We start from the raw sequence: 114,547 nt of genomic DNA on the forward strand, positions 1-114,547 counted from the left end.
GGGTCCTGTTCCCCGGCTACAAGACCAGCTGGGAGGAGGGCCTCTGGATCCTCAACGCGCTGCGCCCCGTGCTGGCGAAGCGGGCGCAGCTGGCCGTGATGGGCTACTCCAACCGTGGCCTGGACATCAACAACATCGTGGCCACCATGAACCGCTACGTGGAGAACTTCCGCCTGGAGAAGCTCTACTTCTACGGCCACAGCTTCGGCGGCATGGTGGCCGTCGAGGTCGCCGCGCGCCTGCGTGACCGTGGGATCCCCGTGGAGCTGATCCTCCTCGACTCCTCTCCGTCCAGCCGGTACGACGTGAGGGACCAGCGCATGTTCGACGGCGTGGTGCTCCTCTACGAGGCCGGCGTGCGGGTGCCCATCAGTGTGCGCGGGACCTACGAACTGGGCGAGCGGATCGTCCACAAGAACGAGCGGACCTGGAGCCAGATCGTGGACCAGACCCTCGAGCAGCTCTCCCCGCTGGCGCCCAGCAGCGAACTCATCCAGTCCGAGTCCTCGTACATCTACCACTTCGACGTCACGCGGTTCCGGCTGTCCCTCGGCGACACGAAGGTGGTGTTCGCCGGGAACCCGGCCGACGGCGTCGTCGACTACGCGACGGCCCGCGCCGGCTGGGCCCGGGAGCTGCCGGACAACGTGGTGTCCGTGGACCGCGTGACGGAGGGCGCCCTGCCCGCGCACGCCAGTCCGCAGTGGAACCCGGGCATCTACCAGGGCATCCTCTCCGCGGTGCAGCGCGAGTACATCCCCGTCCCGAGCGGCGGCGGTTCGAGGCGCATCACCTGAGCGGGCCCGGCGGCCGGCTACACCTGGTCGATCAGGTCCGCCACCGACGCGCAGATCTGCGCAGGCCGGAACGGGAACGCGTCGATGTCCTCCGGCTGCGTGATGCCGCTGAGGACGAGGACGGTGTGCAGGCCCGCCTCCATGCCCGCGATGATGTCCGTGTCCATGCGGTCGCCGATCATCGCCGTCGTCTCCGAGTGGGCATCGATCCGGTTCATCGCCGAGCGGAACATCATCGGGTTCGGCTTGCCCACGATGTACGGGTCGCGGCTCGTCGCCGCCGTGATCATGGCGGCGATGGCGCCCGTGGCGGGCAGCGGCCCCTCCTTGGACGGCCCGGTCACGTCGGGGTTCGTCGCGATGAACCGTGCACCCTCGAGGATCAGTCGGACCGCCTTCGTGATGGCCTCGAACGAGTAGGTGCGGGTCTCGCCGAGCACCACGTAGTCGGGGTTCGTGTCGGTGAGGACGAACCCCGCCTCGTGCAGCGCGGTCGTCAGGCCGGCCTCGCCGATCACGTACGCCCTGCCGCCCGGCAGCTGGTCCTTCAGGAACTGGGCCGTGGCCAGCGCCGAGGTCCAGAGGTTCTCCTCGGGGATCTCGAGCCCTGATGCCTTCAGGCGCGCCGCGAGGTCGCGCGGCGTGTAGATGGAGTTGTTGGTCAGGACGAGGAACCGCTTCGACGTGGCCACCCACCGGTCGATCAGTTCGGCGGCGCCGGGGATGGCATGGTTCTCGTGCACCAGCACGCCATCCATGTCGGTGAGCCAGCACTCGATGTGTTCGTTCTCGCGCATGGGCGTCCTTCCGGGGGAGTTGACCGTCCGGGGCCAGTCTTCCATCTCCGGGGCCGTCTACGCTTGAACGGTGCAACAATCCCTCCCGAATCCCGGCCCCGACCTGTCCACATCCGACGCACCGGTGGCCGGTGACGCACCGGTGGTCGGCGACGCGCCGGCGGTCGGCGTCGGACCGTGGGAGGGCGAGTGGCCGGACGGAGACCACTGGGACCGCGACCTCCTGGCCGCCGGGGACACCCGCAACGTCACCGACGGGTACCGCTACTGGACGCACGAGGCGATCGTCGCCGACCTCGACGAGCGGCGCCACGGCTTCCACGTGGCGATCGAGAACTGGCAGCACGACCTCAACATCGGTTCCGTGGTGCGCACGGCCAACGCCTTCCTTGCCAGGGAGGTGCACATCATCGGACGACGGCGGTGGAACCGGCGCGGCGCGATGGTCACCGACCGCTACCAGCACGTCCGCCACCACCCCACCGTGGCCGACTTCACGGCCTGGGCGGCCGCCGAAGGGCTGACAGTGATCGGGATCGACAACTTCCCCGATTCGGTGCCGCTCGAGACCTACGACCTCCCGGAGCGCTGCGTACTGGTGTTCGGGCAGGAGGGCCCGGGCCTGACCCCCGAGGTGCACGAGGCGGCCGAGGCCACGCTCTCGATCGCCCAGTTCGGGTCCACGCGGTCCATCAACGCCTCGGCGGCAGCGGCGATCGCCATGCACGGCTGGGTGCGCCGGCACGTGTTCGGCCAGCGCGTCTGAGGAAGCCGGTACCCCGGGCGGGCTCCGGCCGCCCTCGGACGGAGCCCCGCCGTCCTCCGCCGGCTCCTCCTGCGCCCGGCAGACCCGCTCGCTAGGATGAAGCCAGCACGTCCCACCACTAAGGAGTCCTCAGCATGCCTATCGCAACCCCTGATGTTTACGCCGAGATGATCGACCGCGCGAAGGCGGGCGGCTTCGCATTCCCGGCTGTGAACGTGACCTCCTCCCAGACCCTCAACGCGGCGATGCGCGGTTTCGCCGAGGCCGGCTCCGACGGCATCGTGCAGGTCTCCACGGGCGGCGCCGCCTACTGGTCGGGTGCGAGCGTCAAGGACATGGTTGCCGGTTCGCTCGGCTTCGCAGCCTTCGCGAAGGAGGTGGCGAAGAAGTACGACGTCAACATCGCCCTGCACACCGACCACTGCCCGAAGGACAAGCTCGACGACTTCGTGCTGCCGCTGCTCGCCGCGTCCGAGGAGGCCGTGAAGAACGGCCAGGACCCCATCTTCAACTCGCACATGTGGGACGGCTCGGCCGAGACCCTCGAGGAGAACCTGCGGATCGCCCGCGAGATCCTGCCCCGCGCAGCGGCCGCGAAGATCATCCTCGAGGTCGAGATCGGCACCGTCGGCGGCGAGGAGGACGGCGTCGAGAACGCCATCAACGACAAGCTCTACACCACGGTGGACGACGCCCTCGCCACCATCGACGCCCTCGGCGCCGGCGAGCACGGCCGGTACATCACGGCGCTGACCTTCGGCAACGTCCACGGCGTGTACAAGCCCGGCGGCGTCAAGCTCCGCCCCGAGATCCTCAAGGACATCCAGGACCAGGTCGGCCGGAAGATCGGCAAGGACAAGCCCTTCGACCTCGTGTTCCACGGCGGCTCCGGCTCCTCCGAGCAGGAGATCGCCGACGCCGTCTCCTACGGCGTCATCAAGATGAACATCGACACCGACACCCAGTACGCGTTCACGCGCCCCGTGGCCGACCACATGCTGAGGAACTACGACGGAGTCCTGAAGGTCGACGGCGAGGTCGGCAACAAGAAGACCTACGACCCCCGCGTGTGGGGCGCCTCGGCCGAGGCCGGCCTCGCCGCCCGCGTGGTCGAGGCCGCTGCCTCCCTCGGCTCCGCCGGGAAGAAGCTGTAGCCATGTCCGACGAATTCCGGAAGAACCTGATGGGCCCCGAGCCCACCCTCCTGCCCGAGGAGCCCGACATCGTGGACCGCCTGGCGGCCGGTGACGAAGCCGTGGACCTCGCGGCGAAGCACCCCACGTCGTCCCTCGTCTGGGCGATCCTCGCCGACGAGGCGTACGCCGAGGGCCGGACCATCGAGTCCTACGCCTACGCCCGCACCGGCTACCACCGCGGCCTCGACGCGCTGCGGCGCAGCGGCTGGCGCGGTGCCGGCCCCATCCCGTACTCGCACGAGCCCAACCGGGGATTCCTCCGCGCGCTCTACGCACTGGGGCGGGCCGCGGCGTCCATCGGCGAGATCGAGGAGGCCGAGCGGATCGCGGTGTTCCTCAGGGAGTCCGATCCCGAGGCGAGCACGCAGCTGGCGGGCTGAACAGCCCATCGCCCGCCCGCACCGGGCAGCAGGAAGGACGGTCCCCCATCCCGGGGGCCGTCCTTTCCGCTGCTCCGGGCCTCGACCGGGAGGACCGGCATCCGGCCCGTGCGGAGGTGCTCGGAGGCCCCCGTCGCGGGCGCTGCCCGCACGCCATACTCGAACCGTCGGTGATAAACGAGTAGTCCTTGTCCTTGTGCCGCTGTTACCAGCGCGACCAATGTTAAAGGCTCCACAGACCGTGGTGAGGCGAAGGGAAGTGGGGCTGACATGGCCACGAGCACAAGCACGGGACAGCTGTACACGGTGGCGGAAGTGGCCGCCATGATGCGCGTATCGAAGATGACCGTCTACCGGATGGTGCAGTCGGGCACCATCCACAGCATCCGGTTCGGGCGGTCCTACCGCGTGCCGCAGAGCGCGGTCCGGGACTACATCGATGCCGCGAACCCCGGCTCGGACTACACGATCTGATCCCTGCCCGCGGACCGCAGGCAGGGCGGGGATCGCCGACAGCAGGAGCGGACGGATGCCCTGGGTGGACCGTGTGCGTCCGCCCCGTCCCTCTGAAGGGCCGCTCCTCATATCGACATCCTTGTGAATAGTGTCGATTAGCGATAGCTTCGTACTGGAAATCAGTAGAAGGAGCTGTCATGGGAAGAATTGCCGTCCTGGCGCTGCGGATCGTGCTGTGCATGATGTTCGCAGGGTCCGTCTTCATCCAGGTGGTCATGGTGCCGCTGCTGGGCGTGGACCTCGAGCAGGCCGATCCGGACGTGGCGCTCATCCGGACCCCGCTCGTCGTCCTCACCGTCCTGGTGATCCTCGCCCTGCAGGTCGCGGTGGTGTGCGTCTGGGGGCTCCTGACGATGGTGCGGCAGGGGACCGTCTTCTCGGGTGGGGCCTTCCGGTTGGTGAACGTGGTGATCGGCGCGTTCACCGCCGCGAGCCTGCTGACCTTCGGGCTCGGTGTGGCCCTCGCCCCGGGAGAGGCCGTCGCGCCGGGCGTCGTCCTGCTGATCGGCGGGGCGGCGGTGTGCATCGCGGCCGTCGCGTTGATCGTCCTGGTCCTGAAGGCGCTGCTGGTGCAGGCGGTGGACCGGGATGCCGAGGCCCGTCAGCTGCGCACCGAGCTGGACGAGGTGATCTGATGCCGATCGTGGTGCGGATCGACGTCGAACTGGCGAAGCGGAAGATGAGCGTGGGCGAGTTCGCGGAGCGGGTGGGCCTGACGCCCGCCAACGTGGCGGTCCTGAAGAACGGGCGCGCCAAGGCCGTCCGCTTCAGCACCCTCGAGGCCATGTGCCGGGTGCTGGGCTGCCAGCCCGGTGACCTGCTGGAGTGGACCGACGACGGCGCCTTTGAGAACGGGTCCGAGGACGGGTCCGACACCGGCAGTGCGACCCTGCGGACGGACGGCGGCGCATGAGGGGCAACGGATGACGGGCGGCGCGTGAAGGGCGGTGCCCGGTACTTCCCGGCGGCGCCCGCGCCCGGCGCCGCGGGTGACCCCGGGCTGTTCGGCCCCGACTCGGCGGCCTGGCGGATCGCGCGCGAACGGCTGATTGTCGCGGGCGGCCCGGCCGCGCTGCTCCTGCAGGTCGCGCACCCGCTCGTCGCCGAGGGGGTCCGGGCCCACAGCGGGTTCGCGACCGATCCGCTGCAGCGCCTGCGCGGCACACTGGATGCCGTCCTCACCGTCACGTTCGGCGACCGGGACCAGGTACGCGCCGCCGCCGGCCATGTGGCCCGCAGGCACCGGCCCGTCCGCGGGACCCTTCCGGTTCCCGGCGGATCGATCCCCGCCGGGACGCCCTACCGCGCGACCGACCCGGAGCTGTCCCTCTGGGTGTTCTCGACGCTCGTCTGGTCGGCGATCGAGGTCACGCACGCGTTCCATCGGCCGGTCCCGGCGGGAGAGCGCGACGCCTACTACCGGGACATGCGGCAGTTCGCCCACTTCTTCGCCGTGCCGGACCGGCTCCTGCCCGGCGACTACGCCGGGCTCGAGCAGTACGTGGAGCAGCAGGTCCGCACCGTGCTCCACGTCGGCGGGGCCGCCCGGCAGATCGCCGGGCAGGTCCTCGCACCGGACCCGCCGATCGTGCCGTGGCCGCTGAGGGGCATGCCCTCCCTGCTGGCCGCGGGCGTCCTGCCGCCGGTCCTGCGGGAGGCCTACGCGCTGCCGTGGCGCCGGCGCGAGCGCGTGGTGTCCGCCGTCGTCCGCCGTGCCGCCCGGCTCGCCGTGCCCCTGTTGCCCGGGCCGATCCGGTACTGGCCGCACTACCGGGTGGCGCGGGACCGGGTGGCGGGTGCGGACGGCTGACGGACCAGCGTGCGGGCTCGTCGTCGTTCACGGGTTTCGGGCACCTTGCCGTCGGAGCGCGGCGTGTCGGCGCCCGGCTCGCCGTCGACGCGCCGGAACGTGTGGACGAGGCCCGGGAGGTGGGCCGGTCAGTCCTCCGGGCGGCGGATCGTCGTCGTCACCGTCACCAGTTGCGGACGGGCAGGGGCGGAGCTGAAGCCGAACCGTACGGGCGGGCTCACCGGGGCCAGGGTGCCGAGGTCGGCGCCGCGCCAGGTCGCCGTCACGCCGGAGACCGTCCGGGCAGAGGTGACGCCGTAGTACTCGGTGCGCCCGTTCCCCGCGGAACCGGCCGTCGCGACGCCCTTCACGAGCCGTGACGCCACCGGACTGATGGCCCCGAGCCAGCGGGGATGCGTGGCGAGGCGCCGCGGGACGAGGCCGAGGAGGCGGCCGAGGAGGGTGGCACCCCCGATCCCGGCCCGGACGCGCAACTCTCCGGCGTCGACCACGAACCGGTCGCCCGTGAGCGTCGAGGTCACGGGTGTGAGCACGACGTCGTCGAACGTGTAGGTGGCCCGGACGTACTCCGCGATCTCCCGGCCGGGCGCGAACAGTGTGCGCCGGCCGGACGCGTCCTCGAGCATGACGTCCGTGAACGCCCCGAACGGCGAGGTGTCCCACCGTCCGATCACCAGCCGCGTGCCCGACGTGGTGCCGATCCCGGCGATGTGTCCTTCGAAGCGGTCCATGCCCCCATTGTGCACGGGCCGCCCGCGCACCGTACCGGGGCGACGATGGCCGGCCCGTCCCCGGCTGCAGGCGGAGCGCGGTCGTCACGGTCCGCTTTTTTCGCCGCCCCCGGGGCCGCTCGGCTAAACTCGGACGGTAAGAGCCCCAGTGGTCGCACGTCGTGCGGCCGGTTGGGGCGTTCTGATGCACGGCGTGCTGCCGCGGTTGCGTGGCGAGGACCCGTGCCGAATGGGGGAGGATCCCATGCCAGCAATCGTGATCGTCGGAGCCCAGTGGGGCGACGAGGGCAAGGGCAAGGCCACGGACCTGCTGGGCGGCCGGGTCGACTACGTCGTGAAGCCGAACGGCGGCAACAACGCCGGGCACACCGTCGTCGTCAACGGCGAGAAGTACGAGCTGAAGCTCCTCCCCGCAGGCATCCTCAGCCCCAATGCCGTCCCGATCATCGGCAACGGCTGCGTGATCAACCTGGAGGCGCTCTTCGAGGAGATCGACGGACTCCAGGCCCGCGGCGCGGACACGTCGAAGCTGCGCATCTCCGCCAACGCACACCTCGTGGCGCCCTACCACCAGGTGCTCGACAAGGTCACCGAGCGTTTCCTCGGCAAGCGCGCCATCGGTACCACGGGCCGCGGGATCGGCCCCGCCTACATGGACAAGGTGGCCCGCCTCGGCCTGCGCGTGCAGGACGTCTTCGACGAGTCGATCCTCCGCCAGAAGGTCGAGGGCTCCCTCAAGCAGAAGAACGAGCTGCTGGTGAAGGTCTACAACCGCCGCGACGTCGAGGTCGAGGAGGTGGTGGAGTACTTCCTGTCCTTCGCCGAGCGCCTCAAGCCCCTCGTGATCGATTCCACCTTCGTGCTCAACGAGGCGCTCGACGCCGGCAAGGTGGTCCTCATGGAGGGCGGCCAGGCCACGTTCCTCGACGTGGACCACGGCACCTACCCGTTCGTGACGTCGTCGAACCCCACAGCGGGCGGCGCGTCCGTCGGCTCGGGCATCGGCCCCACGCGCATCTCCCGCTCGATCGGCATCATCAAGGCGTACACCACTCGCGTCGGCGCCGGCCCGTTCCCCACGGAGCTCTTCGACGAGATGGGCCTCTACCTGCAGAAGACCGGCGGTGAGTTCGGCGTCAACACGGGCCGGCCGCGCCGCTGCGGCTGGTACGACGCCGTGCTGGCGCGCCACGCGTCGCGTGTCAACGGCTTCACCGACTACTTCGTGACCAAGCTCGACGTCCTCACGGGCATCGAGAGCATCCCCGTATGCGTGGCGTACGACGTCGACGGCGTGCGGCACGACGAGATGCCCATGACGCAGACCGAGTTCCACCACGCCAGGCCGATCTTCGAGTACTTCGACGGCTGGACCGAGGACATCACGGGTGCCCGGACCATCGAGGACCTGCCGGACAATGCGCAGACCTACGTGCGGGCGCTCGAGAAGCTCTCCGGCACGCGGTTCTCCGCCATCGGTGTGGGACCCGACCGCGACCAGACCATCGTGGTCAACGACCTCATCGGGGGCTGACGCCGGTCCCGCAGCACCGCTGCGGCACGGACAGCCGATGGGCGGCTCCCGCGGGAGCCGCCCTTCGGGTGTCCGGGTGCTAGAGGTTGACCGTGATCTCGGCACCCTCGCGGAGCGTGCCGATGAGCGCCTGCGCGGCCTCCGAGGTCTTCCCGCCCCGGAGCTGCTCCTCGACCTGCGACCGCACCTCCTCGAGCGGGGGGATCGCCGTGGTGTCGCCGCCGGCCTCCTGCTGGGCCACCGCGGCGTCGTAGGCGTCCTGGATCTCCTGGTCCGTGGGCGTGGTGTCGCCGGCCTCCTCGGCGAGGAGCGCGTCGAGCTTCACCTGGTCGGAGAGCTGGCGGTCGAACTCGGCGTCGTCGAGCCCCTGCTCGGCCGCTGCCGCACGGAGCTCCTCCTCCGAACCGAGCCCGCTGGACTGCAGGAGCTCGTCGAGCGCGGCGGCCCGGGCCTCCGTCGTCGCCTCGATCCCGCGGGTCGCCGCCTCCTGCCGGAGCAGTTCGGTGCTGACGAGGTTGTCCGCGACGGTGGTCTTCAGCTGGTCCTGGTCGACCTCCTGGCCGCCGGCCTGTGCCTGGGCCGCCGCCTGGCTGAACTGGCCCTCGTAGGTGGTGGTGAAGAGCTCGCGGCTGATCTCCGTGCCGTTGACCACGGCGACGACGTCCGGGATGCCTTCGAGGTCGGGTTCGGGGGGTGCCGCCTGCTCGGGCGCGGCCGAGGGCGCCGCGGTCGACGCCGCCGTGTCCTCGGGTGCGTTCGCCGGGCCGCTGCAGCCGCCCAGGAGGGTCGCCGAGGCCACGAGGGCCGCGGTGAGCAGCCGTCCGCGCCGCAGTGATCGTGAGATGGTCATGGGAGGTGTCCTGACGTTGCGTACGGGTTCGGCCGACAACCCTAGCAACGCAGCATGTCCGCCACCTCGGCGGATCCTGAGTGCGCGCTGGGCGTCAGCGGTCGCCGGCCGGTCACCAGCCCCAGGTGCCTGCGCCACCCTTGAACGGTCCCACGATCGCCGCCGTGATCCAGCCCCCGTAGAAATCACCCTCCTGCGCCTGTACCGTCTCCCCGGCCACGGTGCAGCTGTCCATCCGCGACGGGTACAGGGCCGCACGCGAGGCCAGCTCCCCGTACCCCTCCACGGGCGAGGGGTACGTCCAGGCCCCGCGCGGGCTCCGCGCGTCACCGGCGACGACGTCGAAGTAGCTCGCGGCGCCTTTGAACTCGCAGTGCGTGGTGCCCTCGACGGGGACCAGGACGCCCGGCGCGAAGTCCGCGATCGGCAGGTAATAGACCGGCGGGTGGCTCGTCTCGAGCACCCGGACCGCACGGTCGGTGGTGACGATCAGCCGGCCGCCGAAGCGCACCTCGATCGTCGCCGCCGTCTGCTCCACCCGCGGCGGCCTCGGGTAGTCCCACACGGACTCCTGGCCGGGACCGGGCGGGGTCCGCCTGCTCTGCATCGGGTTCCTCATGGGGAGAAGGCTACTCCGGCGTGCCGCCCCGGGAGTCTGTAGGCTGGTCGAAAGGCACGGCATACACGTGAGGGCGGCAACATGTTGGTCAGCGTCGGGCAGTTCCGGCCGGGTGGGGATGTCCCGGCGAATCTGGCGGTCATGCGGGAGCTCGCCGCGGAGGCCTCCTCGGAGGGATCGGCACTGATCGTCTTCCCCGAGGAGTCGATGCTCTCCATCGGCCAGGTCGAGGGTCCGCTCCGGCAGGCGGTCGAGGCCACCTGGACGTCCTTCGTGCAGCAGCTGTCCTTCATCGCCGCCGAGCACTCCCTCGGCATCATCGCCGGCGGTTACGAACCCAGCGGCGAGGAACGGCCCTTCAACACGCTCGTGCTGATCGACGCGACCGGCCGGATCGTCGACACCTACCGCAAGCTGCACCTCTACGACGCCTTCAGCTACCAGGAATCCACGCGCATCAAGCCGGGCGACGGCGGCATCACGATCGCCGAGATCGGCGACGTCCGCGTGGGCCTCATGACGTGCTACGACCTCCGCTTCCCCGAACAGGCGCGTGCGCTCGCCGACGCCGGGGCCGACCTCCTCTGCGTGCCGGCGTCCTGGTTCAAGGGGGAGCACAAGATCGAGCACTGGGAGACGCTGCTGAAGGCCCGCGCCATCGAGAACACCCTCTGGGTGGCGGCCGCGGGCACCTCCAGCAGCCACACGATCGGCCACTCCGCCATCCTCGACCCCATGGGCATCCCGCAGGTCCACCTCGACGACGAGGAACGCGGCGTCGTCACCACCGAGGTGTCGCGCCGCAGGGTCGACGACGTCCGCGAGTTCCTGCCGGTCCTCAGGAACCGTCGCTTCGGCCGGAACGACACCATTGTCGACGCCCACTGACGCACAGGACCCCTCGGTGACCGGGCCCGCCGCGGAACGGCGCAGCCGACCGACGGAGCCGGGCCGTGCCGCCAACATCCGCGACGTGGCGCGCCGGGCCGGCGTCTCGCACCAGACGGTCTCGCGGGTGATCAACGGGCACCCGAGCCTCCGCGTGGAGACCCGCGACCGCGTGCTGGCGGCCATGGACGAGCTCAGCTTCCGCCCCAACCGTGCCGCGCGGGCCCTCGTGACGAGCCGGTCCACCACCGTGGGCGTGCTCGTGAGCAAGGGCTTCGAGTACGGCCCGGCCGCGAGCCTGCAGGCCATCGACAGCGCGGCACGCGTGGCGGGGTACGCCGTCGACGTCGCGCACCTCGACGACGCGGAGGGCGGCTCGATCCGCGCGGCGCTGGACCGCCTCCTGGCGCACAACGTGGACGGCCTGATCATCCTGGCCCCGCAGACGCAGACGCTCGCCGAGATCGAGCGACTCTCCATCACGCTGCCCTTCGTGACTGTCCACTCCGCCCGGGCGTACGACGACCACCGGCTCTCCGTGGACCAGTCGGGCGGCGCCGCCCTCGCGACGCGCCACCTGCTCGAGCTCGGGCACCGGCGGATCGCGCACATCGCGGGCCCCGACGGCTGGTTCGAGACCGAGGCACGCGTGCGGGGGTACCGCGGCGAGATGGAGGCCTGGGGGAGCCGGCCGGAAGCGCTGCTCTCCGGGGACTGGACGGCGGAGTCCGGCTACCGCGCGGGGCTCGCCCTGGTGGGCGACCCGGGCGTCACCGCCGTCTTCTCGTCGAACGACCAGATGGCGCTCGGGCTCCTCCACGCGTTCCGCGAGCACGGCCGCCACGCGCCCCGGGACATCAGCGTGGTGGGGTTCGACGACGTCCCGGAGGCCGCGCACTACTGGCCGCCCCTGACGACCGTCCGGCAGAACTTCCCGGAGCTGGGCAGGCGCTGCGTGGCACGGCTGCTGGGCCTCATCGGCGAGGACACGGCAGGGTCGGGCGTCCAGGGACCGCCCGCGGGCGCGGCGCACGACGTCGCCCCGGAGCTGGTGATCCGTGCCTCCACCGCGCCTCGTGAGCCCTGACCGCGGGGGTCGTCCCGCCAGATCGTTGACACGCACCACCACTTCGCGCCTACACTGGTGTCCGCGAATGTGAACGGTCACATGACTGGGAGCATCGACGATCCACCAGAGCACTGCTTCGCGGTCTCGAGAAGAACGAAGAGGTCCTTCCCTTGAGTGACTCCATCCCGGGCGCAGTCGCCGGACCGGCCGACCGGCCCACCTATGTCATCGGTGTCGACTACGGCACCCTCTCCGGGCGTGCCGTCGTCGTGCGCGTCTCCGACGGCGCCGAACTCGGCGCCTCGACGCTCGAGTACCCGCACGCCGTCATGGATTCCACGCTCGCCGCCACGGGCGAGCAGCTCCCGCCCGAGTGGGCCCTGCAGGTGCCCTCCGACTACGTGGACGTGCTCCGCACCGCCGTTCCGGCCGCCGTGCGGGAGGCGGGCATCGACCCGCAGGACGTCGTCGGCATCGCCACCGACTTCACGGCCTGCACCATGGTGCCCACCCTCGCGGACGGCACCCCGCTCAACGAGGTGCCGGGCTACGAGGGCCGCCCGCACGCCTACGTGAAGCTGTGGAAGCACCACGCCGCGCAGGGCCAGGCCAACCGGATCAACGCCCTCGCCGCCGAGCGCGGCGAGGCCTGGCTGCCCCGCTACGGCGGGCTGATCTCGAGCGAGTGGGAGTTCGCGAAGGGCCTCCAGCTGCTCGAGGAGGACCGCGAGCTGTACGACGTCATGGACCACTGGGTCGAGGCCGCCGACTGGATCGTCTGGCAGCTGACGGGACAGTACGTGCGGAACGCCTGCACCGCCGGGTACAAGGGCATCTACCAGGACGGCGCCTACCCGTCGGACGAGTTCCTCGCCGCGCTCAACCCCGATTTCGCCGGATTCGCCCGCGAGAAGGTGGAGCACACCATCGGCGCCCTCGCGTCGAGGGCGGGCTCCCTGTCCGAGGAGGCCGCCGGCTGGACCGGGCTCCCGGCCGGCATCGCCGTCGCCGTCGGGAACGTCGACGCGCACGTCACCTCGCCCGCCGCGCAGGCCACCGACCCCGGCCAGATGGTCGCCATCATGGGTACCTCCACGTGCCACGTCATGAACTCCGACCGCCTCGCAGAGGTGCCCGGCATGTGCGGCGTGGTGGACGGCGGGATCGTGGCGGGCTCCTACGGCTACGAGGCCGGCCAGTCCGGCGTCGGCGACATCTTCGCGTGGTTCGTCGCGAACCAGGTGCCCGGCGAGATCCGCGACGAAGCGACGGCGCAGGGGCTCAGCGTGCACGAGTACCTGACCGAGCAGGCCCGGACCGAACCGGTCGGGGCACACGGCCTCGTGGCCCTCGACTGGCACTCCGGCAACCGCTCCGTCCTCGTGGACCACGAGCTCTCCGGCACCATCGTGGGCCTCACCCTCGCCACGAAGCCGCACGAGGTCTACCGTGCGCTGCTGGAGGCGACGGCGTTCGGCACCCGCACGATCGTGGAGACCTTCAACGCCTCGGACGTCCCCGTGACCGAGTTCGTGGCCGCGGGCGGCCTCATCCGCAACCCGTTCCTGATGCAGGTCTACGCCGACGTGCTGAACATGCCCATCTCCGTGATCGGCAGTTCTCAGGGCCCGGCCCTCGGGTCCGCGATCCACGCCGCCGTCGCGGCCGGCGCCTACCCGGACATCCACGCCGCCGCCGCCGCGATGGGCCGGCTGGACCGCGCCGCGTACGTCCCCGACCCGGGACGCGCCGAGGCGTACGACGCCCTCTACCGCGAGTACACCGAGCTCCACGACTACTTCGGCCGCGGCGCCAACGACGTCATGCACCGGCTCAAGGCGCTCCGCCGCGCAGCCCGGACCGCTCCTGCCCAAACCGCTCCTGCCCGGACCGCTCCTGCACAGCAGGCGGTGACCGCATGAGCCGGTTCACCCCCGAGGTCGAGGCCGCCATCGCTGCGGTCCGCGAGGACGTCGCCGCCCTGCACGCCGAACTCGTGCGCTACGGACTCGTGGTCTGGACGGGCGGCAACGTCTCCGGCCGCGTGCCCGGCGCCGACCTGTTCGTCATCAAGCCCTCCGGCGTCAGTTACGACGAGCTGACGCCGGAGAACCAGATCCTCTGCGACCTCGACGGCAACGTCGTCGAGGGCACGCCCGGATCCGAGCGTTCGCCCTCGAGCGACACCGCGGCGCACGCCTACGTGTACCGCCACATGCCCGACGTCGGCGGCGTGGTGCACACGCACTCCACCTACGCCGTAGCCTGGGCCGCCCGCGGCGAGCCGATCCCCTGCGTCATCACCGCCATGGCGGACGAGTTCGGCGGGGAGATCCCGGTCGGTCCGTTCGCGATCATCGGCGACGACTCGATCGGCCGGGGCATCGTGGACACCCTCACCGGGCACCGCTCCCGCGGGGTCCTCATGAAGAGCCACGGCCCGTTCACCATCGGCAGGGACGCGAAGGACGCCGTCAAGGCAGCGGTCATGCTCGAGGACGTCGCCCGCACCGTCCACATCTCCCGCCAGCTCGGTGCGCCCGCCGGCATCCAGGGCGAGCACATCGACGCCCTTTTCGACCGGTACCAGAACGTGTACGGTCAGTCATCGACCCCAGGAGCCCCTGCATGAGCCCCCTCAGCACCACCCTCGACGCGTACGAAGTCTGGTTCCTCACCGGCAGCCAGGACCTCTACGGCGAGGAGACCCTGCAGCAGGTCGCGGAGCAGTCCCAGGAGATCGTGCGGATGCTCGGCGACGCCGGCCTGCCCGTGAAGGTCGTCTGGAAGCCGACGCTCAAGGACTCCGCCTCGATCCGGCGCATGGCGCTCGAGGCCAACGCGGCGGACGACGCGATCGGCGTGATCGCCTGGATGCACACGTTCAGCCCGGCGAAGATGTGGATCGCGGGCCTCGACGCCCTGCGCAAGCCGCTGCTGCACCTGCACACGCAGATCAACGTCGCACTGCCGTGGGGCGAGATCGACTTCGACTTCATGAACCTCAACCAGGCCGCCCACGGCGACCGCGAGTTCGGGTACATCCAGTCGCGCCTCGGCGTGCCGCGGAAGACCGTCGTCGGGCACGTCTCCAGCCCCGACGTCTGCGCGAAGGTCGCCACGTGGCAGCGCGCCGCCGCCGGCTGGGCCGCCGTGCACGAGCTCAAGGTCGCGCGCTTCGGCGACAACATGCGCAACGTCGCCGTGACCGAGGGCGACAAGACCGAGGCCGAGCTGCGTTTCGGTGTCTCGATCAACACGTGGGGCGTCAACGACCTCGTCGCCGCCGTCGAGGCGCAGTCGGAGGACGACGTCGATGCCCTCGTGGCCGAGTACGAGGAGACGTACGACGTCGTCCCCGAGCTCCGCCGCGGCGGGGACCGGCACGAGTCGCTGCGCTACGGCGCCCGGCAGGAGCTCGGCCTGCTGTCCTTCCTGGAGGAGGGCGGCTTCGGCGCCTTCACCACGAACTTCGAGGACCTCGGTGCACTCCGGCAGCTGCCCGGCCTCGCCGTGCAGCGGCTCATGGCCCGTGGCTACGGGTTCGGTGCCGAGGGCGACTGGAAGACCGCCGTCCTGGTGCGGGCCGCGAAGGTGATGGGCGCAGGGCTGCCCGGCGGGGCCTCCCTCATGGAGGACTACACGTACCACCTGGTGCCGGGGGAGGAGAAGATCCTCGGCGCGCACATGCTCGAGATCTGCCCCACCCTGACCACGTCGAAGCCCACGCTCGAGGTGCACCCGCTGGGGATCGGCGGCAAGGAGGACCCCGTGCGCCTCGTGTTCGACACGGATGCCGGCGCCGGCGTCGTCGTGGCGATGTCCGACATGCGGGACCGCTTCCGCCTCACCGCCAACGCCGTCGAGATCGTCCCGCCGGACGCCCCGCTGCCGAACCTGCCGGTCGCGCGCGCCGTGTGGAAGCCGGAGCCGAGCCTCGAGACGTCCGCGGCGGCCTGGCTCAGTGCCGGCGCCGCACACCACACCGTCCTCACCACCGCGGTGGGCCTCGAGGTCTTCGAGGACTTCGCGGACATCGCCGAGGTCGAACTGCTGCGGATCGACGCCGACACGAAGCTGCGGGACTTCCAGCGCGAACTGCGCTGGAACGCGGCCTACTACCGGCTGGCCCAGAAACTCTAGAGCCCACTCCCGACCGCCGGCACCGTTGCCGGAAACTCCACACAAGAAAGTCCCACCATGAATCGGAAATACCTGGCCGGCATCGCGGCCGCCAGCATCCTGACCCTCAGCCTCACCGCATGCGGTGGCAGCAGGGGCGGCGGCGACGCCGCTGCCGAGGGCGGGTCCAACGAGGGCGCCAAGATCGGCGTGGCCATGCCGACGCAGCAGTCCGAGCGCTGGATCGCCGACGGCGAGAACGTCAAGAGCCAGCTGGAGGACCTCGGCTACGAGGTGGACCTCCAGTTCGCGAACGACGACATCCCCACGCAGGTCAGCCAGATCGAGAACATGATCAACGGCGGCGTGAAGGCCCTCGTCATCGCGTCGATCGACGGCACCACGCTCACGAGCGTCCTCGACCAGGCCGAGTCGCAGGACATCCCGGTCATCGCCTACGACCGCCTCATCAACGAGTCTGACACCGTCGACTACTACACCACCTTCGACAACGAGGAGGTCGGCGTCCAGCAGGCCACCTCGCTGCTGACCGGCCTCGGCATCCTCGACGCCGAGGGCAAGGAGACCGGCGCGGCCGGTCCGTTCGACGTCGAGCTCTTCGCCGGCAGCCCCGACGACAACAACGCGACGTTCTTCTGGAACGGCGCCATGAAGACCCTGCAGCCCTACCTCGACAGCGGTGTGCTCCGCGTCCCCAGCGGGCAGACCGACTTCGAGCAGGCCGCCATCCTCCGCTGGCTGCCCGACACGGCCCAGGACCGCATGGAGGACCTGCTCACCGTCGGCGGCGGCGAGCGCCTCGAAGGCGTGCTCTCCCCGTACGACGGCCTGTCCATCGGGATCATCTCGGCGCTGACCTCCGGCGGCTACGCCACCGACGACCTGCCCGTCGTCACGGGCCAGGACGCCGAGGTGGGTTCGGTGAAGTCGATCATCGCCGGCGAGCAGTACTCGACGATCTTCAAGGACGTCCGCGAGCTCGGCAAGCAGGCCGTCACCATGGTCGACGCCCTCATGAAGGGCGAGGAGCCCGAGGTGAACGACACCGAGACGTACGACAACGGCGTCAAGGTGGTCCCGTCCTACCTCCTCGAGTCGCAGATCGTCACGGTCGACAACTACGAGGCCGCGCTCGTCGAGACCGAGTACTACACCGAGGACGAGCTCAAGTAGCCGTCCCGCAGCACCCCTGATGCCTGTGGCTCCGGACCGTTCCTGGTCCGGAGCCACAGGCGCTGTACCTCGCCCGGCCCTGCCGGGACTTCCACTCAAGTAAGCGAGGCTCCACCATGGCGGAGAACATCCTTCGGATGCGCCGCATCACCAAGACCTTCCCTGGCGTGAAGGCACTGCAGGACGTCAATCTCGACGTCGTGCGTGGCGAGGTCCACGCGATCTGCGGAGAGAACGGGGCCGGGAAATCGACCCTCATGAAGGTGCTGTCCGGGGTCTACCCGCACGGCACGTACGACGGCGACATCGAATTCGAGGGCGGCGTCGTCGAGTTCAAGGACATCCGCGACAGCGAGCGCGACGGGATCGTCATCATCCACCAGGAACTGGCCCTCTCGCCGTTCCTGTCCGTCGCCGAGAACATCTTCCTCGGGAACGAGCGCGAGAAGCGCGGCTTCATCAACTGGAACGAGACCAATGTCGAGGCGGCCAAGCTGCTCCGCCGCGTGGGCCTGGACCTCAACCCGGTGGTCCGCGCCGGTGACATCGGCGTCGGCAAGCAGCAGCTCGTGGAGATCGCCAAGGCGCTGTCGAAGAACGTCAAGCTGCTGATCCTCGACGAACCGACGGCCGCCCTGAACGACGAGGACTCCGCGCACCTCCTCGGGCTCGTCAAGGGCCTGCGGTCCGAGGGCATCACCTGCATCATCATCAGCCACAAGCTCAACGAGATCCGGGCCATCGCGGACTCGGTGACCATCCTCCGCGACGGGCGCACGATCGAGACGCTGAGCCTCCACGACGGCTCGGTGACGGAGGAGCGCATCATCAGGGGCATGGTGGGACGCGACATGGAGAGCCGTTACCCCGAGCGCACGCCGGTCATCGGCGAGGAGGTCCTCCGCGTCGAGGACTGGACGGTGCACCACCCGCAGGAGAGCGCGCGCGTGGTCGTCGACGCCGCGAACCTCTCGGTCCGCGCCGGTGAGGTGGTCGGTATCGCCGGCCTCATGGGCGCCGGGCGGACGGAGCTCGCCATGAGCATCTTCGGGCGCAGCTACGGCTCGCACATCACGGGCACCCTCTACAAGAACGGGACCCCGATCACCACGCGCACCGTGGGCGAGGCGATCCGGCACGGCATCGCGTACGCCACGGAGGACCGCAAGCGGTACGGGCTGAACCTGATCGACGACATCAAGCGGAACATCTCCGGTGCGGCGCTCGGCAAGCTCGCGAAGCGTGGCTGGGTGGACGGCGGCCGGGAGGCCGTCGTCGCGGGCGACTACCGGATGTCCATGAACATCAAGGCGCCCTCCGTCACGGCGATCACGGGGAAGCTCTCCGGCGGCAACCAGCAGAAGGTGGTGCTCTCCAAGTGGATGTTCTCGGACCCCGACGTCCTGATCCTCGACGAGCCCACCCGCGGGATCGACGTCGGCGCCAAGTACGAGATCTACACGATCATCAACCGCCTCGCCGCAGAGGGGAAGGCGGTGATCGTCATCTCCTCCGAGCTGCCCGAGTTGCTGGGAATCTGTGATCGCATCTACACCCTCGCCGAAGGCCGCATCACCGCGGAGGTGCCCATCGGGCAGGCGACACCGGAACTCCTCATGCAGTACATGACCAAGGAAAAGGACTGATTCCATGGCTACCACCGTCAAAGACCCCGCAGTGGCCGCACCTCCGCCTCCCGTGAAGCACGGGCTGGCCTTCCTCACGAGCCGGCTGCGGCAGATCGGCATCTTCGTAGCGCTCATCGTCATCGTCGCCCTGTTCCAGGTGCTGACCGGGGGCGCGCTGCTCATGCCGGACAACGTCTCGAACATCATCGTGCAGAACAGCTACATCCTGCTCCTGGCCATCGGCATGGTCATGATCATCGTGGCAGGGCATATCGACCTGTCCGTCGGCTCCGTGGCGGCCTTCGTCGGTGCGATGTCCGGCATCATGATCCAGGACTGGGGCTTCACCTGGTGGGTGGCGTTCATCGCCTCGCTCGTGATCGGCGGGCTCGTCGGCGCGTGGCAGGGCTTCTGGGTGGCCTACGTGGGCATCCCCGCCTTCATCGTGACACTCGCAGGCATGCTCGTGTTCCGCGGGCTCACGCAGATCGTGCTCGAGAACCAGCGCATCACGGGCTTCCCCGAGGAGTACCGCCAGCTCGGTGGCGGCTTCCTCTTCCCCGGGCTCTTCCCGCCGGAGACGAACCTCCTCGACTGGACCACGGTGGCCCTCGGCGTGCTCGCCGTCGTCCTCCTCGTCGCCAGCCAGCTCCGTGGGCGCGCCACCCGCGCCCGCCTCAAGCTCGAGGACGAGCCCGCCGCCTGGTTCTTCACCAAGCTCGCCTTCATCGCCGTCATCATCCTGGGCCTCACCTACCTCCTGGCCGGTTCGCGCAGCGGTACGCCGATCGTGCTCGTGGTCCTCGGCGTCCTGATCGTCGCCTACAGCCTGGTCATGAGCAACAGTGTGTTCGGCCGCCACATCTATGCCCGCGGTGGCAACCTGCAGGCTGCACAGCTCTCGGGCGTCAACACCAAGCGCATCGATTTCATGCTGTTCGTCAACATGGGCGTGCTCGCAGCCCTGGCGGGGCTCATCTTCACCGGTCGCCTCAACTCGGCCGGTCCGGGTGCCGGCAACCTGTTCGAGCTCGATGCCATCGCAGCCGCCTTCATCGGTGGCGCGGCCGTGACGGGCGGGGTGGGTACCGTGATCGGTGCCATCACCGGTGGCCTGATCATGGGTGTGCTCAACAACGGCATGTCGCTGCTCGGCGTGGGCATCGACGTGCAGCAGTTCATCAAGGGCATGGTGCTCCTGCTCGCGGTCGGCTTCGACGTGTTCAACAAGCGCCGCGCCTCGAACGCCCTCAAGTAGGGCCTGGGGAGGACGCCGGAAGAAAGTCCGGCGGCAGCGTAACTTCTGCGTCCCTCCGGTCGATTACCCAGATGTAAGCGCCGCACCGAGGCTTATCCCCCAACGGGCCTCGGTGCGGCCTTTTCGTGTCGCAGCACAGGTGCGTGCCGCGGCAGGACGGCGGAGGCCAACAGTTACGATGGTCACGCCGCCCCGCTCGAGCAAGGAAAAGACACCGTGGTCCCACCGCTGCCTGATGATGCGCTCGACCGCGCACGGGCCGGCGAACCCGCGGCACTCTCCCTGATCTACCAGGAGCTGAGTCCGAGGGTGCTGGGCTATTTCGCGGGCCGGGGGACGGAGGACCCGGAGGCCCTCACCCAGGAGGTCTTCCTCACGGTCTTCTCGAAACTCGGGTCCGTCTCCGGCGGGCTGCAGGGTCTGCGCACCTTCACCTTCTCGGTGGCGCACGCCCGGCACGTGGACGAGGTGCGGAGGAAGGTGCGGGCGCCGGTCCTCGTGGGCTACGAGGCCGACGGTGACACGCGCACCGTCGAGTCGGCGGAGATGGTGGCGCTGGGCAACCTCGATGCCGGAGGTGCCACGGGAATGCTGGCACAGCTCAATGCCGAGCAGCGCGACGTGCTCCTGCTGCGCATCGTGGCCGAGCTGCCGATCGAGCAGGTCGCGGAGATCCTCGGCAGGTCGGCAGGATCGGTCAAGCAGCTGCAGCGGCGGGGACTGCTCAAGCTGAAGGAACTCGTACACCCCAACGAATCGGACGCACAATGACTGGACGCGAAACGCCGTCGCCGGACTCCGTGCCACGCCTCCTCGAGGAGGCGGGCATCGCCGAGGACCCGGCGCTCGTCCACGCCGTCCGGAGCATCGCGGCGCTGGGCGGGCGGCCCGCACCGGACGCCTCCGCCGAGCTCGCGCAGCTCATGGCCGACGGCGGCAGGGCGTTGCAGAGCCGCCGGAACAAGCGCCGCATCACGTTCATCGGCGGTGCCCTCGCGGTGTCCATGGGCGCGGGCATGTCCGGGGTCGCGGCGGGGACGCTCCATCTCCGTGAGGGGTTCGACGACGCCGTCGTCTCGATCACCCGCTTCACCGTCCGCAACGACGTCGACCGGGCCGAACCCGCCCCGGGACCGCTCGCCGATGCGGGGCAGGGGCACGGCACCGCCGTCGTCCCGGCGGTGCCCGCTCCCGTTCATACCCCGGCACCGTCCGTCTCCGCCCCGGCGTCCGCCCCTGCGGGCGCCGGAGGTCCGCTCGTGCCGGCGCCCGCTCCCGCGTCGCCCGGTGCGGACGACGCCGCCGCCGCCCCGATGGCACCGCCCGCCACCCCGACGGCGCCGCCCGCCGTACCGGAGGCCCGGCCACCGGCCGGCACGGTACTCCCTGCCAACCCCGCGACCCCGACCCCTGCGCGGGGCGGTCCGCAGCAGCGCGTCGTCCCGATGACGCCGCCCGCGACGGGAACGGTGCCCGGCACGACCGGCCGACCCGACCAGGCGAGGGCCGGTCAGGGCCGGCCGGACCAGGCCACGCCCGGGCAGCGCACGGCCCCGCCCCCGCCGGTCCGGGAGAAGCCGGGTCAGGCCGCTCCGGGCCAGGTGACGCCGGGTCAGGGGCCGGACAGGGGCCTGCCGAAGGAGGGCACGGGAACGGATCCGGTGACGATGAGCGGTGACACGCCGGCTCCTGTCAGCCACCGCAGGTCGTGGCTCCGCGCACCGGCCGGTCCTGTCGACGCCGCGCTCTTCCTCGACGCGCCGATCGCCCCGGACCCCGATTGGCTCGCGCTGTTCCCTGCGGATGCGCTCGTCGATCCGGAGGGCCCGGTACCAGGACTCCCCGACGAGCCGGCCCCGGAGGACGCCCTGCCGGGCGAGCCTGCCCCGGAGGAGCTGCCGGCCGAACCGGTCCCGGAGGAGCTGCCGGCCGAACCGGCCCCGGAGGACGCCCTGCCGGACGAGTCTGCCCCGGAGGAGCCGCCGGGCGGACCGACCCCGGAGGACGCCCTGCCTGTGGACCTCGTCGGGCCCGTGGAACCTGCAGCGTCGGACAGCTCCGGTCCCGACGTCGCCGTGCCTGAGGCCGGATCCCGGTCGGCGGGTGTGTCCCACCGTTCCCGCTGACCGGGATCGGGCCCGGGGCAGGCGGCGCCCTACGAGGTGATCTGCCGCTTCGAGGAGATCACGCCGGTGTTGAACCCGGCGAGGTTGAGCCCGCCGTGGAAGCGTGCGTGCTCGATCTTGATGCACCGGTCCATCACCACGTCCAGGCCCGCGGCTTCTGCGTCCCGTGCGACCTCCTCGTGCCACGAGCCGAGCTGCAGCCACAGCGTCTTCGCGCCGACCGCGAGCGTCTCCGCCAGCACGGAGGGCAGATCGTCGTGCCGGCGGAACACGTCCACGACGTCGGGCACCTCGGGCAGGTCCTCCAGGGACGCGTAGGCCGGCTGCCCCAGGATCTCCTTCGCCACGGGGTTCACGAAGTACAGCCGGTAGGGCGAGGAGGACTGCAGGTAGGTGGCCACGAAGTAGGAGGCCCGCGAGGGCTTGTCCGATGCTCCGACGATCGCCACCGACCGCGCGTTCCTCAGCAGGGCCAGGCGTTCCGGAGCCGAGGGCCCCTCCCAGGTGCGCGGTGCTGCGGTGCCGCTCATGCTCCCACTCCCACTGCCCGCGTCGCGGACTCGTCGTCGTCGTCCTGTCCGGCCGCCTCCTGCGGGAGGTCCTCGAACGACGCGTCCGAGGCGTTGGCCGCCACGTCGAGCGCCTGGTCGAGGTCCCACAGGATGTCGTCGAGGTCCTCGAGGCCCACCGAGATGCGCACCAGGTCCTCGGGGACGCCGGCTGCGGCGAGCTGCTCGGCCGAGAGCTGCTGGTGGGTCGTCGAGCCGGGGTGGATCACGAGCGTGCGCGCATCGCCCACGTTCGCGAGGTGCGAGGCGATCTGCAGCGATTCGATGAACTTCTGGCCGGCCTTGCGGCCGCCCTTGACGCCGAAGCTGAACACCGACCCGGGGCCCTGGGGGAGATAGGTCTTCGCACGCTCGTGGTGCACGTGCGTGGGGAGTCCCGCGTAGTTCACGTAGTCCACGCGGGGATCGGCCTGCAGCCACTCCGCTACGGCCTGCGCGTTCTCGAGGTGCTCGTCGAGGCGCTGGGCCAGGGTCTCCACCCCCTGCAGGAGCTGGAAGGCCGACGACGGGGAGAGCGACGGGCCGATGTCGCGCAGCTGCTCGGTGCGCAGCTTGGTCAGGAACCCGTACTCGCCGAAGTTCGCCCACCACTGGATGTTGCCGTAGGAGGGCACGGGCTCGGTCATGGTGGGGAACTTCCCGTTGCCCCAGTCGAACCGGCCGCTCTCCACGACCACGCCGCCGAGGGTGGTGCCGTGGCCGCCGATGAACTTGGTGGCGGAGTGGATCACGATGTCCGCGCCGTGCTCGATGGGCCGCACGAGGTAGGGCGTGCTGAGCGTCGAGTCGACGATGAAGGGGATCCCGGCGTCGTGGGCCACCTTCGCCAGGCCCGCGAGGTCCGCGATCTCGCCGGAGGGGTTCGCGATGACCTCGGCGTAGACGGCCTTCGTGTTCTCGCGGATGGCGGCCGCGTAGTCGGCCGGATCGGTGCCGGGGACGAAGGTGGTCTCGATGCCGAAGCGGCGCAGCGTGACGTCGAGCTGCGTGACCGTCCCCCCGTACAGCTGCGACGCGGCGACGATGTGGTCGCCCGCCTGGCACAGCGCCGCGAAGGTGATGAACTCGGCGCTCATGCCCGACGCCGTCGCCACCGCGCCGATACCGCCCTCGAGGGAAGCGATGCGCTCCTCGAACGCCGCGACGGTGGGATTGCCGATACGCGAGTAGATGTTCCCGTACTTCTGCAGCGCGAAGAGGTTGGCGGCGTCGTTGGTGTCCTTGAACACGAACGACGTCGTCTGGTAGATCGGCACGGCGCGCGCCCCGTGCGTGGCGTCGGGGGTGCCGCCGGCGTGCAGGGCACGCGTGCGGAAACCGAAGGAACGTTCTGCCATCAGATACCTGCCTTGGTGGGTTCGTGGGTTGCGAGGGTGGCATCCGGATCGAAATCGACGCCGGCGGCGCGCGCGGCGTCCGCCTCGAGCTGCCGCACGATCGGCAGGATGTCGGTGCCGAAGGCGGCGACCTCCTCCTGGAAGTGCAGGTAGCAGGTGAGGAGGAGATTCACGCCGATCTTCTTGTACTCGACGATGCGCTCGGCGATCTGCTCGGGCGTACCGATGAGCCGGGTCCTGAAACCGTCGTTGTACTGGACGAGGTCCTCGAACGAGGAGTCGGCCCACATGCCCCTGCCGTCCTTCGTGGAAGCCCCGGCCTCCTGGACGGCATCGCGGAATCCCTCGACGGCGGGGCGGTGCGCCTTCGCGACGATCTCGCGCAGGGTCTCCCGTGCCTCCTTCTCGGAGTCGCGGGCGATGACGAACCCGTTGAGCCCGTACCGCGGGTGCCGGCCCGCCCGGGCAGCGGAGGCCCGCACGCCGGCGATGTTCTCCCTGAATCCCTCGAGGTCCTTGCCGTTCGAGAAGTACCAGTCCGCCACCCGGCCCGCGGTGGCCTGCGCCGCCGTCGAATTGCCTCCGAAGAAGATCTCGGGGTGCGGACGGCCGGGCACGTCGACGGGAGCAGGGCTGAGTGTGAAGTCGGTGATGTCGTAGTACTTCCCCGACTGGCTGTACCCCTCCTCGGTCCACAGGCCGCGCAGCACGCGGATGAACTCCTCCGTGCGGACGTACCGTTCGTCGTGCTCGAGCCAGTCGAGGCCGAAGTTCACGAACTCGTCCTTGAGCCAGCCGGAGACGATGTTGACGGCGGCACGGCCGTTGGAGATGTGGTCCGCGGTGATGATGAACTTCGCGAGCACGCCCGGGTGCCACATGCCGGGATGCACCGCGGCGATGACCTTCAGCTTCTCGGTCGCGGCGAGGAGCGCGAGGGAGAACGATGTCGCCTCGTGCTGCTTGTCCGCGCCGTAGGACGCGGCGTAGCGGGTCTGCGACAGGGCGTACTCGAAACCGGCGTCCTCAGCGATCCGGGCGAGCTTCCGGTTGTACTCGAAGTCCCACCCGGTACGCTGCTCGATGGTCGAGACCACCAGGCCGCCGCTCACGTTCGGCACCCAGTAGGCGAATTTGAGGGGGGTGGAAAGGTCGGCGACGCTCATCATGTCCTCCATCGGTCTGGCAGTAGCACCCTACTGTCGCCGCGGATCGCGGAGGCCAGGGTTGCTGCGGCGTCAGTGAGCCAGATCTCTCAGCCGCTCGGGATGGTCAGAACGAGTGTGACACTGCGCACCCGGGGGAACCAAACAATGTGTCTTCGGAAGTGCACGCCACCCGCTCACGGATGGGTGCCGGAACCCTTGACAAAGTTGACCTATGCAACAAAGACTGGCCGTGGGAGCGCTTCCATGGGGATCGGCGGCGTCTCTTGTTCGGGTTCTCGCAACCACCCATCATCGACATGAGGAGCAACGATGCTCAGCATCTCCAGAACGTGCGCCATGACCCTTGCACTCGCAGGGGTCCTCGCATCCACCGCCCTCGCCGCGCTGCCGGCGTCGGCCGGTCCGGGCGGAGGACCAGGAGCGGAGTCCTCCGCCACCGAGTTCTACGTCCCGAAGACCGACCACGAGGCACAGCGCCAGATCGCCGGGCTGCGGGCCTCGGGTGACCGCCGGACGGCGGACAGCCTCAGCGCGATGGTCTCCACGCCGCAGGCCGTATGGGTCACGGACAGCGACCCCGCCACGGTGACGCGGGAGGTCCGCGCCACCACGCACCGCGCCGCCGGCAAGCAGCAGATGCCCGTGCTCGCCGCCTACAACCTGCCGTTCCGCGACTGCGCGCAGTACTCGGCCGGCGGGGCGACCGACGTCGCCGGCTACAAGGCCTGGATCGACGCCCTCGCGGCAGGCATCGAGGACCGCGCCGCGATGGTGGTGCTCGAGCCGGACGGGCTCGGGATCATCCCCTGGAACCGCGGGCTCGACGGCAACCTCGAGTGGTGCCAGCCGGCGGAGGCCGACGCCGCGACCGCGGCCGCGGAACGCTTCGAGATGCTCGGCTACGCCGTGGACCGGCTGAAGGCGCTGCCGAACACGAAGGTCTACCTCGACGGCACGCACAGCGCCTGGCTGGGCACGGGGGAGATCGCCAGCCGCCTCGTGAAGGCCGGCGTGCAGGAGGCGGACGGGTTCTTCCTCAACGTCTCCAACTACGAGCTCACCGAGCGGCAGCTGAAGTACGGCTCCTGGGTATCCCAGTGCATCTACTACGCCACCGAGATCGATCCGGGCGCCTACGGCTCCTGCGCGAGCCAGTTCTACCCGGCCTCACCCTCGGACTTCTCGACGTGGGGCCTGACGGACGCGTGGTACGCCCAGAACGTGGCGGGTGCCCGCAACGCGCCGACGTCGGAGGAGCTGGCGCACTTCGTGATCGACACCAGCCGCAACGGCCGCGGGCCGTGGGTGCCGACGGCCACCTACCCGGATCCGCAGGTCTGGTGCAATCCTCCGGCTCGCGGACTGGGGCATACGCCCACCGCGAACACGGGCAACGACCTCGCCGACGCCTTCCTGTGGATTAAGGTGCCCGGCGAGTCGGACGGCGAGTGCAGCCGCGGCCTGACGACCAACGGCGGAGTCGATCCCGAGTGGAATCGTGTGGACCCCGCGGCCGGCGGCTGGTTCCCTGAGCAGGCGCTCGACCTGATCAGGAACGCCGGCGCCCCCGCCCGGCGCTGATGCACGAGGGGTGTGCGCGGTCACAGGACGCCGCGCACACCCCTGCCGCCTAGGCTGAAGGACATGGAGAGCTGGAAGAACGCGCAGCGTGCGCACGAGCGGAGGTTCTGGGGCACACTGCTCTGCGTCGGCGTGGCGCTGATCGCCGCTCTGTCCAGCAGCCTCCTCGCGGCGGCCACCAGCGCGGACTCCGGAGTGGGCCCCCGGTTCTATCTCCAGCAGTCCGTCCTGCTCGTCCTCACCGTTGCAGGCACCGTGCTCGCCCTCCGCCGGTGGCGATCGGCCTCGTAGGAGGGGCAGGATAACCGCCGTTACGCGAATGTGACAAACCCTTCGAGCAGTGGCTATGTTCTTCTGGTGCCTCCGCCTATGAGGGGTGCTCCTGGACGGAAATGCCGAGCCCTGCCGTCGTCCGGGATACGTTCGCAATCACCACGGCGGGGACGGGGGAACCACAGTTCCAGTGGACGCGCAGTTCTGACTGCCGACGTCCTTGGGGTTAAGTCGCACTGCGCACGCCGATGAGGTGATGCGCGCGACCGGGTGACTCCCATCCGAACCCGACAGCTCACCCCGCAGGCATGGGAGAGGTATACATCCATGTCACGAAACATCTCTTCGGCGCGCCACCGTGCCGATATCGACGGCAATCTCGCGCTGCAGGGCCTGTCCCGTGCCGCCAAGGCCCACGCCACCATGATCGGCCGTCCCGTTGCCATCGCCGCCGTCACGTCGGGCCTCGCGCTCAGCGCCGTCGGCACCGCCAACGCCGGCACCTACTCGGACCAGGGCACGACAGCTCCCGCCGCCGTGGCAGCCCCGGCCGCTCCCGCAGCAGTAGCAGCTCCGGCCGCTCCCGCTGCAGTAGCAGCTCCCGCCGCTCCCGCAGCAGCTGCGACCGGTGCGACCCACACGGTCGTCGCAGGGGACACCCTCGGCGCCATCTCCGCCAGCTACGGTGCCGACCTGACCGCGGTCCTCGCGGCCAACGGGCTCTCCCTGGCATCGATCATCTTCCCGGGTGATTCCATCGCGATCCCCGCGGCTGGATCGGTCCCGGCGCAGACGGTCTCCGTCCCTGTCGCCGTCGCTCCTGCCGCTCCCGTGCAGCAGGCAGCGGCCGTCGCCCCCGCGCCCGTCGTGCAGCAGGCGGCAGTCGTGGCTCCGGCCCCGGCCCCGGCTCCGGCTCCGGCCCCGGCCGTCTCGACGGCCCCGGGCTCGGGTGTCTACCTGGCCTCGGCTCCCGTCGCCCCGGCAGCCAGCGGCGTCGGTGCGACCCTCCTGGCCTCGGCGCAGGCGCAGCTTGCAGCCGGCGCCGTCCAGGACTGCACCGTGCTCGTGGAGAACGCGCTGCGCGCCGCAGGTATCGCCGCAGGCGACCTCGGCCCGGCGCAGTTCTTCCAGTTCGGCACGGTCGTGGCGACCCCCGCCCCCGGGGACATCGTCATCACCGGTGGCCACGTGGCCATCTACGCCGGTGGCGGACAGGTCATCAGCAGCGGCATGAACGGTTCGAACCTGACCATGCAGCACCCCCTCTCGGACCTCCCGGGAGCAGCCTTCGTCCGGGTGTAACACCCGGACGGACCACACACGGGAAGCGGCAGGTGCTTGGACGGGGCGCCTGCCGCTTCCTTCCGTTAACGACGGGGACAGCGGGTGCCGGGCGGACCCCGTCAGGTCCGCGCGGCCAGCACGTCCTGGATCCCGGGGATGCACCCCTCGTTCTGCAGGGACGTCGTGTCCCCGAGCGGCGCGCCCTCGTAGAGCTGCGTGAGCAGGCGCCGCATGATCTTCCCGGAGCGCGTCTTCGGGACATCGGGCACGACGACGACGGCCGAGGGCCGCGCGATCGGACCGATGGCCTCGGCCACGTGGGCGCGCAGCACCGCGGCGACGTCGACCTCCGGGTCCGCGCCCGCCGCGAGCACCACGAAGGCCGCGATGGCGTGGCCCGTCAGCGGGTCAGGGACGGGGCAGGCACCCGCCTCGGTGACGAGCGGGTGGGCCACCAGCGCCGACTCGATCTCGATGGTGGACAGGCGGTGCCCCGAGACGTTGATGACGTCGTCCACGCGGCCCAGGATCCAGGTGTCGCCGTCGTCGTCGTACCGGGCGCCGTCACCCGCGAGGAACCAGCCCTGCCGCGCGAACTGCCGCCAGTAGGCGTCCAGGTAGCGCTGCGGGTTCCCCCATACGGTCCGGGCCATGGCGGGCCCGTGCCGGTCGACCACGATCAGCCCCTGCTCGCCGGGCGGGACGGTCCGGCCGTCCTCGTCCACGATGCGCGTACTCACCCCGGGCAGGGCGCGTGCCGCGCAGCCGGGCTTGAACCCGGTGTCGGTGGGGCTGGGCGAGAGCACCGTGGCACCGGTCTCCGACTGCCACCAGGTGTCGACGACGGGCACCTCGTCGCGGCCGAGGTGCCGCCGGAACCAGCGCCATGCCTCGGGGTTGACGGCTTCGCCCACCGTGCCGAGCACGCGGATGCTCGAGAGGTCGTAGCCGCGCGGGACCCCGTCGGGGAACCAGCCCATGAGCGAGCGGACCAGGGTGGGCGCGGTGTAGTAGCTCGTGACGCCGTAGCGTTCGATGATCTCGAAGTGCCGGCCGGGGTGCGGCGTGTTCGGGGTGCCCTCGAAGATGACCTGCGTGGCGCCGTTCGAGAGCGGCCCGTACAGCTCGTAGGTGTGCGCGGTGACCCAGGCCAGGTCGGCGGTGCACCAGTGCACGTCATCGTCCCGGCGTGCTGCATCGGGGTTGCTGAAGAGGTGCTCGAAGCTCGACGACGCCTGCGTGAGGTAGCCGCCCGAGGTGTGCACGAGGCCCTTCGGCTTCCCGGTGGTCCCCGACGTGTACATGATGAACAGCGGCGCCTCGGCGTCGAACGCCTCCGGCGCGTGGTGCGGTGAGGCCGGGTCGACGACGTCGTGCCACCAGACGTCGCGGCCTCCGGTCCATGCGACGGCGGAGCCCGTCCGGCGGATCACGAGGACGTGCTCGATGCTGTCCACACCCTCGACGGCGGCATCCGCGTTGTCCTTGACCGGGACGGCGGCGCCCCGGCGGTACTGGCCGTCGGTGGTGACGAGGAGTCTGGCGCCGGTGTCCTCGACGCGGAAGCGGAGCGCCTCGGCCGAGAACCCGCCGAACACGAGCGAGTGCACGGCCCCGATCCGGGCGCAGGCGAGCGTGATGACCACCGTCTCGACGAGCACGGGCAGGTAGACGACCACGCGGTCGCCCGCCCCGATGCCGAGCCCGAGGAGTGCGTTCGCGGCGCGGGACACCTCGTCCTGCAGTTCGGCGTAGGTCACACTGCGGCGGTCACCCGGCTCGCCCTCGAAATGCAGGGCCACCCGGTCGCCGTTGCCGGCCCGGACGTGCCGGTCCACGCAGTTCACGGCGACGTTGAGCGTACCGCCGGCGAACCACTCGATGACGGGCACGCTGAGCGTCCCGTCCTCCTGCGGAGCGGCCTTCCTGAACGTGTGCAGGGTGTCCCACGGGGTGTCCCACTCGAGCCGCTGTGCCTGCGCCGCCCAGAACGCGAGGCGGTCGGCCTCGTCCTGCGGCATCGCCGACCCCTCCACCGCCGTCGTGCCCGGCGCCGTCGCACTCACGCCCACCGGCGCACCGCCCAGCGCTCGGCGACGCCGAGGAGCGCGTCCGTGGTCTTGCCGATCACGGCCAGCAGGATGATCGCCAGGATGATGCGGTCCACGCGGCCCGTCTGCTGGGAGTCCGTGAGGAGGAAGCCGAGGCCCATCGACGAGGCGATGAGTTCCGCGGCGACGAGGAACAGCCAGGACTGCGCGAGGGCCAGGCGGAGGCCGGAGAACAGGGCGGGCACCACGGCGGGCAGCTGCACGGTGGTCAGCAGACGGACGCCGTTCAGGCCGAAGGCCCGCGCCGCCTCGACGAGGTTGCGGTCCACGTGTCGCAGCCCGAGGTAGAGCGTGGTGAACACGGGGAAGAACGCGCCGATGCTGATCAGGGTGACCTTGGAGTCCTCGTTGATGCCGATCCAGAGGACCAGCAGGGGGACCCACGCCAGGGACGGCACGGCCCGGAGCGCGCCGACGGTCGGGGTGAGCAGGACGTCCGCGATGCGTGACAGGCCCAGCAGGGCGCCCGCCAGCACGCCGAGCACGGAGCCGATGAGGAACCCGAGGACCACGCGCTGCGTCGAGATCAGGATGTGCGTGGCCAGCTGACCACGCTCCACGAGGTCGACCGCGGCCGCGAGCACCGACGCCGGCGAGGGGAGCTGCGACGGCCGAAAGAACCCCGAGGCGGTGCTGAGGTGCCAGGCGAGCAGGATCAGCACAGGGACGACGAGCCCGAGCAGGATGATGACCACACGCCGACCGGCCGTGCCGGTCCTGCCCGGAGTCCTGCCGCCCCCGTCCGAACCGGTGAGCGGAGATCCGGTGGACGCGAGGCCCTCCTTGCTGAGGGGGACGGCACTGCGCCCCGTCAGGTGGTCAGCACTCATGAGGCGGATCCGATGGACGCCGGGTCGGCCTTCTCGACGAACGAGGCGTCGAACAGGGACCCCAGGGCGTCGTCGATCTGCTGCTGGCTCTGCACGTCACCGGTCTCCACGAAGACGGGGCCGATCTTCTCGAGGACGCTGCGCTGGGCCTCGCCCGGGGCCGGGTCGACATCGAGGTTGGTCCGGTCGATGATGACGGAGTTCGCGATGGCGGGATCGATCGCGGCGACCTCGGCGAGGATGGCGGCGGTCTCCTCGGGGTTCTCCTTCGCCCAGGCGCGCGCCTTCTCGTAGGCGTCGACCACGGTCTGCGCGACGTCCGGCTTCTCGGTCAGGAAGTCCTCGGTGGCGTTGAGGAAACCGTAGGTGTTGTAGTCGATGTCGCGGAAGAACAGCTGGGCGCCGTCCTGCTCCGCGGCGGCCATGATCGGGTCGAGACCCGACCACGCATCGACGGCGCCGCTCGCGAGGGCCGCGCGGCCGTCGGCGTGCTGGAGGTTCTCGATGGTGACCTCCGACTGGTCCACGCCGGCCGCCTCGAGGGCCTGCAGCAGGAAGAAGTAGGGGTCCGTGCCGCGGGTCGCTGCGACGGACTTGCCGCGTAGGTCCTCCACGCTGGTGATACCGGAGCCGGGCAGGGTCACGAGGGCCGCCCACTCGGGCTGCGAGTAGATGTCGATGGCCTTGATGGGGGAGCCGTTGGAGCGGGCGAGGAGCGCGGCGGAGCCCGCCGTCGAGCCGACGTCGATCGCCCCGGCCCGCAGGGCCTCGTTGGCCTTGTTCGACCCGGCGGACTGCACCCAGTTGACCGTGATGCCCTGATCGGCGAGCTCGTCCTCCAGCCAGCCCTGGTCCTTGATGATCAGGCTCAGCGGGTTGTAGGTGGCGAAATCGATGTCGAGGGCGCCGCCCTCCGTTGCGGCACCGCCGTCGGCCGCGGCCTGCGTGTCGGCGGCGTTCTCGCCGGCCATGCACCCGCTGAGGCTGAGCGAGAGGGCGGTGGCGAGGGCGAGATTCGGCAGGAGAGCGCGGCGGTTCATGGTGGTCCTTTGCTGGAGCGGCAGGGGAGAGACAGGGGAAAGAGGCAGGGTGGCGCCGGCCGTCGGACGACGGCCGCACCAGGGGGTGGGGGAGCCGGGCTAGTGCCCGGTCACGCCCAGCATGGAGAGCAGCGAGCTCCGGAGGGCCCCGAGGTCCGCGGAGTTGCGGTCGCGCGGGCGGCTCCCGGGGACGGGGACGAGCTCGGCGACGGTGGAGCCCGCCTCGTCGCCCTCGCCGCGCCCGAGAACCAGGATGCGGTCCGCGAGCTGGAGGGCCTCGTCGACGTCGTGGGTGACGAGCAGCACGGTGGTGGGCTGCGCGCGGTGGATGTCGAGCAGGAGGTCCTGCATCCTGATGCGCGTCAGGGCGTCGAGGGCACCGAAGGGTTCGTCGAGCAGCAGCACCCCCGGGTTGCGGGCCAGGGCGCGGGCCAGCGACGTGCGCTGCGCCATGCCGCCGGAGACCTCGCGGGGGCGGTGCTTGGCGAACGTGTCCAGGCCGACGAGCTTCAGCAGCTCGAGGACCTTGGCCTTGCCCGCGCTGGCGCTGGAGGACTTCGGCAGCCCGATCGCCACGTTCGCCTGCAGCGTGTGCCACGGGAGCAGCCGGGGTTCCTGGAAGGCGACGGCGCAGCGCTCGTCGATCCCCGTGACGGGGGTCCCGTCGATGAGGACCTCCCCGCGGTCGGGGACGTCGAGCCCCGCGGCGGCGCGCAGGAGCGTCGACTTCCCGCATCCGCTGGTGCCGAGGATGGCCAGGATCTCGCCCGGCTCCACCTCCACGGTGACGTCCCGCAGCACGGTGCGCCGGTCCGCGGGCGAGCCGAAGCTGCGGCCGAGGCCGGCGAAGCGGACGCCGAGGGCCTGCTTGGTGGTGGGCTGGGTGCTGCCGGGTGCCAGAACTGCGGTCATGGTGTCTCCATCGGTCCTGGCGGTAGCACCCTACGGACCGAGCCTTCACCACCGGTGTGCGGCGGTTCCCGTGGCTCGGACCTCGTTATCGTCCGGTGTCAGGGGACACCGGACGACCAGGGTTGCTGCGGCTTCACTGATCCAGGTCTCTCGGCCGCTCGGGATGGTCACTCCCATGAAACGCCCGCGGCGGATCAGGAGCAAAATGGGGCGTGTAACAAAGGCTGTAACAAAACGCGGCGACAGGCGCCGCGAGGGACCGGCAGGAGGCGCATGTGGCGCACGTGAACGATCCGCAGGTGATCAAGAGGCTGCTGACCGAGCCCGGACGGTGGGCGGTGGTGGGGTTGTCGAACAACCCGCGCCGGGCCGCCGTCGGCGTCTCGCGCTTCCTCATGGACCGTCTCGGCCTGCAGGTGGTGCCGGTGAGCCTCAAGGGCGACGACGTCCACGGGCAGACGGGCTACACCCGCCTCGCGGACGTCCCCGGGACCATCGACGTGGTCGACTGCTTCGTGAACTCGTCGCGCGTGGGCGCGGTGGTGGACCAGGCCATCGCCGTCGGTGCCCGGGCCGTCTGGCTCCAGCTGGGCGTCATCGACGAGGACGCCGCCCGCCGCGCCACGGAGGCGGGCCTCGACGTCGTCATGGACACGTGCCCGGTCATGGAGGCGCCGGCGCTCGGCCTGTAGGGGTCCGGTCCGGCGGGGTGCCTACAGGCGCTGGTACTTCGACCGGATCGTCATGAAGACGCCGTAGGCCATCAGGCCGAGCGCGACGGCCCCGAGGAGCCACACGCCGAAGGGCTGCTCCCGCAGGGTCTTCAGGGCGCCGTCGAGCCCGCTGGACTGCTCGGGGTTGTTCGTGACGGTGGCGACGACCACGAGCACTCCGAGGACGCCCAGCGCGAACCCCTTGGCGATGTAGCCCACGGTCCCGAGGACCACCACGGCCGTGCCGGGTCCGCCCGCCGGCAGGCTCGAGAGCTCCCGGCGGAACCGGCGCGTGGCACCGCTGTAGACGAAGTAGCCGCCCACCACGAGGATGCCCACACCGATCGCGAGCAGGAGGGCCGCGCCTGCCGGGTTGGACATGAGGGTTGCGCTCAGCGACCGCGAGCTGCTGCTGCTGTTGCTCGAGCCGCCCAGCGCGTACTGACCGAACGCCGCGCCGATCACCCCGTACGCCACCGCCTGGCCACCGCTCTTCAGGCGGGCCTTCAGCCTGTCCCTGCCGCTGCGTCCCCTCACGCCGAGGAAGACCTCGCTGAGCTGGAACAGGGCGAGCGCCACGCAGCCGATGAAGCAGAACCACAGGAGCGCCGTCCCGCCCGGACTCCCCGCGAGCTGCCCGATGGCGCCGCTCTGGTCCGCGCTCCCGGAACCGCCGCGCGCTATCCCGAGCGCGATGAGCCCGATCATGAAGTGCAGGACGCCGGCGGCCACGTAGCCGGCGCGGGCAGCGAGCTCGAAGCCCTTCGAGTTCACGGCCTCCTCGGCGGCATCCGTCGCCTTCCCGCCCGCATCCCTGCGGCCGCCGTCCGTCCTGCCGTGCCTGTCGTGCTTGTTCTGCTTGTTCGACGCCATCCCTGATGCCATGGTGGTCCGCCTTCCTTGCCGGTCCGGGCCTTCATCCTGCCACTGCTTCCCGTGGTCCGCGCCCTTTCGGGCTAGGTTTGTCCGCAGAGCCGGGCGTCGACCTCCCGGAGCCGCAGCTGCAGGGAAGAGGCACGAATGGACCAGTTCACCTACGACGAGCGCGGCGCCACCGACCGGCCCTTCCCCGAGCGGTTCGACGGCGGGTGGCCCTCCGGCTACACCGTGATGGTGGAGTCCCACGAGCTCCCCGCCGACGACCCCTCCGCGCCCTTCGTCGCCCTGACCGAGGGCATCCTGGCATGGGAGCTGCACCGCCGTGCCGGGCTGACCATGCAGCCCGACGCCGAGCGTGCCGCCCCCGGTGTCCGCGTGGTCTCCGGTCTCGGCGTGGGGCCCGCCCGCATCAAGGCACCCTGCCGCGTGATCTGGGCACGGGAGCCCCAGCTCGACGGCGCGGGCAGGGCCACACCCGGCCAGCGCGGAGGCTTCGGCTACGGCACGCTCCCCGGTCATCCGGTGACGGGGGAGGAGGGGTTCTACGCCGAACTGACGGCGGACAACCGCCTGGTCTTCATCTGCTCCGCCTACAGCGTGCCGTCGAGCCCCCTGTTCAGGCTGGCCGCGCCCGTGACGAGGCTGACGCAGCGGTACGTGCTGTCCCGCTACGTGAAGGCCGCGCAGGAGCTGGCGGGCCTGACGTAGTTCACCCGGGCCCGGTCGGGTCCACCGGGTCCACCGGGTCCACCGGGTCCACCCGGATCCGGCCGGGCGCCGGGCGGGCCACCGCCGGGAGGCCCCGCCATCAAGAACGCGTAGGGGTTTCCCCGACCGCCGTGAGGAAAGTGTGAGGATCGGCTTTTCGATCCGGTACGGGGTATTCAATCGGGCTCGTGCCGTTGTGGCACCCGCCCGGCAGGAAGCCGGGCGGACCGCAGTCCGATGGAGTTCCTCGTGCTTGACGTCGTGTATCCCGTGGGTGTCGTCGCCCTGTTCGCCGTGGTCGCCCTGATCGCCCGGGCGGTGGAGAAGCTGTGATCGTCTTCGACCTGATCGCGCTGGTCCTCGGCATCGCCGCCCTGGTCTACCTGGTCTACGCCCTCCTGCGCCCGGAGCGTTTCTGATGACTCCCGCCGCGGCCGTGCTGCCGCTGCTGACCGTCGTCGTCGTGCTCGCCCTGATCCACCGTCCGCTCGGCGACTACATGGCGCGGACCTTCACCACCACGAAGGACCTCCGCCTGGAGCGGGGGTTCTACCGCGTGCTCGGCGTCGATCCGGCGTCCTCCCAGTCGTGGCGCTCCTACCTCACCGGGGTGCTCGCCGTCTCGGCCGTGGGCGTGCTCCTCGTCTACCTGCTGCAGCGCACGCAGGCCCTGCTGCCCTACTCGCTCGGCCTGCCGGCCGTCCCGGAGGGCCTGGCGTTCAACACGGCCGTCTCGTTCGTGACCAACACCAACTGGCAGTCCTACTCGCCCGAGGTGACCATGGGCTACACCGTGCAGATGGTGGGGCTCGCGGTGCAGAACTTCGTCTCCGCCGCCGTCGGCCTGGCCGTCGCCGTCGCGTTCGTGCGCGGCTTCGTGGCACGCCGCAGCGCGACGCTCGGCAACTTCTGGGTGGACTTCACCCGCGCCCTGCTGCGCATCCTGCTCCCCGGCGCGGTCGTCGCGGCCCTGGTCCTGCTCGCCGGCGGCGTGATCCAGAACGTGAACGGCTTCACGACCGTTCCCACCATCACCGGCGGCGAACAGGTCATCCCCGGCGGCCCGGTGGCCTCCCAGGAGGCCATCAAGATGCTCGGCACCAACGGAGGCGGGTTCTTCAACGCCAACTCCGCGCACCCGTTCGAGAACCCGTCGCCGTGGACGAGCCTGTTCCAGGTCGTCCTGATGCTCGCGATCCCGTTCAGCCTGCCCCGCACCTTCGGCACCATGATTGGCCGGCGCCGGCAGGGCTCCGCGATCCTGGGGGCCATGGCCGTGATCTTCCTGCTCTCGCTCACGGCCGCCACCGTCGCGGAACTGTCCGCCACCGGGACCGCGCCCCAGGCCGCAGGGTTCGCCATGGAGGGCAAGGAGCAGCGCTTCGGCATCGCCGGCTCCGTCCTGTTCGGGTCGGTCAGTACGCTCACCTCCACGGGTGCCGTGAACTCGATGCATGACAGCTATACCGCGATCGGCGGCATGCTTCCCATGATCAACATGATGCTCGGCGAGGTGGCCCCCGGCGGGGTGGGCTCGGGCCTGTACGGGATGCTCGTCCTGGCCGTCGTCACGGTGTTCGTCTCCGGGCTCCTCGTGGGCCGCACGCCCGAGTACCTCGGCAAGAGGATCGGCGCCCGCGAGATCAAGCTCGCAAGCCTCTACATCCTCACCATGCCCGCTCTCGTCCTCGCCGGCACGGCCCTGAGCTTCTCGGTGCCGGCGCTCCGCGCCGACATCGACGGGACCTCGATCCTCAACCCCGGCCTCCACGGCCTGTCCGAGGTGCTGTACGCGTTCACCTCGGCCGCCAACAACAACGGCTCGGCCTTCGCCGGCCTCACCGCCGACACGCCCTGGCTCAACACCGCACTCGGTGTGGCGATGCTGCTGGGACGCTTCCTGCCCATCGTCTTCGTCCTCGCCCTCGCCGGCGCGTTCGCCGCCCAGGACAGGGTGCCCGCCACCGCCGGCACCCTGCCGACGGACCGCGTGCAGTCCACCACGCTGCTCGTCGGCGTCACCGTCATCGTCACCGCCCTCACCTTCTTCCCGGTGCTCGCACTGGGTCCGCTCGCGGAAGGACTGCTCTAGACCATGTCCACACTCACAGAACCGGCCACCGGCAGCAGCGACAGCCCGGCACCGGAGGGGAACGGGCCGAAGAAGGAGCCCGGCGCTGCCTTCTCCGCGGCCCAGCTCGCCGAGGCCCTGCCCGGTGCGTTCCGCAAGCTCGACCCGCGGCAGATGGTCCGCACACCCGTCATGTTCATCGTCGAGGCGGGCGCAGTCCTGATCACCGCCATCGCCCTCGCCGAGCCCTTCCTCGGCGGCCCCGAGGCCTCGGGCGGCAGCGACGTCCCGGCGTCGTTCACGGGGCTCATCGCCGTGTGGCTCTGGCTCACGGTGCTCTTCGCGAACCTCGCGGAGTCGGTCGCCGAGGGCCGCGGCAAGGCGCAGGCGTCCAGCCTGCGGCAGGCGCGGACGGGCACGACGGCGCGCGTGGTGCGCGACTACGCGGAGGACGCCGACCCGGGGGCCCTCCGGGCCCCGCTGACGGATGTGCCGTCCTCGGATCTGGTTCTCGGCGACATCGTGGTGATCGAGGCCGGCGGCCAGATCCCGGGCGACGGCGAGATCATCCGGGGCATCGCCTCCGTGGACGAGTCGGCCATCACCGGGGAGTCCGCCCCCGTGGTCCGCGAATCCGGCGGTGACCGGTCCGCGGTCACGGGCGGCACGCGCGTCCTGTCCGACCGCATCGTCGTGCGTATCACCAGCCGGCCCGGCGACACCTTCGTGGACCGCATGATCCGCCTCGTCGAGGGCGCCGAACGCCAGAAGACGCCCAACGAGGTGGCCCTCAACATCCTGCTGGCCACGCTCTCCATCGTCTTCACCGTGGTGGTGCTGACCATCAACCCGATCGCGAGCTCGTCCGGTGTCTCCGTCAGCGTGCCGGTCCTCGTCGCGCTGCTCGTCTGCCTGATCCCCACCACCATCGGGGCCCTGCTCTCCGCGATCGGCATCGCCGGCATGGACCGCCTCGTGCAGCGCAACGTCCTCGCCATGTCCGGCCGCGCCGTGGAGGCCGCCGGCGACGTGACCACCCTGCTGCTCGACAAGACCGGCACCATCACCCACGGCAACCGGCGGGCGAGCGAGTTCGTCACCGTGGGCGGCGCGGACCGGCGCGAGCTCGTGACCGCCGCCGCGCAGTCGTCCCTGAGCGACCCCACACCCGAGGGCACGTCCATCGTGGACCTCGCCGTCACCGAGGGCTTTCCACGCTCCACGATCGAGGGCACGGTGGTCCCGTTCTCGGCCCGGACGCGTATGAGCGGTGTCGACTTCCCCGACGGCTCGGCCGTCCGGAAGGGCGCCGGCAGCGCGGTCCGCGCCTGGGTCGCCGCCGTCCCGGGCATCGCGGCGGAGCTCGACGCCGCCGTGACGCGCATCTCGCAGCTCGGCGGCACCCCGCTCGTCGTCGCGGTCCGGGATGCCTCGGGCCGTGCCCGGGTGCTCGGGGTGGTCCATCTCAAGGACGTCGTCAAGGACGGGCTGCCCGAACGGTTCGCCGAACTGCGCACCATGGGCATCCGCACCGTCATGATCACCGGTGACAACCCGCTGACGGCGAAGGCCATCGCCGCGGAGGCCGGCGTGGACGACTACCTGGCCGAAGCGACGCCCGAGGACAAGATGCGCCTCATCCGCAGGGAGCAGGAGGGAGGCGCGCTCGTCGCCATGACCGGCGACGGCACCAACGACGCCCCGGCCCTGGCGCTCGCTGACGTCGGCGTGGCGATGAACACCGGTACCTCGGCGGCGAAGGAGGCCGGGAACATGGTGGACCTGGACTCGGACCCCACCAAGCTCATCGAGATCGTGCGCATCGGCAAGCAGCTGCTCATCACGCGCGGCGCGCTGACCACGTTCTCCATCGCGAACGACGTCGCCAAGTACTTCGCGATCATCCCCGCCATGTTCATCGGCGCCTTCCCGGGCCTCGCCGCCCTCAACGTGATGCAGCTGAGTTCGCCGTCCTCGGCGATCCTCTCCGCCGTCATCTTCAACGCGCTGATCATCATCGCCCTGATCCCGCTCTCACTGCGCGGCGTGAAGTACCGCGCAGCATCGGCCTCGAGCATCCTCAACCGGAACCTGCTCGTCTACGGGCTCGGCGGGATCATCGCCCCGTTCGCCGGCATCAAGGCGATCGACCTCGTGCTCTCCCTCATCCCCGGTTTCTGATCCTCCAGACGTCCACGAAAAGGCATCCCATGAGTACCTCCCGCAGCACCCTCCGACAGCTCGGCACCGCCGTCCGGGCGCTCGCCGTCCTCACCCTCGTCCTCGGCATCGGGTACCCGCTCGCCATCACCGGGGTGGGCCGGCTGGCATCGGCCGACCGCGCCGACGGGCAGCCCGTCACCCTCGACGGCCGCATCGTCGGTTCCGCGAGCCTCGGCCAGGGCTTCACCGACGCCGAGGGCGCGGCGCTCCCGGAATGGTTCCAGTCCCGTCCGTCCGCGGCCGGTGACGGGTACGACGGCGGCGCCTCCAGCGGCAGCAACCTCGGCCCCGAGAACCCCGATCTGGTCGCGGCGATCGAAGAACGGCGCGCCGCCGTCGCAGACCTCGAGGGCGTGGACCCCGCGGGCGTCCCGGCGGACGCGCTCACGTCATCGGGCTCGGGCCTCGACCCGCACATCAGCCCCGAGTACGCGCTGCTGCAGGTGCCCCGGGTCGCCGCGGAACGCGGACTCGACGAGGCCGACGTCGAGGCGCTGGTCGAGGACACCGTGCAGGGCCCGGACCTCGGGTACCTCGGCGAACCGACGGTCGACGTGCTGCAGTTGAACATCGCCCTCGCCGCGCTGGACACTTAGGCCATGACGCGAGGCCGGTTGAGGGTGTTCCTGGGAGCAGCCCCCGGCGTGGGCAAGACCTACGCGATGCTCGAGGAGGGCCGGAGGCTCCGCGCGGAGGGGCGCGACGTCGTCGTCGGCATCGTCGAGACGCACGGCCGGGCCGCCACGGAGGCCATGGCCGAGGGTCTCGAGGCGGTGCCCCGCCGCACCGAGGACCACCGCGGGGTCCTCCTCGCCGATCTGGACCTCGACGCCCTGCTGGCCCGGGCGCCCGAGGTGGCACTGGTGGACGAGCTCGCCCACACCAACGCCCCGGGGACCGCCCGCGACAAGCGGTGGCAGGACGTGGAGGTGCTGCTCGACGCCGGGATCGACGTCATGTCCACCGTGAACGTGCAGCACATCGAGTCCCTGAACGACGTCGTGGAACGCATCACCGGGGTACCGCACCGCGAGACCATCCCCGACGGGGTGCTGCGCCGGGCCGACCAGGTGGAGGTGGTGGACCTCGCCCCCGAGGCGCTGCGCGGCCGCCTCACCGAGGGGAGCGTCTACCCGTCCGGGCGGATCGACGCCGCGCTCTCCAACTACTTCCGACTAGGCAACCTCACCGCGCTGCGCGAGCTCGCGCTCCTGTGGCTCGCCGACGAGGTGGACAGCGCCCTCCAGCGCTACCGCGCCGAGCAGGGCATCGACGACAGGTGGGAGGCACGCGAGCGCGTCGTCGTCGCGCTCACCGGCGGGCCGGAGGGCCGCACGCTGCTCCGCCGCGGCGCCCGGATCGCCTCCCGGTCCGCGGGCGGGCAGCTCCTCGCCGTGCACGTCACCACCCAGGACGGCCTCCGCGGCGCCGATCCGGCCGAGCTCGCCGCCCAGCGGGGCCTCGTGCAGAAGCTCGGCGGCACATACCACGAGGTGGTGGGCGATCAGACCTCCACGGCCCTCGTCGACTTCGCGAAGGGCGCCAACGCCAGCCAGCTCGTCATCGGCGTGAGCCGCCGGTCGCGCCTCGCCGCCCTCCTCACCGGTCCCGGCATCGGTGCCACCGTGATCCGGGAATCGGGCGAGATCGACGTGCACATCGTCAACCACGCCTCGGCCGGGAGCAGGTCCGCCCTGCCGCACTCCGGCGGGGCCTTGTCCCTGCGGCGCCGCATGCTGGGGGCCGTCGTCGCCCTGATCGGCGGCCCGCTGCTGACGCTGCTGCTCACCGCGTTCCGCACCGAGGAGTCCATCACGGGGGACGTCCTCAGCTACCAGCTGCTCGTGATCGTCGTCGCCCTGATCGGCGGGATCTGGCCCGCCCTCTTCGCCGCCGTGCTGTCCGGGCTGACGCTGGACTTCTTCCTGATCGAGCCGGTGCGCACCCTGACCATCGGTGAGCCGGCGCACTTCACCGCGCTCGCCCTGTACATCGCCAACGCCGTGCTGGTCAGCTACGTGGTGGACCAGGCGGCGCGCCGCACCCGGGCCGCGTCGCGGTCGGCCGCCGAGTCGGAACTGCTGGCGACCATCGCGGGCGGGGTGCTCCGCGGCCAGGACACGCTGCAGGCGCTCATCACCCGCACACGGGAGGCCTTCGGGTTGGACGCCGCCCGCCTGCATGCACCCGACGGCACGCTCCTCTGCGAGGACGCCCCGGCCGTGCAGCGGTCCGGGGCGCCGTCCTCCGCGGTCGGGGCCGGCGGGCAGGCCACGGCACCGGGCCCGGTGGGCATCCCCGTGGGGGAGCGGGGCGTGCTCGAGCTCGAGGGCCGTACCCTCGAGGCCGCCGACCGCCGGCTGCTCGCCGTGATCACGGCACAGATCGACGCCGCCCTCGAGTACCGCGAGCTGTCGCGGGCCGCGAGTGCCGTGGGTCCGCTCGCCGAGGCGGACCGCGTGCGTACGGCACTGCTCGCCGCCGTCGGGCACGACCTCCGCCGGCCCCTCACCGCCGCGACCACCGCCGTCACGAGCCTGAGATCCGCGGACCTCACCTTCTCCCCCGAGGAGCAGGGGGCGCTGCTGGAGACCGCCGAACAGAGCCTCGGCACGCTCTCGACCCTCGTCACGGACCTGCTGGACGCCAGCCGCATCCAGGCCGGGGTCCTCGGCGTGGTGCTGGAACCCCTGCGGCCCGAGGACGTCATCCTGCCCGCGCTCGAGGAGCTGGATCTCGGCCCGGGCGACATCGAGCTGGAACTGCCCGCCGAGTCGCCGCTGCTCCTCGCCGACGCCGTGCTGCTGCAGCGCGTGCTCGTGAACCTGCTCTCCAACGCGGCCCGCCACGCCGGGGGCGCCGTGCCGCCCGTACTGTCGGTGAGCGACTTCGGCGGGCGCGCTGAGCTGCGCATCATCGACCGCGGACCGGGCATCCCCGACGACCGGAAGGACACGGTGCTCCTGCCCTTCCAGCGGCTCGGCGACACCGACAACGCCACGGGGCTCGGGCTCGGGATGGCCCTCGCGCGCGGGTTCGTGGAGGGCATGGGCGGCCGGCTGACCCTCGAGGACACCCCGGGCGGAGGGCTGACGTCCGTGGTGTCGCTGCCGCACGCGCCGCAGCCCGACGCCGTGCTCCTCGGCGGGACCAGCGTGGGTGCCGCGTGAAGGTCCTGATCGCCGACGACGACCCGCAGATCCTGCGCGCGCTCACCATCACGTTCACGGCGTCGGACTACGACGTCGTCACCGCGGGCGACGGCGCCGCCGCCCTCCGCCGTGCCGCGGAGCACCACCCGGACATCGTGGTGCTGGACCTCGGCATGCCGCACCTCGGCGGGATCGACGTCATCCACGGGCTGCGCGGGTGGAGCTCGGTGCCGATCCTCGTGATCTCCGGCCGGATGGACTCGATCGACAAGGTCCAGGCCCTCGACGCGGGCGCGGACGACTACGTCACGAAGCCGTTCCTCACCGACGAACTGCTGGCCCGGGTGCGGGCCCTCACCCGGCGGCGGCTGCCGGTGAGGGAGGAGGCGGGCGCGGCCTTCGGGGACGTGCGCGTGGACCTCGTGGCGAAGACGGTGGTCCGGACCACCGACGGCGCCGACATCCACCTCACCCGGACCGAGTGGCGGCTGCTCGAGACGCTCATGCTCAATTCGGGCCGCCTCGTGCCCCAGCAGATCCTGCTGACCGAGGTGTGGGGGCCGCAGCACGTCCGCGACACCGGCTACCTCCGCCTGTACATCCGGCAGCTGCGGAAGAAGCTCGAACGCGACCCCGGGTCGCCGCAGCACCTGCTCACCGAGGCCGGGATGGGCTACCGGTTCGTGCCGGGGTGAGCGTCGTCAGGAGGCCGCGGCGTCAGGCGAAGTGCTTCGGCAGGGTCCCCTCGTGGGCTTCGCGCAGCACGTCCAGCGGCAGCGTGAAGCAACCCTGCACGTCGAGCGCCCCGTTCTCCGTGTCCACCACGCCGATGCGCATGGTCGGGAAGTTCCGGGCCGTGCACATGTCGTTGAAGCGGACCTCCTCCGAGCGGGGGACGCTGACGACGGCGCGGGCCTGGCTCTCGCTGAACAGTGCGGTGAACGCGTCGATGCCGTCGCGCTCGCACACCTCGTCGAGGCCGATGCGCGCGCCGACGCCGAAGCGCAGGGCCATCTCGCTGAGGCCGGCGGCGAGCCCGCCCTCGGAGAGGTCATGGGCGGCGTCGATCATGCCGTCGCGCGAGCAGTTCACGAGGATCGCGGCGAGCGTCTTCTCGGCGGTGAGGTCCAGGGCCGGGGGCTGTCCGCCGAGGTGGCCGCGCAGGTTGGCCCACTCCGAGCCGTCCAGCTCGTCCGCCGTCGTCCCCAGCAGGTAGACGGCCTGGCCGTCCTCGCGCCAGCCCGACGGCGTGCGCCGGGCGACGTCGTCGAACACGCCGAGCACGCCGACCACGGGGGTCGGGTGGATGGCGACACCGCCGGTCTGGTTGTAGAGCGAGACGTTGCCGCCGGTCACCGGCACCCCGAGTTCCTGGCAGGCGTCCGCGAGCCCGCGGACGGTCTCGGCGAACTGCCACATGACCTCCGGGTCCTCGGGGGAGCCGAAGTTCAGGCAGTCGGTGACGGCGAGCGGCACGGCACCCGAGGTCGCCACGTTGCGGTACGCCTCGGCGAGAGCCAGGCGCGCGCCCTCGTACGGGTTCAGGTACGAGTACCGGCCGTTGGCGTCGGTGGAGATTGCGACGCCGAGGCCGGTCTCCTCGTCGACGCGGACCACGCCGGCGTCGTCGGGCATCGCGAGCGCGGTGTTGCCCTGGACGTAGCGGTCGTACTGGTCGGTCACCCAGTCCTTCCCGCACATGTTCGGCGAGGCCATGAGCTCGAGGACGGCCTCGCGCAGGTCCGCGGGCCGCTCGGGCCCGAAGGTGTCCGCCTGGACGCCGTCGAGCCACTCGGGACGGTGGTAGGGGCGCTCGTAGACGGGCCCCTCGTGCGCGACCGTGCGGGGGTCGACGTCGACGATCTTCTCGCCGTCCCACTCGATGATGAGGCGGCCCGTGTCGGTGACCTCGCCGAGCCAGGAGTACTCCACGGCCCACTTGTCCATGATCGCCTCGAACGCGGCCACGTTCTCGGGCGTCACCACGGCCATCATGCGTTCCTGCGACTCCGACATGAGGATCTCGCCCGGCGTGAGGGACGGGTCGCGGAGCAGCACGTTGGTGAGCTCCACGTGCATGCCGCCGTCGCCGTTGGAGGCCAGCTCCGACGTCGCGCAGGAGATGCCCGCCGCGCCGAGGTCCTGGATGCCCTCGACCACGGAGGCCTTGAACAGCTCGAGGCAGCACTCGATGAGCACCTTCTCGGCGAACGGATCGCCCACCTGCACCGCGGGGCGCTTCGAGGGCTTCGAGGAGTCGAAGGACTCCGATGCGAGCACCGAGGCGCCGCCGATGCCGTCGCCACCGGTGCGGGCACCGAAGAGGACCACCCTGTTGCCGGCGCCGGAGGCGTTGGCGAGGCGGATGTCCTCGTGCCGCAGCACGCCGACGGCGAGCGCGTTGACCAGCGGGTTGCCCTGGTACACGGAGTCGAAGACCACCTCGCCGCCGATGTTCGGCAGGCCGAGGGAGTTGCCGTAGCCGCCGATGCCGGCCACGATCCCGTGCACGAGGCGCGCGGTGTCGGGGTGGTCGATCGCCCCGAAGCGCAGCGGATCCATGACCGCGACCGGGCGCGCGCCCATCGAGATGATGTCGCGGACGATCCCGCCGACGCCGGTCGCCGCGCCCTGGTAGGGCTCCACGAAGGACGGGTGGTTGTGGCTCTCCACCTTGAAGGTCACGGCCCAGCCGTCCCCGATGTCGACGACGCCGGCGTTCTCGCCGATGCCCACGAGCAGGTGCTCCTTCATGGCGTCGGTGACCTTCTCGCCGAACTGGCGCAGGTGCACCTTGGAGGACTTGTAGGAGCAGTGCTCGCTCCACATCACCGAGTACATGGCGAGCTCGGCACCGGTGGGGCGGCGGCCGAGGATCTCCTCGACACGCTGGTACTCGTTCTCCTTGAGGCCGAGCTCGGCCCAGGGGAGCGCCTGCCCCGGGGTGGCCTCGGCGTTCGCGACCGTGTCGATGTTGAACTTCCGCGTGGTCTCCGCAGTCATTTAGCCCACCAGTTTCTTGAGTACCGAGGTGAAGATGCCGAGGCCGTCGGTGCCGCCGCGCACGTCCACGGGTCCGCGCGCCGAGGAGTCGGGGCCGAAGCCCGCCTCGACGGCGTGCTCGGGATGCGGCATGAGCCCGACGACGTTGCCGGCGGCGTTCGAGATGCCGGCGATGTCGCGGCGCGAGCCGTTGGGGTTGCCATCGACGTAGCGGAAGACCACGCGGCCCTCGCCCTCGAGCTCGTCGAGGGTGCGGTCGTCGGCGACGAACTGGCCGTCCTGGTTCTTGAGCGGGATGACGAGTTCCTCGCCCTGTGCGTACTCCGAGGTCCACATCGTGCCGGCGTTCTCGACACGCAGGCGCTGGTCGCGGCAGAGGAAGTGCAGGGACTCGTTCTTGATCATCGATCCGGGCAGCAGGTGCGCCTCGGTGAGGACCTGGAACCCGTTGCAGATGCCCAGCACGGGGAGGGCGTCCGCGCCGCCGGAGGCCGCCGCGGTGATCTGTTCCATGAGCGGCGCGAACCGGGAGATGGCACCGGCGCGCAGGTAGTCGCCGTACGAGAAGCCGCCGGGGATGATGACGGCGTCGACGCCCCGCAGGTCGTGGTCGCCGTGCCAGAGCTGGACGGCGCTGCCGCCGGCGAGCCGCACGGCGCGGGCCGCGTCGCGGTCGTCCAGGGTGCCGGGGAACGTGACGACGCCGACGGTGACGCCGTCGAGCGGGCTGTTCCCGCTGTCGGCGAGCGGCTGGGGTTCCCCGATCAGGGGGGTCTCGACGCTCACTGGCCGTCCTCCCCGAGGACCTCCACGCGGGTGACGTCCTCGATGACGGGGTTGGACAGCAGCGTGGTGGCGGCGTGGCGGGCCTGCTCGAGGAGTTCGTCGGTGACCTCACCGTCCACGGTCAGCTCGAACCGCTTGCCCTGGCGGACGGCGGCGAAACCGGTGAGGCCGATCCGGGGGAGTGCCCCTGCGATCGCCTTACCCTGCGGGTCGAGGATCTCGGGCTTGGGCATGACGTCGACAACAATCCGGGGCATCCGGCAACTCCTGTGAGTGAGCAGTGGGTAAGCAGTAGCCCGGGAGTGCCGTCTCACGCCGTGTCGGGACCCTTCGGGTCGACACCGGCGCTCCGCGAGCTTGCGCGTCCAGTCTACCGGGGTTTCGCGGGGCACCCGTGCCCGCCGGGTCCGGACCGCCGCCCTGCCGTAGGATGCGGGCCATGGCGGAGTCCCTCGAGGCGTGGTCCGACTTCAATGTCGCCATGGTCGGTGCGACGGCGGCGCTCGCCGGCCTGCTCATCGTGGCCATGTCGGTCAACATCTCCGCGATCGTCGCGTCGCCGGCGCTGCCGGCCCGTGCCGCCGCGGCGATCGGCACGCTCACCCTCGCGATCGTGGTCGGTGCGATCGGTCTGGCCCCCGCCCAGCCCGCCTGGGCCCACGGACTCGAGGTGCTCGCCGCGTTCCTCGTCGTGCTCGTCCTCGAGGTGCACGCGCTCCGCCTTCTCGCCGCCGAGAAGGGCCGGACGCGCAGCGAACGTGCGGTGAAGGTCCTGACGGGGGCGCTCCCGCTCGGCCCCTTCGCGGCCGGTGCGGCGCTGCTGCTCGCCGGGGCGCCCGGCCCCGGGTTCGCGTGGCTCGCCGTGGGGTGTGTCCTCGCGGTCGTCGGGGGCATCCTGTTCTCCTGGGTCGCCCTCGTCGAGGTGCTCCGCTGACCGTGCCCGCGGAAGCCGGGTCCCGGCTCCCTAGAGCGTCCCGGGTGACCCCAGCAGGTCGCGGGCCCTGTCCCAGCGGGAGATCTCGCAGCCGTCCGTCAGGGCGAAGGACGCGAGGACGGACGTGCCGTTGAAGTCGCCCGTGATGCTCGCGGTCTGCGGTCCGGCGTACTGCTGCGTGCACATGACGTCCTTGTTCGGCTGCGCCGTGAAGAACGCCGTGCCGAGCCGGGCGAGGGCCGCGCAGGCCGCCTCGGCGCCCGGGAGGGTCGAGGCGGGGCCGGGTGCGCCGTCGACGCACTCGAGGACGTACTGCACGGGCTCCGCACCGGCGTCCTGCTGGAGGGAGATGGTGAGCAGGGCGTTGTCCCCGGCGGCGGCCGGGGTCGAGGGCGCGTCGGTCGGCGTCGCAGGGGGCGCCGAGGGCGCCGGGGGCGTCGGGCTGCCGTCCGCCGTGGGGGTGCCGGTGGGCGAGGGCTGGGGAGTGGAGGACTGCACGGCGGTTTCCTGATCTGTCGGTTCGGCCGGTGGCCCGCCCTGGGTGCAGGCCGCCAGGGCGAGGGAGAGAGCCGCGAGGGGGAGGGCGAGGCGTGCGACGGCGCGGCTGGGTCGACGTCCGGTCGATCGCGGGTCGGGTGTCATCAGTGGGTCCCCTTCGGCTGGCCTCCCAGCGTAGCGGCTGGTGGAAGGACAACGAAGGACGACGCGGGGGAGTCCCGGCGTCGTCAGACGAGGGCCAGCGCCTGCTCGAGATGCTGGAGGAGCGTCCCCCGGAGCGCCTGCGACTCCTCGGCGAAGCCGCGCTGCAGGCGTACGTACTCCGCCTTGCCCTCGGGCGTCTCGATCCTGATCGGCGTGTAGCCCCATGCGTCGAGGTCGTACGGCGAGGCGCGCATGTCCATGGTGCGGATGCGCCAGGACAGCTCGAAGCAGTCCATGACGAGATCGCTCGGCAGCAGGGGCGTGAGCTTGTACGCCCACTTGTACAGGTCCATGTTCGCGTGGAGGCAGCCGGGCTGCTCGAGGTCGCGCTGGGTCTCGCGGGTGGGGGCGTGCTCGTTGAGGGGGACGGCTTCCGGGGTGTAGAAGCGGAAGGCGTCGAAGTGCGTGCAGCGGATGCGGGAGGAGTCGACGACGGCGTCCGTGCCGCCCGCACCGAGGCGCAGCTCGAGGTACTCGTGCCGCACGCCGTTGACGGACGACCGGTAGGCCATGGCCCACTCGTGCAGCCCGAAGCAGCCGAACTGCGCGGGCCGCGCCGCGGTGCGGCCGAGGATCAGTCGGGCGAAGTCGAGGGCGTCGCGGCGCTCGCGGGCGAACTGCCCGACGTCCACGCGGACGCCGTCGTCGGCCGTGTAGTACTTCCAGCCGCCGCGCTCGGCCGCGGCGGGCCCCGTGAGGACGACACCGGCGCCGGGGTGCCAGCGCAGGAGCTGGCCCGGCTTCTGGTTGTAGTAGGTGAAGAGGAAGTCCTCCACGGGGTGCTTCTCCCCGCGCGACCGCCGCTCCAGGTAGGGCCGGGAGAAGCGGGCCACCCGCTCCTGGTGCTCCCGCTCCCGATCCTGCCATTCGGCCTCGGGGAGGCGGGTCAGGAGGCCGGCGTGCATTGTTCCATTATCACCCCGCCCCCGATTGGTACATGGCCTGTGTAAATTCTGGGAAACATGCCCGCGGCGTACTGGTCAGCGTGTGTTGCCTCAGGTAAGTTGTGACTGCTGTGGCGGTTGTGATCGCAATCACAAGTGGGGGGTCCTGACCAGGAGTCCACGGCATAGGGGTGACGGTCACGGCCGGCCCGCACTTTCACGAGAGGCACTACCTTCCAATGACACAACGGAGAAAAGCCGGGCAGGGGCGCAGCACCCTGCGCACTGCCACGGCTATCGTTCTGGGTCTGCCGCTGCTGGTGACATCGACGGCCGTGGCGCCGGCTGCTTTCGCAGCGCCCGCTCCGGCCACCTCGGTGACCCCCCAGAAGGCGCCGGCCAAGGAGCTGGACCCCGCGCAGTACCCGGACGGCAAGTACATCGTCGTGCTCGCCGACAAGCCGGTCGCCACCTACGAGGGTGGCGTCGAAGGCATTGCACCGACCAAGCCGCAGCAGGGCGCGAAGCTCGACGCCGCCGCTGAGAACGTGCAGCAGTACTCCGAGTTCCTCGAGACCAAGCAGCAGGAGGTGGCCGCCGAGAAGAACGTCGAGATCGACCGCACCTACACGGCCGCGCTCAACGGCTTCGCCGCCGACCTCAGCACCGACCAGGCCGTGGACCTCGCCAAGAGCGACAAGGTCCTGTTCGTGGCACCGGACGTCGAGAACGCCCCGGACTACTCGAGCATCGACTTCCTCGGGCTCAACGGCAACAAGGGCATCTGGAAGAGCCAGTTCGGCGGCGAGAAGAACGCCGGTGCGGGCACCGTGGTCGGCGTCATCGACACCGGCTACGCCCCCGACAACCCCTTCTTCGCCGGCAGCCCCGTCAAGCCGCTCAAGGGCAACTCCAAGCCCAAGGTGGGCGAGCCCTACCTCAACGCGGCCGGCGAGATCGCCATGCTGAAGTCGGACGGCAGCACCTTCGTCGGTGACTGCCAGGTCGGCGAGGACTTCGACGGCAGCCTCTGCAACTCCAAGGTCATCTCGGCACGCTACTTCGCCGACACGTTCCTCGCGAGCGTCCCCGAAGCGGACCGCGCACCCCAGGAAGTCCTCTCCCCCGTGGACATCGACAACCACGGCACGCACACCGCCAGCACGGCCGCCGGCAACGCGGGCGTCACGCAGACCGTCGACGGCCGCAACTTCGGTGTCTCCTCGGGTGTGGCCCCGGCCGCCAAGATCTCCGTCTACAAGACCTGCTGGGAGGACAACGACCCCGACACCGGTGGCTGCTACTCCTCCGCCGCGATCTCGGCCATCAATCAGGCCATCCTCGATGGCGTGGACGTCCTCAACTACTCCATCTCGGGCAGCACGACGACGACGACCGACCCCGTGTCCCTCGCCTTCCTCTCGGCCACGTCCGCGGGCATCTTCGTCGCCGCATCCGCCGGCAACTCCGGCCCCACCCCCAGCACGGTCAACCACGGCGCTCCCTGGATGACCACGGTCGCCGCGAGCACGTTCAACTACGAACTGCAGGGCACGGCCGAGTTCTCCGACGGCTCCAAGTACCGCGGCGCCTCGATCATGCGCACCGGCGTCCCGGCCAGCCCGGTCGTCATCGCCGCGAACGTCGCAGCCCCGGGCGCCGTCAGCCCCAACCTCTGCGGACCCAACACCCTGGATCCCGCGAAGATCGCCGGCAAGATCGTGGTCTGCGACCGCGGCGTCGTCGACCGCACCGCCAAGAGCGCCGAGGTCAAGCGCGGCGGCGGCGTGGGCATGATCCTCGTGAACCTGGTCGACTCCTCCACGGACACCGACCAGCACGTCATCCCCACGGTGCACGTCAACGCTCCCGAGGCCCTCGAGCTCAAGGCGAAGGTGGCGGCCAACCCGTCGATCACGGTCGCCCTGCAGCCCACGGACACCACGGGCAAGCCGCTGCCTCCCACCCCGCAGGTCGCCGGGTTCTCCTCGCGCGGCCCGCTGCTCGCCACCGATTCCGATCTCCTGAAGCCGGATGTCACGGCTCCCGGCGTGGCCGTCCTCGCGGGCGTCTCCACGGTGGGCTCCAACGGCGCGCAGTTCGGCTTCCTGTCCGGGACCTCCATGGCCTCGCCCCACGTCGCCGGTCTCGGCGCACTCGTGCTGAGCAGGAACCCCACCTGGTCGCCGGCGACCGTGAAGTCCGCCATGATGACCACCGCCACCCCGCTGAAGACCGCCACCGGCGGCGTCGAGACCGACGTCCTCGCCGTGGGCGCCGGCCACATCAACCCGGCCTCCGTCCTCAGCCCGGGGCTCGTGTACGACCAGAGCGCCGATGACTACCTGCGCTTCATCGAGGGCACCGGTGTGAAGCTGGGCATCCCGGGCATCCAGCCCGTCGCCGCCAGGGACACCAACGTGCCGTCGTTCGCGCTCGGGAACCTCACCGGTCGCACCGAGGTGACCCGCACGGTCACCGCGCTCACGCCGGGCCTCTACCGCGCCACCGCCAACGTCCCCGGAGTGAAGGTCACGGTCACGCCGTCGATCCTCAACTTCAGCGCCGCCGGCGAGACGCGCACGTTCAAGGTCTCCTTCGAGAACCAGAGCGCACCGTTCGGCAAGTTCGCCGCCGGTTCGCTCACCTGGGCCGGCCAGGGCAAGACCGTCACCTCACCGGTGGCCGTCCGTCCCCAGGCCGTCAACGCTCCCGCCGAGGCGGCCTTCACCTCCGCCGGCCCCGACGGCAGCGGGACGTTCGAGGTCACCTCGGGGACGAACACCCCGATCAGGATGACACTGCAGGGTCTCGCCAAGGCGGACTCCTCGGCCATCAACCTGGTGCCCGGTGGCCTCGTCAACGGGAACGACGCCTCCAACGCCGTCAAGGACGTCACCGTCCCCGCCGGCTCCCCGGTCGCGAAGTTCTCCGTCCTCTCCAGTGACCCTGCCGCCGACTTCGACATGTTCCTCGTCACGCCGGGCGGTACCGTCACCCAGGTGGCGACGTCGGACGCGAGCGAGACCATCACGCTCGAGAACCCGGCGCCGGGCAACTACCGGATCATCGCCAACCTGTACGCCAGCACCGGCAACGCGCCGACCGCCGGTACCATCGACGCGGCGATCCTGACGGGCGCGGAGAAGAACGCGACCCTGACGCCCAACCCGCTCGCCCTGGCGAACGGCACCAAGGGTTCCGTGACCCTCGCCTGGACCGGCCTCGCCGCCGGCTCCTACGTGGGCCGCGTGACCTACGAGGGTTCCTCGGCCGTGACCTACGTGACGGTCGTCGTCGGCGGGAACGGCGCGGCTGCGGTCCAGCCCGCCGCTCAGCCCTCGGCCGAGCTCCCCACCGTCAGCCCGGCGGACAAGCTCGTCACCGGTCCCCGCGAGTCGACCACTCCGACCGGCGGCAAGTAGCACCAGTAGTCGCCCGTAAGGGCAGATGACGAAGGCCGGTGGATCATCGATCCACCGGCCTTCGTCATGTCCGGGTCTTCGTCAGATCAGTGCGGTCGTCGTTCCTGCTTTTACCGGCCACTGCCCGGGTGCCCCGGCGCGTCGGCCTCCGACACGCACTCCGGACTCGAAAACCGTGAACGACGGCTGGCCGGCGCCGACTGACGTGTCGGACCGGGTGGCTAGCGGCCCGACCCGGCGTAGACGGTGGCGGTGGCGTCCCCGTCGAGCTCGAAGGCGGCATGGACGGCGCGGACGGCGTCGTCGAGCAGGTCCGCCCCGGTGACCACGGAGATGCGGATCTCCGACGTCGAGATCATGTCGATGTTCACGCCGGCGTCGGACAGGGCGCGGAAGAACCGGTACGAGACACCGGGGTTGGAGCGCATGCCCGCGCCGATCAGGGAGAGCTTCCCGATCTTCTCGTTGTACTCCACCGTCTCGAAGCCCACGCGGTCCTGCGCGGCACCGAGCGCGGCGAGCGCCTCGGCGCCGTCGACGATCGGCAGGGTGAACGAGATGTCCGTGCGGCCCGAGCCGTGGGTCGAGACGTTCTGGACGATCATGTCGATGTTGGTGTTGGCGCCCGCGACGATCCCGAAGATCTCCGCCGCCTTGCCGGGGATGTCGGGCACGCCGACGACGGTGACCTTCGCTTCCGAGCGGTCGTGGGCTACACCGGAGATGATGGGCTGTTCCAAGGGTTCTCCCTCTTGAATCTTGATCTGGTCGTCGGGGCTGGGCAGCACCCAGGTGCCCTCGTTGTGGCTGAAGGAGGAGCGGACGTGGAGGGGCACCCCGAAGCGCCGCGCGTACTCGACGCAGCGCAGGTGCAGGATCTTCGCACCCGAGGCGGCCATCTCCAGCATCTCCTCGCTCGAGATGGTGTCGATCTTCTGCGCGGACGGGACGACGCGCGGGTCAGCGGTGTAGACACCGTCGACGTCGGTGTAGATCTCGCAGACGTCGGCGTGGAGGGCTGCGGCCAGCGCGACGGCGGTGGTGTCGGACCCGCCGCGGCCGAGGGTGGTGATGTCGTTGCTCTCGCGGCTCATGCCCTGGAACCCGGCGACGATCGCGATGTCGCCCTTCTCGATGGCGGTCAGGATGCGGTGGGGCGAGACGTCGATGATGCGGGCCTTGCCGTGGATCGCATCCGTGATCATGCCGGCCTGGCTGCCGGTGAAGGACTGGGCGGAGGCGCCGGCACCGTGGATGGCCATGGCGAGCAGTGCCATGGAGATGCGCTCGCCCGCGCTCAGCAGCATGTCCATCTCGCGGGCGTCCGACGTCGGACCGACCTGGGCGGCGAGGTCGAGCAGCTCGTCGGTGCTGTCGCCCATGGCGGAGACGACGACCACCACGCGGTGGCCCGCGGCCTGCGTGTCCACGACGCGCCGCGCGACCCGCTTGATGCCCTCGGCGTCGGCTACGGACGATCCGCCGAATTTCTGGACTATGAGGCTCATGCACTCGCTCACTGGGGACGACGGCGGACCTCGCCGTGCTGACTGGGAATCCAGGGGCGGCAGCACCGGCGCCTCGGGGATGTCGGACGGGAATCCGACACCCGTGCCAGTGTAGCGGCGGGCCGTTTGCGGGCTCAAAGTCCGGGTCCGATTAAGAACAGCCCCGCAGCGAGGCCTTTTCGTGCCGCCCTGCGGCCAGGGGGCGGCGGTGTCGCCTACGCTCGTACCATGACAGACGAATTTGGGGGAATCGTTGTCGAGGGGGTTGCCAGGAGCTTCGGCTCGGTGCAGGCGATCCGCGACATCGATTTCGTGGCTCCGCCCGGGGAGGTGACCGCTCTGATCGGTCCCAACGGCTCCGGCAAGACGACTCTGATGCTGATCATGGCGAGCCTGCTGGCGCCCGATCTCGGTACCGTGCGCGTGGCGGGTTTCGATCCCGTCACGCAGCCGGGGGAGGTGCGGAGCCGGATCGGCTGGATGCCGGACACGCTGGGTGTGTGGGAGTCCCTCACCGCCGTCGAGGTGCTGAAGACCGTCGGGGCGCTCTACGGCATGAGTGGAGCGGACTGTGCCCGGCGCGCCGACGAGCTGCTGGTCACCGTGAACCTCACCGAGTTCGGTCGGCGGCCGGCGCGCGTGCTCTCGAGGGGACAGCAGCAGCGCCTCAGTCTCGCCCGGGCCCTGGTCCACGACCCGCAGGTGCTGCTCCTCGACGAGCCCGCGTCCGGGCTCGACCCGGGATCGCGGGTGGAACTGCGGTCCCTCCTGCGCTCGCTGGCCGCCGCGGGCAAGACCGTCGTCGTGTCCAGCCACGTGCTGTCGGAGCTCGACGAGATCGCCGACCGCGCCGTCTTCGTCAGCCGCGGGAAGTCCGTCAAGAGCCAGACGCTCGACGAGGCCGGCAGCCAGGCGCGCCGCTACTACGTCCAGGCGCAGCCCATGGCGGCGCTCGCGGAGGCCCTGCAGAGCTACGGGGTCCGCTTCGAGCGGCGCGGGGACTCCCGGCGTGAGGAGTTCCTCGTCCAGCTCGGCAGTACGGCAGAAGCCTCCTGGTTGCTGCGCACCCTGGTGATGGCCGATGTCGTGGTCACCGCTTTCGCGCCCGCCGGAGGCGCCCTCGAAGAGACCTACATGAGCCTGGATACGGACCGACTATGAGCACTGTGACCGAACCCTCGCCGCCCCAGCCCGTCCGGTCCTCCGCGAGGCTGCCCTTCCGGTCCGCCGTCATGACCGTGTTCTCGCTCGAGATGCGCCAGCGCCTGCGGGGCAGGGGCTGGTACTGGATGCTCGCCATCTGGTTCGTCGTGATCGCCTTCATCTTCGTGCTCGGGACGGCGTTCCTCGGGGCGACCGGCAACGAGGGCGGGATCCTCTTCGATCTGGTGGTCGGCTTCGTGCTGCTGTTCGGCCTCCTCGTCGCCCCGGGGCTGTCCGCGAACGCCGTGAACGGCGACCGGGCCGGTGGTACCCTCGCCATCCTCCAGGTGACCCTCCTGACCCCGGGGCAGCTGCTGCTGGGCAAATGGCTCGCCTCCTGGGTGGGATCACTCGCGTTCCTCGTCCTCAGCAGCCCCTTCATCTTCTGGGCCCTGGCGCTGGGAGGGGTGGACGCCGCGGAGGCGCTGGTCTCGCTCGTCATGCTCGCGGTGGAGCTCGGCGTCGTGTGCGCCGTCGGTGTGGGCGTCTCGGCGCTGGCCAACCGGCCCCTGTTCTCGATCGTCAGCACCTACATGCTCGTGGCGCTGCTGACGGTCGGCACCGTGATCGTCTTCGGGTTGAGCACCACGCTCGTCATGGAGGAACGCACCGTGCGGTCCTCGTACTACACCTACCCGGAGAGCAGCCTCGACAGCACGGGCATCCCGGATGAGGGCGCCGAGGCGGTGTGCCAGACCCAGACCTACACCGCCGACCTCCCTGACACGCAGTACATCACGTGGCTGCTCGCGGCGAACCCGTTAGTGGTGGTCGCCGACGCCGTGCCGTACACCCTTCCCGCAGCGGACATCGCCCCTGTGCCCGGCGGGATGGCGGGTGGCTACTATACGCCGGGCGTCATGGAGACGGTCAGCCAGGGGGTGCGCTCGGCCCAGGCGGGGCCGGACCTGGAGATCACCTGCGAGGAGTCGATGGGCGGACGCCAGCCGCTGCCGCAGGGGGTGCCGATCTGGCCGCTGGGCCTCGGACTCCAGCTCCTGCTGGCCGGAGGGCTCCTGCTCGTCGGCCGCCGGAGGCTGACCATGCCCGCCCGGCGCCTGGCGCAGGGGACACGCATCGCGTGACGGTCCCTGAGTCCTGACCGTCCCTGAGTCCTGACGGTCGCTGTACCAAGGGGCGTCCCGATCCGAGCTGATCAGGGCCGCCCCGCCTCGGGCTGCCGTCGGGGCTGTCGTCGGGGCTGTCGTCTGGTCGGGCGCGGATCGCGTCAGGACATGGCGCGACGGCCCTCGAAGGCCCGTCCGAGGGTGACCTCGTCGGCGTATTCGAGGTCCCCGCCGACCGGCAGGCCGGAGGCGAGACGGGTGACCGGGATGCCGATGGTCTTCAGCATGCGCACCAGGTAGGTGGCCGTCGCCTCACCCTCGAGGTTGGGGTCGGTGGCGATGATGATCTCCTGGACCTGCTCGTCCGAGAGACGGGACAGCAGTTCGCGGATGCGCAGCTGGTCCGGGCCCACACCGGCGATGGGATTGATCGCGCCTCCGAGGACGTGGTACCGGCCGCGGAACGAGCGTGTGCGCTCGACGGCGATCACGTCCTTCGATTCCTCGACCACGCAGATCATGGACGGGTCGCGGCGCGGGTCGCGGCAGATGGCGCACTTGTCCTGTTCCGCGACATTGCCGCAGATGGTGCAGAACTTCACGCGTTCCTTGACCGTGGTGATCGCGGTGACGAGGCGCTTCATGTCCTCGCCGTCCGCCTCGAGGATGTGGAACGCGAGGCGCTGGGCCGACTTCGGTCCAACTCCCGGCAGGCGTCCGAGCTCGTCGATCAGCTCCTGCACTGCACCTTCGTACACGATGGTCCCTCTTCTGCTGTCTGGTTGACCGACTACGTCGTGGCCGTCGGCCTGCTGCCCGCCACCCCGCGACGGGCACGGGAGCGCCCTTCCATTGTCCGCCCTGCACCGCCGCCGGCAGGTCGCACGGCGGACCGATTCCGCCCTCGGCATGCCCTTTCAGGGCCGAGCGGCGTCACTGACCGTCGATGCTGCGTTCTTCGATGAGCCGACCGTTGAGGATGCGTTCGATCGCCGTGCGGCCCACGAGTCCGGACTCCTCGATGGTCTCGTCGTCCGCGCTGGGCTCGTCCACGACGAAGCGCCTGTCCACGGCACCGCGGGCGGCCGCGGCCTCCTCGGCCCGCTTCCGCTCGGCCTCGTCGAGGAGCTGCTGATAGCGGCTGATCGGCTTCTGCCGGATGGCTCCGGCGGGAGCCGGACGATCGGGGACAGCGGTTCCGACCGATCCGGAGGGGCCGACGGGACGGGTGGGCGCGGTGGCGGTGCCGGCCGAGGCTCCTGCGGCTCCTGCGGCTCCTGCGGACCGCGGGGGATCGGTGGAGGCAGCGGGCTCCGGTGACCGGTCCGGCACGGGCCCGCGTGCGCCCGCGCCTGCCAGGCCGCGGGGTGACACGGGCGACACGGGTGACGACGGGGCCGAGGACGCGGGCGGCGTGGCTGCGGGAGGACTCCAGACCACCGACCGGGACGGGGCCGGTGCGGCACCCTGTGCCGCAGGGGTGGCTCTTGGTGCCCTGGGCGGTGCGGGCACCGACGCCGGTTCAGCCGGAACGCCGCTGCGTGCCGGCGAGGGAGCGGGGGCAGGACGCGTTGCCGCTGCCTGCGGTTCCCGGGAGGGTCGCTCGTAGGGGTCCTCCGGCACCTGCCCCCAGTCGTTCCCGGGATCGAAGGCGTCCTCGGGGGGCTCGACGAGCGCCCATGAGTCGTCCGACATCGAGGGGTCCCACGCGCTGACGGACTCCGATCCCGGACCGTCGGTGGACGCGGCGGCCCGACCCGGTCCGCGGGTCCCGGGGCGGGTACCTGTGCCGCCCTGCCTGCTCTGCGGGGCGTTCGCCGGAGTGCCGCCCGGCCGCTCCGCGGTGCGGCCCGGCTCGGCGGCCCGGACCACGGGGCGGGCCGGGTGGCTGCCGTTGCGGGTCGACGCGGAGGGTGGCTGAATCTGGTCACGGGCGGGCAGTGCATCCCCGGAAGGGGTCCCCGCTGCCGGCACCGAGGGCGTCACCGACTGTGGCGCCGAGGGCGTCGCCACCGGCCGCCCAGCGGCAGGAGGCTGCGCTTCGGCGCCGGCCACGGCCGCTGTGGCGGGCCATGGCGGGGGAGCGGCGGGTCCGTGGGCCGTAGGGCCCACCGCACCGGCGCGGACACTGTCAGCGCCACTGCGACCGGTCGACGGCGCGGGAGTGCCGAGGCCCGGGTTACTGCCCGGGGCCGACTGACTGGCCGGTACTTTTGGGCCCGACTCACCCGCCCCGCCGGCGTCGTGGACCGCCTCGATGGAGCACGTGAGCCCAAGGACCGTGTGGATGGCCTGCTTCACGTTGTCCACGTGGGGGCCGCGCTGGAACCCGATGGCGTTGCCCTGGTTGGCGAAGGCCAGCACCAACTGGTTCCCCTCGAAGGAGCGCGGCTTCGCGGAGACGTTGACGATCAGCCACGTGGCCCGCTTGATCCGGGCGACCTCGTCCATGATCTCAGGCCATGCCCGGCGGATCATCTCGACGCTGCCACCGGACGCGCCGGAGGCGCCGGAGGCACCGGAGGCACCGGGCTGGCCCTGCTGGACGGGCTGGCCCTGGTCCGGGCGGCGGGTCTCCTGCTGAGGCTGCCCCTGCTGCCGGGCGCTCTGGCCAGGCTCGTGCGGTCCGCCCTGGACCGGTGGCCGGGCAGGCACCTGCGGTCCGCCCTGCGGCTGGGCTGGCGCACCCCAGGACGGCGCGTCCCCCTCGCGAGCGGGGGCCCCGTTCGACGGGCCTCCCACGGTGTCGGGACGCGGACCCCGTTCGGTCCCGGCCCGATCGGCCGACGGCTGGTGCTCGCCGGATCGGGCACGTCCGTCGTCCTGCTGCGGCGCACCGAGGGCCGGCGCGGCCGGCTGCGGGGAGGACGACGCAGCGGGGACCGGAGCAGGCGTCGCTGCATCGTCCACGGTGGGAGCATTGCCGGCCGCGGCGTCAGCGTGACCGCTCACCGGCCGTTCCGCCGGTGACCCGGGGCCGGCCGGAGGCGACGTGGCCGGTGCCACGGGCGCCTGACCGGCGGGAACCGTTCCGCCCCCTGCGGGCTGCTTCGCCGGTCCGGCCTTCGCCGGCTCGGGCTCGCCGAAGGCCGAATCCGTGGAGACGCCCCAGCTGCCTCCCCAGTCGGGGGACGAGTCGGCCGATGCAGGCGCTGCGCCCGGCCGGTCGGCGCGGGACGCCCCGGGGACGGCGGGGGAGTGCGCGCCCGGCACAGCGGCAGCGGCGGGAGCGGCCGGGTCGGCGGCGGGCAGCGACCAGCGGGCCGCGGCCTCCTCGGCCGTCCGGGGGACATCGAGCCGGGGGCGGGCCGGTGCCTTCGGTGCCTCCTCGGCGGGGGTCTCCGCTGCAGCCTCCGCAGCGGGGGTGCCGCCGGCATATTCGAGGCGTCGCTCGATGCGGTCCACCCGCGCCAGGGTGCCGCGGACCGTGGCGTCGGCGGCCGGGAGCAGCAGCCGGGCGCAGAGCAGTTCGAGGTGTAGGCGCGGCGAGGTGGCACCGGTCATCTCGGTCAGGGCCGTGTTGGTGACATCGGCCGCGCGGGAGAGTTCGCCCGCGCCCAGCTGATTGGCCTGCGAGCGCATGCGGTTCAGCTGGTCGTCCGGGACGCCGCGGAGGATCGACGCAGCACCCTCGGGGACGGCGTTGATGACGATCAGGTCGCGGAAGCGCTCCAGCAGGTCCTCGACGAAACGGCGTGGGTCGTGTCCCGTCTGGATCACGCGGTCCACGGCGTTGAACACCGTGGCGGCGTCCCCGGCGGCGACGGACTCCACGACGTCGTCGAGCAGCGTGGCATGCGTGTAGCCCAGGAGCGAGACCGCGAGCTCGTAGTCGAGCCCGTTCTCGCCCGCACCGGCCATGAGCTGATCGAGCACGGAGAGGGAGTCGCGCACCGAGCCGCCGCCGGCGCGGATGACGAGCGAGAGCACGCCGGGCGCCACCGGCACGTTCTCCTGCCGGCAGAGCTGCTCGAGGTAGGCCATGAGGGGCTCGGGCGGGACGAGGCGGAACGGGTAGTGATGCGTGCGGGAGCGGATGGTGCCGATCACCTTGTCCGGCTCCGTGGTCGCGAAGATGAACAGGATGTGCTCCGGCGGCTCCTCGACGATCTTCAGGAGTGCGTTGAAGCCCGCCGACGTGACCATGTGGGCCTCGTCGATGATGAAGATCTTGAAGCGGTCGCGCACGGGTGCGAAACTGGCGCGCTCGCGGAGGTCACGGGCGTCGTCCACACCGCCGTGGCTGGCGGCGTCGATCTCGATGACGTCCAGGCTGCCGGACCCGTTGCGGGCCAGTTCGACGCAGCTGTCGCAGGTGCCGCACGGGGTGGAGGTGGGGCCCTGGGCGCAGTTGAGGCAACGGGCGAGGATGCGGGCGGAGGTGGTCTTGCCACACCCGCGGGGCCCGGAGAAGAGGTACGCGTGGTTGATGCGGTCCTTGTCGATGGCCGCCATCAGCGGTTCGGTGACATGCTCCTGGCCGATGACGTCCGCGAAGGTCTCGGGACGGTAGCGGCGGTAGAGGGCTGTACTCACGGAAGAACCTTATCGGTTGGTGCTGACGGTTTGCATGCCGGACCGGCGGGGGCGGAGAACGGGCCGGCGGACAGGACCGCAGGGTCCACGACCCACGGATCACGGGGCAATCGGGCGGGGTCGAACGATGCGAGAGCCGCTGCGAGCGACCCTCCGGGAAGGCCGAGCGACGCCAGGATGACGCCCAGCACCGCCTCCGGTGACCAGCCCAGCCGTGCGAGGTCCTCCAGTGTCACAGCGCCGTCCCGTTTTGCCAAGCGGCGGCCTCCGGGCGAGACGGCCAGGGGCACGTGGGCGTACGTGGGCGCCGGCAGGCCGAGCAGCGAGGCGAGGTAGGCCTGCCGTGGAGCGGACTCGAGCAGGTCGTCGCCCCGCACCACCTGGTCGATCCCCTGGGCGGCGTCGTCGACCACGACCGCGAGGTTGTAGGCGATCACGCCGTCGTTCCGCCGCAGCACGAAGTCGTCCACCGGGGCGGTGACGTGCCCGGTCAGCAGGTCCTCGATGACCCAGCTCCCGACACCGGCGGCGAGGCGCAGCGCCGGCCGCCGCTGCTCCCGCCGTCGTTCCCGTTCGTCCTCGCCGAGCCCGCGGCAGGTGCCCGGGTAGAACCCTGGCCGGCCGTGCGGGGCACTCGCGGCCTCGGCCACGTCCCGGCGCGTGCAGAAGCACTCGTACACCAGGCCCTCCGCCTGCAACCGGCCCAGGGCCTGGTCGTAGCGGGCGGCATTCCTGCTCTGACGCACCACGGGCCCGTCGGAGAGGATGCCCAGCGCGGCCAGTTCGGCCAACTGCTCCGCCTCTGCACCGGCCCGCACGCGGTCGAGGTCCTCGACGCGGAGGAGGAAGGCCCTGCCCGAGGACCGGGCGAAGAGCCAGGCGACGACGGCGGTGCGGAGATTGCCGAGGTGCAGCTGCCCGGAGGGGCTGGGGGCAAACCGGCCGGCGCCTCTGCCTGCCACGTCCGACCTCCCGCCGTGCTCGCTTAAAGTGAAGACCCCCCATGCACCTGCCAGAGCCCGCTTACCCTTGCTACCTTCCGGTCCTGGGGGAGTTCACAGGATGACACCACATGAGGGGCCGGGAAATAGTCTACACAGGAGCATGCGCGGCTTTCGAATCGGCGGCGAGGGGGCGCGGGGAGGCCCGCGCCGGGCACGATTCGGCAGGAACCGCCTGTATGGGTATTCTGGTATCTGCTCCAAAAGAGGAGGATTCGCCTAGCGGCCTATGGCGCACGCCTGGAACGCGTGTTGGGTTAACGCCCTCGGGGGTTCAAATCCCCCATCCTCCGCTCGAAGCACACAGCTGAACCCCGGCCCACCGGCCGGGGTTCAGCTGCTTTAAGCCACCGATGGGTCCGTGGTCCCCGTCACCCGCCGGATGCGCTTCTTCGCCGCAGCCTCTGCCGGGCCCTCGGGGCCGAGTCCCAGCCGGATCACGCCGAGGACGAGCCGGACCGCCGTGCGGACGGGCAGGGGGATCGGCCCGAGGGACGGCACCCGGAGCCCCAGCAGCTCGCGGTGCCTCGGCTCGAGGGTGGCCACCGCCCCCGCGAACAGGATCTGGTACCCGAGGCGCTGGGAGCGCGGGAGCGGTGGACGGCGGACGTAGGTGAGCGCCTCCTGCACCTGGTCGCTGTTCGTGAGTTCGCCGTCGAACGCCGCGAGCTGTGCCCGGAGCTCGGCCACGGACCGCGGGGGGTCCTCGAGGCCCATCAGGTGCCCCGCGTGCGCCCACTCCTCCACGTACCGGTCCGCGCCGCCCGGGATCGGGCCGCCGTACGCGGCGTGGGCGGCCACGAAGGCATCCGTGAACGCGAGATGCACCCAGCGCACGAGGTCGGGATCGGCTGCGGAATAGGGGCGCTCGGTCCCGCGGCTGTCGGTGTACGTGCCCTTGACGCGCGTGTGGAGGTGCTGCACGAACGCCGACCCCTCCTGTGCGGCGACCTTCGAGCCGTACGTGACGGTGAAGATCCACCGGATGGTGTTCGCGAGCCGACCGAGCGGCTCCTCGCGGAAGCTGGAGTGCGCGTGGACACCTGCCATGGCACCGGGGTGGAGTGCCTGCAGCAGCAGGGCCCTGATGCCGGCCACCGTCGGGGTGATGGAACTGTGCACCGTCCAGACCGCGGACCCGACGGGGAAGTAGCCCGCATCGTCGCCCTTCTCGAACTCGAACTGCCACTGCGGGATGGTCGGGTCACCGTCCGTGAAAGTGGTTCTGAGCTGCAGCTTCCACGTGTCGATGATTCCCATGCCACGCCCTATCCTGTTGATGACCCGCGGTGGACCGGAGGCCTGCACGGCCACCCCTGCTTCCAACGTCTCCCCCCGTCCGTTTGCTCCTGCCGCGTTCCAGCCCGCCGCCATCCGCGCGACGGGACGGAACGAAGCAGGGGGACCATCACCTATCAGGGAGCAGCAATGTCCTCGTCCGACCTGTACGAGATCGACCTCACCATGAACGACGGCACGCGCAAGTCCTTCGGCGAGTTCCGCGGCCGGCCCGTCCTGGTGGTGAACGTGGCGTCGAAGTGCGGCTTCACGCCGCAGTACGCGGGGCTCGAGAAGCTCTACGGGACGTACGCCGGGGAGGGCCTGGTGGTGCTCGGCATGCCGTGCAACCAGTTCATGGGCCAGGAGCCGGGGAACGACGGCGAGATCGCCGAGTTCTGCTCCACGACGTTCGGCGTGACGTTCCCGCTGCTGTCCAAGGGCGACGTCCGCGGGAAGGACCAGCACCCGCTGTACGGGGAGCTGACGAAGTTCAGGAACGGCGTCCTGCCCGGTCTGGTGAAGTGGAACTTCGAGAAGTTCCTCGTCGATCGCGAGGGGGACGTCGTCGCGCGTTTCGCCCCCACCGTGGAGCCGGATGCCCCCGAGGTCGTCGCGGCGATCGAGGACGTCCTGGCCCGTCCCGCCGCCTGAGCCGTCGCGGCGTCAGCCGAGCGAGGCGACGCAGCGTGCGAGGAACGCGGCTCCCGCGTCCTCGTGGATGAGCGAGCCCTCCGTGAGCACCTCGTAGGGCTTCGACGGGATGCCGTCGGCGGGCCGCACATCGACGTGCGCGACGTCGAACCCCTGGTCGTGCAGGTAGTCCGCCATGGCGTAGTCGCTGCGGGAATCGCCGACCGTCCGCCACGTCCGCGGGATCTCCATGAGCGGGGCGATGAGCGTGAGGGCGCGCTCGGCGCCCAGGTCCTTGCCGACCCGCACCGATTCCATGTCGGTGGAGATGATCGTCGGGTCCACGCGGTAGTCGATGTCGCCGTTGCTGTTCGGTTCCTCGCGGTCCAGCCGGCAGGCACCCATGTCGTGGCTGTGCATGATGTCGAGGGCGTCGCTGTCGAAGGAGCGCTGAGCCTCGAGGTAGTCGGCGTTCGTCGCGTCGAGTGACTGCTCCACGGACACCATGGCGAGCTTGGTCTCGTCGAAGAACATCAGGTCCGCGTACTTCTCCTCGACCAGGTCCCGTACGTCGTCGGCGAAGCTGGTCGGGAGCGCGAGCTCGCGGTCCACGAAGACCTGGCCCGCGCCGTCGGCCGTGAACGAGAACCAGGTGGAGCCCTTCTCGCAGACGGCGTGGAAGGTGATCCCGGCCGGGATGCCGAGGGCGAGCATCGGGGCCATGACCTGCTCCCTGATGAAGGCGTCGGAACGCCCGGTGTTGAAGACCACCGGCCATCCCGCGGAGGCGAGCGTGAGCAGGTCGGCGATGATCCCCGTCGGCACCGTCCGCGTCACGGGGCTCGCGACAGGGCCGTCGACGTCGAGCAGCAGGCCCTGCGCGGGCCGTGCATCAGCCGGTGCGGGAGCGGGGGGAGCGTCGGGGAGCAGGTCGAGGGGGGCGTCCGTAGGCATGCTCCCATTATGTTCCCGGGACGCCCGCTCCCTGTATTCGCCCCTGGCGACCGCCGTCCGGCCGGCCGGCTGCCGACCGGACACGGCTGGCCGCATGGAAGACTGCTGGGCATGAGCAGGCCGGGCATCGTCGTCGTCGGATCCATCAACGCGGACCTCGTGGTCACCCTCGAACGGCACCCGCGACCGGGCGAGACCGTGCTGGGACGCTCCCTGACGGTGCTGCCCGGCGGCAAGGGCGCCAACCAGGCGGTCGCCGCGGCACGCCTGGGCGCCGACGTCCTCATGGTCGGCGCCGTCGGATCCGACGCCTACGCGGACACCGCGCTCTCGGCCCTCGCCGCGGCGGGTGTCGACCTGGGCTCCCTCACACGGACGGACGGTGGCACCGGCGTGGCCGTCGTCGAGGTGTCCGACGACGGCGAGAACACCATCGTGGTGCTGCCCGGCGCCAACGGGGAGATGACGCCCCGGATCGTGGCGGCGTCGGCCGCCGTCATCGGCGCGGCGGCCGTCGTCGTCGTCCAGGGCGAGGTGCCCGCCGCTGCGACCGAGGCGGCCGTGCGCGCCACGTCCGGCCGCGTGATCGTGAACCTCGCACCGGTCGTCGCGGTCGACCCGGAGGTGCTCCTGCGCGCCGATCCGCTGGTCGTCAACGAGCACGAGGGCGCCCTGGTGCTCGCCCAGCTGGGCGCCGGGGAGGCATCGGGCCACACGGCCGTCGTCGAGGCGCTCCTCGGGTGCGGCTTCGCGTCGGTGGTGATGACGCTCGGCGCAGCCGGCGCGCTGGTGTCCGACGGCGGCCCCGTCCGGGCCGTGCCCGCACCCCGGGTCACCCCCGTCGACACCACCGGTGCGGGCGACGCCTTCGTCGGGGCGCTCGCCGCGCGGCTCGGAGCCGGGGACCCGCTCGAGGACGCCGTCCGGTTCGCCGTACGGGTGGGCTCCTACGCCGTCCAGTACGCGGGAGCGCAGCCCTCCTACCCGTCGCCGGACGACGTGCTCCCCGGCGAGGACCAGGGTGCCGACGCCTGAGGGCCCGACGCCGTGCGCCCGCCGCGGCATAACCTTTGGGCCACGAGATCGCCGCCCGGGCCCGCTCGCATTCCCTTGGCTGAAGCAACAACCTACGCTGTAGCAGTGATCTTCAAAGCAGTGAGCGACGGACGCCCCTACCCGGACCACGGGCACGTGACCCCCCGGGACTGGGCGGAAGTACCTCCCCGGCAGGTGCGACTCGACGAACTGGTGACCACCAAGACCACCCTCGACCTCGAGGCGCTCCTCGCCGAGGACTCGACGTTCTTCGGCGATCTCTTCCCGCACGTCGTGGTCTGGAACGACGTCATGTACCTCGAGGACGGCCTGCACCGCGCGGTCCGGACCGCACTGCACCAGCGGAGCATCCTGCACGCGAGAGTCCTCGTGCTCGATGACTGAGCAGGAATCGTCGCGGCGTCAGCGGGAGCAGGACTCGCCCCGCCAGCAGCGCGCACAGGCGAAGCGCGATCCGACCGAGTGGCACGGCCACCGCATCGTCACCGAGACCGACCTCGGGGCGGTCTTCGAGGACGACGACGCCGCACGCCGGCGGCGCTCGTCGATGCGCCGGATCCGGCACGGTGTGGTCCTGGTGCTGCTGGTCGGGCTGGTGGCGGCAGGTGTGGTCGTCGCCCTCGGCCTGGCGCGCGGCGACATCACCCTCGGCTCCTCCGACGTCGTCCCCGAGCCCATCTCCACCTGCCCTGCCGGTCCGTTCGACTACCAGGACCCGAGCGCGATCACCGTCAACGTCTACAACAGCACGACCATCGACGGGCTCGCCGGTACCGCAGCCGATCAGCTCCGGGGGCGTGCCTTCGCGGTGCGGGAGATCGGCAACCGCGAGGGCGTCTCCGTGGCCAGGGCCGCGGTCGTCGTCTCGGGCGAGGGCGGGCGGGCCAACGCGTTCACGCTGCAGCGCACCCTCCCGGACTCCATCTACGTGCCCGACGAGCGCGAGGACAGGACGGTCGACGTCATCCTGGGCTCCTCCTACTCCGGGCTCGTGCCGCCCGAACTCGTGGACATCACGCCGGCGGGACTCAGCTGCGCGCCCGAGGAGGGCGCGACCCCCACCCCGGCACCCACCCCGGCACCCACTGCGCCCTAGGCCGCGCCGGGTTGCCGGCGTCCCTCGACCGGCTGGTCAGGGAGCGGCGCGGTTCCGCACGGCCCGACGCCGGAGGGCGAACGGGTAGACGACCCACAGCAGGAGCACCACGAGCAGGATCGATCCCGCGACGACGAGGCCCGCGGTCCGGCCGACCACGAGGTCGAAGATCAGCCAGGCCGTGCCCGCGAGGACGAGGCCCACGAGTGCGATCGTCGCGCGGATGATCACCGCTGTGTGCTGCACGAGCGTCGCCTTCACGCGCAGGCCGAAGAGGACGCGATGCAGGTTGACGGAGGACAGCACCAGGGCCGTGATCAGCGCCGACAGGCAGACCAGGCACAGGTAGACCAGCACCTGCGTGTCGTCGAGCTCGTCGAACCGGCTCTGGAAGGGCAGGGTCAGCAGGAATCCGGTGAGGATCTGGATGCCGGTCTGCATGACCCGCAGTTCCTGCAGCATCTCCTGCCAGTTCCGGTCGAGCCGCTGGTTGCTGCTCTCGCCGCGCCCGTCGTCGTCCGTCGCCGGGTCCGTGTCGGGGCCACCCACGACGTCGCCCGCCGCGCCGGCGCTTCCCCTGCCGTGCGCACCACCGCGGTCCGCGCCTGGCTCGGGCTGGTCCGCCGCGGTGCTCACGATGCGCCTTCCCTGCCCGCTAGGAGCGGGCGCCTCCCTGCCAGACGGCGTCGAACGGGGCGTTGGACGCCACGCGGTTGCGGATGCCCTCGGTGACGAACGCCTTGGCGGTGCGGGCGGCGTCGAGGGGTGCCGCGCCCTTGGCGAGCTCGGCGGCGATGGCCGCGGCGAGCGTGCAGCCTGCACCGCTGACGGCGACGTCCCCGACCTTCGGCGCGGACAGCACCTCCAGGGTCTCGCCGTCGAAGTACACGTCCACGGCGTCGGGGCCCTCGAGGCGCACGCCGCCCTTCGCGAGGACGACGGCGCCGCTCTGGCGGTGGATGATCCGGGCGGCCTCCTCGAGGTCCTCGAGGGTCTCGATGGTGATGCCCGAGAGGGACTCCGCCTCGAAGTGGTTGGGGGTCACGAAGGTGGCCAGCGGCAGGATATTCGCCTTCAGCGCCTGGTCGGTGTCGAGCGCTGCCCCGGGCTCCTGTCCCTTGCAGATGAGCACCGGGTCGAGGACCACGTTGTCCCACTCCTGGCTCTGCAGGGCGGTGGCCACGGTGTCGATGGTCGCGGGGGTGCCGAGCATCCCGAGCTTGACCGTGCGGAGCGGGTAGCAGGACTGGATGGCCTCGAGCTGATCGGCGATGACCTGCTGGTCGACGGGTACGAAGCGGTGCTGCCACTCGTTCTTCGGGTCGAAGGAGACGATGCAGGTCAGGGCGACGACGCCGTAGACGCCGAGCTCCTGGAAGGTCTTCAGGTCTGCCTGGGCGCCGGCGCCACCGGTCGCCTCGGATCCGGCGATGGTCAGGGTGACAGCGGGGGACACGGGAGTCTGGGTCTCGGACATCCTCCTAGTCTGCCCGAACCGGCTCAGGGGCGGCCACCCGGTCGCGGGCGAGGATGTCGTCGAGCGCAGGACCCAGGGTGGGGTAGGTGAAGCGGAAGCCGGCGTCGAGCAGTCTGCGCGGGCTCACCCAGCGGCTCTTGAGCACGAGCTCCGCCTCGGTGCGGATGATCATGCCGCCGAGGCCCAGGAGCCAGGCGGGGGTCCGCAGCCCGGCGGGGACGTGCAGGCGCTGCCGGACGGCCGCCATGAGCTGCGCGTTCGTCACCACCTCCGGGGCCGCGACGTTCACGGGGCCGGAGAGCGACGGCGTGACGGCGATGAAGACCACCGCGCGGAAGAGATCCTCGAGGTGCACCCAGCTGAACTTCTGCGACCCCGTCCCCATGGGGCCGCCGAGCCCGGTGCGGGCGAGGACCGTCAGGGGCGTCATCACGCTGCCGGGACCGAGCACGATCGAGATGCGCAGCGCGACCTTCCGCACGCCCGGCACGTCGGCGTCGGCCTGCGCCCTCTCCCAGGCCCGCGCCACCGAGACCGAGAAGCCGGTGCCGAGCTCGCCGTCGTCCTCCGACTGCGGCCGGTCCGTCGCATGACGGTAGATGGTGCCGGTGCTGGCGTTGATCCAGACCGGCGGGGGTGTGCCGCCACCCATACGGCACTGCGCGAGCGCACGCCCGAGTTCCTCCGTGGTGTCCACGCGGGAGGAGAAGATCACGTCCGCGTTCCGCTTGTTGTACCGGCAGTTCACGCTGCGCCCGGCGAGGTTGACGAGGAGGTCGGCGCCGTCGAGCGCGGCCGCGATGCCCTGCATGTCGCCCCACACGGCGGGCCCGGCGCGGCCGATGGTCCGGACCTCCACGCCGGCCTCGGTGAAGCGGCGCACGAGGTGGCTGCCGATGAAGCCCGAGGCGCCTGCGATGACGACCGTGCTGATGTCCGTGGTGATGTCCGTGCTGATGTCAGGGGTGGTGCTCATGGCGGACCAGCTTCCAGATACTGGCGCGGGCCAGGGCGGCCGCGCCTCCGATGATGAGGGCGGTGGGGAGGCTGTCCCCGAGGAGGGTGGACGGCGAGAGCAGCGTCGTGACGAGGAAGGCCACCAGGGTGAATCCGGCGAAGAAGACCGCGACGTGGACCCACTGGCTGCGCAACGGGCGGAGGAGCAGTCCCAGCACGATCCCGACGGGCAGACCGGTGACCAGTCCCACGCCGAGGCCGTACCAGAGGGCCAGCAGGAAGACCCGTGGAGCCTCGGCCCCCCAGGAGGAGGCGAACGCGAGTGCCAGGGCGGTGAGGCCCACGAGGAACGCGACGGCGACGGCGCCCGGTCCGAAGGTGACGCGTGGATCGTCGCGCCGCCGTCCGTCGCCGCCCGCCGCCTCCCCGTCCCCGGGGGTTCCGTCGCCCGCGCTCACTCGCGTGTCCCGCGGATCAGCTGCACGATGTCCTCGACGATCTTCCGGACCACGGGCAGCCGCGAGAGGATCACGAGTTTCGAGATCAGCGGCGCGGCCTGATGGATGAGCCGGCGCGTGCGGGCCTGTCCGGGGGAGGAGTCGTAGACCCAGAAGAGCGTCACGGCCATGTAGGCGTACCAGAGGAGCTCGGGCAGGTCGTCGCGGATGGCGAGGGGCGGCTGCGGCCGCGACAGGGCCACGGCCTGCCGGAACAGGGCGATGGCCCGGGCGCGCGCGACGGCGGATTCACTGCCGAAAGGGCTCGTCGTCGCCGAGGGCTTGATGGCGATGCCGATGAAGTTCGAGCCGAAGTCGTGGTACGGCGCCATGACGTCGATCCCCGAGTTGAGTACGAGGCGCAGCAGCTCCCCGAGGTTCTGGCCCTCGCGCAGCAGCGGCAGCACGCGGGTGCGGTGTTCCTCCTGCAGGCTGCGGTAGAGCTCGTGCACGAGGTCGTCCTTGGAGGCGAAGTAGTAGTACGCACTCCCGGTCGAGACGTTCGCGGCCGCGGCGATGGCGCGCATGGTGGTCTTCTCGTACCCGACCTCGCGGAAGAGCCTGAGCGCGGTGGACACCAGCAACTCCCTCGTGGCTTCGCTCTTGGCGGTCGGCGTGGGCATCGGGCTCCTGTCTGAACATGTTCAATTCGGAGTGTAGCCCTTATTTGAACGCGTTCAGAAGCGGCAGCCGTCCTGCTCGGGCTGCGCCGTCAGGCGTAGTACCTCCCCAGCACCTCCGCCTTCAGGTCGTAGAACGTGCCGTCCTCGATGGCCGCCCTCGCGTCGTCGACCATCCGCACCACGAAACGCTCGTTGTGGATGGAGATCAGCGTCGCCGACACCATCTCCTTGGCCTTGAAGAGGTGGTGGATGTAGGCGCGGGTGTAGTGGGTGCACGTGTAGCAGTCGCAGCCCTCGACCAGGGGCGTGAAATCACGGCGGAACCGGGCGTTCGAGAGATTCCAGCGGCCGTCCGGTGTGTAGAACGCGGAGTTCCTGGCCACGCGGGTGGGGGAGACGCAGTCGAACGTGTCCGCACCGTTCTCGATACCCGTGAAGAGGTCGTCCGGCTCGGAGATGCCGAGCAGGTGCCGCGGCTTGTTCTCCGGCAGCTCGTCGCTGCACCAGCCGAGGATCGTCCCGAGGTTCTCCTTCTCGAGCGCCCCGCCGATGCCGAAGCCGTCGAAGTCCATGCCCCCGAGATCGGCGGACGCCTTCCGGCGCAGGTCCTCGTACTGCGCGCCCTGGATGACGCCGAAGAGTGCCTGGTAGGGGCGGTGGCTGCGTTCGGCCGTCAACCGCTGGTGCTCGGCGATGCAGCGCAGGGCCCACAGGCGCGTCCGCTCGAGGGACTCCTCCTGGTAGCCGCGCGAGTTCATCAGCGTGGTGAGCTCGTCGAAGGCGAACATCACGTCCGCGCCGAGCTGGTGCTGCACCTGCATCGAGATCTCGGGCGTGAACCGGTGGCGGTCGCCGTTCAGGTGGCTCTTGAACCACACGCCGTCGTCGTCGATATGGGCCAGGCGCTCCTTGCCGACGGCCACGCGGTCGTCCGCCCCGGCCTTGTCGGCGTCCACGGGGACGTCCATGGTGATGACCTTCTTGAACCCCGAGCCGAGGCTCATGACCTGGAAGCCGCCGGAGTCGGTGAAGGTGGGGCCCGGCCAGTTCATGAAGGCGCCCAGCCCTCCGGCCTCGTCGAGGATGTCCGCGCCGGGCTGCAGGTACAGGTGGTACGCGTTGGCCAGGAGCGCCTGGGCGCCGAGCTCGGCCATGGCGCCGGGGAGCACCGACTTCACCGTCGCCTTCGTGCCGACGGGGATGAAGGCGGGCGTCCGGATCTCCCCGTGCGGCGTGGTGATGGTCCCGGTGCGCCCGTGCCGCCTGGCGCCGCTGCCGGCCCCCGGCGTCGTCTCCTCGAGTCGGCTGGAGACGGTGAAGGAGAACGAGGACTGCTGGGACTGTGGATGCACCACCCTATTTTGCCAGCTCCGCGGGCGCGGGCCGACCGCCGGCCGCGAGGGGTCCGGCCGTCCGCAGGGCACAGGCCGCCCGCGACGTCCGGCTACGCGAGCTGGTCGTTGAGCGCCCCGACGGCGGCGAGCTCCGCGGCGATCCGCCGCTCCAGGACGTCGCGGCTGAGCGTCTCGGACCCGCCGTGGGCCCGTAGGTAGAGCAGCACACCGATGCGCAGCACCCGCCAGTCACGCTCGACGTCGGTCTTCCCCGCCGCCGAGGCGCGCAGGATCTCCGGGTCGTACACGTTCGGCTCGTTGAGCTGGCGCTGCCGGTACATGGCGGAGGTCTTGGCGCGCAGCGGGTCCGTCTCGGCGTCGTCGGCCGCCCGGATCGCGGCGGAGTACCGGGCCGAGCGGGCGTCGTCGTGCCGGGTGAGGTAGGCGGCGATCGCGAGGCCTCCCTCGATCCACTTCCACCGCCCGAAGTTCCCGTCGAAGGGCAGCTCCGCGAGGAGGTCGGCGACGGTCAGCGCCGACGCGGTGTCGCCCTCGTCGATCAGCAGGGCGAGCGCGAGCTGGTGCAGATCCTGGAGGTTGCTGCCGGACTTGAGGTTGATGCCGCGCGCCAGGCGCCCCGCCACCTTCTGGATCGCATCGCTGTCGGGATGCGCCAGCGCGATCTGCGCCACGAGCGCCTCGGGGGAGCCGTGGTCGGCGGCGACGGCGGAGACGCCGATCTCGGCGTCCGCCGGTTCGAGGTAGACCATCGAGCCCGTGGCGATCGAGATGCGGCGGCCTCCGTCGATCGTCGCGACGACGAGTGCGGGTACCCCGAAATCGTCGTTCTCTACCGCGACGGCGGAGACCTCCGCCAAGTCGCCCCCGCCGGGGAGCGCCAGGACGTCGCCTGCCGTGAGCGCCTCCGCCGGGACCGCGCGCAGTCCTGTCCTGCCTGTCTTGTCCATCATGTACGTCGTGCCAACCTCTGCCAGTAGCCCCCTGGATCTTCTGCGGCGCCTCAGCGCGCCCGTTTCACGATACGGTAACGCGGGCGCCGGCGGGTGCTCCGTCAGCGGCCCCAGCCGGCATGCGCGAGCGCCTGGCGCAGCAGATCGCCGCGTCCGCCCGAGAGCTCGGACTGGATGGCGGGGCCCAGCGCCTCGGCGGGCGTCAGCCAGGACAGCTCGAGCGCGTCCTGCCGCGGTGCGCACTCGCCGGTCACCGGGATGATGTACGCGAGGGCGACGGCGTGCTGGCGGTCGTCGGTCAGGCCCGTCTCGGACGGGGACGGGAAGTACTCCGCGATCGTGAAGGGCAGGGGCGACGGCGCCAGCTGCGGCAGGGCGAGCGGCCCCAGATCCTTCTCGAGGTGGCGCAGCAGCGCGGCCCGGATGGTCTCCCGGTACATCACGCGGCCGGAGACGAAGGTCCGCAGCATCTCGCCCTGCTCGTTCGCCTGCAGCAGCAGACCCACCTCGTTGACGTAGCCCAGCGCGTCGCAGCGCACCGGGATCGCCTCGACGTAGACCATGGGCAGACGGCGGCGGGCCTCGTACAGGTCTTCTTCGGAGAGCCAGCCCGGGTTGGGGTCAGGGGTGCGTACGTTCATACCCCCAGTTAAGCAGACGCCGCCCCGGCTCAGCCCTGTCGGTGCACCGTGTACCCGTCGAAATGCCGCAGGCACTCGTTGATCCGCACGTCGGCACCCCAGGGAGCGCGGACCCGCAGCGACCTCCCGTGGCTCCCGTCGACCATCACGGGCTCGAAACCGCCGCCGGCGAGGCCCCCCAGCAGGTCCCGCACGTCGCCGTCGTGCTCGAACGCGAGCTCCACCTCCATGCGCTCGGCGGCATGGACGGCCACGAGGCCACCGTTCTTCGCCCGGAAGTCGTGCCAGGTGCCCGCAGCGGAGCTGATCCTCGGTCTCGCCCCGATGTCCCGCAGGACCCTGACGGCCGGACCGACGTCGGGTGTGTGCCAGACGGCAAGGACCGACAGCCGGGACTGCAGGGCGCCCGTCCCGCGAGGGCCGGCAGCGGCGAGGAAGGACATGCCGTCCGGGGTGGTGATCCGCGCGGCCGGGCCATCGCCCTCCTCGGTCAGTTCGGCGGCGGTCCCGGACTCCTCCGTCCGCCGGGCGAACTCCCGCACATCGCCGACGTCGAACGCGAGGGCGGTCCCTCCGTCGTCCGTGCTGCCCGGCCGGCAGGAGCGCAGGGCCACGCGGCCGCCGGCGGCGTCGAACACCGCAGACGAGCTGTCGGTGACGGGCTCGGTCGCAGGGGTCAGGCCGAGGGCCCGGAGGAGATCCGCCGCGCCGGTGGCGTCGGAGGTATGGACGAGGGGGCGCACGCGGAGCATCGGTTCTCCCTGGGGTGGGTGCGGAGGGCCCGGCCGCGACCGCGGACAGGCTCAGGGTCCCATCGACCCTACGGCGCCCGGCACCGCGTACGAGATCCGGCGTAGGTGTGCGTCGATCAGCGCCGCGGGTGGGCCGGGCGTCACCAGGCTGCCGGCACTCCGGTAGCCGCCCGGGGAGTGCGGCCCTAGGGTGTTGGCATGAAGGCCGACCTCCCCGAACTCCTCCTGCCCGACACCGCCGCCTGGCGCCGCTGGCTGGAGGACAACCACGAGTCCTCGCCGGGCGTCTGGCTGATCGAGCACAAGAAGGGCGGGACGACGACGACCCTCACCTACGCGCAGGCCCTCGACGAGGCGCTCTGCTTCGGCTGGATCGACGGGCAGGCGAAGACCCGCGACGGGGGCAGCTACCTGCAGCGCTTCACGCCCCGCGGTCCGCGGAGCATCTGGTCGGTCCGCAACCGGACCTACGTGGACAGGCTGCGCGCCGAGGGGCGGATGCGCGAGGCGGGGGAGCGGGCTGTCGCCGCGGCCCAGGCCGACGGTCGATGGGAGCGCGCATACGCCGGCCCCGCGACCGCGGAGATGTCCCCCGAACTCATGGCCGCGATCGAGGCCGACGCCGGGGCGCTCGCCACCTACCGCACCCTGTCGTCACAGAACCGGTACGCCATGATCTTCCGCCTGACCCAACTGAAGACCGATGCGGCGAAGGAGAGGAACATCGCGAAGTTCGTCGCGATGCTGTCCAGGGGCGAGACCGTCTACCCGCAGGGCAGGAGAAACGGCGAGAGCGCGAAATAGTATGCCCTTCGGTCATTCTTGACCAGACCTTAAGGGTTCCCGCTGGTTCTCCCTCGGATCCCCTCGGTATGGTCGAGGGACGGGCCTGGTTCGCAAGAAAAACCTGAAATGCTCCCATCCGATCCGGAGGGTGCAACGAATAAGGGCCGAACAGCTGGGCGAACAGCGCTCCAGCGAAGGATCAAAGCACCACCGGCTCAGCGGTCAGTACTGCTGGGGAGCAGAGGCTGAGCCGGCACAACTTCATTCGCACTCATCGCACGGCCGGTCCGGTCGCGGCGATCCTCTACAGGGGTATGTCTTGTCGACACTTCGTAGGGGCCGGCGGTCTCACCGGCGCACGGTCTCCTGGTCTCACCTGCAGCGCATCATGGCGATGTGCCTTGCGGTCGTGCTCGGCACGGGCTCCGTCATCGCGCTGTCCGTCGCCGTCGCGCCGGGTGCGCATGCGGCACGGATCGCCAATGTGACGGACAACGGCACGGGCTACACGCAGACCTTCACGCAGGCCAATACCGACAACATCACGGGGACCTGGGTTCTGGGTGGAGCCACAGTCCAGGGTGCGACCGGCGGCTCGACGTCCGCACTTCCGGTCCGCGGTACGTCGGCGACAACCTTCACCCCCGCGCTTCCCGATGGCACCATCGTCACGCAGATCGACACCGGCCCGGTGAACTGCACGCCGAGAGGCAACACCAACGTGTACTGCCCGGGGTCGGGCACCATCACGGTGAATTTCAGCAAGCCCGTGACGAATCCCGTGTTCCACGTGGCAGGTCTCGGCGGTAATGCCTCGACCAACAATGTGGTTCAGAACACCTACTCGGCGTACGGCACGCTGTCCTCGGTGCCGGCGGGCGCCACGCTCGGCGCGCCCGCCGCGGGTTCAACCAGCCTCGAGGTGGTCAATGGCAACCAGTTCCGCACCAACGTGAACCAGCCCGGCACTACCTGCAATGCCACGATCCCCGCAGGCTGCGGCAGCATGGTCATCAACGGGGCGAACCTCACCCAGGTCACGTTCACCATGGGCATCAAGGTGTACGGCGGAACCAGCGCGCTCGCGGCAACCAACCTCGATCAGTACAACGCCTTCGTGACGCTGCAGGATCAGCCCGTTCCCGTCGCCGCGCCCGACACCAACACCACCAAGCGCAACACCCCGGTGACCACGTCGATCCTCGCCAACGATGCGCCCAGCACCGGCAGGACCCTCGTCCCCGGCTCCGTGACCCTCTTCGCAACCGGCACCACCCCTGCCGCCAACGTGAAGACGCTGACCATCCCGAACGAGGGCACCTACACGGTCAACGCGACCGGCCAGGTCGTCTTCACCCCCCTTGCAACGTTCGTCGGAACCGCGACGCCCATCAACTACCGGGTCTCGGACTCCGACAACTCCACCGCGACGTCCACCCTCACGGTCACGGTGACCGCCGACCCGCCCGGCCCTGTCGCCGACACGCCGACCACCAGCCAGGGCGTGCCTGTCACCTTCGACCCCACGGTCAACGACAACGGCGTCGACTCGCCCATCAACAAGGCCTCCGTCCGGCTCCTCGATCGCGCGACCGGCCAGTTCGGTACCAATGTCACCGTCGCGGGCGAGGGCACCTACACCGTCAGCGCCGCCGGTGACGTCACGTTCACGCCCGTGGCCACCTTCTCCGGCACGGCCACCGCCGTGACCTACCGCGTCGCCAACCAGTCCGGGGCCACCGCGACCTCCACCATCACCCCGACGGTCACCCTCGGAGCGACCATCACGGTGCGCAAGAACCTGCCGACGCGGACGGCGGCGGGAGACCAGTTCACCCTGTCGCTGCGAACGGGGACGACCGTGCTCGCGTCGGCCACGACCTCCGGCACAGCCGCCGGCATCCAGGCGGCGCAGATCAGCCGCGCGCTGGTGCAGCCCGGTTCGACGTACACGATCTCCGAGGCACAGACCTCCGGCGCGGGCCTCGGCTACTCCAACGCCTACGAGTGCACCCGGGCCGGCACCGTGATCGCGTCCGGGGCAGGGGCCGCAGGCACCATCACCATGCCCACCGAGGCGGGGGCCGACGTCGTCTGCACCTTCACGAACACGGCCCAGACTGCGCGCCTCTTCTGCGACACGAACCACTTCTACTCCATCACCACCGCCGGTGCGCTGGAACAGGCCGACATCGTCTCGGGAGGTCTTGCCCCGGTCGGTACCTGGCCGGGCGTTGCAGGGGCGAACGCCCTCGGTATCGGCTCGGGCGGGAATGTCGCCTACGCGATCGACCAATCGGCCGATCGGAGCGACGTGACATCGATCCTCAAGTGGACCCCGGGTGGGGGTTTCGCGACGGTACCGAACACCTCGTACCTGACAGTGGCCGGCGGGGTCGAGATCGCCGGTGACATCGTCGCCGGTGCGGTCGACCCGAAGAGCGGCCGCTATCTCTTCGGCAAGTTCGCCAATCAGCGGTTCCATATCTGGAGCTTCACCGACACCTCGAATGCCACCGGCTTTGCCTACGTGGGTTCGTTCCCCACCGGCAACGCGCCCAACGGGAACGGTGACATGGCGTTCGACGCTGAAGGCAACCTGTCCGTGATCGGCGCGGCTACGGTCAACTCCGCAACCAATGCAGCGATCTACACGGTCACTGCCAGGGCCCTCGCCGATGGCGGCGATCTCGTGGTGAGCACGTCGGCGGTCAAGCAACTGGGCGGCACGGACGGCGCCTTCACAGATTTCCGAGGTGTCGCGTTCTCGCCGCGTGGCACCGTCTATCTGGCCGATGCAGCCAGTGCCTACGAGTTCGACGCCACGACGTGGACTCGTGTCGGTGGCACACCGCGCATACCCATCCCGTCCACCTCCACTTCCTTCGACCTCGCGAGCTGCTCGTCGCCGGCGACGATCACCGTGCAGAAGAACGTGGTCGGGCGTCAGTCTGCCACCGACCAGTTCACGCTGACGGCATCGGCACCATCGCAGCCGGCGTTCGCCGCGGTGACGACCGCCGGCACGGACACCGGGCGGCAGGTCGCGCAGATCGGACCGTTCCCCGTCCCGATCGGCACCACGGTGACGATCAACGAAACCATGGCCTCCGGTTCCCCCATCACTGCGTACACCACGATCTACGAGTGCTACTCCGACGGTGTGCGGCTGAGTACGGGCACCACCGCGACCGGCACCGTCACGATGCCGAACCGGCTCAGCGCGAGCGTCAACTGCACGTACTTCAACTCTCCTGCTCCGGTGTCGACGGTGCGGATCACGAAGACGATCCAGGAGTTCTCCGGCCTCACCCGCCCAGGTGTCGGTTGGACCGTGGGTACGACGGCGACCGCGACCGCCGGCACCGCGACGGCCCTGCCCAGCCAGTCGCTGACACAGCCGGCGTCGACCCAGCAGACGAATGCCGATGGCAGGGCGAGCTGGACGGTGCTGTACGGCTCGACGACGTCCCGGGCGACGGTCGTCGTCTCGGAGATCCAGCAGGCGGGCTTCGCCTTCGTCAGCGGCTCGTGCACGGGGGTGACGGGCCCGGTCGTCTTCACCCAGACGGGGTCGACCATCAGTGCCAGCCTCGCGTCGGTGGCGCCCTCCGCGGTGATCGATTGCACGATCGTCAACCGGCCCACGGCGTCCCTCACGCTCGTCAAGCAGGTGGCCTTCGGGTCCGCGCAGCCGACCGACTGGACCCTGAGCGCCACCGGCCCCAGCGGGGCCCTGCCTGGGCCCTCCGGACGCTCGGGCAGTGCAACAGCCTCGGGAATCGCGGTGACTCCCGGTGCTGCCTACCGGCTGAGCGAAACCGGCGGTCCGCTCACCTACGTCCAGACGGGCGCCTGGCAGTGCCGCACAGGAACCGGGGCCGCCGTCGAGGTCTCTGCCGCGGGAGAGGTCGTCCCGATCTCCGGGGCCACGATCACCTGCACGGTGACGAACTCGACGGCATCCATCACGCTGCTCAAGCAGGTCCAGAACCCACGGCCGGGCTTCCAGGCCCCGGACTGGAGGGTCATCGCGACCCCGGCCGCCCTGGCTGGGGGAGTCCTGCCGACGGAGAGCCGGGCCGGCGCCGAGTACGTCGCCTCGGGCAACCCGGCGAACACCTTCTTCGTGCGACCGGGCCACAGCTACACGCTGTCGGAGGCGGTCACCGATCCTACGCGGCCACTCGCGTACCAGGAACTTCGTCTCGAGCAGCTGACAGGGTCGACGTGGACCCCGGTGTCGTCACGAACAATCTCCGCTCCGGCGGCGGGTCAGACGGCGGTCTACCGTTTCGTCAACGCCCCCGTGGAGCCCACCAGACTGCCGCTCACCGGCGGCACGAGCGCCGACGCGTACTACATCGGAGGAAGTGTGCTGGTCATCCTGGCACTCGCCTTCTCCGTGTGGCACAGGCGTCAACGAAGGGGAGGCGCCTTCCGGTGATGCGCACCCCTCGCTGCTCGACCATCCTGCTCCTTCCACCCGCTCCATCCGGTCTCACCCTTGCAACTCTCACCTCATAGGAGAAACAACGTGTCCAACTCCATCCTCCGGCGGCTGTCCGCCGCTGCCGGCGTGCTGGCGCTGAGCGCAGCGGCGACCTTCGTCGCCGTCGCGCCGGCAACGGCCGTCACCCAACCGGGCAACATCGACCCGGCGATCCCCCGCACCCTGACCATCCACAAGTTCGCGCTGGGCCCCGAGAACGGGCAGCAGGTCGGCACCGGCCAGGAGGTCGACGTTCCGGGAACGCCGCTCGCAGGCGCCACCTTCACCGCGGCCTTGGTCCAGGGTGTCGATCTGACCACGCCGGAAGGCTGGACCTCCGTGTCCAACCTGACCCCTGCTACGGCTGCCGCCCGTGTCAACACTGCCGGCACCTACACGGCAACCACCGGCAGCGACGGTGTGGCGCGGTTCAACGACGGCGCCAGTCTCCCTCTGGGCCTGTACCTCGTGACCGAGACCAAGCTGCCGACCGGGGCGACCAACCCGGCCGCGCCGTTCCTCGTCACGCTGCCGTTCCCGACCGGTTCGGAGGGCGCCCCGTCCAACCAGTGGATCTACGACGTGCACGCCTACCCGAAGAACGCCGTCACCGATCTGACGAAGACCCGCGTGCCGGCCCCGGCCAACTCGGTCGAGGCCCGCAATCCCGACCTGGTGCGCTGGGCGATCACCCAGAGCGTGCCGACGCTCGCGGGTGGCACCACCCTCGACACGTTCACGCTCACCGACTCGCTGCCCACCGATCTCGAGTACCTCGCGAACGGCCCGGACGGCGTCGCCCCGACGGCCGTGCAGGTCGCCAACGCGGCCGGCGTCAGCCAGATCTTCACCGCCGGCACGGACTACACCCTCGTGTACGACGCGACCGCGCGTACCCTCACCGCTGACTTCACCCCTGCCGGCCGTACCCGCCTGGCGTCCTTGCCGGGTGGAAAGGTGACGCTCACCGTGCTGAGCCGTGCAGTGACGATCCCCGCCAGCGGCTTCATCGTCAACACGGCGACGGGCGTCGTGAACGGCAGCTCCACGACGGTCGAGGGCAGGACCCCGATCGGCCAGCTCACCGTGGCCGCCTTCCAGAACGGTGGACGGAACCCGCTCGCCGGCGCCGTGTACCAGGTGTTCCTCAACGAGAACGACGCCAACAACAGCCAGAACCCCGTCTTCATCGACGGCGTCCAGAACTGGACGACCGGGGCGAACGGACAGGTCGCGATCCCGATCATCACGCCCGGCACCTACTACGTGCGTGAGATCACCCCTCCGGCCGGATTCCAGCTGCCGCGGCCGAGCCAGGCGCCGGTCCGGGTCGTGCCCGGTCCGAGCTCCACCGTCGCGCCGGTCCAGAACTACGTCGAGTTCCTGCATGACCAGGTTCCGGCCTTCGCGCTCCCCCTCACCGGTGGTGACGGTGCCCTGTGGTTCACCGTCGGCGGTACGGGGCTCATCGCGATCGCCCTCGGGACCGGCGTCATCGCTGCACGCCGTCGTGCCACCTCGGCACTCGCAAGCGCGTAACGTAGCACCGTGAATGCGAAGGCGGGGCGTCAGGAAGGCGCCCCGCCTTCGCGCGTCCCGGGCGAAGCGTCCGGGCCATCGACCGCCGCTTCGTCCCCGGTGCTGACCAGGCGCGAGCGGAACCGGATCCTCCGGTGGCGGCTCCCGGTGCTGCCCTTGCTGATCGCGATCGCGGTCGTCGCCGGAGCGGCACTCCTCCTCTACCCGGCTGCGGCCGGGTGGTTCAGCTCGGTCGAGCAGTCGCGTGAGATCGACAAGCTCACCGAGGGGATCCACGATCTCGGCGCCGGCACCCTGCGCGAGAGGCTCGCCGAAGCACGCGAGTACAACCAGGCGATGAGTGGGGGCGGGGCGGCCGTCGCGGCGAACGAACGGCTCCCGCTGGCCAACGAACCGGGTTCCGAGGACGAGCAGCAGTACCTCTCGATGCTCCGGGGAGATTCCCAGGGGCTGATGGCGCGGATCAGGATTCCCTCGATCAAACTCGACCTGCCGATCTACCACGGCACGAGCAACGCCGTCCTGGAACGTGGAGTCGGGCACCTCGAAGGCACGGCGCTCCCCGTCGGCGGGCCGTCGACACACTCCGTGCTCACCGGCCATAGAGGCCTTGCCACCTCCGAGCTCTTCACCAACCTCGACAAGGTCACGGTCGGCGAGACGTTCACCATCGAGGTCTTCGGCGAGATCCTCGCCTACCGCGTCACCGAGACACGCGTCGTCGAGCCCGAGGACACCGAGAGCCTCCTCGTGCAGCCGGGCAAGGACCTCATCACCCTCGTCACCTGCACTCCCCTCGGAATCAACAGTCACCGCATCCTGGTCACGGGCGAGCGCGTGCTCCCCACCCCTCAGGCCGATATCGACGCCGCGGGCGACGCCCCCGATGTGCCCGGCTTCCCGTGGTGGATGGTCGTCGCCGGCGGCGTGATCGTAGCCGCAGGCACCTACGTCTGGGTCTCAGGACGGCCGCCGCGGGCGGTCCGGCTGCAGGCTGCACAGGAACGTCAGGCGCTGACACTGGATCAGTTACTGGAACGAGCGGACTGAAGGGTCATCCGTCGGCCCGATGCGGTGGACGACCGGTCCGGCGGACCCGAAGGGCGTGTCAGTACCGGATGATCCGGTGCCGGCACGCCCTGTCGGATTCCAGCACCATCCACGCCTGGAGCTGCGAGGAGAGACTGACGGGTCCGTCCTGGTGCGGCGGGAAGACGAGTGCGGCCGCGTCCACCTCCGAGCGGTCCGCCCAGAGCCTCTCGGCGGTGGCCTCCAGGAGGGCCTGCGCTGTCGACGCGGCCTCCGGGCCGATTTCCGGCGTCGAGGCGCCGAGCGCCAGGTAGCGCGCCAGGATCCCGGTGAACAGCCCGGCGTCGCCGCCCGCGGAGAGCGGCAGGACGCCGTCGTCGTCGGCGAGGTTCCCGGCGATCGCCTCGACGAGACGTGCCGCGTGCCCGAGATTCCTCCCGCCGCCCGTCGCCACCAGGGCGCCGAGCACGGTGCCCTGGTTGTAGGTGTGGACGGTGCGCTCCACCGTCCCCTCGGCGCTCCCGTCCGCTTTCACGCCGTCGAGGTACAGCCCCGTCGCCGGGTCGTACAGGCGCGCCCGGAGCCAGTCCAGCAGCTCCTGGGCCCGGGAGGTGTCCCCGGCACGGGCGAAGAAGAGTGCAGCGGGAGCGGTGCTGGGGGTGTTCTTGTAGTCGCGGGTGGTGTTCCAGTAGACGCCACCGCCGAGGTCCTGGGTGTGTGCCGACGCCAGGGCGCGACCGAGGGTCCGTACCCGGCGCCGCGGCCGGCGGCGTCCCTCCACCGCATCGAGGCGCTGCAGGGAGAGCGCCAGCCAGGCCATGTCGTCGTAGTAGGCGTTGCGCCACCGGCCGCCGTTGCGCAGCCAGATCCCGCGGGCGAGCTTCCGCGCGTCGGCCAGTGCGCCTCCGGCGGGATCGCGCAGGTGCTCGTCCAGGAGGCAGTCGAGGTAGTGCGCCTGCCACCAGTAGTGCCAGTGGCTCCTGGGGTCGGTCGGCGGCGGGAAGGCGATGGCACCGAGCCTCGTCCCGGGTACACGCAGGCTCCGGCGCGCATAGAGGCTCCGGATGCTGCTCGCGGCGCGGGAGGCGGCGTCGTCGGGGATGGGCATGTGACCACCCTAGCCACGCCGGCCTGCCCCGGGATTGCGCAGGATGCGCAATCGGAGGCCCGCCGGGTGCGCAGTGGGCCACGTCACAGTAATCTGGACGCAGGAGTGGCCAACGGCGGCCCTCCCGCCGCGGAAGGATACGCATGGACAGCAGGGGAGCAGTGGCGCTCGTCACCGGAGGTGCATCGGGACTCGGTCTCGCCACGGCCCGCAGGCTGTTCGACGACGGCGCCTCGGTGGTGCTCGTCGACCTCCCGCAGTCCGCCGGCGCGGACGCCGCAGCAGGCCTGGACCCCTCCGGTGCGCGCGCGCGGTTCGTCGCCGCCGACGTCGCCGACCCCGCGCAGGTGCAGGCCGCGGTCGCCACTGCGGCCGGGCTCGGTCCGCTGCGGATCGTGGTCAACTGCGCCGGCATCGCCACGCCGGGCAAGGTGCTCGGGCGGGACGGCGTCCTGCCGCTCGAGCAGTTCGCCCGCGTCGTCACCGTCAACCTCGTGGGCACGTTCAACGTCATCAGGCTCGCCGCGGAGGCGATGGCGGCCACACCTCCGGTGACCGGCTCCGGCGGGTCCGACGAGCGCGGCGTCATCATCAACACCGCCTCCGTGGCGGCCTTCGACGGGCAGATCGGCCAGCCCGCGTACTCGGCGTCGAAGGGTGGCGTCGCCGCGATGACCCTGCCGATCGCCCGCGAGCTCGCGCGCTCCCTGATCCGCGTGGTCACGATCGCCCCGGGCATCTTCGAGACGCCCATGATGGCCGGCCTGCCGCAGGAGGCCCAGGACTCCCTCGGCGCCCAGGTACCCCACCCCTCACGCCTCGGAAAGCCTGCCGAGTACGCGGCCCTCGCCGCCCACATCGTCGAGAACCAGATGCTCAACGGCGAGACGATCCGCCTCGACGGCGCCATCCGCATGGCGCCGAAGTAGAACACACGCTCCGGTCTCACTACCCCGGTCTCGATCGAAAGGACGGCTCGATGGAGAGCCAGCTGCCCACCGCCGATTTCCTCGGCTTCGAATCCCTCCTCACCCCCCACGAGCGGGAGAAGCTGCAGGACGTCCGGGACTTCCTGGCCAAGGAGGTCTCGCCGCGCGCCGTCGAATGGTGGAACCGTGCCGAGTTCCCCCACGAGCTGCTGCCGAAGCTCGCCGGCCTGAATCTCAGCACACCCGTCCAGCAGGGCTACAGCCATCTGTTCAGCGGCATGGTGATCGCCGAGCTGACCCGGGCCGACACCTCGATCGCGACCTTCTTCATGGTCCACCACGACCTGTTCGTGGAGGCCCTCCACACCTTCGGCAGCGACGACCAGAAGGCGCGGCTCCTGCAGGACGCCATGGACCTGAGGATCACCGGGGCCTTCGCGCTCACGGAGCCGCTGCACGGGTCCGACGTCGCGGGCGGCATGACCACCACCGCGACGCGGGACGGCGACACCTGGGTCATCAACGGCGCCAAGCGGTGGATCGGCAACGGGACCTTCTGCGACTACATGCTCCTCTGGGCGCGGGACACGCACACCGGCGGAGTGCGCGGCTTCATCCTGGACGCCACCCTGCCCGGCGTGACGCGGACCGCCATTGGGAACAAGACGGCGCTGCGGACGGTGCAGAATGCCGATGTCCTCCTGCAGGACGTCCGGGTCGCCGAGGCCGACCGCTTCGCCGGTATCGAGTCCTTCGACGACACCCGCCAGCTCCTGCTCGGGTCCCGGATCCTCGTGGGCTGGCAGGCCGTGGGCCAGCAGCTGGCAGCGTTCGACGTCGCCCGGCAGTACGCCGTCGAGCGCCACCAGTTCGGCCGGCCGATCGCCGGATTCCAGCTCGTCCAGGACCAGCTCGTCACCATGATGGGCAACACCACGGCGAGCCTGGCCGTGATGGCGCGCGTGGCCCAGCTGCAGGAGCAGGGCGTGTCCGACATGCCGCAGGCCGCCTTCGCGAAGTCCTTCACCACGGCGCGGATGCGCGAGACGGTGGCCCTCGGGCGGGGCATCCTCGGCGGCAACGGCATCGTCACGGACTACGGGATGGCCAAGATCTTCGCGGACGCCGAGGCCGTCTACACCTACGAGGGGTCCTACGAGATCAACAGCCTCATCGTGGGCCGGGCGCTGACGGGCATCTCCGCCTTCGCCTGACGCGTCCCGTGGGGGAGCGGCCGCCGTCGTTCCTGGTTCTTGAGCGGAGTGCGGCGTGTCCGGCCGCGACACGCCGTGTCCTGCAGCCCGGGCCGCCGAAACCCAGGAACGACGGCGGGGAACAGACGCAATGCCGCAGCGCTCCCGGTCACATGACGGCCGGGGTGAGGCGGCCGCCACATTACTGGGTAGTATCCCAACAGCAATCCGTCGTATCCAGTGCCGCATACGCCCCGTTTTCCGTGCCCTGAAAGCAGGCCGTTGTGACAGTGCCCCTCGAAGTGCCCCTCGAAGTGTCCCCTCTGCAGGCCGCCGACCCCTTCGCGGGTCCCGCGGGCGATCTCAGCTCCGGTCTCCGCGCTGACGTGCGGCGCGTGAGCACCCTGCTCGGCGAATCCCTCGTGCGGCAGCACGGCCAGGAGCTCCTCGACCTGGTGGAGCGTGTCCGCCGGCTGACCAAGCAGTCCAAGGAATCGGGAGCCGGCGCCGACGCCGGTGAGCGGGCAGCCCTGACGGAACAGGTGCGGGAGCTGCTCGCGGCCCTGCCCATCGACCGGGCCACGGAACTGGTCCGGGCCTTCGCCGCCTACTTCCACCTCGCCAACGCCGCCGAGCAGGTGCACCGCGTGCGCGGGCTGCGGACGCGGTCGGAGGAGGACGGCTGGCTGGCGCAGACCGTGTCGCGCATCGCGGCCGATGCCGGTCCCGAGGCCCTCGCCGACGTGGTGCAGGCCCTCGACGTCCGTCCCGTGTTCACGGCCCACCCCACCGAGGCCTCGCGCCGCTCCGTCCTGGACAAGCTGCGCCGCCTCTCCGACATCCTCGCGGACACGACGGCGGAGGGCTCGCAGCAGCGACGCCGCCAGGACAGGCGGCTCGCCGAGGTGATCGACCTGATCTGGCAGACCGACGAGCTGCGCCAGGTGCGGCCCACGCCGATCGACGAGGCCCGCAACGCCATCTACTACCTCGGCGACATACTCACCACGTCCATGCCCGAACTGCTCGAGGACCTCTCGGACCTCCTGGGCGAGCACGGCGTCGCCCTGCCGGCCGAGGGCGCGCCGCTGCGGTTCGGGTCTTGGATCGGCGGCGACCGCGACGGCAACCCGAACGTCACGGCGGCCGTCACCCGGGAGATCCTGCAGATCCAGAACCAGCAGGCCGTCCGGATCGCCATCCACTTCATCGACCGGCTGATCTCGTCGCTGTCGTCCTCGACGGCGATCGTCGAGGCGTCCGCGGAGCTGAGCGCCTCCATCGAACGCGACCTCGCGAACCTGCCGCGGCTCGACAAGCGGGTCCTCGAACTCAATGCTCAGGAGCCCTACCGGCTCAAGCTCACGTGCGTGAAGGCGAAGCTCCTCAACACCGCGGCCCGCGTGCAGCACCAGACGGCGCACGAGCCCGGCCGCGACTACGCCACCACCGATCAGGTGCTGGCCGACCTCCGGCTCGTCGGCGACTCCCTGCGGCAGTACTCGGCGGGGCTCGCTGCTGACGGCGCGCTCGCGACGGCGTCGCGCGTCATCTCCTCCTTCGGCCTGCACCTGGCCACCCTCGACATCCGTGAACACGCGGACATGCACCACGACGTCGTCGCCCAGCTGACCGACCGCCTCGGCGAGCTCGACGTGCCCTACCTCGAGCTGACGCGCGAGGACCGCCTCCGGGCGCTGTCCCGCGAACTGGCGTCCCGGCGGCCGCTCGCCTCGGTCACCCCGCCACTCGACGACGGCGCACGGCGCACGTTCGACGTCTTCCGCGAGATCGGTTCGGCGCTGCAGACCTACGGCCCCGACGTCATCGAGACGTACATCGTGTCCATGACCCGCGGGGCGGACGACGTCCTCGCGCCGGTGGTGCTGGCCCGGGAGGCGGGGCTGGTCGACGTCGTCGGCGACGGCTCCGGCGGCCCGGATTCCGGGGCGTTCGCCAGGATCGGCTTCGCGCCGCTCCTCGAGACGGTGGACGAGCTCCGCGTCTCCGCCGAGATCGTGGACACCCTGCTCTCCGACCCGACCTACCGCGAGGTGGTGCGCCTGCGCGGGGACCTGCAGGAGGTCATGCTCGGCTACTCGGACTCCAACAAGGAATCCGGTGTGCTCACCAGCCTGTGGGAGATCCACAAGACCCAGCGCCGGCTGCGCGACGTCGCCGCGAAGCACGGCGTCCGCCTCCGCCTCTTCCACGGCCGCGGCGGATCGGTGGGCCGCGGTGGCGGACCCACGTACGACGCCATCCTCGCCCAGCCCAACGGCGTGCTCGAGGGCGAGATCAAGTTCACCGAGCAGGGCGAGGTCATCAGCGACAAGTACTCGCTGCCGGCACTGGCCCGCGAGAACCTCGAGCTCTCCCTCGCCGCCGTCATGCAGGGTTCCGCGCTGCACCGCACCCCCCGCACGTCCGACGACGACCGCGGCCGCTGGGCCGAGGTGATGGAGACCGTGTCTGACGCCGCGTTCGTCCGGTACCGCTCCCTGATCGACCACGAGGACCTGCCCGCCTACTTCCTCGCCTCGACGCCGGTGGAGCAGCTCGGTTCGCTCAACATCGGGTCGCGCCCCTCGAAGCGCCCCGATTCCGGCAGTGGCCTCGGCGGCCTCCGGGCCATCCCGTGGGTGTTCGGGTGGACGCAGTCCCGCCAGATCGTCCCGGGCTGGTTCGGCGTCGGCTCCGGTCTGCGGGCCGCACGGGAGGCGGGCCACGGGGAGCTCCTCACGGAGATGCTCGAGCGCTGGCACTTCTTCCGCACCGTGGTCTCCAACGTCGAGATGACGCTCGCGAAGACCGACCTGGAGATCGCCGCGCACTACGTCGAGGCCCTCGTGCCCGGCGAGCTGCAGCACCTCTTCGGTGTGATCCGCGAGGAGTACGCGCTGACCCTGGCCGAGATCCGGCGGCTCACCGGCGAACACGAACTGCTCGACAACCAGCCGGTGCTCAAGCGGTCGCTCGCCGTCCGTGACCAGTACCTCGACCCGATCTCCTACCTCCAGGTCGAACTGCTGCGCCGCATGCGGGCCGAGTCCGACGGCGGACGGCCCGACGAGCGGATCCAGCGGGCCATGCTGATCACGATCAACGGCGTCGCGGCGGGGATGCGCAACACGGGCTGAGCGCCGTTCTCCCGGGTCCCGGCTGCCGTCCCCGCCGGCGGGACCCGCCGGAATAGGTGCCGGCCGGTGCCGGTTGCCGCCTCTGGAAGCCAGAGCGGTATCGGCCGGACCACCCGAGGAGGAGCACCATGAAGGCAGTGTTCTACGAGCAGTACGGCGATCCCGACGTGCTGCAGTACGGCGAGCAGCCCGACCCGAAGGTGGGGCCCGATTCGGTGCTCGTCGACGTCCGCGCGTCCTCGGTGAACCCCGTGGACTGGAAGATCACCGCGGGGTACCTCGACGGCACGTTGCCCACGTACTTCCCCGTGATCCCGGGCTGGGACGTGGCCGGCGTCGTCGTGCAGCCCGGCCCGTCCGTCACGGAGTTCCAGGCCGGTGACGAGGTGATCGGGTACGTCCGCATGGACACCGTGGGGCTCGGCACCTTCGCCGAGCAGGTGGCGGCCCCCGTGCGGGCGCTCGCCCGCAAGCCGAGGAACGTGTCCTGGGCCGAGGCTGCGCCCATGCCCCTCGCAGGGCTCACCGCGTACCAGTCGCTGCAGGCGGTCGGTGTGGGGGAGGGCGACACCGTGCTGGTGCACAACGGCGCCGGCGGAGTGGGTACGTACGCCATCCAGATCGCGAAGGCGTGGGGTGCGCGTGTCGTGGCCACCGCGTCCGAGAAGAACCACGAGTTCCTGCGCTCGCTGGGCGCCGAACCGGTGACCTACGGCGAGGGGCTCGCCGGCCGCCTCGCCGAGGTGGCACCGGAGGGGCTCGATGCCGTCGTCGACTTCGTGGGAGGGGAGGACCGCGATGCCTCGCTCGAGCACCTGAAGTCCCCCGAGCGGGTCGCGTCCGTCACGGATGCCGAGGTCAAGGACAGGGGCGGCCGCTATATCTTCGTCCGCCCGAACCCGGCCGATCTCCTGGCCCTGACCGAACTCGTCGAGGCGGGCAGCGTGAAGCCCGTCCTCGCGGAGAGCTTCCCGCTGGAGCGTGCAGCGGACGCCTTCCGCAGCAGCATGGAGGGTCATGTGCGGGGCAAGATCGCCGTCACGATCGGTGAGCAGGGCTGATCCGGGAGCCTGCTCCGGCCGGGGTAGGCGCTAGTAGCGTGACTCCTCGTAGTAGTCCCCGGTGAGGTCGATCGGTTCCCGCTGCGAGTCCTCCTGGGCGCGCAGCCAGCGCCGGTAGGCGTGATCCACCCGGTGCCGGCGGGAGCCCGCGGTGATGAGCAGCAGGAAGATGGCGAGGGCCGCCACGAACGCGACGTTCACCGCGAACGGCTGCCCGAGCACCCGCTCGACGGCGATCCACAGCAGCCCCCAGGACGTGGCGGCGGCGACGGCGAGGCGGCCACGGTCGGTCGAGCAGATCACGGCGGCGCTCATCAGGACCGCGACGATCCCGAGGATGGCCCACGCCCTGCCTCCCCAGCCGAAGAGGTCGATGCCGCCGGCGGTGAGGACCGCCGCGGCGTTGGCCGACGCCGCCACGAGCACCCACCCGAGATAGAGGCCGATCGGCGTATCCACGAGGGCGCCTTCGAGCCGCGTCGCGGTGGGGTGGTCGTTCATGGCCCGGACGGCCGCCAGGAGGGTGAAGAAGAGCAGCATGATCACCACCAGGCTCAGGACCGGCAGGTCGGCCTGGGCGCAGAGGATCCAGGCGAGGTTCAGGAGCATCGACACGGCGACGATCCAGCCCAGGCGCCGCTGGCGTTCCGTCCGGCGCTGCGACGGCAGCCACTGGAACGCCGTGAACGCCACGAGCCCCACGTAGATGACGCTCCAGATGGAGAACGCGGACGACGACGGCGCCAGCAGCGTCGCGTCCGGAGCGAACAATCCACCCGCGGCGTCCCGGATCGACGGACCACCGAAGGCGCCGACTCCCGCGGCCGAGCCGAGGATGCACGCCACGGCGCAGACGCTGACGACGATCTGCCGCACGACGTCCTGATCCCAGGTACCGACGTGGCGCGCAGCTGCAGTGCTCCCTCGACGGGCGACGACGGCGGCTGCAGTGCTCCCGCGACGGGCGGCACCGGCCGCCGCGGTGCTGCTGCGACGGGCGACGACGGCGGCTGCGGTGCTGCTGCGACGGGCGGCGCCGGCGGCCGCATCCGCGGCGGCTCTCGCCTTCTCGGTCGCGATGCGGAGTCGCTCGGAGGAGCGTGCACCGCCGACGCCCTCAGGGTCGGAGTCGTCGCTGCGGCCGGAATCGCCTCCGGGTCGCGGTCCTGGCGCAGGAGCGCCGGGAGCGGACGGCGTCCCGGACAATGGCCCGGTCGATGGCCCGGCCGATGGCCCGGACCGGTCGTCCTCGCCCGGTGCCGTGGTGCGGGGCTGCGCCGCCCGAAGACGGTCGAGGACGCTCGCCGTGGCGGTCGGCGGCTCGGCCGCGGGCGTCCGACGGGCGATCGTCGGCGGCCGGACCGGCTTCTCAGGAAGCCGGGGTCCCGGGGTCTTCGGGGTGCTCATGCGCTGTGGAGGCCTTCCGGTTCTTCACGGCGAGGATTGCCGCCGTGATGGCTCCCACCAGCGTACCGACCGCCATCCCGAGCAGGGCGCTGACGCCCGCGGGCAGCCCGGTGGAGGCACCCGCGACGAAGCCGAGCCCGAGGAGCCACGCGGTCCACAGCACGCCCCCACCGGCGGCAGCGAGCATGAACGGGCGGACGGGCAGTTCGGCGATGCCCGCCGCCGCCACGCTCGCGGTGCGCCCGCCGGGCAGGAAACGGACGGCGACGACGGCGGCGTAGGTGGGTGAGGTGCCTGCCTTCTCGATGGCGTTGCGCAGTCCGCGGTGGACGGCGCGGCCCCACCGGAAGCGGTCGAGGAAGTGGGTGAGCCGGCGCCGGAACAGCAGGAAGATCGCCACGTCGCCGATCCAGCTCCCCGCGAACGTCGCGAGGACGGCGAAGGGGAGCAGGAGCCTGCTGTGGGCGGACATGGTGCCGGCGCCGATGACGAGGAGTTCCGAGGGCACGACGGGAAGCACGACGTCGACGACGATGACGGCGAACATGACGAGGAGGTAGAGCGGTGCTGGGATGTCCGTTCCGGGCAGGTCCACCCTGCAAATCTACCGTCCGGTCACCACCCCGGTCCCGGGTCGCCCGGGATCAGGGTGGTCAGGTGAACTCGCTGAGGGCGAGGCCGGACTCGAACTGCCGGTCCGCGCCGGTCAGCGGGTCGCGGAAGGCGATGCTGTGCGCGAGCAGCTGCAGCGGCCGCGTGTAGTCGTCCGGCGCCTGCGGATGGAGCACGGGGTAGAACGGGTCGTTGATGATGCCGAGCCCGAGCGAGGCCATGTGCAGCCTCAGCTGGTGCGTCTTGCCCGTGTGCGGCTGCAGCCGGTACAGCCCGCGGCCCTCGCGCTGCTCGAGCAGGCTGACGGTGGTGTGCGTGTTCGCGGGCCCCTCCACCTCCTGCGCCAGGAGGTAGGTGCGCGATTTCACGATCCGGCTCCGCACGTCGAGCGGCTCGGTGTCCAGGTGCAGCTCGGGCCGGACGGGGGCCACCGCGCGGTACTCCTTGCTGATGCGCCGTTTCTCGAAGAGCAGCTGGTACGCGCCGCGCGTCCCGGGATCGACGGAGAACATGAGGACACCCGCGGTCATGCGGTCCAGGCGGTGCATGGGGATGAGGTCAGGGAGGCCGAGCTCCACGCGCAGCCGGACGAGGGCGGACTCCGCGACGTACATCCCGCCCGGGGTGGTGGGCAGGAAATGCGGCTTGTCGACGACGAGCAGGTGCGCGTCCCGGTGCAGCACGGTCAGCTCGACCGGGAGCCGTTCCTCCACCGGGAGCTCGCGGTAGTACCAGACGAAGGTGTGCTCGCCCAGCGGCGTGGTGCGCGTGAGGACCTCGCCGCCGAGCGCGACCACCTCGCCGCGGTCGAAGCGCTCGCCGATGCCCTCGGGATCCACGTGGTCGAACCGGTCGAGGATGTACTCGAGCGCCGTCTCCCAGGGTCCCTCGGCGGGCAGCCGGAGCCGGGTGGCGTTGACGCCGTTGCGGACGGGCAGGGGCGAGCGCATCGCCATCACCGCATCACCCGCCCGTCGCCGTCCACCCCGTCAGGGTAGTGCCGCTCCGGCCGGGGTTCCCAATCGCGGCTGGCAGTGCGGGCAGTAGTAGAGCTCGCGCAGTTCCGTCTCCCGGTCGCCGAGCTGCTCGAGGGCCACGGGTGTGCCGCAGCGCAGGCACCCGCGGCGGGACCGCCCGTAGACCCAGAGCGTGTTGCCGCGCAGCTGCCCCGTGGTGGCCCGGGTGCTGCGCGCCTTGTTCGCCTCGAGGAGCTTCTTCGACAGCTCGACCATGCGCGGCAGGTTCGGCACCTCGCCCGTGGGCGTGAGCGGGTGGACACCCGCCAGGAAGCACAGCTCGCACCGGTACACGTTGCCGATCCCGGCGAGGTTCCGCTGGTCGAGCAGGGCCAGGCCGATGGGCCGTTCGGGCTGCTCCAGCAGCCGGCGCAGCGCCTCGTCCGGGTCCCAGTCGGCCCCCAGGAGGTCGGGCCCGAGGTAGCCGACGGCCTCCTCCTCCTCGGCGCGCGGGATGACCCGGAGGAAGCCGAGCTCGAATCCCACGACGACGGCGTCCTCCGTCTCCAGGATGCACCGCGCCTTGAACGCCGGACGCCGCCACTTCTCACCGTGGGCGTAGACGTGCCAGAGGCCCTCCATCTTCAGGTGCGAGTGGATGTCCCAGCCGTCGTCGCCCCCGCCGCGGATGAGCAGGTGCTTCCCCCGGGCCACGGCCTCCTGCACGGTGTCGCCGGTGAAGTCCACGGTGGCGAAGCGGGGCACCCGGATGTCGCAGCGGGTGAGCACCTTCCCCGCGAGGGCGCGGTGCAGCTCGCGGGCGGCCCGCCAGACGGTATCCCCCTCAGGCACGGATCCTCAGCCCCTTCGGGGTGGAGTGGAACCCGGCGGCGGCCAGGGCCCGGCCGATGTCCGTGTCCAGGATCTCCCCGCCGTTCACCTTCTCGAGGGCCATCTTGTCCGCGGCGCCCCGGCGGATGATCGTGACCAGGGACAGGGCTGCGGCGCGCAGGACGTCGGCGTCCTCGGTGAAGGTCAGCAGGGTCTTCCCGCCACGCTCCACGTAGAGGGCGAGCGCTCCGTCCACGAGCACCACGAGGGCGCCCGCCTTCCGCCCCGCCCGGTGACCGCCGTCGGCCTGCGGCCAGCTCAGTGCCGCACCGTAGGGATTGGCGGGGTCGGTGGCCGCGAGCGCGACGGCCTTCAGGGGAGGGGCCTCGCCGCCGAGGACGTCCTGTGCCGTGGGCAGCTGATTGTCGGCGCTGAACGAGCGCAGCCGGTCCACCGTGGCGGGCACCGCGAACTGGGCGGCGCCGAGGTGCTCGATGAAGTAGCCGCGCCGGCACCGGCCCATCTCCTCGAGGCGTGCCAGCACCTTGTACATGAGGCCGAATCCTCCGGGGATGCCCTCCTGTCCCACGGCGCCGCGCGTGACGACCCCGTACCGGTCGAGGAGCAGTTCCGCCGTGGCGTGGGCGTGCAGCGTCGTCTCCGCCTCCACCCCCGGCAGCATGTTCCAGCGGCCGGCGGCCAGGGGCGGGGTGGGCCGCTGGTAGCTGCCGCCGTCGTCCGCGGCGGCGCTCAACCGCATCGACGCCCCCGTGAGGGACTTGCCGGGCGCACGGCCCAGCCGGCCCGCCCGCGACGTCCGGGCCCGGGCCGGGACCGATTTCTGCTTGTGCGCCGTCTTGCCGTGCGCGAGCAGTGCCCGCACGGGCGTGAAGGTGTCGTTGCTGATCCGGCCGGCCCACACCAGGTCCCACAGGGCGGTGACGACGGCGGTGTCGGGGGTCGCCTCCTGCACGTCGAGGAGGTTGGTGAGCTGCCGCAGGAAGTAGCCGCCGCCGCCGGCCAGCAGGTCCAGCAGCGCCGTGTGCAGGGCGGTCGGCTCGAACGCCGGATCCGGTCGCAGGGTCAGGGGCGCGTTCTCGGCGAGGTGCAGCGCGATCCAGCCGTCGTTGCCGGCCAGGGACCCGGCACCGGACCACAGCACCTCCCCGGTCGCCGTCAGCTCGTCGAGCATCGCCGGTGCGTAGTTGGCCACGCGCTGCGCGAGGATGAGCGGTTCCCACGCCGAGGCGGGGATCGGCACGCCGGAGAGCTGGTCGATGACCGTGATCACCCCGTCGAGGCCGCGCAGGCTGGAGCCGATGTGCTGCCAGGCGGGCAGGAACCGGCCGTACGCGGCCGGGTCGACGGGCTCGACCTCCTGCCGGAGGGCGGCGAGCGACCGGCGGCGCAGGCGGCGGAGCACCTCGGCGTCGCACCACTCGCTCGCGGCGGGCGCATGCACGGTGATGGTGCCCGGAGCGGCGCCCGAGGCGGCCGAGATGTCGAGGACGGGCACGGACTCCGCGGGGCGGAACTCGCCCTCCACCACGCGCCCTGCGCCGGCGAGGCGCTGCAGCGCGCCGGCGACGACGGCGACGCCGAGGCCCAGGCGGGCCGCGGCCTCGGCGGCGGTGAACGGACCGTGCGTGCGCGCGTAACGGCCCACGAGGTCACCGAGCGGGTCATCGACGGGTTCGATGAACGCCAGCGGGATGCCCATGGGCAGCGGGACGCCGAGGGCGTCGCGCAGGCGGGCGGCGTCCTCGACGGCCGAGATCCGCTCGACGCCGGCGATGTGCACGGTCAGCGCACGGTTCGCCTTCACGAGTGCCGCGACATGACGGTCCACCACCTCGAGGGACGCGTGGCCCCGTACCGGGGCGGGGGAGTCGGCCATGAGCGCCTCATCGGAGGCATCCTCGTCGGCGGACGCATCCAAGGACGCATCCAGTGACGCATCCAGTGACGCACCGGACGACGCGTTCAAGGACACGTCCGGGGACCCGCCGTTCGGACGCGTGGCGGCGTCGGCGGGCGCGGGCAGTCCGTCCGCGGGGGCCTCGAGCCGCTCGGCGACTTCCTCGACAGTGAGCGGTCCGAGCAGGCGCAGCAGGTCCGCGACGCCCTCGAGTCCCCGCGCCAGGCGGTCGGGCCGGAGGCGCTGCAGTTCGAGTTCCGTCTCGGCGATGACCCGGGCATCGAGCAGTTCCCGCAGCTCGGCCCGGCCGAGCAGTTCGTTGAGGAGCGTCGGGTCGAGCGAGAGCGCCGCGGCCCGCCGTTCGGCCAGCGGGGAATCCCCCTCGTACAGGAAGGACGCCACGTAGCCGAACAGCATGGACCGCGCGAAGGGCGAGGGCTGCTGCGTGGTGACCTCGACGATGCGCAGCTCCCTGCGCTCGATGGATGCGGCGAGCTCCTTCAGCGCGGGCAGGTCGTAGACGTCCTGCAGGCATTCGCGCACCGTCTCGAGCACGATCGGGAACGTCGGGTACTTCTTGGCGACGTCGAGCAGCTGCGCCGACCGCTGCCGCTGCTGCCACAGGGGAGTGCGCTTGCTCGGGTTCTGCCGTGGCAGGAGCAGGGCGCGGGCGGCGCACTCGCGGAACCGGGACGCGAAGAGCGCGGAACCGCCCACCTCGGCGGTGACGATGCCGTCGAGCTCCTCGGGGTCGAACAGGAAGAGATCGGCGCCGGGGGGCTCGTCCTCCATGAGCGGCACCCGCAGCACGATGCCGTCGTCGGATGCCATCGCCGCGCCGTCCATGCCGTACCGCTGCTCGAGCCGGGCACCGACGGCGAGCGCCCAGGGCGCGTGCACGGGCATGCCGAAGGGGCTGTGCAGCACCACGCGCCAGTCGCCGAGTTCGTCGTGGAACCGCTCGACCACGAGCGTCCGGTCGCTCGGCACCACCTCGGTGGCCTCGCGCTGCTCCGTCAGGTAGGTGATGAGGTTGCCGGACGCCCACGCGTCCAGGCCGATCCTCTCGCACCGCTCCTGCGCCTTCTCGGGCGTGGACCCCGACATCTCCCGGTTGAACGCGCCGAGGGCGCGGCCGAGCTCCACGGGCCGGCCGAGGGAGTCGCCCTTCCAGAACGGGAGCTTGCCGGGCTGGCCGAAGGCGGGGGAGACCAGCACGCGATCGTGGGTGATCTCCTCGATCCGCCAGCTGGTGGCGCCGAGGGCGAAGACATCACCCACCCGCGATTCGTACACCATCTCCTCGTCGAGCTCGCCGACGCGGCGGCCGCCCGCGCGCGGGCCCTCGCCCTCGGATCCGACGAGGAACACCCCGAACAGCCCGCGGTCGGGGATGGTGCCGCCGGAGGTGACCGCCAGGCGCTGCGCCCCGGGCCGGCCCGTGATGGTCCCCTCCACGCGGTCCCAGATGATGCGCGGGCGCAGCTCGGCGAACTCGTCGGACGGGTACAGGCCGGCGAGGAGGTCGAGGGTCGCGTCGAACGCGGACCGCGGCAGGGTGGCGAACGGCGCGGAGGCACGGACGACGTCGAACCACTCCTCGACGTCGATGGTGCCGAGCGCTGCGGCCGCGACGGTCTGCTGCGCCAGGATGTCCAGCGGGTTGGTGGGGATGTAGAGGGGCTCGATCTGCCCGGCGAGCATGCGCTCCACCGTGACCGTGGTGTTGATGAGGTCGCCCCGGTGCTTCGGGAACAGCACGCCCTGGGAGACCTCGCCGACCTGGTGGCCCGCGCGGCCGACGCGCTGGAGGCCGCTCGCCACGGAGTGCGGCGACTCGACCTGCACCACCAGGTCCACCGCGCCCATGTCGATGCCCAGCTCCAGCGAACTCGTCGCGACGACGCATCGCAGCCGCCCTGATTTGAGGTCGTCCTCGATGAGCGCGCGCTGGTCCTTGGACACCGAGCCGTGATGCGCCCGCGCGAGCAGCGGCTCGGCGCCGCTGGTCTGCCCGGCCTGCGCCATCATCTGGGCGGGGGTCGCGGTGGTGTGGGCGAACGACGGAGCGGCCGTGGGTTCGACGGCGGCCGGGTTGCCGCCCGCGGCCCACACGGCGTCGCGCTCGCGGCGCTCCGCGTGGATCTCGTTGAGCCGCGCGGTCAGGCGCTCGGCGAGGCGGCGCGAGTTGGCGAACACGATCGTGGACCGGTTCTGCTCGATCAGGTCGACGATCTTCTCCTCGACGTGAGGCCAGATGCTCGCCTGCGGCACCGCATCGCCGTCGTCCTCGGTGTTCGAGGCCGCCCCGCCGAGCTCCGTCATGTCCTCCACGGGCACGGTGACGGTGAGATCCCACTTCTTCTCGGACGGCGGGGCCACGATCTCCACGGGCGCGTTGCCCGCGAGGAACCGGGCCACGGTCTCCTTGGGCTCCACCGTTGCCGAGAGACCGATGCGCTGCACGGGCTTGTCCAGCAGGGCGTCGAGGCGCGCCAGGGACACCGCGAGGTGCGCTCCGCGCTTGGTGCCCGCGACCGCATGGACCTCGTCGATGATGACGGTGTCCACCTCCATGAGGGTCTCGCGCGCCTTCGACGTGAGCATGAGGAACAGCGACTCGGGCGTGGTGATGAGGATGTCCGGCGGCCGGGTGAGCATCGCCCGCCGCTCGGCCTGCGGGGTGTCGCCGGAGCGGACGCCGACCGTGATACCGGGCGCGGGCAGTCCGAGGCGCTTGGCCGTCTGCGTGATGCCGATCAGCGGCGCCCGCAGGTTCCGCTCGACGTCGACGCCGAGTGCCTTCAGGGGCGAGATGTACAGCACACGGGTGGTGCGTCTCGGCTTAGCGGGGGCTTTCCGGCCCTTCCCGGACGCCGCGACCGGGGCCTCGGCGGCGTCCCCGCTGCCCTCGCCCGAGGCGATCAGGCGGTCGAGGGCCCAGAGGAACGCCGCGAGGGTCTTGCCCGAGCCGGTGGGGGCGACGACGAGGGCGTTGGAACCGGCGGAGATGGCGGACCAGGCGCCCTCCTGGGCAGGGGTGGGCTCGGTGAAGGCACCGGCGAACCACTCGTGCGTGGCCGGGGTGAACCTCGTCAGTACCTGCGTCGTCACCTCTTCATCATGCCCCAGCGCACCGACACTCGATGGAGGGACGGCGCACCGCCCACCTGCCCCCGTGGCGGGCACGGCGGGAGTAGGTTGCAGGGACGAGCCGCGCCGCGCGGCCGGGGGAGGAGCGGTGTGGCGGGAGAGGCAGGGACGGCGCAGCCCCGGGCCCCGCGGGGCCATGTGTCCCACAACTGGCTGCCCGTGGCGGGCATCGGGTCGCTCTTCCTCGGCGGCGCTGCGGCGGCGCTCGTGTTCGACGGCGACACGGGCCGCACGGCCGTCTACTTCGTGGTCGGCACACTCGTGCTGGTCGTCCTGACCACGCCGTGGCTCGTCCGGAACCCGCCCGCCATGCATCTGGGCGCGGGCGCGTACCTGGTGCTCGCCGTCGTCGTGGAACTGGGCGCGCTCCTCGGCGGGGCCGTGGAGGCCTTCCGGGGGCTCGGCGCCTGGGTGGTGCTCGGGATCGGCCTCGCCGTGTACGGGTACCTCGAGCGGGGCCGCGTCATGATCACCGCAGGAACGGGCGCCGCACTGCTGGGAGTCGTGGCCATCGCCGTCGACCTGCCGCGGCTGACCCTGGTGCTCGCGCTGGCCACCGCCGCGCTGCTCGTGGTCGCGGCCTGGCGGCTCCGGCTGCTCGGGCCGCACGCTGCCGTGCCGGCACGACCGGTGTCCGGGGTGCGCCGGATCGGACGGCCGGCCCGAAGCGTCGGAGCCGACCCGTCAGGACGCGGGCTGCAACGTCCCGACGGTCAGCAGCACCACGGACGCGGCCGAGCAGGCGGGGATCTGCTGGGGCAGCACGAGTGAGTCGGTCGCCCCGGGCGGGTAGACCCGCAGGCCCGCGGCCGTGATGAGCCCGCAGTCCACGCCGTAGTTCTGGGCGTTGGTCTGCCGCAGCGTGGTGGTGGTCGACGCCCCCGGGGCGAGCGACACGAGGGTCGACGCCGAGCCGTCGCGGTCCGCGGGTGCGCCGATCTGGGCGCCGGCGGCATCCACGAAGGACACCCCGGGGAAGCCGTCCAGCGTGCACCCCTGATCGGAGGCGTTGGTCAGCACGAGCGTGCGGTACACGCTGCCCGCCGCACCGCCACCGAGCTGATCCGCGACGCTTCCTGTGAGCTGCGCGGCCGTGCAGGTCCCGCCGGAGACGGCTTCCGACGGCGGCGTCGTGGGCGCCTCGGCGGTCGGGGACGCCGACGCCGATGCCGAGGGAGCGCTCGACGGCGCCTCGCTCGTGGCATCGGCTGACGGCGAGGCCGATACCTCGGCGGACGGCGACGCGGACGGCGATGCCGACGGCGCTGCATCGGCCGACGCCGACCCGGCGGTCGACGCCGGTGCCGCCGTCCCGCCGTCCGTCCCGGACGGCGCGCAGCCGCTCACCGCGATCAGGGTTCCGGCGGCCGCAGCGGCCATGATCCAACGCTTGCTCCCCAGCAGACTAGTCATGACCTCACCCTAGCTCCGGGATCCCGGAGCGCCAGTAGGCCGACACGGCCGTACCGGGATCGTTACCTGCGTGCGGTACACCCCGGCCGGGACGCCTATTCGTGATGGTAGGACCGGCCGCCGGCGATCTCCTGCGCGCGGTACACCTGCTCGGTGAGGATGAGGCGCACCAGCTGGTGGGGGAAGACGAGCGGCGAGAGGGACCAGACGAAGTCGGCCCGCCGGTGGACCTGCACGTCCACGCCGTAGGCGCCGCCGATGATCACGGTGACGCTGCGCGAGGCCTCGAGCGGCCCGAGGAGGGTGCGCGAGAGCGTGGGCGAGTCGATGGCCTTGCCGCGCTCGTCGAGGAGGACCACGTAGTCGGTGCCGAGCCGGGCGAGGAGCCGTTCGGACTCCTCCCTGCGGGCGGCGTCGTGCTCCCGCGCCGAGTGGCCGATGAGCTGCCAGGACAGGTCGAACGGCTTCTTCAGGCGTTTCGCGTAGCGTTCGATGCCCTCGGACACCCAGCTCTCGTGCTTGCGGCCCACAGCGAGCACCCGGATTGCCATGACCTCAGGCTATCGCGCCCCCGGAAGGGGGTCCCGTGCGGACTCCCGGCGGAAGGATCCGAGCACTGGTGAGGGGCCGGTGACGGGTCGGTGACGGGCCGGTGACGGGCGTCAGGAGGCCGCCGAAGGTGAACGCCGGGCGAACGCGAGGCAAAGAACGAGCGCCCGCACAAGGGCCTTGCGACCCCAACTTTTCCTGCTGGACCGCCGGAACCCTCAGTACGCTGACGGAACTTCCCGGAGCCCACGAACCGGACCAGGAGACGACGGATCGGACCACGAATCGGATCACGCAGCGTAGAAGGAGGCGGCAATGTCGACCATCACGAACCGGATGGACGTACCGAGCACAGCGGACAACGAGGCACGCCCCCGACGACGAACGGTCGGCGTTATCCTCGCCGGCGGCATCGGCACCCGCATGGGCCTCGAGATCCCCAAGCAGCTCGTACCCGTGGCGGGCCGCACCAGCCTCGAGCACACCGTGGACGTCTTCCAGCAGTGCCCCTTCATCGACGAGATCATCGTGATGATGGATCCCGGCACCATGGACCGCGCCGAGCGGCTCGTGACCCGGGACCGCTTCTCCAAGCTCTCGGGTCTGCTGCCGGGTGGCCGCGACCGTAACGAGACCTCCTATCTGGCCCTGCGGGAGATCGCGACGCCGGGTTCGAAGGTCGTCTTCCACGACGCCGTGCGTCCGCTCGTGGATCCGTCGATCATCCGCGCATGCGTGGATGCGCTGGACACCTACGACGCCGTCGACACCGGCATCCCCTCCGCGGACACCATCATCGAGGTGGACGAGCACGACATCATCCGCGCCGTCCCGCCGCGCGCGTCCCTCCGTCGCGGGCAGACGCCCCAGGCGTTCCGGTGGGACACCCTGATGGAGGCCTACGGTCTCGCGCACGCCGATCCGGACTTCGCAGCGACGGACGACTGCTCCGTGGTGCTGAAGTACAGCCCGGACGTCCCGATCATCGTGGTGCCCGGCCACGAGGCCAACATCAAGATCACCCACCCCATCGACATCCATCTGGCGGACAAGCTGTTCCAGCTCAAGCACCAGCACGCGGACCCCGTGCCGTTCCCCGCGGACTCGCTGCGCGACGCCGTCGTGGTGGTGTTCGGCGGCAGCTCGGGCATCGGCAGCGAACTCGGACGGCAGCTCGAGGAGGAGGGCGCGCACGTCGTCGCCCACAGCAGGACCGGCAGCGGCACCTTTGTGGAGGACCGCGCCTCCGTCTGGCGTGCCCTGGCCGCTGCCGCCGCCGAGTACGGGCGGATCGACCATGTGGTGCTCACCGCCGGAGTCCTGACCATCGGCGACCTCGTGGACCTCAGCGACGAGCAGCTCCAGCACGACGTCGGCGTGAACCTCATGGCGGCGTTCGTCGTCGCGCAGGAGGCGCACTCCTACCTCGCCGCCTCGCGCGGGTCGCTGCTCCTGTTCTCGTCCAGCTCCTACACGCGCGGCCGCGCCCAGTACACGGTGTACTCGGCCACGAAGGCCGCGCTCGTCAACCTGACCCAGGCGCTCGCGGACGAGTGGAGCAGCGACGCGATCCGGGTCAACTGCATCAGCCCGAGCCGTACCGCCACGCCCATGCGGCAGAAGGCGTTCGGCCACGAGGACGAGACCACCCTCGTGCAGGCGTGCGACGTCGCGCGCGTCTGCTCCCAGGTGCTCGCCTCCGACACCACCGGCCAGGTCTTCGACGTGCGGCTGCTGCAGGTCGACCCCCTGGCCACGCAGTTCGAAAGCGTCCGGTGAGGGCGGGGCCCCTCACTGCCGACGCGCAGCGGCTGGTGATCCCCGACGCCCGCATCCCCTCGGGCGACGCCTGCTCCGTGCTCCTCGGCGGGCGCCGCATCTGGACGGTCCGCGCCCCCGAACCGGGCGACGACGGCGCGCTGAACCTGCCGTGGCCGCCCTCCCTCGCCGAACGGCTCACGGGCCGGGCCCGGCTCGCCGTCGAGCACGCGGGCCGGGAGGTCGCGGCGGCGACGGTCGCCTTCGACGACGACCCGAGCGAGTTCGCCCTGGCGGAGCCCGGCACGGGCATCCCGCAGGTCGTCAACAAGTGGGGCCGGATCGCCCGGTCCTTCGAGGGCCGGGACGCCGCGCTCATCGAACAGGTCCTCGACGAGGCCGAGCGCCTCATCGGGGTGCTGCACCGCACGCTCGGGATCGACCTGTTCGTCACGGGCGGCACGCTCCTCGGGCCCGTCCGCAACGGGCGGATCCTCCCGCACGACGACGACGCCGATCTCGCCTACCTGAGTGCGCACACCAACCCCTCGGACGTCGCCCTCGAGAGCTTCCGCATCGAACGGACACTCGCCGAGCAGGGGTACGAGACGGTCCGGCATTCCAGCGGGCACCTGCAGCTGCTGTTCCCCGGGGGCACGGTGACGGACCGCTTCTACCTCGACATCTTCACCTACTTCGAGTGCGGGGGCTGGTTCTACGGGACGTTCCACGCGCGTGAACCCGCGGACACCGTCACCCTCCACCCCCTGAAGCCGCTGCCCGTGAACGGCCGCATGCTGCCGGGTCCGGCCGAGCCCGCGCAGCTCCTCGCCGCGATCTACGGGCCGTCCTGGGAGGTGCCCGACCCGACGTTCTCCTTCGTCACGCCGCCCGCCGCGTTCCGCCGCTACTACTGGTGGCTGAACCACTTCGACGTCGACCGCGAGAACTGGGAGGACCATCACCGCGTCGCGATCGAGGGGGGCGCGGAACGGACGCCGTCGGGCCTCGCCGTCGCCGCCGCGGACCAGCTGCCGCCGTCGTCCACCGTGCTGGACCTCGGCTGCGGCCTCGGTGCCGACGCCCGCCACCTGGCCGACCGCGGCCACCGCGTCCTCGCCGTCGACTACAGCCGGCCAGCGCTCGCGTGGGCGAAGGAGCACCTCGCCGACGACGGCCTGACCTTCGAGCGCGCGAACCTGACCATGGCCCGTCACGCGCTGCACCTGCGCAGGCGGTGCGCGGAGCTCGACACGACGGTGCACGTCCACGCCAACCACCTGTTCAACGCGCTCAGCCCGCTCGGCTGGGACACCACGCTGATGCTCGTCAAGCACCTGCTGGCGGCCCCCGGGAGCACCGCGTTCCTCGAGGTCGGGGTGGCGGGGACGGAGGGGTCGGCGAGCTGGGTGGAGTACCGGCCCGTGGACTGGACGCGATTCCAGGAACAGCTGCACCGGTACTCGCTGAGTGCCGAGGAGCAGGACGACGACGGAGCAGGCGGGGCGACGAGCCGCCGCGTGCTCGTGAGGAGGGAGAGGGCATGACCGACACGACCCAGGCAGGCAACCAGGCCACGGCCGAGGACATGGAGCTGCAGTTCGCGGAACCGGAGGGCCTCGCGGAGCAGATCCTGGCGCTCCGCGTCGAGGTGGCGCAGCTGCGGGCGGACGTCGTCCGGCTCGACGCCGACCTCGACGAGTCGCGCCGGCTGAACCTGCGCGCCGCCGAGCTGCTCGACGTCGTCTACGAGGAACTCGGCGCCCGCCGGACCCCGCGGGAGGACGCACCGTGAGCGCGCCCGGCGACGGCGGGCCACCGCTGGAGATCATCGGGGGCTTCGAGAGCACGTTCATGCCCGCGCACGACCGGGACATCTTCGAGACCACGGAACACGACACCCGCTGGCGCGAGGACCTCGCCCTGCTCTCACGCTCGGGCATCACCCGGCTGCGCTACCCCGTGCGGTGGCATCGCGTCGAGGAGACCGAGGGCGTCTTCGACTGGTCCGCCACGGACGAGGTGCTGGGGTACCTGCACGCGCACGGCTTCCGGCCCATCATCGACCTCGTGCACCACACGAGCTACCCGGCCTGGCTGACCGACGGCTTCGCCGACGCCCGCTTCGGCGAGGTGTACCTGCGGTACGCGGAGGCCTTCGCCCGCCGCTACCCGTGGGTGGAGGAGTACACGCTCTTCAACGAGCCGTTCGCCACGCTGTTCCTGTGCGGGCACGAGGCCATCTGGCCGCCCTACCACTCGGGGCTGCAGGGGTTCGTGGACCTCCTCGTGAACGTGCTGCCGGCCGTCGCCCAGGCGAGCACCCTGTACCGCCGGCTGCTGCCGGACGCGCGGCACGTCTGGGTCGACACCTGCGAGTTCCACACGGGCTCCGACGCCTCGGGGCAGCGGTACGCGGACATGGCCAACGACCGCCGCTTCCTCGCCCTCGACGCGTTCCTCGGCCGGGGGTACGACGTCGACAGCCAGCTGGGCCGCGATCTCGCCCCGGTGGGCGGCGAGCGCCTGCTCGCCCTGCCGGCGGGGTCCGTCGACGTCCTCGGCCTGGACTACTACGCGCACTGCCAGTGGAACTTCGGCGAGGAGGGTGGGACGGCACCCACGCCCACCCCGCTCCCACTGGCCGACCAGATCCAGCAGTACTGGGAGCGCTACGGCCTGCCGTGCATGCTCACCGAGACCAACGTCCGCGGGCGTACCTCCGACCGCGCCACGTGGCTCAAGTACGTGCTCGAGCAGTGCGAGCGGGCCCAGGCCCGCGGCGTCGTGCTCGAGGGCGTGTGCTGGTTCCCCGTCGTCGACTCCACCGACTGGAACTCGCTGCTCTTCCGCTGCGAGGGCCACGTGGACCCCGTGGGCGTGTACTGGCTCGACGAGGACCTCGAGCGGCGCACATCGGTGATGTCGACGTCGTACGCGCTCGCGGCCGGGGGAGTGCGCTCCGGTGAACTCCCCGCCTACCCCCTCGGTGAACCGGTGGCCACCTGGCTGCACGGCTACCGGCAGCAGATGTCCCACTGGGACTGGCAACAGCCCCCCGAGACCGATCTCGGCTCACGTCTCCCCCGTACAACCACTCGAATGGAATTGAGGATCGTCGATGCACAGTGAACTCATAGTCATGTCCCACCTGCGGTGGGAATGGGTCTGGCAGCGGCCTCAGCAGATCGTCTCGCGCCTGAACCGCGTGCCGGGGCGCAGGACCTTCTTCGTGGAGGAACCCCTCACGCCGCCCGGCGTCGAGCCGACGGAGAACCGGCTGGGCACCACCGAGATCGACGACCTGACGCGCGTCTACCTCGAGATCCCGGAGCAGGGTCATCACGTGGGCTTCTTCGACGAGGTCATGCCCGACTACGTGGCGCAGCTGCCCCAGCTCCTGGGCCCGCCAGCGGGCGAGCGCGTCGTCTGGATCTACACGCCCCTGGTCCTGGAGGCGGCACTCGCCCTCGAACCGACCACGCTCGTGTTCGACGTCATGGACGACCTCGCGGCGTTCAGGAACGCAGCCCCCGAGCTGCTCGTGCGCCAGCGCCAGGCGCTGAAGCGGGCCGACGTCGTGTTCGCCGGCGGGCGCTCGCTGCACCGGTCCGTGGTGAAGCAGGGCCGGGAGGACGCCCACCTGGTGCCGAGCGGCGTGTCCGTGGCGCACTACGCGGCGGCGGCGCGGGCGGCCGATCCCGACCGCAGCAAGCCGGTGGCCGGCTACGTGGGCGTGCTGGACGAGCGGCTCGACCTCGACCTCGTCGCGGGCCTCGCGGAACGCCTGCCCGAGTGGGAGATCCGGATGATCGGGCCCATCTGCAAGATCGAGGAGTCGGACCTGCCGCAGGCGCCCAACATCACGTACTACGGGCAGCAGGACTACAGGGACCTGCCGGCACACATGGCGGCGTTCGACGTCGCCCTCATGCCGTTCGCCCTCAACGAGGCCACGAGGTCCATCAGCCCCACCAAGACGCTCGAGTACCTGGCGTCCCGCCTGCCCGTGGTGTCCACGCGGGTGCCCGATGTCGTCGCGGACTTCCCCGGCGTCGTCGAGCTGCAGGACGACGCCGAGGGCTTCGCCGCGGCCTGCGAGGCGCTGCGGGGCCGTGCCGGCGAACCGCCGACGCCCGAGCTGCGTAAGCTGCTCAGGCGCCACGACTGGGACCGGATCGCCGAGCTCATGGACAAGACGGTGTTCGACCAGGAGCGGGCGGCGCCGCCGCGGGCCACGGCCGAGGCGACCGCCTAGCGCCCATGCCGACCCACGACAGGCGGGAGGATGCTCCGCCGTCCCGCGAGCATCCTCCCGCCGACCACCTCCTGCTCCACTTCAGCGACACCCACTTCGTGACCGGCGGGCCGCTGTACGGCGGCGTGGACGCGCGCGCACGGCTCGCCCAGCTCCTGGCGGAGGTCGGGCGGTCCGGGGTCCGCCCCGACGCCCTCGTCTTCACGGGCGACCTCACGGACAAGGGCGACCCCGACGCCTACCGGGCCCTGCGCGGACTCGTCGAGCCCTTCGCCGACGAGCTGGACGCTCCCGTGATCTGGCTCATGGGCAACCACGACAGACGCCCGGCCCTGCGAGCGGCGCTGCTCGGCGAACCCCCCGGGGACGCCCCGCTGTACCGCAGCCATCGGCTCGGCGGGCTGCGCGTGATCGCGCTCGACACGTCCGTGCCCGGGCACCACCACGGGGAACTCGACGACGCGCAGCTCGCCTGGCTGGAGGCGGAACTGGCGCGGCCCGCACCCGACGGCAGCATCCTGGCCCTCCATCACCCGCCCATCCCGATGGTGCAGGACCTCGCCGTGCTGACGGAGCTGCGCCGGCAGGACCGGCTGGCGGAGATCGTGGCGGGGACGGACATCCGCCTGATCCTGGGCGGGCACGTGCACTTCCCCTCGTCGTCGCTCTTCGCCGGGATCCCCGTGTCGGTCGCGTCGTCCACCTGCTACACGCAGGACCTCAACGTCCCCGTGGGCGGCATCCGGGGCCGGGACGGGGCGCAGGCGTTCAACCTCGTGCACATCTATCCGCACACGATCGTCTCGTCGGTCGCGACCATCGGGTCCTATCCGACGGTGGGGGAGTACATCCGACCGGAGGAGGCACGACGGCGCCTGGCGGCCGTCGAGGAGGCTGCGAGGACGGGGCGCTGAGCGGCACCTCCCGGCCGGGCCGACGCATAGGGTGGAACCTGGACGAAAGGAGCACCCATGAAGAAGATCCTCATGGTTCTGACCAGCGTTTCCGAGATCGGCGATACGGGAGAGAAGACCGGCTACAACGTGGCCGAGGCCGCACATCCCTGGAAGGTCTTCAAGGATTCCGGGCACTTCGTCGACTTCGCCTCCATCCGGGGCGGGCAGCCCCCGCGCGACGAGGTGGACACGGCCGATCCCGTGCAGGTCGCCTTCACGGAGGACGAGACCACGCGCGCCGGCCTCTACAACACGGCCCGCGTCGACGTCGTCGATCCCGCCCAGTACGACGCCGTCTACCTCGTGGGCGGCCACGGCACCATGTGGGACTTCCCGGACAGCGAGGGTCTGCAGAAGCTCGTGGCCGGCATCTACGACGCGGGCGGCCTGGTGGGCGCTGTCTGCCACGGGCCCGCCGGGCTGGTGAACGTGGAACTGGAGAACGGCTTCCGCCTCGTCGAGGGCCGCAGGGTGGCCGCCTTCACCAATGACGAGGAGGTCGCCGCGGGCAAGGACAAGGTCATCCCCTTCTTCCTGGCGGACCGGCTCGAGGAACAGGGCGCAACCCACGTCTTCGCGGATGTCTTCGAGGAGAAGGTCGTGGTCGACGACCGGCTCGTGACCGGCCAGAACCCCGCGTCGGCAGCGGGCGTGGCCAAGGAGATGGAAAAGCTCTTCGCGGCGGTCATCCATCAGGAGAAGGCCGAGGAACAGCACGAGGCGGAGGCCCTGCGCGCCGAGAAGGACGCGATCAAGGCCGCGGCAGCGGGCGACGAGGACTGAGGCCCGATGGTCCCGCCGGGGAACCGCGGCGTCCGCTCCGCGGTGCCCCCGGCGGGAGTTCATAGGTCCGGCTGCGCCGGAGGGATCCGCCCGACCTCAGGGCATGACGGCCGTGGCCTCGATCTCGACGAGGAGAGCGGGGACCCAGAGCGCCTGGACGCCGATGACCGTGATGGGTGGCAACGGTGAGGTGAAGCCTTCGGACTGCTGGGCGCGTGCAGTACCCGCCCAGAGATCATCAGCCATGTCCGGCGTCCAGCCGACGACGTAGAAGGTCAATCGGGCGATGTCCCCGACGTCGCCCCCTGCGCCCCTCACGCCCGTGGCGACGTTGCGCAGCGCGGAGTGGACCTGGCCCATCAGATCCTTCGTGGTCGGCACGCCGGCGGGTGTCACTCCCACCTGTCCTGCAAGCAGCAGGAACCGGGTTCCCGTCGCCACGGCGACCGGCGCGTAGTCGGTCTGCTGCAGCAGGCCGTCGGGATGGGTGAGGTGCACGGTCATCGGGGTTCCTTCGGTCGACAGGGATCGGGGACGCCGGGGCTGGAGAGCATCGCCGACGGTGCGCGTCCACCAGGACGGTCCCGCCTGCGGGCGTCTGCCCTCAGGGAACACCCTGTCCCCACCACACGGTCAAGGTGGACGCCCTCGACGTCATGAGCAACAAGGAGGTCGCGTCCGCCTCCGTCGGACAGTGTGACGTATCGCTCTTCCCCGGGCCTTGACCCTGTTCCCGGCACACGCTCTTCAATGGTGAGCACCTGGAATAAACCAGCCCGGCACAGCGCTCTTGACCCCACAATCAAAACGTGGTATGCGGCGGAGCAATGGGTGCCGTGGAAGAGACGAAGGAGAATGACGTGGACAATCCGTATGAAGGCATCAGGGAATGGGTGCAGCAGCTGCCCGAGCTGGTTCAACCGCTCGGCGTCGGCATCGCCGGTATGGTCCCTTATATCGAGGGTGAGGGAGCCGCCGGCATCGGCATCATCCTCGGGATCAATCCGGTCGTGGCGGCCCTCGCTGCCATGATCGGCAACTTCCTGAGCGTGCTCGCCGTCGTCACCATCAGCTCACGTGTCCGCGAGAAGGTCGTGGCCGGCCGCGGGAACGAGCGCGAGGCGCCCGATCCCGCAGCCGCCGCCCCATCAGCGCGGCGCGTGAAGGGGCAGCGCCGCCTGCAGGGCTGGCTCTCCCGCTTCGGTGTGCCGGGCGCGAGCCTCCTCGCCCCGCTTGCGCTTCCCACGCAGCTCACCGCCGCGTTCTTCGCAGCATCCGGGGTCCGGAAGGAGCGGGTCCTGCTCTGGCAGGCGATCGCCATCGTCCTGTGGACCGGTGTCATCGCGGCTCTTGCGACAGGACTCGTCGGGTTCCTGGGCTGGTGACGGAAGCCGCAGGGTCTCCGGCCGGTGGGACGATGGGTCTCCCACGGGCCGGCTGATGGACAGGGCGCACAGCGACCGAACGGGCGGACGAGGACGCGGAAGGAGGAACGGGAATGACGTGGAGCACCCGCGAGATCGCCGAACTGGCGGGGACGACGGTGAACACCGTCCGCCATTATCACCAGATCGGCCTGCTCGAGCAGCCCGACAGGATGTCCAACGGCTACAAGCAGTACCGGGTCCGGCACCTCGTGAGGCTCCTGAAGATCCGGCGACTGCGTGATCTCGGCGTCCCGCTCGACCAGATCGACGACGTGTCATTCGACGGCGACTCATCGGCCCAGGCCCTGAAGGCGATCGATGCGGACCTCGCCATGAGCATCGAGAGGCTACAGCGCGCCAGGGCGGAGATCCAGGCGATCCTCCAGGGCTCCTCGGTGACGGGCGTCCCGGCGGGATTCGAGGACGTGGCGCCTCGGCTATCCGAGCCGGACCAGTCGCTGATGCTGATCTACTCCCAGCTGTACGACGATGGCGCGATGCAGGACCTGCGAACCATGATCCGGCAGGATCCGGAGTCGCCGAGCAAGGAATTCGACGAGCTGGCCCCTGACGCCGATGAACCGGCACGCGCCGAACTCGCCGAACGCTACGCACCGACCATCGCCGATGCCATCAGGGACTACCCGTGGCTCACGGAGCCCGGGAAGCACCTCTCCAAGAGCCTCGAGGTCACCCGGACCACGGTCACCGAATCGCTCACGGCACTGTACAACCCGGCACAGCTCGACGTCCTTGCGCGAGCAAGCGTCATTGCCGGCGAACTCCTCAAGAAGGAACAGGGCACCGGGGACGACCACACTCCCTGACCCGGGCCGCGGCGCCCGCGCCTCGATCGGCCCCGAGACACCTGTGTGCGGACTGCGCCGTATCCCGCCGCGACCATGCGCGCCGACTCGGGCGCTGCGATCGCGACCCGGACGACCTCTCCACGCACCACCAGACGACAATCACGAAGGACAGCATCATGATCGAAGTTCGAGGCCTCTCCAAGCGGTACGGCGCGAAGACCGCGGTGGACGACATCTCCTTCACCGTGCAGCCCGGCAAGGTGACGGGTTTCCTCGGCCCGAACGGCGCCGGAAAGTCGACCACCATGCGCATGATCGTGGGCCTGGACAACCCCAGCGGCGGACGGGTGACCGTCAACGGCCGGCCCTACGCCCAGCACCGCGCACCGCTCCGCGAAGTGGGTGCGCTGCTTGATGCGAAGGCCGTCCACACGAAGCGCTCGGCGTACAACCACCTCCGCGCCATGGCGGCCACGCACGGCATCCCGAACAGCCGGGTCAGGGAGGTCATCGAACTCACCGGGCTCGGCCCGGTGGCCACGAAACGCGTCGGCGGGTTCTCCCTCGGCACGGGCCAGCGCCTCGGGATCGCGGCGGCCCTCCTCGGTGACCCCCACACGGTCATCCTCGACGAGCCCGTCAACGGCCTCGACCCCGAGGGTGTCCAGTGGGTGCGCCACCTCGCGAAGGATCTCGCCGCGGAGGGGCGCACCGTCTTCCTCTCCTCCCACCTCATGTCGGAGATGGCCCTGACCGCCGACCACCTCATCGTCATCGGCCGCGGCCGCATCATCGCCGACGCCCCCATCCAGTCGATCATCGACGGCCAGGGCAAGGTGCGCGTCCGGGTCCGGGCCGAGCGCCCACAGGACCTCCTCGCCAGGCTCGGCGGCGGCATCACCTCGCAGATCATCGAACCCGAACTCGTCGAGATCACCGGCGTCGAACCGCGCCGCATCGCCGAGGTCGCGCTCCGGGAGGACCTCCTCCTGTACGAGCTGACTCCCCTCCAGGTGACCCTCGAGGACGCCTACATGCAGCTCACGCAGCACGACGTCGAGTACCAGTCCCAGGATCGGACCGACTCCACGACCACCACCTCGATCCCCGATCCTGCAGGAGCGCCTCGACCATGACCACGAATACCACCACCCCGACCCTCCAAGAGACTCGACCACCCATGCACCGGACCGATCAGGGGATCACCTTCGGCCGTGTGCTGAGGTCCGAATGGATCAAGGTCACCACCGTCCCCTCGACCGTCATCCTGATCCTGGCGACCGTCATCGTCATGATCGGCCTCGCCGCCCTCTCCGCCTGGTCGTTCGTCGTGCTGGCCCGATCCGACGCGCAACTGCCACCGGACGTACAGGTGCCGGCGGAAGGACCGGGTAGTGCAGCCTTCCTGGCACTGACCGTCCCCGCGTCCGGGCTGATCTTCGGCCAGCTGCTCCTGGCCTCTCTCGCGGTCGTCCTGATCGCCTCCGAGTGGGCGACAGGCATGATCCGCTCCACGCTCGTGGCGGTACCGGGACGCACCCGGGCGCTTCTCGCGAAGGCGCTCGTCGTCGCGGCGATCGCGTTCCTCGTCGGCTTCGCGAGTGCGCTGCTGTCCTACGTCGTCGCGCAGCCGATCCTGGGCGGGGCGGATTTGACCTTCTCCCTCACGGAGGACAGGGTGTTCCTCTCGATCGTGAACAGCGGGACCTACCTCGCGCTCGTCGCGCTGATCTCCCTGGCGATCGGCATCCTGCTCCGCAATACCGCAGGCGGCATCGTCACCACGGTGGGCCTGTTCTTCGTCCTGCCGGTCGTCGTCCAGCTGCTCACCGGATTGGCCGGGTGGGTTGCGGACGCAGGCCGCTTCCTCCCGGGCGAGGCCGGCCAGGCGATGGTGGCCATCACCACGGCCGACGGCGCACTGCCCCCCCTCCAGGGCGGGCTCACCATGGCCGCCTGGGCGCTCGTCCTCATGACAGCAGCTCTCGTCGTGACCAGGAAGCGTGACGTCTGACCTCCATGCCCTCCGGCCTCGCCGGAGTAAGAACCCTCGCCGGGAAGCTGCGGAGCGAACGCCGCAGCTTCCCGGCGAGCCACCGCCACCGTCGCAGCTGCCGACAGGGCGGAGCCGCACCGTTCGACATCATCCGGTCAGTTGAGAGCGAACCGCCTCGGCGAACGGCGTCTCCCCTCGCGTCAGTTCGAGGATCCGCCCGGTGATAAAGGGCTGGTGCAGGAGCTCGACCAGCACGTCGGCAACATCCTCACGAGGAATCTCCCCATGGTCCGCGGCAGGGCCGAGAGTCACACGGCCCGATCCCGTCTCGTCGGTCAGCAGCGAGGGTCGAAGAACGAGCCACTCCAGGGACGACCGACTGACCCGGACGTCGACCGCCTTCTTCACGGCGAAGTAATGCTCCTCGTCGTCGCTCAGCGTGCGCTCCCGCCACGCTTCGGGGAAGACCGACACCAGGACGAACCGTCGAAGTCCGATGCGCTCAGCAGCGGCAAGACTCGTCCCGACGGCGGTGCTGTCGATCGCATCCGTGACGGCACGCGGGCCACCGTTGGAGCCGGCTGTGAAGACGATGGCGTCCACGCCGGCGAGGAGGGGGATCAGATCATCCGCAGTCAGCGTGGACAGATCACCGACGTGGGCGCGGATCCCCGCCTCCGACAGACGGCGTTCCTGCTGCCGGCTGCGAACCAGACCGGACACCTGATCACCCCGCGCCCGGAGCCGTTCGGCCACGAGGCCACCGATCGCGCCGCTGATCCCGATGATGAATACGTACACGGATCTCCTCCTCCACGTCGGACGGGTGGTTCAGGCTCCGTTCTACCCGACCCGGAAGCCTGCTACGCCCCTGCTTTGTTGTCGGCGCGTCCGATCGGAGCGGCGCTGTCACTGAACGCTGCGCGGGCCGCGTCCCAGCTCCTCGCGTCCACCTGGAGGGCGGTACGGAGGTAGGCGGTGGTCATCCGTTGGACGACGGCGACCCGTTCCGGGTTCTCGTCGGTCGTCTCGGCGACCTCGTATCCGACGATGCCGCCGATCGCGTGCTCGGCCCCGTAGAAAGTCAGGAGATCGGTGGCGCCCGGGCTGTACGTGTAGGCGTCGGTGAACCAGTCCGGCCCGCGGCTGGACATCTTCGACTGGTCGCGATCACCGGCGACGACGAGGGTCGGCGTCGTCAACTCGTGAAACGAGGGGCGCATGAAGGGGAAATTGGCCTGGGCGAACGGATGCAGGTCGTCACCGCCGATCCCGGTTGCTGCGAGGAGGATTCCCGCGGTGACGCGGCTGTCGGACATGTCCTCGCCGACCTGGCCCGCTTCATCGAGGATCCGCGCTCCGAGGAGCGCCTGCGCCGTCTGGCCACCCCAGGAATGGCCTGCTGCGGCAACGCGACTGCGGTCGACGCGGCCGACAAGTCCGGGGACGGCGGCCTCGATGCTGTCCAGCTGGTCGAGGATGCGGGTGAGATCCGCGATCCGCTCGGTCCAGATCGTCGGGAACACCGGGTGGTCGAACCCGAATCCGTTCCGCCGGGAGTCCAGGTGCGTGGGTTGGATCACGACGAACCCGCGGGAGGCCCAGAACGCCGTGAGCGGCGCGTACCCGTCGAGGTTCCATCCGTTGCCATGGGAGAACACGACGACAGGGAGGTTCGTGCCGCTCGCAGGGGCGGACACCCGCACCTCCAGGGGGACGGCGCGGCCGGGAGCGGACAGCTGGACAGGGGAGACCGAGATCACCGGGGTCCCGGCACCGATCACGGGATCGAGCGCTTCGACGGATGCCGGAGTCATGGCAGGTTCCTTTCTATGGGCAGCGCTCTGCGATACTGATTATCGGAGCGCCGTTCCATAATATTACGGAACAGCGTTCCGCAATGCAAGCCTTCTGTCGAGCCGCGAGGAGAGCACATGCCCGATGCCCGGAGTGAGCAGCCGCGCTCTGCACAGCCCAAACAGGTGGGCCGCCC

Annotated in this window: 101 protein-coding genes, 1 tRNA gene, 1 other RNA gene and 2 riboswitches (1 of these 105 running past the window's edge); of the genes, 59 read left to right on the forward strand and 44 right to left on the reverse strand. The window is 70.9% G+C overall.

Going from position 1 to position 114,547, the window contains the following annotated elements; genetic code table 11:
- Positions 1-797, forward strand: partial view of an alpha/beta hydrolase gene (locus V6S67_RS01385; protein WP_334208537.1) — the 3' portion only. Its footprint begins 205 nt before the window's first position; only the last 797 of its 1,002 coding nucleotides appear in the window; its start codon lies beyond the left edge, outside the window; it ends in the stop codon at positions 795-797.
- A gap of 17 nt (positions 798-814) precedes the next feature.
- Here the strand turns inward: V6S67_RS01385 and V6S67_RS01390 are convergent, their stop codons facing one another.
- Positions 815-1,594, reverse strand: a complete 780-nt coding sequence (locus V6S67_RS01390) for an HAD-IIA family hydrolase (protein ID WP_334208538.1) — start codon at positions 1,592-1,594, stop codon at positions 815-817.
- Positions 1,595-1,697: 103 nt separating this feature from the next.
- On the opposite strand from V6S67_RS01390, the gene V6S67_RS01395 reads away from it, so the two are divergent.
- The 7 genes from V6S67_RS01395 to V6S67_RS01425 all read left to right on the forward strand — a co-directional run bounded on the left by V6S67_RS01395 (position 1,698) and on the right by V6S67_RS01425 (position 6,262).
- Positions 1,698-2,360, forward strand: coding sequence for a TrmH family RNA methyltransferase (locus tag V6S67_RS01395; protein WP_334211494.1), 663 nt, complete (start codon positions 1,698-1,700; stop codon positions 2,358-2,360).
- A gap of 134 nt (positions 2,361-2,494) precedes the next feature.
- Positions 2,495-3,514 carry a class II fructose-bisphosphate aldolase gene (gene fbaA, locus V6S67_RS01400; RefSeq protein WP_334208539.1) on the forward strand — a complete coding sequence of 340 codons (1,020 nt, stop codon included), beginning with the start codon at positions 2,495-2,497 and terminating at the stop codon, positions 3,512-3,514.
- Between the two features lie 2 nt (positions 3,515-3,516).
- On the forward strand, positions 3,517-3,936 hold the full coding sequence (locus V6S67_RS01405; RefSeq protein WP_334208540.1) for a DUF3151 domain-containing protein: 420 nt from the start codon (positions 3,517-3,519) through the stop codon (positions 3,934-3,936).
- A gap of 270 nt (positions 3,937-4,206) precedes the next feature.
- Positions 4,207-4,410 carry a helix-turn-helix domain-containing protein gene (locus tag V6S67_RS01410; protein ID WP_334208541.1) on the forward strand — a complete coding sequence of 68 codons (204 nt, stop codon included), beginning with the start codon at positions 4,207-4,209 and terminating at the stop codon, positions 4,408-4,410.
- Positions 4,411-4,589: 179 nt separating this feature from the next.
- Positions 4,590-5,087, forward strand: a complete 498-nt coding sequence (locus V6S67_RS01415; RefSeq protein ID WP_334208542.1) for a DUF2975 domain-containing protein — start codon at positions 4,590-4,592, stop codon at positions 5,085-5,087.
- Positions 5,087-5,365: a helix-turn-helix domain-containing protein gene (locus tag V6S67_RS01420; protein ID WP_334208543.1), complete on the forward strand. Its 279-nt coding sequence runs from the start codon at positions 5,087-5,089 to the stop codon at positions 5,363-5,365. The genes V6S67_RS01415 and V6S67_RS01420 overlap by 1 nt, the downstream gene beginning before the upstream one ends.
- 24 nt (positions 5,366-5,389) lie before the next feature.
- Entirely contained in the window at positions 5,390-6,262 is an 873-nt protein-coding gene (locus V6S67_RS01425; RefSeq protein WP_334208544.1) for an oxygenase MpaB family protein, read from the forward strand.
- 128 nt (positions 6,263-6,390) lie between these two features.
- Here the strand turns inward: V6S67_RS01425 and V6S67_RS01430 are convergent, their stop codons facing one another.
- The gene (locus V6S67_RS01430) at positions 6,391-6,993 is read right to left on the reverse strand and encodes a hypothetical protein (RefSeq protein WP_334208545.1); all 603 of its coding nucleotides are present in this window, start codon (positions 6,991-6,993) and stop codon (positions 6,391-6,393) included.
- Positions 6,994-7,237: 244 nt separating this feature from the next.
- Between V6S67_RS01430 and V6S67_RS01435 the strand changes: the two genes are divergently transcribed.
- A complete protein-coding gene (locus tag V6S67_RS01435) occupies positions 7,238-8,527 on the forward strand; it encodes an adenylosuccinate synthase (RefSeq protein ID WP_334208546.1) in 1,290 nt (429 codons plus the stop codon).
- A 79-nt stretch (positions 8,528-8,606) separates the two neighbouring features.
- Here V6S67_RS01435 and V6S67_RS01440 read toward each other — a convergent pair whose 3' ends face one another.
- Together V6S67_RS01440 and V6S67_RS01445 are read right to left on the reverse strand one after the other, a co-directional pair.
- Complete coding sequence (locus V6S67_RS01440) at positions 8,607-9,377, reverse strand: SurA N-terminal domain-containing protein (RefSeq protein WP_334208547.1); 771 nt, start codon at positions 9,375-9,377, stop codon at positions 8,607-8,609.
- A 112-nt stretch (positions 9,378-9,489) separates the two neighbouring features.
- The gene (locus tag V6S67_RS01445; protein WP_334208548.1) at positions 9,490-9,996 is read right to left on the reverse strand and encodes a DUF427 domain-containing protein; all 507 of its coding nucleotides are present in this window, start codon (positions 9,994-9,996) and stop codon (positions 9,490-9,492) included.
- 81 nt (positions 9,997-10,077) lie between these two features.
- On the opposite strand from V6S67_RS01445, the gene V6S67_RS01450 reads away from it, so the two are divergent.
- From V6S67_RS01450 to V6S67_RS01495, 10 genes are all read left to right on the forward strand, one after another.
- On the forward strand, positions 10,078-10,884 hold the full coding sequence (locus V6S67_RS01450) for a carbon-nitrogen hydrolase family protein (protein ID WP_334208549.1): 807 nt from the start codon (positions 10,078-10,080) through the stop codon (positions 10,882-10,884).
- A gap of 16 nt (positions 10,885-10,900) precedes the next feature.
- Positions 10,901-11,971 carry a LacI family DNA-binding transcriptional regulator gene (locus V6S67_RS01455; protein ID WP_334208550.1) on the forward strand — a complete coding sequence of 357 codons (1,071 nt, stop codon included), beginning with the start codon at positions 10,901-10,903 and terminating at the stop codon, positions 11,969-11,971.
- 152 nt (positions 11,972-12,123) lie between these two features.
- Positions 12,124-13,875, forward strand: a complete 1,752-nt coding sequence (gene araB, locus V6S67_RS01460) for a ribulokinase (protein ID WP_334208551.1) — start codon at positions 12,124-12,126, stop codon at positions 13,873-13,875.
- Positions 13,872-14,585 carry an L-ribulose-5-phosphate 4-epimerase gene (locus V6S67_RS01465; protein ID WP_334208552.1) on the forward strand — a complete coding sequence of 238 codons (714 nt, stop codon included), beginning with the start codon at positions 13,872-13,874 and terminating at the stop codon, positions 14,583-14,585. Before araB ends, V6S67_RS01465 begins: the two co-directional genes overlap by 4 nt.
- A complete protein-coding gene (gene araA, locus V6S67_RS01470; RefSeq protein WP_334208553.1) occupies positions 14,582-16,096 on the forward strand; it encodes an L-arabinose isomerase in 1,515 nt (504 codons plus the stop codon). Before V6S67_RS01465 ends, araA begins: the two co-directional genes overlap by 4 nt.
- 57 nt (positions 16,097-16,153) lie before the next feature.
- A complete protein-coding gene (gene chvE / locus V6S67_RS01475; RefSeq protein ID WP_334208554.1) occupies positions 16,154-17,269 on the forward strand; it encodes a multiple monosaccharide ABC transporter substrate-binding protein in 1,116 nt (371 codons plus the stop codon).
- 116 nt (positions 17,270-17,385) lie between these two features.
- Positions 17,386-18,915 (forward strand): multiple monosaccharide ABC transporter ATP-binding protein, encoded by a 1,530-nt coding sequence (mmsA, locus tag V6S67_RS01480; protein WP_334208555.1) that lies wholly within the window; start codon positions 17,386-17,388, stop codon positions 18,913-18,915.
- A 4-nt stretch (positions 18,916-18,919) separates the two neighbouring features.
- On the forward strand, positions 18,920-20,155 hold the full coding sequence (mmsB, locus tag V6S67_RS01485; protein ID WP_334208556.1) for a multiple monosaccharide ABC transporter permease: 1,236 nt from the start codon (positions 18,920-18,922) through the stop codon (positions 20,153-20,155).
- A 216-nt stretch (positions 20,156-20,371) separates the two neighbouring features.
- Positions 20,372-20,926: an RNA polymerase sigma factor gene (locus tag V6S67_RS01490; protein ID WP_334208557.1), complete on the forward strand. Its 555-nt coding sequence runs from the start codon at positions 20,372-20,374 to the stop codon at positions 20,924-20,926.
- Positions 20,923-22,281 carry a hypothetical protein gene (locus tag V6S67_RS01495; RefSeq protein ID WP_334208558.1) on the forward strand — a complete coding sequence of 453 codons (1,359 nt, stop codon included), beginning with the start codon at positions 20,923-20,925 and terminating at the stop codon, positions 22,279-22,281. Before V6S67_RS01490 ends, V6S67_RS01495 begins: the two co-directional genes overlap by 4 nt.
- A gap of 29 nt (positions 22,282-22,310) precedes the next feature.
- Here the strand turns inward: V6S67_RS01495 and V6S67_RS01500 are convergent, their stop codons facing one another.
- Genes V6S67_RS01500 through sfnG form a run of 3 tightly spaced genes read right to left on the reverse strand, consistent with a single transcriptional unit; the run spans position 22,311 to position 25,353 of the window.
- Positions 22,311-22,811, reverse strand: coding sequence for a CoA-binding protein (locus V6S67_RS01500; RefSeq protein WP_334208559.1), 501 nt, complete (start codon positions 22,809-22,811; stop codon positions 22,311-22,313).
- Positions 22,808-24,187 (reverse strand): O-acetylhomoserine aminocarboxypropyltransferase/cysteine synthase family protein, encoded by a 1,380-nt coding sequence (locus V6S67_RS01505; RefSeq protein ID WP_334208560.1) that lies wholly within the window; start codon positions 24,185-24,187, stop codon positions 22,808-22,810. Before V6S67_RS01505 ends, V6S67_RS01500 begins: the two co-directional genes overlap by 4 nt.
- The gene (gene sfnG / locus V6S67_RS01510; RefSeq protein WP_442884677.1) at positions 24,187-25,353 is read right to left on the reverse strand and encodes a dimethylsulfone monooxygenase SfnG; all 1,167 of its coding nucleotides are present in this window, start codon (positions 25,351-25,353) and stop codon (positions 24,187-24,189) included. Before sfnG ends, V6S67_RS01505 begins: the two co-directional genes overlap by 1 nt.
- 5 nt (positions 25,354-25,358) lie before the next feature.
- A riboswitch (SAM riboswitch) is annotated at positions 25,359-25,462 on the reverse strand.
- Positions 25,463-25,692: 230 nt separating this feature from the next.
- On the opposite strand from sfnG, the gene V6S67_RS01515 reads away from it, so the two are divergent.
- The 3 genes from V6S67_RS01515 (at position 25,693) to V6S67_RS01525 (ending at position 28,512) form a co-directional block, all read left to right on the forward strand.
- Positions 25,693-26,937, forward strand: coding sequence for a glycoside hydrolase family 6 protein (locus V6S67_RS01515; protein WP_334208562.1), 1,245 nt, complete (start codon positions 25,693-25,695; stop codon positions 26,935-26,937).
- A gap of 63 nt (positions 26,938-27,000) precedes the next feature.
- Positions 27,001-27,228: a hypothetical protein gene (locus V6S67_RS01520; protein ID WP_334208563.1), complete on the forward strand. Its 228-nt coding sequence runs from the start codon at positions 27,001-27,003 to the stop codon at positions 27,226-27,228.
- 93 nt (positions 27,229-27,321) lie between these two features.
- A riboswitch (cyclic di-AMP (ydaO/yuaA leader) is annotated at positions 27,322-27,532 on the forward strand.
- 5 nt (positions 27,533-27,537) lie between these two features.
- Positions 27,538-28,512 carry a LysM peptidoglycan-binding domain-containing protein gene (locus V6S67_RS01525; protein WP_334208564.1) on the forward strand — a complete coding sequence of 325 codons (975 nt, stop codon included), beginning with the start codon at positions 27,538-27,540 and terminating at the stop codon, positions 28,510-28,512.
- 101 nt (positions 28,513-28,613) lie between these two features.
- Here the strand turns inward: V6S67_RS01525 and acs are convergent, their stop codons facing one another.
- The 4 genes from acs to V6S67_RS01545 all read right to left on the reverse strand — a co-directional run bounded on the left by acs (position 28,614) and on the right by V6S67_RS01545 (position 33,387).
- Positions 28,614-30,515, reverse strand: coding sequence for an acetate--CoA ligase (gene acs / locus V6S67_RS01530; RefSeq protein WP_334208565.1), 1,902 nt, complete (start codon positions 30,513-30,515; stop codon positions 28,614-28,616).
- A 41-nt stretch (positions 30,516-30,556) separates the two neighbouring features.
- Positions 30,557-31,435: an ABC transporter permease gene (locus tag V6S67_RS01535; protein ID WP_334208566.1), complete on the reverse strand. Its 879-nt coding sequence runs from the start codon at positions 31,433-31,435 to the stop codon at positions 30,557-30,559.
- Positions 31,432-32,475 (reverse strand): aliphatic sulfonate ABC transporter substrate-binding protein, encoded by a 1,044-nt coding sequence (locus tag V6S67_RS01540; RefSeq protein ID WP_334208567.1) that lies wholly within the window; start codon positions 32,473-32,475, stop codon positions 31,432-31,434. Before V6S67_RS01540 ends, V6S67_RS01535 begins: the two co-directional genes overlap by 4 nt.
- Positions 32,476-32,574: 99 nt before the next feature.
- Positions 32,575-33,387: an ABC transporter ATP-binding protein gene (locus V6S67_RS01545; protein WP_334208568.1), complete on the reverse strand. Its 813-nt coding sequence runs from the start codon at positions 33,385-33,387 to the stop codon at positions 32,575-32,577.
- Between the two features lie 275 nt (positions 33,388-33,662).
- Between V6S67_RS01545 and V6S67_RS01550 the strand changes: the two genes are divergently transcribed.
- Positions 33,663-34,079, forward strand: a complete 417-nt coding sequence (locus V6S67_RS01550) for a CoA-binding protein (RefSeq protein WP_334208569.1) — start codon at positions 33,663-33,665, stop codon at positions 34,077-34,079.
- A 21-nt stretch (positions 34,080-34,100) separates the two neighbouring features.
- Here V6S67_RS01550 and V6S67_RS01555 read toward each other — a convergent pair whose 3' ends face one another.
- Positions 34,101-34,985 carry a DUF1206 domain-containing protein gene (locus V6S67_RS01555; RefSeq protein WP_334208570.1) on the reverse strand — a complete coding sequence of 295 codons (885 nt, stop codon included), beginning with the start codon at positions 34,983-34,985 and terminating at the stop codon, positions 34,101-34,103.
- Positions 34,986-35,120: 135 nt separating this feature from the next.
- On the opposite strand from V6S67_RS01555, the gene V6S67_RS01560 reads away from it, so the two are divergent.
- The 7 genes from V6S67_RS01560 (at position 35,121) to V6S67_RS01590 (ending at position 43,828) form a co-directional block, all read left to right on the forward strand.
- A complete protein-coding gene (locus V6S67_RS01560) occupies positions 35,121-35,687 on the forward strand; it encodes a DUF1990 family protein (RefSeq protein WP_334208571.1) in 567 nt (188 codons plus the stop codon).
- 329 nt (positions 35,688-36,016) lie between these two features.
- Entirely contained in the window at positions 36,017-36,106 is a 90-nt protein-coding gene (kdpF, locus tag V6S67_RS01565; RefSeq protein WP_334208572.1) for a K(+)-transporting ATPase subunit F, read from the forward strand.
- Complete coding sequence (gene kdpA / locus V6S67_RS01570) at positions 36,106-37,779, forward strand: potassium-transporting ATPase subunit KdpA (protein WP_334208573.1); 1,674 nt, start codon at positions 36,106-36,108, stop codon at positions 37,777-37,779. Before kdpF ends, kdpA begins: the two co-directional genes overlap by 1 nt.
- A 3-nt stretch (positions 37,780-37,782) precedes the next feature.
- Entirely contained in the window at positions 37,783-39,939 is a 2,157-nt protein-coding gene (gene kdpB, locus V6S67_RS01575; protein WP_334208574.1) for a potassium-transporting ATPase subunit KdpB, read from the forward strand.
- Between the two features lie 29 nt (positions 39,940-39,968).
- The gene (kdpC, locus tag V6S67_RS01580; RefSeq protein ID WP_334208575.1) at positions 39,969-40,577 is read left to right on the forward strand and encodes a potassium-transporting ATPase subunit KdpC; all 609 of its coding nucleotides are present in this window, start codon (positions 39,969-39,971) and stop codon (positions 40,575-40,577) included.
- A gap of 3 nt (positions 40,578-40,580) precedes the next feature.
- Positions 40,581-43,151 (forward strand): DUF4118 domain-containing protein, encoded by a 2,571-nt coding sequence (locus tag V6S67_RS01585; protein ID WP_334208576.1) that lies wholly within the window; start codon positions 40,581-40,583, stop codon positions 43,149-43,151.
- Complete coding sequence (locus tag V6S67_RS01590) at positions 43,148-43,828, forward strand: response regulator (protein WP_334208577.1); 681 nt, start codon at positions 43,148-43,150, stop codon at positions 43,826-43,828. Before V6S67_RS01585 ends, V6S67_RS01590 begins: the two co-directional genes overlap by 4 nt.
- Before the next feature lie 22 nt (positions 43,829-43,850).
- Here the strand turns inward: V6S67_RS01590 and purL are convergent, their stop codons facing one another.
- Genes purL through purS form a run of 3 tightly spaced genes read right to left on the reverse strand, consistent with a single transcriptional unit; the run spans position 43,851 to position 47,179 of the window.
- Positions 43,851-46,136 (reverse strand): phosphoribosylformylglycinamidine synthase subunit PurL, encoded by a 2,286-nt coding sequence (purL, locus tag V6S67_RS01595; RefSeq protein ID WP_334208578.1) that lies wholly within the window; start codon positions 46,134-46,136, stop codon positions 43,851-43,853.
- On the reverse strand, positions 46,137-46,922 hold the full coding sequence (gene purQ, locus V6S67_RS01600) for a phosphoribosylformylglycinamidine synthase subunit PurQ (RefSeq protein ID WP_442884678.1): 786 nt from the start codon (positions 46,920-46,922) through the stop codon (positions 46,137-46,139).
- A complete protein-coding gene (gene purS / locus V6S67_RS01605) occupies positions 46,919-47,179 on the reverse strand; it encodes a phosphoribosylformylglycinamidine synthase subunit PurS (RefSeq protein WP_334208579.1) in 261 nt (86 codons plus the stop codon). Before purS ends, purQ begins: the two co-directional genes overlap by 4 nt.
- Before the next feature lie 182 nt (positions 47,180-47,361).
- Between purS and V6S67_RS01610 the strand changes: the two genes are divergently transcribed.
- Positions 47,362-47,856, forward strand: a complete 495-nt coding sequence (locus tag V6S67_RS01610) for a hypothetical protein (protein ID WP_334208580.1) — start codon at positions 47,362-47,364, stop codon at positions 47,854-47,856.
- 30 nt (positions 47,857-47,886) lie between these two features.
- Here the strand turns inward: V6S67_RS01610 and V6S67_RS01615 are convergent, their stop codons facing one another.
- Entirely contained in the window at positions 47,887-48,498 is a 612-nt protein-coding gene (locus V6S67_RS01615; protein WP_334208581.1) for an SSI family serine proteinase inhibitor, read from the reverse strand.
- A gap of 83 nt (positions 48,499-48,581) precedes the next feature.
- Positions 48,582-49,463, reverse strand: a complete 882-nt coding sequence (locus V6S67_RS01620; RefSeq protein WP_334208582.1) for a 3-methyladenine DNA glycosylase — start codon at positions 49,461-49,463, stop codon at positions 48,582-48,584.
- A gap of 218 nt (positions 49,464-49,681) precedes the next feature.
- Here V6S67_RS01620 and V6S67_RS01625 point away from each other — a divergent pair, with 218 nt between their 5' ends.
- Positions 49,682-52,867, forward strand: coding sequence for a S8 family peptidase (locus V6S67_RS01625; RefSeq protein WP_334208583.1), 3,186 nt, complete (start codon positions 49,682-49,684; stop codon positions 52,865-52,867).
- A gap of 221 nt (positions 52,868-53,088) precedes the next feature.
- Here the strand turns inward: V6S67_RS01625 and V6S67_RS01630 are convergent, their stop codons facing one another.
- On the reverse strand, positions 53,089-54,375 hold the full coding sequence (locus V6S67_RS01630; protein ID WP_334208584.1) for an aspartate kinase: 1,287 nt from the start codon (positions 54,373-54,375) through the stop codon (positions 53,089-53,091).
- A gap of 228 nt (positions 54,376-54,603) precedes the next feature.
- Here V6S67_RS01630 and V6S67_RS01635 point away from each other — a divergent pair, with 228 nt between their 5' ends.
- The gene (locus tag V6S67_RS01635; RefSeq protein WP_334208585.1) at positions 54,604-55,536 is read left to right on the forward strand and encodes an ABC transporter ATP-binding protein; all 933 of its coding nucleotides are present in this window, start codon (positions 54,604-54,606) and stop codon (positions 55,534-55,536) included.
- Positions 55,533-56,663 (forward strand): ABC transporter permease, encoded by a 1,131-nt coding sequence (locus V6S67_RS01640; RefSeq protein WP_334208586.1) that lies wholly within the window; start codon positions 55,533-55,535, stop codon positions 56,661-56,663. Before V6S67_RS01635 ends, V6S67_RS01640 begins: the two co-directional genes overlap by 4 nt.
- Positions 56,664-56,806: 143 nt before the next feature.
- Here V6S67_RS01640 and recR read toward each other — a convergent pair whose 3' ends face one another.
- From recR to ffs, 4 genes are all read right to left on the reverse strand, one after another.
- Positions 56,807-57,403 (reverse strand): recombination mediator RecR, encoded by a 597-nt coding sequence (recR, locus tag V6S67_RS01645; RefSeq protein ID WP_334208587.1) that lies wholly within the window; start codon positions 57,401-57,403, stop codon positions 56,807-56,809.
- A gap of 175 nt (positions 57,404-57,578) precedes the next feature.
- A complete protein-coding gene (locus V6S67_RS01650; RefSeq protein ID WP_442884679.1) occupies positions 57,579-61,181 on the reverse strand; it encodes a DNA polymerase III subunit gamma and tau in 3,603 nt (1,200 codons plus the stop codon).
- Positions 61,178-62,143, reverse strand: a complete 966-nt coding sequence (gluQRS, locus tag V6S67_RS01655) for a tRNA glutamyl-Q(34) synthetase GluQRS (RefSeq protein ID WP_334208588.1) — start codon at positions 62,141-62,143, stop codon at positions 61,178-61,180. The genes V6S67_RS01650 and gluQRS overlap by 4 nt, the downstream gene beginning before the upstream one ends.
- A gap of 27 nt (positions 62,144-62,170) precedes the next feature.
- Positions 62,171-62,266: signal recognition particle sRNA small type (gene ffs, locus V6S67_RS01660), an RNA gene on the reverse strand.
- Positions 62,267-62,390: 124 nt separating this feature from the next.
- On the opposite strand from ffs, the gene V6S67_RS01665 reads away from it, so the two are divergent.
- A tRNA-Ser gene (locus tag V6S67_RS01665) sits at positions 62,391-62,475 on the forward strand.
- 49 nt (positions 62,476-62,524) lie between these two features.
- Here V6S67_RS01665 and V6S67_RS01670 read toward each other — a convergent pair.
- Positions 62,525-63,442, reverse strand: coding sequence for an oxygenase MpaB family protein (locus V6S67_RS01670; protein WP_334208589.1), 918 nt, complete (start codon positions 63,440-63,442; stop codon positions 62,525-62,527).
- Between the two features lie 168 nt (positions 63,443-63,610).
- Here V6S67_RS01670 and V6S67_RS01675 point away from each other — a divergent pair, with 168 nt between their 5' ends.
- Entirely contained in the window at positions 63,611-64,114 is a 504-nt protein-coding gene (locus V6S67_RS01675) for a glutathione peroxidase (RefSeq protein ID WP_334208590.1), read from the forward strand.
- Positions 64,115-64,126: 12 nt separating this feature from the next.
- Here V6S67_RS01675 and V6S67_RS01680 read toward each other — a convergent pair whose 3' ends face one another.
- Positions 64,127-65,047, reverse strand: coding sequence for a hypothetical protein (locus V6S67_RS01680; protein ID WP_334208591.1), 921 nt, complete (start codon positions 65,045-65,047; stop codon positions 64,127-64,129).
- Between the two features lie 111 nt (positions 65,048-65,158).
- On the opposite strand from V6S67_RS01680, the gene V6S67_RS01685 reads away from it, so the two are divergent.
- The 3 genes from V6S67_RS01685 to V6S67_RS01695 all read left to right on the forward strand — a co-directional run bounded on the left by V6S67_RS01685 (position 65,159) and on the right by V6S67_RS01695 (position 67,199).
- Positions 65,159-66,082, forward strand: a complete 924-nt coding sequence (locus V6S67_RS01685) for a ribokinase (protein WP_334208592.1) — start codon at positions 65,159-65,161, stop codon at positions 66,080-66,082.
- A gap of 105 nt (positions 66,083-66,187) precedes the next feature.
- Positions 66,188-66,487, forward strand: coding sequence for a type II toxin-antitoxin system VapB family antitoxin (locus tag V6S67_RS01690; RefSeq protein WP_334208593.1), 300 nt, complete (start codon positions 66,188-66,190; stop codon positions 66,485-66,487).
- Positions 66,480-67,199, forward strand: a complete 720-nt coding sequence (locus tag V6S67_RS01695; RefSeq protein WP_334208594.1) for a LytR C-terminal domain-containing protein — start codon at positions 66,480-66,482, stop codon at positions 67,197-67,199. Before V6S67_RS01690 ends, V6S67_RS01695 begins: the two co-directional genes overlap by 8 nt.
- 36 nt (positions 67,200-67,235) lie before the next feature.
- Here V6S67_RS01695 and V6S67_RS01700 read toward each other — a convergent pair whose 3' ends face one another.
- The 9 genes from V6S67_RS01700 to V6S67_RS01740 all read right to left on the reverse strand — a co-directional run bounded on the left by V6S67_RS01700 (position 67,236) and on the right by V6S67_RS01740 (position 74,451).
- A complete protein-coding gene (locus V6S67_RS01700; protein ID WP_334208595.1) occupies positions 67,236-67,835 on the reverse strand; it encodes a DUF6328 family protein in 600 nt (199 codons plus the stop codon).
- A gap of 19 nt (positions 67,836-67,854) precedes the next feature.
- The gene (gene thiD / locus V6S67_RS01705; RefSeq protein ID WP_334208596.1) at positions 67,855-68,676 is read right to left on the reverse strand and encodes a bifunctional hydroxymethylpyrimidine kinase/phosphomethylpyrimidine kinase; all 822 of its coding nucleotides are present in this window, start codon (positions 68,674-68,676) and stop codon (positions 67,855-67,857) included.
- Positions 68,677-68,680: 4 nt separating this feature from the next.
- Entirely contained in the window at positions 68,681-69,652 is a 972-nt protein-coding gene (locus V6S67_RS01710; protein ID WP_334208597.1) for a TIGR01777 family oxidoreductase, read from the reverse strand.
- The gene (locus tag V6S67_RS01715) at positions 69,636-70,091 is read right to left on the reverse strand and encodes a hypothetical protein (protein ID WP_334208598.1); all 456 of its coding nucleotides are present in this window, start codon (positions 70,089-70,091) and stop codon (positions 69,636-69,638) included. Before V6S67_RS01715 ends, V6S67_RS01710 begins: the two co-directional genes overlap by 17 nt.
- On the reverse strand, positions 70,088-70,753 hold the full coding sequence (locus V6S67_RS01720; protein WP_334208599.1) for a TetR/AcrR family transcriptional regulator: 666 nt from the start codon (positions 70,751-70,753) through the stop codon (positions 70,088-70,090). The genes V6S67_RS01715 and V6S67_RS01720 overlap by 4 nt, the downstream gene beginning before the upstream one ends.
- Before the next feature lie 89 nt (positions 70,754-70,842).
- Positions 70,843-72,105, reverse strand: coding sequence for a tRNA guanosine(34) transglycosylase Tgt (gene tgt, locus V6S67_RS01725; RefSeq protein ID WP_334208600.1), 1,263 nt, complete (start codon positions 72,103-72,105; stop codon positions 70,843-70,845).
- A gap of 92 nt (positions 72,106-72,197) precedes the next feature.
- Positions 72,198-73,058 (reverse strand): DUF6707 family protein, encoded by an 861-nt coding sequence (locus V6S67_RS01730; protein WP_334208601.1) that lies wholly within the window; start codon positions 73,056-73,058, stop codon positions 72,198-72,200.
- Positions 73,059-73,159: 101 nt separating this feature from the next.
- A complete protein-coding gene (locus V6S67_RS01735; RefSeq protein WP_334208602.1) occupies positions 73,160-73,699 on the reverse strand; it encodes an NUDIX hydrolase family protein in 540 nt (179 codons plus the stop codon).
- 29 nt (positions 73,700-73,728) lie between these two features.
- Positions 73,729-74,451 carry a VOC family protein gene (locus V6S67_RS01740; protein ID WP_334208603.1) on the reverse strand — a complete coding sequence of 241 codons (723 nt, stop codon included), beginning with the start codon at positions 74,449-74,451 and terminating at the stop codon, positions 73,729-73,731.
- A gap of 198 nt (positions 74,452-74,649) precedes the next feature.
- On the opposite strand from V6S67_RS01740, the gene V6S67_RS01745 reads away from it, so the two are divergent.
- The 4 genes from V6S67_RS01745 (at position 74,650) to V6S67_RS01760 (ending at position 82,318) form a co-directional block, all read left to right on the forward strand.
- Positions 74,650-75,255, forward strand: coding sequence for a YdeI/OmpD-associated family protein (locus V6S67_RS01745; protein WP_334208604.1), 606 nt, complete (start codon positions 74,650-74,652; stop codon positions 75,253-75,255).
- Between the two features lie 376 nt (positions 75,256-75,631).
- On the forward strand, positions 75,632-79,684 hold the full coding sequence (locus V6S67_RS01750) for an Ig-like domain-containing protein (RefSeq protein ID WP_334208605.1): 4,053 nt from the start codon (positions 75,632-75,634) through the stop codon (positions 79,682-79,684).
- 90 nt (positions 79,685-79,774) lie between these two features.
- Positions 79,775-81,268, forward strand: a complete 1,494-nt coding sequence (locus V6S67_RS01755) for a SpaH/EbpB family LPXTG-anchored major pilin (RefSeq protein ID WP_334208606.1) — start codon at positions 79,775-79,777, stop codon at positions 81,266-81,268.
- Positions 81,269-81,415: 147 nt separating this feature from the next.
- Positions 81,416-82,318: a class C sortase gene (locus tag V6S67_RS01760; protein ID WP_334208607.1), complete on the forward strand. Its 903-nt coding sequence runs from the start codon at positions 81,416-81,418 to the stop codon at positions 82,316-82,318.
- A 58-nt stretch (positions 82,319-82,376) separates the two neighbouring features.
- On the opposite strand, the gene V6S67_RS01765 is transcribed toward V6S67_RS01760, so the two are convergent.
- Positions 82,377-83,405, reverse strand: coding sequence for a glycoside hydrolase family 76 protein (locus V6S67_RS01765; protein WP_334208608.1), 1,029 nt, complete (start codon positions 83,403-83,405; stop codon positions 82,377-82,379).
- Positions 83,406-83,548: 143 nt separating this feature from the next.
- On the opposite strand from V6S67_RS01765, the gene V6S67_RS01770 reads away from it, so the two are divergent.
- The 4 genes from V6S67_RS01770 (at position 83,549) to V6S67_RS01785 (ending at position 89,728) form a co-directional block, all read left to right on the forward strand.
- Complete coding sequence (locus V6S67_RS01770) at positions 83,549-84,334, forward strand: SDR family NAD(P)-dependent oxidoreductase (protein ID WP_334208609.1); 786 nt, start codon at positions 83,549-83,551, stop codon at positions 84,332-84,334.
- Positions 84,335-84,384: 50 nt separating this feature from the next.
- Positions 84,385-85,548: an acyl-CoA dehydrogenase family protein gene (locus V6S67_RS01775; protein ID WP_334208610.1), complete on the forward strand. Its 1,164-nt coding sequence runs from the start codon at positions 84,385-84,387 to the stop codon at positions 85,546-85,548.
- A gap of 293 nt (positions 85,549-85,841) precedes the next feature.
- A complete protein-coding gene (gene ppc, locus V6S67_RS01780; protein ID WP_334211497.1) occupies positions 85,842-88,667 on the forward strand; it encodes a phosphoenolpyruvate carboxylase in 2,826 nt (941 codons plus the stop codon).
- 128 nt (positions 88,668-88,795) lie between these two features.
- Complete coding sequence (locus tag V6S67_RS01785; RefSeq protein WP_334208611.1) at positions 88,796-89,728, forward strand: NADP-dependent oxidoreductase; 933 nt, start codon at positions 88,796-88,798, stop codon at positions 89,726-89,728.
- 30 nt (positions 89,729-89,758) lie between these two features.
- Here the strand turns inward: V6S67_RS01785 and V6S67_RS01790 are convergent, their stop codons facing one another.
- Genes V6S67_RS01790 through V6S67_RS01810 form a run of 5 tightly spaced genes read right to left on the reverse strand, consistent with a single transcriptional unit; the run spans position 89,759 to position 98,566 of the window.
- Positions 89,759-91,135 (reverse strand): TspO/MBR family protein, encoded by a 1,377-nt coding sequence (locus tag V6S67_RS01790; protein WP_334208612.1) that lies wholly within the window; start codon positions 91,133-91,135, stop codon positions 89,759-89,761.
- Positions 91,098-91,730: a DedA family protein gene (locus tag V6S67_RS01795; RefSeq protein ID WP_334208613.1), complete on the reverse strand. Its 633-nt coding sequence runs from the start codon at positions 91,728-91,730 to the stop codon at positions 91,098-91,100. The genes V6S67_RS01790 and V6S67_RS01795 overlap by 38 nt, the downstream gene beginning before the upstream one ends.
- Positions 91,731-91,788: 58 nt before the next feature.
- Positions 91,789-92,697 (reverse strand): pseudouridine synthase, encoded by a 909-nt coding sequence (locus tag V6S67_RS01800; protein ID WP_334211498.1) that lies wholly within the window; start codon positions 92,695-92,697, stop codon positions 91,789-91,791.
- A 39-nt stretch (positions 92,698-92,736) separates the two neighbouring features.
- Positions 92,737-93,555, reverse strand: coding sequence for an Fpg/Nei family DNA glycosylase (locus V6S67_RS01805; protein WP_334208614.1), 819 nt, complete (start codon positions 93,553-93,555; stop codon positions 92,737-92,739).
- Positions 93,548-98,566 carry an Lhr family ATP-dependent helicase gene (locus tag V6S67_RS01810; RefSeq protein WP_334208615.1) on the reverse strand — a complete coding sequence of 1,673 codons (5,019 nt, stop codon included), beginning with the start codon at positions 98,564-98,566 and terminating at the stop codon, positions 93,548-93,550. The genes V6S67_RS01805 and V6S67_RS01810 overlap by 8 nt, the downstream gene beginning before the upstream one ends.
- Positions 98,567-98,695: 129 nt before the next feature.
- On the opposite strand from V6S67_RS01810, the gene V6S67_RS01815 reads away from it, so the two are divergent.
- Complete coding sequence (locus V6S67_RS01815) at positions 98,696-99,376, forward strand: hypothetical protein (RefSeq protein ID WP_334208616.1); 681 nt, start codon at positions 98,696-98,698, stop codon at positions 99,374-99,376.
- Here V6S67_RS01815 and V6S67_RS01820 read toward each other — a convergent pair.
- Positions 99,290-100,018: a DUF4232 domain-containing protein gene (locus tag V6S67_RS01820; protein WP_334208617.1), complete on the reverse strand. Its 729-nt coding sequence runs from the start codon at positions 100,016-100,018 to the stop codon at positions 99,290-99,292. The two genes, V6S67_RS01815 and V6S67_RS01820, sit on opposite strands and share 87 nt — an antisense overlap.
- A 95-nt stretch (positions 100,019-100,113) precedes the next feature.
- Entirely contained in the window at positions 100,114-100,569 is a 456-nt protein-coding gene (locus tag V6S67_RS01825) for a 23S rRNA (pseudouridine(1915)-N(3))-methyltransferase RlmH (protein ID WP_334208618.1), read from the reverse strand.
- A gap of 313 nt (positions 100,570-100,882) precedes the next feature.
- Between V6S67_RS01825 and V6S67_RS01830 the strand changes: the two genes are divergently transcribed.
- From V6S67_RS01830 to V6S67_RS01860, 7 genes are read left to right on the forward strand one after another with little or no spacing between them, the layout of a single operon-like run.
- Complete coding sequence (locus V6S67_RS01830; RefSeq protein WP_334208619.1) at positions 100,883-102,346, forward strand: bifunctional cytidylyltransferase/SDR family oxidoreductase; 1,464 nt, start codon at positions 100,883-100,885, stop codon at positions 102,344-102,346.
- Positions 102,343-103,872, forward strand: coding sequence for a class I SAM-dependent methyltransferase (locus tag V6S67_RS01835; RefSeq protein WP_334208620.1), 1,530 nt, complete (start codon positions 102,343-102,345; stop codon positions 103,870-103,872). Before V6S67_RS01830 ends, V6S67_RS01835 begins: the two co-directional genes overlap by 4 nt.
- Entirely contained in the window at positions 103,869-104,120 is a 252-nt protein-coding gene (locus V6S67_RS01840) for a DUF6752 domain-containing protein (protein ID WP_334208621.1), read from the forward strand. The genes V6S67_RS01835 and V6S67_RS01840 overlap by 4 nt, the downstream gene beginning before the upstream one ends.
- Entirely contained in the window at positions 104,117-105,457 is a 1,341-nt protein-coding gene (locus V6S67_RS01845) for a family 1 glycosylhydrolase (protein WP_334208622.1), read from the forward strand. Before V6S67_RS01840 ends, V6S67_RS01845 begins: the two co-directional genes overlap by 4 nt.
- Positions 105,447-106,583: a glycosyltransferase gene (locus V6S67_RS01850; protein ID WP_334208623.1), complete on the forward strand. Its 1,137-nt coding sequence runs from the start codon at positions 105,447-105,449 to the stop codon at positions 106,581-106,583. Before V6S67_RS01845 ends, V6S67_RS01850 begins: the two co-directional genes overlap by 11 nt.
- A gap of 5 nt (positions 106,584-106,588) precedes the next feature.
- Positions 106,589-107,497, forward strand: coding sequence for a phosphodiesterase (locus V6S67_RS01855; protein ID WP_334208624.1), 909 nt, complete (start codon positions 106,589-106,591; stop codon positions 107,495-107,497).
- Between the two features lie 57 nt (positions 107,498-107,554).
- Positions 107,555-108,322 (forward strand): type 1 glutamine amidotransferase domain-containing protein, encoded by a 768-nt coding sequence (locus tag V6S67_RS01860; RefSeq protein WP_334208625.1) that lies wholly within the window; start codon positions 107,555-107,557, stop codon positions 108,320-108,322.
- A gap of 96 nt (positions 108,323-108,418) precedes the next feature.
- Here the strand turns inward: V6S67_RS01860 and V6S67_RS01865 are convergent, their stop codons facing one another.
- Positions 108,419-108,826, reverse strand: a complete 408-nt coding sequence (locus tag V6S67_RS01865; RefSeq protein WP_334208626.1) for a RidA family protein — start codon at positions 108,824-108,826, stop codon at positions 108,419-108,421.
- Positions 108,827-109,182: 356 nt separating this feature from the next.
- On the opposite strand from V6S67_RS01865, the gene V6S67_RS01870 reads away from it, so the two are divergent.
- The 4 genes from V6S67_RS01870 (at position 109,183) to V6S67_RS01885 (ending at position 112,572) form a co-directional block, all read left to right on the forward strand.
- On the forward strand, positions 109,183-109,707 hold the full coding sequence (locus tag V6S67_RS01870; protein ID WP_334208627.1) for a small multidrug efflux protein: 525 nt from the start codon (positions 109,183-109,185) through the stop codon (positions 109,705-109,707).
- Positions 109,708-109,820: 113 nt separating this feature from the next.
- Complete coding sequence (locus V6S67_RS01875; RefSeq protein WP_334208628.1) at positions 109,821-110,576, forward strand: MerR family transcriptional regulator; 756 nt, start codon at positions 109,821-109,823, stop codon at positions 110,574-110,576.
- A 158-nt stretch (positions 110,577-110,734) separates the two neighbouring features.
- Entirely contained in the window at positions 110,735-111,694 is a 960-nt protein-coding gene (locus V6S67_RS01880) for an ABC transporter ATP-binding protein (RefSeq protein ID WP_334208629.1), read from the forward strand.
- A complete protein-coding gene (locus V6S67_RS01885; RefSeq protein ID WP_334208630.1) occupies positions 111,691-112,572 on the forward strand; it encodes an ABC transporter permease in 882 nt (293 codons plus the stop codon). The genes V6S67_RS01880 and V6S67_RS01885 overlap by 4 nt, the downstream gene beginning before the upstream one ends.
- Positions 112,573-112,701: 129 nt before the next feature.
- Here V6S67_RS01885 and V6S67_RS01890 read toward each other — a convergent pair whose 3' ends face one another.
- Positions 112,702-113,355, reverse strand: a complete 654-nt coding sequence (locus V6S67_RS01890; RefSeq protein WP_334208631.1) for an NAD(P)H-binding protein — start codon at positions 113,353-113,355, stop codon at positions 112,702-112,704.
- 62 nt (positions 113,356-113,417) lie between these two features.
- Positions 113,418-114,371 (reverse strand): alpha/beta hydrolase family protein, encoded by a 954-nt coding sequence (locus V6S67_RS01895; protein ID WP_334208632.1) that lies wholly within the window; start codon positions 114,369-114,371, stop codon positions 113,418-113,420.
- Between the last annotated feature and the right edge of the window lie 176 nt (positions 114,372-114,547).

The organism is Arthrobacter sp. Soc17.1.1.1, from assembly GCF_036867195.1.
GTDB lineage: Bacteria > Actinomycetota > Actinomycetes > Actinomycetales > Micrococcaceae > Arthrobacter_D.

Coding starts and splice junctions, on each gene's coding strand:
- V6S67_RS01390 (WP_334208538.1), bottom strand. CDS start 1,594: ATGCGCGAGAACGAACACATCGAGTGCTGGCTCACCGACATGGATGGC.
- fbaA (WP_334208539.1), top strand. CDS start 2,495: ATGCCTATCGCAACCCCTGATGTTTACGCCGAGATGATCGACCGCGCG.
- V6S67_RS01405 (WP_334208540.1), top strand. CDS start 3,517: ATGTCCGACGAATTCCGGAAGAACCTGATGGGCCCCGAGCCCACCCTC.
- V6S67_RS01410 (WP_334208541.1), top strand. CDS start 4,207: ATGGCCACGAGCACAAGCACGGGACAGCTGTACACGGTGGCGGAAGTG.
- V6S67_RS01415 (WP_334208542.1), top strand. CDS start 4,590: ATGGGAAGAATTGCCGTCCTGGCGCTGCGGATCGTGCTGTGCATGATG.
- V6S67_RS01420 (WP_334208543.1), top strand. CDS start 5,087: ATGCCGATCGTGGTGCGGATCGACGTCGAACTGGCGAAGCGGAAGATG.
- V6S67_RS01430 (WP_334208545.1), bottom strand. CDS start 6,993: ATGGACCGCTTCGAAGGACACATCGCCGGGATCGGCACCACGTCGGGC.
- V6S67_RS01435 (WP_334208546.1), top strand. CDS start 7,238: ATGCCAGCAATCGTGATCGTCGGAGCCCAGTGGGGCGACGAGGGCAAG.
- V6S67_RS01440 (WP_334208547.1), bottom strand. CDS start 9,377: ATGACCATCTCACGATCACTGCGGCGCGGACGGCTGCTCACCGCGGCC.
- V6S67_RS01445 (WP_334208548.1), bottom strand. CDS start 9,996: ATGAGGAACCCGATGCAGAGCAGGCGGACCCCGCCCGGTCCCGGCCAG.
- V6S67_RS01450 (WP_334208549.1), top strand. CDS start 10,078: ATGTTGGTCAGCGTCGGGCAGTTCCGGCCGGGTGGGGATGTCCCGGCG.
- V6S67_RS01465 (WP_334208552.1), top strand. CDS start 13,872: ATGAGCCGGTTCACCCCCGAGGTCGAGGCCGCCATCGCTGCGGTCCGC.
- araA (WP_334208553.1), top strand. CDS start 14,582: ATGAGCCCCCTCAGCACCACCCTCGACGCGTACGAAGTCTGGTTCCTC.
- chvE (WP_334208554.1), top strand. CDS start 16,154: ATGAATCGGAAATACCTGGCCGGCATCGCGGCCGCCAGCATCCTGACC.
- mmsA (WP_334208555.1), top strand. CDS start 17,386: ATGGCGGAGAACATCCTTCGGATGCGCCGCATCACCAAGACCTTCCCT.
- mmsB (WP_334208556.1), top strand. CDS start 18,920: ATGGCTACCACCGTCAAAGACCCCGCAGTGGCCGCACCTCCGCCTCCC.
- V6S67_RS01495 (WP_334208558.1), top strand. CDS start 20,923: ATGACTGGACGCGAAACGCCGTCGCCGGACTCCGTGCCACGCCTCCTC.
- V6S67_RS01500 (WP_334208559.1), bottom strand. CDS start 22,811: ATGAGCGGCACCGCAGCACCGCGCACCTGGGAGGGGCCCTCGGCTCCG.
- V6S67_RS01505 (WP_334208560.1), bottom strand. CDS start 24,187: ATGGCAGAACGTTCCTTCGGTTTCCGCACGCGTGCCCTGCACGCCGGC.
- sfnG (WP_442884677.1), bottom strand. CDS start 25,353: ATGAGCGTCGCCGACCTTTCCACCCCCCTCAAATTCGCCTACTGGGTG.
- V6S67_RS01515 (WP_334208562.1), top strand. CDS start 25,693: ATGACCCTTGCACTCGCAGGGGTCCTCGCATCCACCGCCCTCGCCGCG.
- V6S67_RS01520 (WP_334208563.1), top strand. CDS start 27,001: ATGGAGAGCTGGAAGAACGCGCAGCGTGCGCACGAGCGGAGGTTCTGG.
- V6S67_RS01525 (WP_334208564.1), top strand. CDS start 27,538: ATGTCACGAAACATCTCTTCGGCGCGCCACCGTGCCGATATCGACGGC.
- acs (WP_334208565.1), bottom strand. CDS start 30,515: ATGCCGCAGGACGAGGCCGACCGCCTCGCGTTCTGGGCGGCGCAGGCA.
- V6S67_RS01535 (WP_334208566.1), bottom strand. CDS start 31,435: ATGAGTGCTGACCACCTGACGGGGCGCAGTGCCGTCCCCCTCAGCAAG.
- V6S67_RS01540 (WP_334208567.1), bottom strand. CDS start 32,475: ATGAACCGCCGCGCTCTCCTGCCGAATCTCGCCCTCGCCACCGCCCTC.
- V6S67_RS01545 (WP_334208568.1), bottom strand. CDS start 33,387: ATGACCGCAGTTCTGGCACCCGGCAGCACCCAGCCCACCACCAAGCAG.
- V6S67_RS01555 (WP_334208570.1), bottom strand. CDS start 34,985: ATGGCATCAGGGATGGCGTCGAACAAGCAGAACAAGCACGACAGGCAC.
- V6S67_RS01560 (WP_334208571.1), top strand. CDS start 35,121: ATGGACCAGTTCACCTACGACGAGCGCGGCGCCACCGACCGGCCCTTC.
- kdpA (WP_334208573.1), top strand. CDS start 36,106: ATGACTCCCGCCGCGGCCGTGCTGCCGCTGCTGACCGTCGTCGTCGTG.
- kdpB (WP_334208574.1), top strand. CDS start 37,783: ATGTCCACACTCACAGAACCGGCCACCGGCAGCAGCGACAGCCCGGCA.
- kdpC (WP_334208575.1), top strand. CDS start 39,969: ATGAGTACCTCCCGCAGCACCCTCCGACAGCTCGGCACCGCCGTCCGG.
- V6S67_RS01585 (WP_334208576.1), top strand. CDS start 40,581: ATGACGCGAGGCCGGTTGAGGGTGTTCCTGGGAGCAGCCCCCGGCGTG.
- purL (WP_334208578.1), bottom strand. CDS start 46,136: ATGACTGCGGAGACCACGCGGAAGTTCAACATCGACACGGTCGCGAAC.
- purS (WP_334208579.1), bottom strand. CDS start 47,179: ATGCCCCGGATTGTTGTCGACGTCATGCCCAAGCCCGAGATCCTCGAC.
- V6S67_RS01610 (WP_334208580.1), top strand. CDS start 47,362: ATGGCGGAGTCCCTCGAGGCGTGGTCCGACTTCAATGTCGCCATGGTC.
- V6S67_RS01615 (WP_334208581.1), bottom strand. CDS start 48,498: ATGACACCCGACCCGCGATCGACCGGACGTCGACCCAGCCGCGCCGTC.
- V6S67_RS01620 (WP_334208582.1), bottom strand. CDS start 49,463: ATGCACGCCGGCCTCCTGACCCGCCTCCCCGAGGCCGAATGGCAGGAT.
- V6S67_RS01625 (WP_334208583.1), top strand. CDS start 49,682: ATGACACAACGGAGAAAAGCCGGGCAGGGGCGCAGCACCCTGCGCACT.
- V6S67_RS01630 (WP_334208584.1), bottom strand. CDS start 54,375: ATGAGCCTCATAGTCCAGAAATTCGGCGGATCGTCCGTAGCCGACGCC.
- V6S67_RS01635 (WP_334208585.1), top strand. CDS start 54,604: ATGACAGACGAATTTGGGGGAATCGTTGTCGAGGGGGTTGCCAGGAGC.
- V6S67_RS01640 (WP_334208586.1), top strand. CDS start 55,533: ATGAGCACTGTGACCGAACCCTCGCCGCCCCAGCCCGTCCGGTCCTCC.
- V6S67_RS01670 (WP_334208589.1), bottom strand. CDS start 63,442: ATGGGAATCATCGACACGTGGAAGCTGCAGCTCAGAACCACTTTCACG.
- V6S67_RS01675 (WP_334208590.1), top strand. CDS start 63,611: ATGTCCTCGTCCGACCTGTACGAGATCGACCTCACCATGAACGACGGC.
- V6S67_RS01680 (WP_334208591.1), bottom strand. CDS start 65,047: ATGCCTACGGACGCCCCCCTCGACCTGCTCCCCGACGCTCCCCCCGCT.
- V6S67_RS01685 (WP_334208592.1), top strand. CDS start 65,159: ATGAGCAGGCCGGGCATCGTCGTCGTCGGATCCATCAACGCGGACCTC.
- V6S67_RS01695 (WP_334208594.1), top strand. CDS start 66,480: ATGACTGAGCAGGAATCGTCGCGGCGTCAGCGGGAGCAGGACTCGCCC.
- thiD (WP_334208596.1), bottom strand. CDS start 68,676: ATGTCCGAGACCCAGACTCCCGTGTCCCCCGCTGTCACCCTGACCATC.
- V6S67_RS01710 (WP_334208597.1), bottom strand. CDS start 69,652: ATGAGCACCACCCCTGACATCAGCACGGACATCACCACGGACATCAGC.
- V6S67_RS01720 (WP_334208599.1), bottom strand. CDS start 70,753: ATGCCCACGCCGACCGCCAAGAGCGAAGCCACGAGGGAGTTGCTGGTG.
- V6S67_RS01730 (WP_334208601.1), bottom strand. CDS start 73,058: ATGATGGACAAGACAGGCAGGACAGGACTGCGCGCGGTCCCGGCGGAG.
- V6S67_RS01735 (WP_334208602.1), bottom strand. CDS start 73,699: ATGAACGTACGCACCCCTGACCCCAACCCGGGCTGGCTCTCCGAAGAA.
- V6S67_RS01740 (WP_334208603.1), bottom strand. CDS start 74,451: ATGCTCCGCGTGCGCCCCCTCGTCCATACCTCCGACGCCACCGGCGCG.
- V6S67_RS01745 (WP_334208604.1), top strand. CDS start 74,650: ATGAAGGCCGACCTCCCCGAACTCCTCCTGCCCGACACCGCCGCCTGG.
- V6S67_RS01750 (WP_334208605.1), top strand. CDS start 75,632: ATGTGCCTTGCGGTCGTGCTCGGCACGGGCTCCGTCATCGCGCTGTCC.
- V6S67_RS01765 (WP_334208608.1), bottom strand. CDS start 83,405: ATGCCCATCCCCGACGACGCCGCCTCCCGCGCCGCGAGCAGCATCCGG.
- V6S67_RS01770 (WP_334208609.1), top strand. CDS start 83,549: ATGGACAGCAGGGGAGCAGTGGCGCTCGTCACCGGAGGTGCATCGGGA.
- V6S67_RS01775 (WP_334208610.1), top strand. CDS start 84,385: ATGGAGAGCCAGCTGCCCACCGCCGATTTCCTCGGCTTCGAATCCCTC.
- V6S67_RS01785 (WP_334208611.1), top strand. CDS start 88,796: ATGAAGGCAGTGTTCTACGAGCAGTACGGCGATCCCGACGTGCTGCAG.
- V6S67_RS01790 (WP_334208612.1), bottom strand. CDS start 91,135: ATGAGCACCCCGAAGACCCCGGGACCCCGGCTTCCTGAGAAGCCGGTC.
- V6S67_RS01800 (WP_334211498.1), bottom strand. CDS start 92,697: ATGCGCTCGCCCCTGCCCGTCCGCAACGGCGTCAACGCCACCCGGCTC.
- V6S67_RS01820 (WP_334208617.1), bottom strand. CDS start 100,018: ATGACTAGTCTGCTGGGGAGCAAGCGTTGGATCATGGCCGCTGCGGCC.
- V6S67_RS01825 (WP_334208618.1), bottom strand. CDS start 100,569: ATGGCAATCCGGGTGCTCGCTGTGGGCCGCAAGCACGAGAGCTGGGTG.
- V6S67_RS01830 (WP_334208619.1), top strand. CDS start 100,883: ATGTCGACCATCACGAACCGGATGGACGTACCGAGCACAGCGGACAAC.
- V6S67_RS01840 (WP_334208621.1), top strand. CDS start 103,869: ATGACCGACACGACCCAGGCAGGCAACCAGGCCACGGCCGAGGACATG.
- V6S67_RS01850 (WP_334208623.1), top strand. CDS start 105,447: ATGCACAGTGAACTCATAGTCATGTCCCACCTGCGGTGGGAATGGGTC.
- V6S67_RS01855 (WP_334208624.1), top strand. CDS start 106,589: ATGCCGACCCACGACAGGCGGGAGGATGCTCCGCCGTCCCGCGAGCAT.
- V6S67_RS01860 (WP_334208625.1), top strand. CDS start 107,555: ATGAAGAAGATCCTCATGGTTCTGACCAGCGTTTCCGAGATCGGCGAT.
- V6S67_RS01865 (WP_334208626.1), bottom strand. CDS start 108,826: ATGACCGTGCACCTCACCCATCCCGACGGCCTGCTGCAGCAGACCGAC.
- V6S67_RS01875 (WP_334208628.1), top strand. CDS start 109,821: ATGACGTGGAGCACCCGCGAGATCGCCGAACTGGCGGGGACGACGGTG.
- V6S67_RS01880 (WP_334208629.1), top strand. CDS start 110,735: ATGATCGAAGTTCGAGGCCTCTCCAAGCGGTACGGCGCGAAGACCGCG.
- V6S67_RS01885 (WP_334208630.1), top strand. CDS start 111,691: ATGACCACGAATACCACCACCCCGACCCTCCAAGAGACTCGACCACCC.
- V6S67_RS01895 (WP_334208632.1), bottom strand. CDS start 114,371: ATGACTCCGGCATCCGTCGAAGCGCTCGATCCCGTGATCGGTGCCGGG.